Source organism: Lelliottia jeotgali, assembly GCF_977070485.1.
On record NZ_CDRVFO010000013.1, the window covers coordinates 1 to 115,021 of the forward strand.

Below are 115,021 nucleotides of genomic sequence, written 5' to 3' on the forward strand. Positions count from 1 at the left end.
AACAGTCAGAAGCCGGCTTTAGGTCCCACCCACCCCTTCGAGTCCTACCATACAAGCCGGCTTGCCGGCGATTGGGCTGCAAAGCAGCCCCCTGCAACCCCGCATAACCTCTCTTACATCCTGCAACGCTCTAGCTCACAGCCCACGCCAGATCCTCTGCCATACTCCGCCGTACACAGTTTGAAATAGTCCCCCGATTGAATCGGCGCGTCCGGCCCCTTATATACCCCGCATACGCAACACACTCATCCGTCAGGAGAACGTAACAACCATGATGCGCATTCTGTTGTTTGTAGCCACCAACCTTGCGGTGGTGCTGGTTGCAAGCATTACCCTGAGCCTGTTCGGCTTCAACGGGTTCATGGCCGCCAACGGGGTTGACCTCAACCTCAGCAGCCTGCTGGTCTTCTGCGCCGTGTTCGGCTTTGCCGGCTCCCTCGTTTCGCTGTTCATCTCCAAGTGGATGGCGAAAATGAGCACCGGCACCCAGATCATCTCCCAGCCGCGTACCCGCCACGAGCAATGGCTGCTGCAGACGGTCGAAGAGCTGTCGCGCGAAGCCGGTATCAAAATGCCCGAAGTGGGTATCTTCCCGGCCTACGAGGCTAACGCCTTCGCCACCGGCTGGAACCGCAACGACGCATTGGTAGCAGTATCCCAAGGCCTGCTGGAGCGCTTTTCGCCTGATGAGGTGCGCGCCGTGCTGGCCCACGAGATCGGCCATGTGGCCAACGGTGACATGGTCACCCTGGCGCTGGTGCAAGGCGTGGTGAACACCTTCGTGATGTTCTTCGCCCGCATCATCGGCAACTTCGTCGACAAGGTGATCTTCAAGAACGAAGAAGGCCAGGGCATTGCCTACTATGTGGCGACCATCGTCGCCGAGCTGGTCCTGGGCATCCTCGCCAGCATGATCGTGATGTGGTTCTCGCGCCGCCGCGAATACCGCGCCGACGAAGCCGGTGCTCAACTGGCCGGCACTGCCGCGATGATCGGCGCCCTGCAGCGCCTGCGCGTAGAGCAAGGCCTGCCGGTGCACATGCCCGACACCATGAAGGCCTTCGGCATTAACGGCGGCCTCAAGCATGGCCTGGCCGGCCTGCTGATGAGCCACCCGCCGCTGGAAGAACGCATCGAGGCGCTGCGCCGCCGCGGCTGATTCACCGCCAACAAGAAAGGGCGACTTCGGTCGCCCTTTTTTATGCAGCCGGCCCGCACATGTAAGCCACAAATCCTCAGAACTGCGGGTGTCTCTGTGGGAGCCGGCTTGCCGGCGATAGGGCCGGCACAGGCAAACCCACATCAGAACTGTACGCGATACACCCGCTCCACCAGGCGCTTGACCCCCGCCTGCAAGAACTTAGGGCTTTCCCCTATCACGTCTCGCGCCTCCACTTCCTCCACCTGCCAACCGGCAAACCCACGCCGCACTTCCTCGTCGGCGACCGAAAACGGCGGCCCCGCCAACAGTTTCTGCTCGTAGTCCAAAGTCACCAGAAGCCCACTGCCCACAGGCAGTATTTGCGAAAGCAAGCCCATGTATCGCTCACGCATTTGCGGCGGCAGGGCAATCAAGGCAGCCCGGTCATACAGCCCCACGCAATCGGCCACATCCTCGGCGCGCAAGGCGAAGAAATCGCCACACCACAGCTCCACCTCACCACTGCACCAGACCTCGAACGCACCCTGTTGCCAAACCTGCGCCTGCAGCCCCTGCTCTTGGAAGAAGTCCTCCACCGCCCGACGCGACAGCTCGATACCCCGCACGCGATAGCCCTGCCCCGCCAACCAGGCCATGTCCAGGCTCTTGCCGCACAACGGCACCAGCACCCGGCTACCGGCAACCAGACCGAGCCCCGGCCAGTAGCGTTGCAGGTAGGGGTTGGCCTGGGCCTGGTGAAAACCGATCTGGTTATCGGCCCACTTTTGGTGCCAGAACGCCGCCTCCATAGTTCCTCCTGGTTTTTAGATAAGTTGCGCAAAAATCTTATATTGGATATCGATCGGTGACTGATCGAAGATGACTGCATCTTACCCTTCAGGACCCTACCATGCTGCCCAGCCTGTTCATTTCCCACGGCTCCCCCATGCTCGCCCTGCAACCCGGCGCCAGCGGGCCGGCGCTGGCCCGGCTGGCCAATGCCCTGCCACGCCCGAAGGCGATAGTGGTGGTCTCAGCGCACTGGGAAAGCCAAGAGCTGCTGGTGACCGGCAACCCGCACCCCGAAACCTGGCATGACTTCTACGGCTTTCCTGCAGCGCTGTACGCCGTTCAGTACCCTGCGCCTGGCCATGCGCAACTGGCCGCGAACGTCAGCGAGCGGCTGAACGCCGCCGGCCTGCCAGCTCGCCTGGATGCCCAGCGGCCATTCGACCATGGGGCCTGGGTGCCGATGTCGTTGATGTATCCCGATGCAAGCATTGCGCTGATTCAGGTGTCGCTCCCTAGCCACATGGGGCCGGCGCTGCAAATCAAGGTCGGCCAGGCATTGGCCGGGCTGCGCAGCGAAGGGGTATTGCTGGTGGGGTCCGGGAGCATCACCCATAACCTGGGCGAACTGGACTGGCATGCCGGGCCGGACGTGATCGAGCCTTGGGCACTGGCGTTTCGTGACTGGGTGGTGGAGAAGCTGGGCGAGGACGACCAGGCCGCGCTGCTGGACTTCAAGCAACAAGCGCCGTTTGCGTTGCGTAACCACCCCAGTGATGAGCATTTCTTGCCGTTGTTCTTTGCCCTTGGGGCCGGGGGCAGATTTGGCATTGTGCACCAAGGCTTTACCCTGGGGGCGCTGGGTATGGACACCTATCGCTTCGACTGAAGAATCGCCCGTAGGAGCGGCATTGCGCCGCGAAAGGGCTGCATGGCAGCCCCAAAAAACTGCAGGCAAAAAAAATCCCCGACCTAAGCCGGGGATTTTTTCATTACGCCAGGATCAATCTTCGCGGTAGCGACGCAGCTTCAGCTGCTTGCCAGCCACGCGGGTGTCCTTGAGCTTGGTCAGCAGGCGCTCGAGGCCGTCTTCCGGCAGCTCGATCAGGCTGAAGCTGTCACGCACCTGGATGCGACCGATCGCATCACGGGCCAGGCCACCTTCGTTGAGGATCGCACCCAGCAGGTTCTTGGCGGCGATACCATCACGGGCACCCAGCGCGGTACGGCAACGCACGCGGCCTTCGGCCAGCGGCAGTGGCGCACGACGCTCGCGCTCACCACGGTCGCTACGCTCGGCACGGTCACCACGCTCCGGGCGCTCACCGCGCGGTGCGAAGCTTGGTACCAGCGGCTGCTCGCGCTCTACCGCTGCCAGGTCCAGCGCCTGGCCATTGGTGGCCTTGCGCAGCAGTGCTGCGGACAGGGCACGCGGGCTGCAACCCAGGGCTTCGGTCAGGCGGTCGAACAGTTCACCGTGAGTGGCTTCTGCTTCGGCTACCAGCGGCGCCAGGCTCGAGGTCAGCTTCTTGATACGCGCATCCAGCACGGCCTGAGCGTTCGGCAGGCGCGCTTCGGCAACCTTTTGCCCGGTAACGCGCTCGATGACCTGCAGCATGCGGCGCTCACGCGGGGTGACCAGCAGCAGTGCACGGCCTTCGCGACCGGCACGGCCGGTACGGCCGATACGGTGCACGTAGGACTCCGGGTCGTACGGCATGTCCACGTTGAACACGTGGGTGATGCGCGGTACGTCCAGACCACGGGCAGCGACGTCAGTGGCGACGACGATGTCCAGGCGGCCGTCCTTGAGCGAGTCGATGACGCGCTCACGCTGGTTCTGGGCGATGTCGCCGTTCAGCGCAGCAGCCTTGTAGCCTTTGGCTTCCAGGGCGGCGGCCAGGTCCAGGGTGGCTTGCTTGGTACGCACGAAGGCGATCAGCGCGTCGAACTCTTCCACTTCCAGCAAACGCAGAACAGCCGGGATCTTCTGGTCGGCGTGCACCATCAGGTGAGCCTGGTCGATCGCGGTTACGGTCTGGGTCTTGCTCTGGATCTTGACGTGCTTGGGCTCACGCAGGTGACGTTCGGCGATCGAGCGGATCGACGAAGGCAGGGTAGCGGAGAACAGTACAGTCTGACGGCTGGCCGGGATGGCATCGAAGATCACTTCGAGGTCATCCATGAAGCCCAGCTTGAGCATTTCGTCGGCTTCGTCCAGTACCAGGTACTGCACGGTGGACAGGACTTTTTCGTCGCGACGCAGGTGGTCGCACAGACGGCCAGGGGTGGCCACGACGATTTGCGCGCCGTTACGAATGGCACGCAGTTGTGGGCCCATCGGGGCACCACCGTATACAGCCACCACGTTAACGCCCGGCATCTGCTTGGCGTAGGTTTCGAAAGCGGTGGCTACTTGCAGCGCCAACTCACGGGTTGGCGCCAGGATCAGGGCTTGCGGTTCGCGCTTGCTCACGTCGATCTTGTTGAGGATCGGCAGGGCGAAGGCAGCGGTCTTGCCGGTGCCAGTCTGCGCCTGGCCGATCATGTCGTGACCGGCGAGGATGATCGGGATCGATTGATGCTGAATAGCCGAAGGCTCTTCGTAGCCGGTGGCCAGAACAGCTGCAACGATATTCGGATTGAGATCGAGAGCGGCGAATCCGCCGGTTTCCTGGGTCATGGGTCTGCCTCTATGTGCATCCGCAAAGACCCATGCTCCAAAGCTGCACATGCCTTGAAAGACCAAATGGTCACCCAGGCAGCTCTGGCGGCGGGGATTTGCGAAAACGATTGAAAAAGAAAAACTTGGGAAGGTCCGCCTAGCGGACGTGCAGCCGAAGCTGGACTCGGAGGATTTGCACCACCTGATTTTGAGGCCCGCTAAAAGACCGGCGCGTACTATACCCGAATTAATAGAGGGAAGTGTGGAAAATTTTCACGGGCATGGGGCCAGTACGAAGCCATCAATGGCCGATAGCTGAAACGATTATCTCTCAAAGCCTGGCACGGCCCCGGTAGGAGCGGCCTTGTGTCGCGAAAGGGCCGCAAAGCGGCCCCGGCAATGTATGCGGCGACGCTAAAATCCCGAGGGCGCTTCGCACCCTTTCGCGACACAAGGCCGCTCCTACGGGGGGACGGCGCCAGGCCTTCACGTTGCTGGGCGGATTTCCTTGATCAACCCCTCAAGGCTGTACCCCAGCTGTGGCGCCAAGGCTTCAGCCCTGCCCTTGAGCCCACCCAGGTCCAGCGTTTGCTCCAGGTCCGCCGGCACCAGCAGGATCACATTGCCCTCCTTCACCGGCAGCTCCCAGTAGTGCCGGTGGTACAACCCGCGCAACAGCGCCGCGCCCAGCGGCCTGCCGTCATCACCGGCCCACTGGTTGATCACCAGCCAGCCACCGGGGTTGAGCTGCTTCTGGCAATTTTCCAGAAAGGTCCAGGCCAGATGCCCGACACCCGGGCCGTGGTCGGTATACAGGTCGACGAACAACAGGTCGGTTTTCTCCGCCGTGGGCAGCAGCTCCAGCGCATCGCCAACCCGCACATAAAGGCGCGGGTCGTCGTCCAGGCCCAGGTACTCCATGGCCAGGCGCGGTACATCCGGGCGCAGCTCGATGGCCTCGATGTCTTCCAGCGGCAAGAACTTCATGCAGGCCTGGGTCAGGGTACCGGCGCCCAAGCCAAGAAACAGGGCGCTTTCAGGCAGCTCGTGGCACAGCGCACCGACCAGCATGGCGCGGGTGTAGTCGTACTCCAGCCAGCTGGGGTCGGCAGTGAACACGCAGCTTTGCTCGATGGCATCGCCAAATTCGAGGAAGCGGTAATCATCCACTTCATACACGCTGATGACCCCAAAGGCATCCTCGACCCGAGCCAACAGCCGCTCTTCCCGCTCCGTCGTCATGAACCTGCCACCCGCCCGCGCAAAAACGCGCATTGTCCGCCAACGTCCCCGATGCAACAAGCTCAGCGCCAACTGTTACCATGGCAGACAGCCTATAACCGACAAGACCGAGCCTTTGATGAACCGACCGTGGAGCCCTGACAGCTGGCGTGCCCTGCCGATCCAGCAGCAACCGACCTACCCCGATGCCGCGCATCTGCTCAAGGTCGAGCAGACCTTGGCCAGCTACCCGCCGCTGGTGTTCGCCGGGGAGGCACGCGAGCTGCGCCGGCAGTTCGCCGAGGTCACCGAAGGCCGCGCCTTTCTGCTGCAGGGCGGCGACTGCGCCGAGAGCTTCGCCGAGTTCTCTGCGGCGAAGATCCGCGACACCTTCAAGGTGTTGCTGCAGATGGCCATCGTGATGACCTTCGCCGCCGGTTGCCCGGTGGTCAAGGTCGGGCGCATGGCGGGCCAGTTCGCCAAGCCACGCTCATCGGGTGACGAAACCATCGGCAACGTCACGTTGCCGGCCTACCGCGGCGACATCGTCAACGGTATCGGCTTCGACGAAAAAAGCCGCGTGCCAGACCCGGACCGCCTGCTGCAGGCCTACCACCAGGCCACCGCCAGCCTCAACCTGCTGCGCGCCTTCGCCCAGGGCGGCTTCGCCGACCTGCACCAGGTGCACAAGTGGAACCTGGACTTCATCGCCAACTCGGCGCTGGCCGACAAATACCACCAGTTGGCCAACCGCATCGACGAGACCTTGGCCTTCATGCGCGCCTGCGGCCTGGACAGCGCCCCGCAATTGCGCGAAACCAGCTTTTTCACCGCCCACGAGGCACTGCTGCTGAACTACGAAGAAGCCTTCGTGCGCCAAGACAGCCTGACCGGCGACTACTACGATTGCTCGGCACACATGCTGTGGATCGGCGACCGCACCCGCCAGCTCGATGGCGCACATGTGGAGTTCCTGCGTGGGGTGCACAACCCGATCGGGGTCAAGGTCGGCCCAAGCATGAACCCTGAAGAGCTGATCCGCCTGATCGACACGCTCAACCCGGCCAACGACCCGGGGCGCCTCAACCTCATCGTGCGCATGGGCGCCGGCAAGGTCGGTGAGCACCTGCCCGGGCTGATCCGCACCGTCGAGCGCGAGGGGCGCAAGGTGCTGTGGAGCTCGGACCCGATGCACGGTAATACCATCAAGGCCAGCAGCGGCTACAAGACCCGTGACTTCGCGCAGATTCTCGATGAGGTAAAGCAGTTCTTCCAGGTGCACCAGGCCGAAGGCAGCCACGCGGGCGGTATTCACATCGAGATGACCGGGCAGAACGTTACCGAGTGCATCGGTGGCGCACGGCCGATCACCGAAGACGGGCTGTCGGACCGTTACCATACTCACTGCGACCCCCGCATGAACGCCGACCAGTCGCTGGAGCTGGCGTTTTTGATTGCCGAAACGCTCAAGCAGGTGCGCCGTTGAGGTAAGTAGCTGTCGCAGCTTCTTCAGCGCCCTGAAGACCGAGCGCCGCCCGCACGGCGCTCGCCCCCTCACTTACGCAGCGGATCATCCCAGAATGGCCGCTCTGCCTCCTGCTGGATATCCGCCCGGCTCAACCCCAGATCCTGCAACGTCGCATCGCTGAGACTGGCCAGTTCCCGACGCTGGCGATACAGCTCCAACCAGCGAGCCGGGCGCTGCAAGGCAGCATGCCACAGGTGGTTGAGGGAAAAGGCAGAGTGCTGAATGCTGCTGACATGACCTTTCATCGTGAAGCCCTCCGTGTTGATGGCTTCAGTCTCGCCCCGGGCTTAAGATCAATCCAACGAATGTTTCTTATGCAATGCATCTAGGAGATTGATGCAATGTCCCACTACCAAAGCCTCGATGCCGACGTGTTGCGCACCTTTGTCGCCATTGCCGAGCAAGGTGGGTTCACCCGCGCCGGCGAAGTGGTCAACCGCACCCAGTCGGCCGTCAGCATGCAGATGAAACGCCTGGAGGAAGACGTCCTGCAGCGCCAACTGTTCGAGCGCGACGGCCGCCAGGTGCGCCTGACCGCCGAGGGCCAGGTACTGCTGGGCTACGCACGGCGCATCCTCAAGCTGCATGGCGAAGTGTTCAACACCTTGCGCATGCCGCACATGGTCGGGCTGGTGCGCATAGGCACACCGGACGACTACGCCATGCGGTTCCTGCCGACCATCCTGTCAAGCTTCGCCCAGGCCTACCCGCTGGTGCAGGTGGAGGTGCATTGTGATTCGTCTAAACACCTGATGCTGCGCCAGGACCTGGACCTGACCATCGTCACCCGTGAGCCCGGGAACGAAGTTGGCCAGTTGCTGCGCCAGGAACGCCTGGTGTGGGCCGCCGCCGAAAGCTTCTGCCCACAGGAGCAACGGCCGATGCCGCTGGCACTGTTCAATACCGACTGCTTCTGCCGCGCCTGGACCTGCAATGCCCTGGAGGCCCAAGGCATCGACTACCGCATCGCCTACACCAGCCCGAGCCTGGCGGCGATCTTTGCCATCGTCACGGCAGGGCTGGCAGTGACGGCGCAGTTGCAGAGCCTGATTGGCGGCAATATCCGTATCCTGGGCGAACAGGACGGCTTGCCTGAGCTGCCGGTGGCCAATGTGATGCTGCTGCGCAATGCACAAAGCCAGTCACCGATCACCGACTGCATGGCCGACTACATCATCGAAGGCTTCCAGTAATGGGTGCGCCAGACCACTCTAAAGCTCAAATCCAAGCATCACGGCGCACACCACCAAAAATACACAGAACATCGCCCGCAGCACCTTCTCTGGCAGCGCATGGGCCAGCCGCACTCCCCAGCTGATACTGAGCAGGCCTCCGACTGCCAACGGTATCCCCACCCCCCAGTCGACACTGTGGTGCACGCCATAGGTCAGCAAAGTCACCATGGTGCTCGGCGCCGCCAGCGCCAGCGACAGCCCTTGCGCCACCACCTGCGTGGCGCCGAACACGCTGGTCAGGATCGGCGTAGCCACCACCGCGCCGCCCACCCCGAACAAACCGCCCATGGTTCCACTGAAGCAACCCAGCACCCCCAGCCAGGGCCAGTGATGGCGCAGCTCCGGGCTTGCCGGGCCGGATTTGTTAAACATACGCGCCACGTTCCACAGGGCCAGCGCCACCAGAAAGCCGACAAAGCCCAGGCGCATGGCCTGCGCATCGATACCCACTGCCCAGATCGAGCCCAACCAGGCGAACACCAAGCTGCACACCGACAACGGCAAGGCATGGCGCAACTCGATGCGGTTGCGCTGGTGATAACGCCACAGGGCCAGCAACACGTTCGGCACCACCATCACCAAGGCCGTGCCTTGGGCTAACTGCTGATCAAGCCCGAACAGCACACCAAGTGCCGGAATGGCGATCAGGCCGCCGCCAATGCCGAACAACCCACCCATGGTGCCCAAGGCTGCGCCCAGCACGATATACATCAACCACTCGATCATCAGGGCCTCATCCGCCTGCATCAACAATGCGAGCATGCTAACGATTACGCTCTAGCGGGGAAACGCACAGCAACGCACAATGGCTGTGCGTTTAATGCAAAAGCAAGGCAGCCATGAGCCCTGACACCCTTACCGATCAACTGAGCCTGTTCCTCGATGTACTGGAGACTGGCAGTTTTTCCGCTGCCGCCCGGCGCCATCCACTTACCCCCTCCGCCGTCGCCCGGCGCATCGACAGCCTCGAGAGCGCCGTGGGCAGCCGCCTGTTCACCCGCAGCACCCATGCGGTGCGTGCCACGCCTGCAGGCAACGCCTTCGCCGAGCGCGCCCGGCGCATCATCGAGGAACTGCGCCTGGCCCGCGCCGAGGCCGTATCACTGAGCAGTGCTCCGGAGGGCCTGATCCGTATCGACGCCCCTGCCGCCTTCGGCCGCCGCCACCTGGCCCCGGCCATTGCCGACTTCCTGGTGGCCTACCCAGGCCTTGATGTACACCTGCGGCTGATCGACAGCTTCGTCGACCTGCACGGCAGCCACCTGGGCGAGGTCGACCTGGTGCTGCGTGCGGGCCCTCTGGCCGATACCCGCCTGGTCGCCACACCGCTGGCCTACATGGTCCGCGTCGCTTGCGCCAGCCCCGCCTACCTGGCAAGCCGCGGCATACCCGCCTGCCCCAGCGAACTGCCCGGTCACGACGGGCTGGACTGGGACGGCCTGGCACCGCCGTTCGCCTGGCGCTTCAACGTCGATGGGCAATCACGGCTGTACCGGCCCTCGCGGATGCGCATGGCCGCCAACAATGCTGAAACCCTGCTGTTCGGCGCGCTTGCCGGCCTGGGCGTTGCGCACCTGCCTACCTGGCTGATCAGCGACTACCTGCTGCGTGGCGAACTGGTACCACTTTTTTGCGACAACGGCCTGCCCGCTGCAGAGACCAGCGGTATTTATGCGCTACGCCTGGCACATGAAACGAACTCTCGCAGCCGCTTGCTGCTCGAATTCCTCAAGAGCCGCTTCAGCCCGATCCCTCCTTGGGACATGGCACTGCGAAGTGAGCTGCGATGGCAATGAGCGCGCAAACCTTCAGCGTGCTAGATTTCTCCATTGATCACATTCAAGGACCTGCATGAACGCCGACACCCAAGCTTCTTGCGACGAGCTGCTGCTGGACAACCAGGTCTGCTTTGCCCTGCACTCCACCTCGTTGCTGATGACCAAGGTCTACAAGCCCCTGCTTCAGGCATTGGGCCTTACCTACCCGCAGTACCTGGCCATGCTCGTGCTGTGGGAACAGGACGGCCTGACCGTGGGCGAGATCAGCCAGCACCTGCTCACCGACCCCGGCTCCCTCACTCCCTTGCTCAAGCGCCTGGAAAGCGAAGGCCTGCTCAAGCGAACCCGTAGCCGTGAGGATGAACGGGTGGTGCTGGTGCAACTGACCGACAAGGGGCGCGCCCTTCAGCAGCAGGCCAAAGAGGTGCCACAGTGCATTCTCAAGGCCAGCGGCCGCAGCCTGGAGCGCCTGCAACAACTACAGGCAGACCTGCTGGAGTTGCGCGACAGCCTGCAAAAGAACCTCTGACAGCTATGCTGTGCAATGCCCGCTCAGACGAGCGGTGAAGATTTATCTTGCGCACTAACTAATTGCGCGCTAATTTAAATCCCGTACCCACCAGATGCACCCGGCACACACGGGGCGCACAGCACACTAGCGAGGCTCAATATGCACAAGGTCACTCCGCTGTACATCGCAGAAGCCACCTCCACTGGCGGTCGCGACGGTAAATCCAGCTCCAGCGACGGCAAGCTGGAAGTCAAGCTGAGCACCCCCAAGGAGCTGGGCGGCGCGGGCGGTGACGGCACCAACCCTGAGCAGATGTTCGCTGCCGGCTATTCGGCCTGCTTCATCGGCGCACTGAAATTCGTCGCCGGCCAGGAGAAAAAGCAACTGCCTGGCGACGCTTCGATCACCGCCAAGGTGGGCATTGGCCAGATTCCCGGTGGCTTCGGCCTGGATATCGACCTGCACATCAACCTGCCGGGCCTGGCCCAGGCCGAAGCCGAAGGGCTGGTGGAGAAGGCGCACCAGGTATGCCCTTACTCCAACGCCACCCGCGGCAATGTAGATGTGCGATTGCATGTGACGGTGTAACACCAGGCACAAAAAACCCGGCCGAGGCCGGGTTTTTTGTGCACATCACAAGAAGAATTACTTCTTGGAACGGCCCTTGAAGCTGTTGTCGCGAGTGTCGATGTCGATCCACTCGTCGATCTGGATGAAGTCGGCAACCTGGATCTCGGTACCGTTCTTCAGCTTGGCAGGCTTCATGACCTTGCCCGAGGTGTCGCCACGCGCAGCGTTCTCGGTGTAGACAACCTGACGGCTGATGGTGGTCGGCAGCTCTACCGATACCAGGCGGCCTTCGAAGAAGACGGCTTCGCAGATGTCTTCCATGCCTTCTTCGATGTACGGCAGAACGGCGTCGATGTCTTCGGCGTTCAGCTCGTACATGGTGTAGTCGGTGGTGTCCATGAAGGTGTACGAGTCACCGCTGATGAACGACAGGGTCGCTTCTTTGCGATCCAGGATCACGTCGTCCAGCTTGTCGTCCGCACCGTAAACGGTTTCGGTCTTGTAGCCGGTCAGCAGGTTTTTCAGCTTGGTCTTCATGATCGCGCTGTTGCGACCCGATTTGGTGAACTCGGCTTTCTGAACCAGCCACGGGTCGTTGTCGATCCGCAGTACGGTACCGGGTTTCAGTTCTTTACCAGTTTTCATTACGAAGTATCCGAATCTGGATGGATTTATAAAAATCGAGGCCGCATATCATAGCCAATTTCGGTAAAACTGTACCAGCGCCTTGGCGAGGTCCGGCCGAGCGGCTTGGCGCGCCGCCCACTCACGGGCATGCTGCTGCAGTTCTGGCCAGTGTTTACGGGCCCCTTGCCAGGCCTGGTGCATATCGTGGTTCATGTTCCAGGCGCGCCACAATGCCACCATCGCCTCGCCGGCAGCGTCCGACAGGCCCTGTCGATAAAGGCGCAGGAACGCGTCGAGCTTTTCCCAGTGGGCGTTTTCCTCTTGCACGTAGATGTGCCAAAGCATCGGCCGGCCTGCCCACTGCGCGCGCACGAACGAGTCTTCGCCGCGCACCGCATTGAAATCGCAGCACCACAGCAGGCGGTCATAGTCGTCCTGGCTGACGAACGGCAGGATCTGCACCCTCAGCGCCCCCCGCTGGAACACGTCGCCAACCTTGAGCCCCGGCTCGCCCAGCCAATTGGCCAGGTCCGGGAGAATCCGACCCTGCGGTACCAACAGATGGGTGGCACAAGCGTCCGTGGCCAAAGCATCGAGCCAGCTGCCCAGTTGCGGGTTTTCATAGGCGAACAGCGAGACCAGTTGCGCGTCGGCCTGCACGTCTACACCCAGGCCTTGCAGGAAGGCAGCTCGCGCCTGTGCAGATTGCTCGAAGGCCTGCCGCTGCGCCAGCAACGAAGCCTCACGCAGCAGCCCGCCAGTCTTCTCGGTAAAGCCGGGAAAGAAAAACACCTTGCGCAGGCCATTGGGCTGCGGCGACGGCAAGCCGTGGCAGCCTTCCACCCAGTCTTCGGCACTGAGGTAATCGAGGTTAAGCCAAAGGATTGGCGTGGGGCGGGCGCGCATCGCTTCGACGTACTGTGCGGGCAACTGGCAGGCAAAGGCACCAATCACCACATCGGCGGGCTCGACCGGCAGCCACTCGCCAGGCCAGGCGCGCACTTCGACGCCCTGCTGCCATTGCCGCGCGGCGCCGGCGTCGGCGCCTGGGCACAGGGGCACGAAAGCCCCCAGGTCGTCCACCCACAGCCGCACCGCCAGCCCGTGCTCGGCCACCAGCTGCCGGGCCAGGCGCCAGGTCACGCCGATATCACCGTAGTTGTCCACGACACTGCAGAAAATGTCCCAGGTGACGTTCATGTGCCCTGCCCTCGCCCTGCGCAAAATCACGAATTCTGCGGTTAAATTGTCGCCGACAAAAGCACCAACGCTGAAAAACCGCCCGATGCCGTGCGACAATGGCCCACATAACGCCTGCCAGGAGGCCGCCATGCCCCGCCACCGTGAACTGCAAATAACCCTCAAGCCTGTGCAACTGACCCTGTGTGTGGCATTGGGCCTGTGGCTGGGTGCCGTGGCCATCGCGCTGAGCCTGTGGCTGGCCGTCCACCTGTGGCCCGAGCAAGTGCAGCCAGTGGCCCAGGCAGTCGCCCCCGCCCTTGCCCGGCCCCCGGCCCCGCCGGCGCAACCGGCGGATGCGCAAAGCGAGATGTTCGAGCGTTACAAGGCCATCCTGCACAAGCAGGAGCTGCAGCAGGCGGCCGAGGCCGCGCAAGGCAACCCACGCAACCTCAACAGCCCCAAGTGCCAGTTCTGGCTGTCGCAAAACCGCACTGCGCCGACCGACAAGAGCCAGGCCAACGTGCTGGAGTTCTGTTACTGATCATGGACAAGGCCACCCTGCTCACGCGTATCGTTGCAGCCCTGGAAACCGACATGGAAGTATTGCGCCGCGCCGCGCAAACCGCCTACGAAACCGCCACCGCCGAAGAAAATATCGCCGAAAACAAGTACGACACCCTTGGCCTCGAGGCCTCCTACCTGGCCACCGGCCAGGCGCGGCGCACGGCCGAGATTCGCCAGGCACTGCTGATCTACCAGCAACTGGTGCTACGCGACTATGACCCGGCGCGGGGGATACAGATCGGCAGCCTGGTGATTCTGGAAGATGAAGCGGGGGCTCAGCGGCAGGTGTTCCTGGGGCCGGAAGCGGCCGGGTTGAAGATTGGCGAGGCAGACGCACTGGTGACGGTCATTACCCCGCGCTCACCGCTAGGCCAGCAACTGGTCGGTAAAAAGGTCGATGACGAGGTCAGCCTTGGGGCCCAGCTGTTCTTCATCGTCGAGGTTGCCTGAACCGGCCCCATCGCCGGCAAGCCGGCTCCCACATGGATTGCGCCGGCTTTTAGAAATTGGGCAAGACGGTTGCTTACACAGTTAAAGCGCAGGGCTGAAGAACTGCGCGGCCGCGGTGGGAGCCGGCTTGCCGGCGATGAGGCCGGCCCTGCCAGCCTCCGACTAACCGGCAAGAGCATCGAATTTGCGCGCCAGCCCGCCATGTGCGAACTGCTCCTGCACGAACTCGATGAACGCCCGGGTCTTGCCCGGCAAAAGCTTGTGCTCGGCGTAATACAGGCTGATATGCCCATCATCCACATACCAGTCCGGCAACACCCTTTGCAGTTGGCCCGCCTGCAGGTAAGGCACGGCAAACGGCAGGCTGACCAATGCAATGCCCAACCCCTGCTGGGCTATGGCACAGGCTGCATCCGAGTCGCTCATGGTCATTGCCTGGCGCAATAGCAGTGGCTGCTGCGCCTGCCAACGGCTGGTCAACGGCCACGACCGCACACGGCCGGTCTGCGGTGAGCGAATCAAGATGCCGGCATGGCGCCCCAGCACCTGCGGGTCTTCAATGACGGGGTGCCGGCTCAAGTACCCTGGGGCTGCCACCAACACCCGATGCGCAGGGGTCAGCCGGCGCGCCACCACCCCCAGCGGTAGCTCGAAACCACCGCCAATCGCCGCATCGAAACCTTGGCCGATCAGGTCTACCTGACGGTTGTCGAAATGCCAGTCCGGGGTGATCGCCGGGTAGCGCCGCAAAAACTCACCCAGCAACGGCAGTACATACAGCCTGCCGAACACCGTCCCCATACTCACCCGCAACAGCCCGGCCGGCTGACCTTCGGCGCTGGCCAGGTTGGCCACGGCGTACTGGATGGTACGAAAGCTGTCACTGACTTCGCCAAGAAAACGCTGCCCGGCTTCAGTCAAGGTCAGCTTGCGGGTACTACGCTGGAACAGCCGCACACCGAGGCGCGTTTCCAGCTGGGCGACATGCTTGCCCACCGCCGCCGGGGTAATGCTCAAACGGCGGGCCGCCTCCGCGAAGCTGCCCACCTCGGCGCTGCGGATGAAACACTCAAGGGCGTTGAACGACTCCATGGCCATAATTACCAACCAAAGGTTTACTCTGCCAATAGTGATTGCCATCTTATCAGCAGGTAATCGTCGGTCGATACTGCGCCCATCCAAGGTATTCAGCCTTGCTTCCAGCAGGAGATCAGCATGTCCAAGCAATTTACCCTCGAAGGCAAAGCAGCCCTGGTCCAGGGCGGTTCACGCGGTATCGGTGCTGCCATCGTCCGCCGCCTGGCCCGTGAGGGCGCCCAGGTGGCCTTCACTTACGCAAGCTCCGAAGGCCCGGCCAACGATCTGGTAGCAGAAGTCAAAGCAGCTGGCGGCCAGGCATTGGCCCTGCGCGCAGACAGCGCAGACGCCGCCGCCGTGCAACTGGCAGTGGACGACACCGTAAAGGCCTTCGGCCGCCTCGATATCCTGGTCAACAATGCAGGCGTACTGGCCGTGGCGCCGCTGACCGAATTCGACCTGGCAGACTTCGACCGCACGCTGGCCATCAACGTACGCAGCGTGTTCGTCGCCAGCCAGGCCGCCGCCCGCTACATGGGCCAGGGCGGGCGCATCATCAACATCGGCAGCACCAATGCCGAGCGCATGCCGTTTGCTGGCGGAGCGCCGTATGCCATGAGCAAGTCGGCATTGGTCGGCCTTACCAAAGGCATGGCACGCGATTTGGGGCCACAGGGCATCACCGTGAACAACGTGCAGCCAGGGCCGGTGGATACCGATATGAACCCGGCCAGCGGCGAGTTTGCCGAAAGCCTGATCCCCTTGATGGCGATCGGGCGTTACGGGCAGGTGGATGAAATTGCCAGCTTCGTGGCGTACCTGGCGGGGCCTGAGGCGGGATACATCACCGGTGCGAGCCTTACCGCCGACGGTGGCTTTGCGGCCTGATCGAACGGTTTGCACGCAGGCGTCCAGCCTGAGCCGCCCAGATACTGAACGCCACTTACCTTGCCCGCACCGAGATATTGATGAACACCCCGACCTTGAGCCGCGCCCTGATCCTGCTGATGGCCACCGCCACCGGCCTGGCAGTGGCCAGCAACTACTACGCACAGCCACTGCTGCACAGCATCGCCGAACAGTTCGGCCTGAGCACCGCCAGCGCCGGCAGCATCGTCATTGCCGCGCAACTCAGCTATGGCGCGGGCCTTCTGCTGCTGGCGCCTTTGGGCGACCTGTTCGAGCAGCGCCGCCTGATCGTGATCATGTCGGTCATTTCCACCTTGGGCCTGGTGATCAGCGCCTGCGCCCCGAGCCTGCCCTGGCTGATCCTGGGGACCGCGCTCACCGGGCTGTTTTCGGTGGTGGCGCAGATCCTCGTGCCCATGGCCGCCACGCTGAGTGAGCCGCATCAGCGCGGGCGCGCAGTGGGCACGCTGATGAGCGGCTTGCTGCTGGGCATACTGCTGGCGCGCACTGCTGCCGGCTTCATGGCCGAGCTGGGTGGCTGGCGCAGCATCTATGTGCTGGCCGCGGTACTGATGGCCGTCACCGCCTTTGCCCTGTACCGCAGCCTGCCACAACACCACAGCCATGCCGGGCTGAAATACCCGGCACTGATCGGTTCTGTATTTCGCCTGTTCATCGAGGAGCCAGTGCTGCGCCTGCGCTCGCTGCTGGGCTTGCTGGCGTTCAGCCTGTTCGGGCTGTTCTGGACGCCGCTGGCGTTTCTGCTGGCGCGTGAGCCCTACCATTATTCCGACGCGGTTATCGGCCTGTTCGGCCTTGCCGGCGCGGCAGGTGCGCTTTCGGCCAACTGGGCCGGCCGCCTGGCTGACCGTGGCAGAGGCTCGCTGGGCACCACAGTGGGCCTGGTAGCGCTGTTGTTGTCATGGATACCGCTGGGTTTCGCCGAAAGCTCGCTACTGGCCTTGCTGCTCGGCGTACTGGTGCTGGACCTGGCCGTGCAGCTGGTGCATGTGAGCAACCAGAATGCAGTCATCGCCTTGCGGCCCGAAGCACGTACCCGGCTCAATGCCGGTTACATCACCTGTTATTTCATCGGCGGCGCCCTAGGCTCCTTGCTGGGCACACAGTTGTTCCAGTACCGGGGCTGGATGGGCATCGTGACGGCAGGGTTGCTGATCGGGGCGCTGGCGCTGCTGGTGTGGGGTTGGGCCGAGCACAAGCGCAAGCGCGCCGTAAAGGCCTGTGCGGCATGACACCGCAACCCTCCGTCGCCTGCTCGTTGACTTGCCCGTCGCGCCGGCGCTTCAGTAGGGATTGATCAAAGCCCCTTTACTGACAGGACGACTCAATGACAAGGCTCACGGTGCAATCCGGCGATTTCTTGCAAGGTGAAGGCGAGTATCGCAATGGATCGCTCACACTCAAGACCCCGCGCAGCCCCTCGCCTGGCGAGCGGATTTCCCTTACCCGCATCAGCGACCTGCGCCTGGCCAGCCTGGAATCCAATCGCAGCCTGGGTACCGCGCTCGGCTGGGGCATGGCCGGCGCCCTGGTGGCTGGCCCGGTTGGCCTGCTGGCCGGGCTATGGCTGGGCGGCAAGGAGGAAGAAGCCACCTTCCTTGCGACGTTCAAGGACGGCCGCAAGCTGATGGCCAGTACCGATGGCAAGACCTGGTCCAAGATCGACGACAGCTGGCGCCAGCATCGGCACCCGCCTGCAGGGGATTGAACAACTTCAGGCGTACGGGGTGATACGCGCCTGATAACATGAGCGTTTTTTGACTGCACGGGCCCATTCGCGGGCTTACCCGCGAATGGGCCCGTGCGTGCTCACCGCTCAAGGACCCCAGCATGCCCCTGCCACACCCCCGCCTGCCCCTGAGCCTGCTCAGCCTGGGCCTGGCCCTGCACAGCCCCCACGGTTTGGCTCAAGACAGTGTCACCCTCGCCCCGGTGCAGGTATCCGACACCTACGGCAACGACGGCTATCAGGTAACCGAAGCCGCGGTAGGCGGGTTTCAGGCAGCCCCCCTGCTCGATACCCCGGCGTCGGTCAGTGTGTTCAACCAGCAACTGATCGAAGACCGCCAGGTACGCAAGCTCAGCGAAGTGCTGCAAAGCGATGCCTCGGTCGGTGAAAGCTACGCCCCGATCGGCTATTACGAAAACTTCAACGTGCGCGGCTTCGAACTCAATGCCGCCAGCAGCTACCGCATCAATGGCCAGACCATCGCCGGCGAGCAGAACGTGGCGCTGGAAAACAAGCAGCAAGTCGAACTGCTCAAGGGCCTGTCGGGCCTGCACAGTGGCGTATCGGCGCCTGGCGGGCTGATCAATTACGTGACCAAGCGCGCCGAGGATGTGCGCAGCGTAACGGTATCGACCAACGAACAGGGCGAGCGCTACCTGGCCACCGACCTGGGCGGCTGGTTTGGCAGTGAACGGCAGTTCGGCCTGCGCGCCAACCTCGCCCACGAAGATATCCGCTCTTACGTCGACCATGCCGATGGCAAGCGCGACTTTGCCTCGCTGGCGTTCGACTGGCAGATAAACCCCGATGCCACCTTGCAGCTCGATGCCGAGTACCAGCACCGCGAACAGCGCTCGGTACCGGGCTATCAACTGCTTGGCGGCAGCGAAGTACCGCACGGCATCGACCCGGATGACCGCCTGGCTTACCAGCACTGGGCCAAGCCGGTGCAGAACGATTCACTGAACCTGGGCGGGCGTTTCCAGTACCGCTTCAACGATACCTGGAGCGGCACCCTGAGCGCCTCGCGCAGCAAAGTGGTGATCGATGACTACAGCTCGTTCGCCTGGGGCAGCGAAGACGGCTGGCAGTCGCACTTCAGCCCGGAGGGCGACTACGACATATACGACTTCCGCAGCCCTGACGACACCCGCCGCACCGATGAAGCGCAAGCGATGCTCGACGGCCACTTCGACGCGCTCGGCGTGAGCCATGAGCTAACGGTGGGTGCCAGCGCACAACGCCGCACGCTGGATCAGCGCCCCTACTACAACCAGCTGGTCGGTAGCGGCAACATCTACACCGGCGCCCCCGCCGTGGCGCCATCGGACCTGCCGGTCGGTGCCAGCGAGCGGCGCCTGGACAGCCGCCAGTACGGCCTGTTCGTCAACGACCGCATCACCTTCAGCGAGCAGTGGCAGGCCGTGCTCGGCGCCCGCGAAGTACGCCTGGACGAAAAGACCTGGGACGAAACCGGCCTGGCCGGGCGCCATACCCGGCAATACCAGTTGCTGCCCAATGCCGCGCTGATCTACAAGCCGCGCCAGGACACCACCGTCTATGCCAGCTACTCCAAGGGCCTTTCCGCAGGGGGTACCGCGCCCTGGTATGCCAGCAACGCGGCAGAAATCCTCGCCCCTACCCTGTCGCATCAGCTTGAGCTGGGCATCAAACGCGACTGGCAGGGCATGAGTTTCAGCGCCGCGCTGTTCCAGATCCGCCAGGCCTATCAATACGCCCGCCCTGAAGGCGACGGCAGCTTCACCTACGTGCAGCAGGGCCAGCAGAAGAACATCGGCCTGGAACTGGGCGCCAGCGGCTGGGTAACCTCGAACCTGCAAATCCAGGCCAGCGCCGCAGCGATTCGTGCGCGCGTGAAGAACAGCGGTACCGATGCCTACGAGGACCATCAGGCGATCAACGTGCCGCGCCTGCGCGCAGCCCTGCAAGCCGACTACAGCCTGCCGGTGCCCGGCCTGGCCCTGCTGGGCGGGGCACGTTACAGCGCCAGCAAGTATGCGAGCCAGGCGGGGAATGTGCAGGTGGGCGGCTATACCGTGTTTGACGTGGGTAGCCGCTATCGCACGCGTATCGGCGGCTATGACACGGTGCTGCGCCTGACCGTGGATAACGTGTTCGACAAACGCTACTGGCGGGATGTGGGGGATTACCTGGGGGACAACTACCTGTTCCAGGGCGCGCCGAGGACGGCACGGGTGTCGGCTTCGGTGAGTTTCTAGACACCGTTGGCGGCGTATGTCAGAAAGCGGGATATTCCGCTTGGTGAGCACGCATTGCTCACCCGCCCATGGCTTTGATCAACAGATTCGCCCTTCGCAAAACAAGATGAATCCAACAGAATAATGTTTTGGATGCGGGGGCGTATCGGGTGGATCTCAAGCAACTGGAGTGCTTTGTACGCGTCGCTGAATTTGGTGGCTTCACCAGGGCGGCGGCGACACTGAACCTGTCCCAGTCGGTCGTAAGCCGTCAAGTGCGCCAGTTGGAGCTGGAGCTTGGGCAACACCTGTTACTGCGCAACGGTAGAGGCGTCACCCTTACCCCTGCTGGCACCCGGCTTTTCGAGCATGGCCAGGGCATCTTGCGTCAAGTACAAGTCGCCCGCGAGGATTTGCAAGAACAGCGTGACTCATTGACTGGCAAGGTGGTGATCGGCCTCCCCCCTAGTATTGCGCGGCGCCATACCGTTGGTATTGTCACAGCGTTTCAGAAGGCGTTTCCCGGGTGCTCGCTGGGCATCAAAGAAGGCTTGTCCCACTCAATGAGGGAGTGGCTGCTGTTGGGCCGCCTGGATTTTGCGCTGCTGTACAACCCCGCGCAAAACGCGCAACTGCATTTTGAGCCGCTTCAATCCGAACCCCTTTGGCTGATTGGTGCTGCAGGGGCATGCCTCGCACCAGCGGTGCCGCTGGCCACCCTCGGTGACTACCCACTGATCATACCCAGCCAGCCACACTCTCTCAGGCGGCTGATCGAATCGGAAGCTGCACGGCATCATGTAGAACTCAACGTACACATGGAAATAGACGGCATTCCCTCTTTGATAGACCTGGTCGCCGCGGGCGCCGGTTTTGCCGTTCTGTCACGAATGGCACTCAGTGGTTCCTACGTCCCCCTAGGTTTGCAATCGGCCCCAATCGTCGAGCCCACTATCAATACCCACCTGTTCGTCGCCACAACCAATCAGAGACCATTGACACGCCTGGCTTCGATGACCTTGGCCGTGGTCAAACATCAAATGCGCGATCAAGCCATGCAAAAACCACATAACTGCTAGTGGGACCTGTCGATTGTTGCATGGCTCCTTGAGCGTCAAGATGGCTGAGGACTTACCAACGACAGCCGATAGAGACGTGCCATGAAAAGCTGCCTACCACCCGACCCATTCCCCACCAAGCCTGTTGAGGCCCTGCCTGTTGGTTCTTGGGATGCTCACTGCCATGTATTTGGGCCAGCGGCGCAATTCCCCTACGCCGAAGACCGCAGCTACACCCCACCAGACGCTGCATTCGCGCAGCTTGTCGAACTTCATGACCACCTTGGCTTCGAACGCGGCGTTATTGTTCAGGCCAGCTGCCACGGCTCAGACAACCGCGCGATGCTAGATGCAATTGGCCGCAGTGCCGGGCGCTATCGAGGCGTAGCAATCATCGACGGCAGCGAGACTGACGAGGCGTTGGCGCGGATGGACGCCTGCGGGGTTCGGGGAGTACGGTTCAATTTCGTCGCTCACCTGGGCGGTGCGCCCGACCTTGCCATTTTCGACCAGGCACTGGAACGTATCCAACCCTTGGGCTGGCATGTGGTACTTCACCTGGATGCTCAGGACATCGTCACCTATGCCGATCGCTTGGCACGTATCCAAGTGCCGTTCGTAATAGACCACATGGGCCGGATCAAGGCTCAGGACGGCCTCGATCAAGCGCCGTTTCGGACGTTGCTTGAGCTGATGGACAATCCGCTGGCATGGGTGAAGGTCTGTGGCGCCGAAAGGGTCTCAGCGGGGCGCAAACCCTTTGATGATGCTATCCCCTTCGCCATGTCGCTTATCGAGACGGCGCCGGAGCGTGTGCTCTGGGGTACTGACTGGCCTCATCCAAACATCAGCAAGGACATGCCCAATGACGGGGGGCTTGTCGATCTGATGTACCGCTTCTGCCCGGATCCAGCGACACGTCAGAAGCTACTGATCGACAACCCCCTGAAGCTTTACGGACGCTGATTTCAGCGCTCGACCACACCAACTCCAAAAACAATCAGGTAGTGGAATCGATATGAACACTTCGACCGAAGCGACGCACCCTGCCGCGCAACTGAAGCCCGCGGCCCGCACACGACAGCCCTTCTATAAAGCGATGTATTTCCAGGTTTTGCTGGGGATTGTCCTGGGTGGGCTCGTCGGACATTTCTGGCCAGATTTCGCCGCCTCACTAAAACCATTGGGTGATGCGTTCATCAAGCTTATCAAGATGATCATCGGCCCTGTGGTGTTCTGTACCGTAGTGACCGGCATCGCGGGCATGCAAGACCTGAAAAAGGTCGGTCGTGTGGGAGGCAAGGCACTGCTTTACTTCGAGATAATTTCCACCGTCTCGCTAGTCATAGGGTTATTCGGCGGCCATCTGTTCAACCCAGGCGCCGGGTTTCACGTAAACCCTGATTCACTGGATGCCTCTGCAGTGACAGGTTTTGCTGAGAAAGCGCAGCACCTGGGTATCGTCGAATTCCTGATGAGTATCATCCCGAATACGTTCGTCTCAGCGCTGGCAGATGGCAACATCCTGTGCATTCTGCTGATTTCAGTACTTTTTGGCTGTGCCTTGTCCGCAATGGGGGATAAAGGTAAGCCGGTGTACACCATGATCGAAGGCGTTTCGGGCGTGTTCTTCGGTATTGTCCATATCATCGCCAAGTTTTCAGCAGTCGGCGCATTTGGTGCAATCGCGTTTACCGTTGGCACGTATGGCGCCGCATCGCTGCTGCCGCTGCTCAAATTGATCGCAAGCTTCTATGTGCTTTGCATATTCTTCATCGTGCTGGTGTTGGGCTTCGTTGCAAGGCTTTGCGGGTTCAGCATCCTGCGGTTCGTCTCGTATATCAAGGATGAACTACTGATTGTACTGGGCACCAGTTCATCTGAAGTTGTGCTCCCCCAAATCATGGAGAAGATGGAACGACTCGGTTGTTCGAAATCGGTCGTCGGCCTGGTAATACCCACCGGCTATTCCTTCAACCTGGACGGCACCAACATCTATTTGACCATGGCTGTTCTGTTCATTGCTCAAGCACTCGACATTGAACTTACGTGGGGGCAGCAACTGACCTTGATCATTGTTGCCATGCTGAGTTCAAAAGGTGCCAGCGGGGTTTCGGGGGCTGCGTTCGTGATGTTGACCAGTACCTTGCTCGTCGTGCCCGTTGTGCCCGTTGCGGGAATGGTGCTGATCTTGGGCATCCACCGCTTTATGGGCACTGGCTTGGCGATGACCAACCTCGTCGGGAATGGTGTCGCAGCACTGGTTGTATCCGCCTGGGAAAAAGAACTGGATCGCGGCAAGCTGAACCAGCAACTGCACTCCACCAAACACTGATCCCCACTGCTTGACCTCCACGGCCCTGCCGACAGGGCCGAGGATTGCTGCGCCCTGGAGAAAACAATAATGAATTCCAAACTGCGCTACGCCGTAACGCTGGCGGGGATGACGTGTGTCACACCCCTGCTGGCCGCCAGCTTTATCGAAGACAGCAAGGTACGCCTGGATATCCGCAACTTCTATTACAACGCAGACTTTCGCGACGGTACGGGTGTATCAAAGCGGGAAGAATGGGCACAGGGATTTCTGCTCAACTATGAATCTGGATTTACCCAAGGAGATATCGGCGTTGGCCTGGATGCACTGGGCTATCTCGGCGTCCGTCTCGACTCCAGTGCAGATCGGACGGGAAGCGGGCTTCTGCCAACTACTGCATCGGGAGAGGCGGTTGAAGAGTACTCCAAGGGCGGTTTAGCAGCGAAAGTCAAAGTGTCGAGGACTGAACTGCGCTACGGCATCGCGCTCCCCAAGGTACCGGTTTTGCAATTCAATGGTAGCCGGCTTTTCCCGCAGTCCTTCCAAGGGACGCAGATCAGTTCCAGCGAAATTGACGGGCTGACCGTCAACATGGCGCAATTCAACCGCACAACCAGCCCCGACTCCACCGACCAACAACACATCATGCTGGCGGCAAAAAACGGCCGTTACTCAACCGCCGGCGTTGGTAATCACTTCCGGTACGCTGGCGCGAGCTACAAGCCCGACCCAACACTGACGCTCAGCTACTACCACGGTGGCCTTGAGGACGTTTACGCGCAGCACTTTCTCGGCGCGACCCAGCGCCGAAAGCTTGGCCGTGGGTGGCTCGAGTTGGACCTGCGGGCTTTCTTCAGCCATGAAGCAGGCAATGCCAAGGCCGGTCGTGTTGACAACGAGGCTTACTCCGCCCTGGTCAGTTACACACTCGACAATGGCCACAGCATGCTTGCCACCTATCAGCATATGGAAGGTGACACCGGCTTCCCCTACATCAATAACCCGTATTTGCCCAACTACGTTCAATACCACGACTTCGCAGAAGCAGGTGAGCGCAGTTGGCAGTTTCGCTACGGCTATGACTTCAGTCACCTGGGTGTGCACGGGTTGAGCTTTTATACCAGCTATACCCAGGGGACACATCTGGACAAGCGAGGCGGCGGCGAGTGGGAGCGCGACGTGGATGTGACCTACGAGATTCCACACTTCAAAGGCTTTTCGATTCGCTGGCGTAACGCCCTTTACCGAAGCGATATCAACCGTGGCATCGACGAGAACCGCTTGATCCTCAACTACTCGCTTGCATTCAAGTAAACAGCCCCTTTCTCTCCTGAAACTTTGCGAACAGAACGTGTCGTTTTTCAGGCAACCGATTACGAGGAGCCCGTGATGTACATCAAAACGCTGGGGTTGATTGGTTTTGGCGAGGCCGGTGCGATACTCGCCCAAGATATTGCCCGCCAGGGTGTCCATGTGCAGGTATACGACAAGCTTCAGCAAGATGAAGCTTGTCGCGGCGCACTGTTGACAAAGGCACAGGCATGTGGAGTCAGGCTTTGTGCTTCGGCTATCGATGCCAGTGACGGCGCCGACCTGGTCATGTCTGCAGTGACCGCCGGTGCCGCCCTTGAGGTCGCCCTGCACCTCATGCCACAGCTCAGATCCGGGCAAGTTTTCATGGATCTGAATTCTGTGGCGCCAGCAACAAAAAAAGCAGCGCACCAAGCCGCAACGCACCATGGTGTGGACTATGTCGATGCGGCAGTCATGGCACCGCTGCCGCCACAGCGCTTGAAAACCCCCATGCTACTGGGCGGCCCTCGGGCACTTGAACTCGAAACTGCGCTAAAGGGGCTCGGCTTGAATGTTCAAACCGTAGCAAACACCATTGGTGTGGCGTCTTCCATCAAGATGTGCCGCAGCATAATGATCAAAGGGCTTGAAGCGTTGACAACCGAGTGCATGGCCACTGCGCGGCAATATGGCGCAGAGGATTTCGTACTCGCTTCACTGCATGAAAGCTTTCCTGGCTCAGGCTGGGACGGAACACTTGCGCACTATCTCATCAGCCGAGTCGCCGAACATGGCTTCAGACGCGCAGAGGAGATGGAGGAAGTAGCGCGAACCGTATCTGACGTTGGCGTGGATGCGAATATGAGCTTGGCGACTGCCGCAACCCAGCGCGCATTTGCACAAGCGATCCGTAACGCAGGGCTTGTATATGCCGACCTTCTGCCTTTTGACTGGGTTCAGGTAGTCGATAAATTACAGGCCACGCCCACCTAAGCTCCATAATCGCATGCTGGCCAGAATGGCCAGGCTGCAAAACGCCCACCGAGCGCAACCGTAAAAACAAAAAGCCCCCAAACCTTTCAGCTTGGGGGCTCTTCGTAGAATGTGGCGGTGAAGAAGGGATTTGAACCCTTGATACGATTTCTCGTATACACACTTTCCAGGCGTGCTCCTTCGACCACTCGGACACTTCACCGTTTTCTCTTCAAGCCATTCAGCCTGTCGAGGCGCGCTAATTTAGTAGAAGACCTTTTCTTTGGCAAGCATTTTTTTCAGTTTTTTCATGCATTTAAGCCAAACCACCGAAAAGCCGAGGCTGCCAAGGCAAAGCCGCCAATCTCGCCAGCGCTTTTACCGCACCCGGCCGCCCTGCCCTGATTGCGCAAGGCATGCGGCCAGTCGCTGACTGGCTGGTCAGCCTTGCTGCTTTACCTGGCCCGCGGCGCTGGGTAACGTCGTCGCCACGCCACCTAAAGGACTCTGTCATGAGCGAGCTGATTACCTACCACGCCGAAGACGGCATCGCCACCCTGACCCTGAACAACGGCAAGGTCAACGCCATCTCACCGGATGTCATCACTGCCTTCAACGCCGCCCTGGACCGCGCCAAGGAAGATCGCGCCGTGGTCATCATCACCGGGCAGCCAGGCATCCTGTCCGGCGGCTATGACCTTAAAGTGATGACCGCAGGCCCCAAGGAAGCCATCAGCCTGGTCACCGCCGGCTCCACCCTGGCCCGGCGCCTGCTCTCTCACCCGTTCCCGGTGATTGTCGCCTGCCCCGGCAACGCCGTGGCCAAGGGCGCCTTCCTGTTGTTGTCCGCCGACTACCGCATCGGTGTCGAGGGGCCTTACAAGATCTGCCTGAACGAAGTGCAGATCGGCATGACCATGCACCACGCCGGCATCGAACTGGCCCGCGATCGCCTGAACCGCGCAGCATTCCAGCGTTCGGTGAACAATGCCGAAATCTTCGACCCACATGGCGCGATGCAAGCGGGCTTCCTCGACAAGGTGGTGCCGGCCGAGCAGTTGCTCGACACCGCACTGGCCGCTGCGCGTGAATTGAAGAAGCTGAACATGCTGGCGCACAAGAACACCAAGCTGAAGGTGCGCAAGGGCCTGCTGGATGCCCTGGATGAGGCGATCGAGCTGGACCAGAACCCGCTCGGTTGACCCTGGAGGCCCTCTGGCCGGTACGCCGCCCTGAGGGCCATTACGGCGAACCCAAGGTTTGCCCAATCCAGTGCACAGCCGTACACTGCACCGCGACTGTCTGGTGTGAGTCGTACCATGCTTTACTGCCTTCGCATGCTCCTGCTGGCGCTGCACTTCCTGCTGGTCGGGGCCATTGGCCTGCTGATCGGCCTGCTGCGCCCCTTCAATCGCGACAACAGCCGCATCTTCGCCCGCCTTTACAGCCTGCCGGCCACTTGGCTGCTGCGCATCAAGGTCGAGGCCGAAGTCGGCCCGCTGTGGGACCAGCCACCCGGCTGCGTGATCATTGCCAACCACCAGTCCAACTTCGACCTGTTCATCCTCGGCCATGTGGTGCCCCGCCGCACTGTCGCCATCGGCAAGAAAAGCCTCGGCTGGATCCCGCTGTTCGGGCAGTTGTTCTGGCTGGGCGGCAATGTACTGGTGGACCGCAAGAACGCTTACCAGGCGCGCAAGGCCATGCAGGTGACCACGCGCATCCTGCGTGACGACACCTCGATCTGGATTTTCCCGGAAGGCACGCGCAACCCCGAAGACCAATTGCTGGCGTTCAAGAAAGGCGCCTTCCACATGGCCCTCGAAGCGGGCGTGCCAATCGTGCCGGTGTGCGTCAGCCGCTATGCGCGGCGCCTGGGCCTGAACAGCTGGCGGCGCCGCACAGTGATCGTGCGCTCACTGCCGCCGATCAACACCGAAGGGTTGACCCAGCAAGACATTCCAACGTTGATCGAGCAGTGCCGTGGGCAGATGCAGCAGTGCATCGACCACATGGAAGGCGAGCTGGCCAAACGCTAGGTTGCCCTCAAGGCCCATACAGCCCAAGCTGTAACCCGTGTGCAACCGGAAAAGTGGATAACCATGGGTCGAGTCGTGGCATCGGCGGTGTACAGCGCCGGCAGAAAAGTCACCAACATCAGCATCGACGAGGGCAGCGAGTGGGCGCGCAAGCCCGGGCATTTCGTCTGGATCGGCCTGGAAGAGCCCAATGCCGAAGAACTGGCCAACCTGCAGTGCCAGTTCAACCTGCACGAACTGGCCATTGAAGACGCACTGGAGAAACACAGCCGGCCCAAGCTCGAAACCTTCGGCGACGCGCTGTTCATCGTCACCTATTCACCCGTGCGCCATGAGGGCAAGCTGGAGTTCATCGAAACCCACATCTTCGCCGGCAACGGCTACATCATTACCTGCCGCAATGGCCACTCCAAATCCTATGCCCTGGTGCGCCAACGCTGCGAGGCGCGCCCCTTGCTGTTGGAGCACGGCGAAGATTTCGTGCTTTACGCACTGCTGGACTTCGTTACCGAAAACTACCAACCGGTCAGCGAAGCCATCCATGGCGAGATCGAAGAGCTGGAGCAGAGCGTGCTCACCGGCTCGTTGCTCGAAGACGACATTCGCCGCCTGCACAGCCTGCGCCGTGACATCTTGCGCCTGCGCCGCTATGTGGCACCGATGGTGGAGATAAGCGAGGAGCTGCAGCGCCTGAGTTTCCCCTTCATCGACAAGAACATGCGCCCCTACTTTCGCGACGTGCAGATCCACGTGACGCGGCAAATGGAAGATTTGGTCGGGATCCGCGACATCGCCAGCCAGACCATCGAGATCGGCATGCTGCTGGAGTCACGGCGGCAAAGCATCGTGCAGCGCAAGTTCGCAGCGTGGGCGGCGATTCTGGCTTTCCCCACGGCGATTGCCGGGATCTACGGGATGAACTTCCAGAACATGCCGGAGCTTGGCTGGCATTACGGGTATTTCGGGGTACTGGCGGTGATCGGGCTGGGATGCACCGGCCTGTTCGCCAGTTTCAAGCGCTCCGGCTGGCTTTAGCGTGTCGGGGCTGCTTTTGCAGCCCCTGTGGTTCAGGCAGCGCTGTCGCTGGCCTTGGCTGGCTGCTGGATGAAGCGCATCATCCACTCGCCGACCAGGTCGCCCTGGTGTTCAGTGGCCAGGCTAGCCACTGCCTTGTGGTAAACCTCATCCCCCAGGTATTCCTGACGCGCATCCAACAAGGCCCGCGAATAGTCGTGGACAAACTCCGGATGCCCCTGGAAGCACAGCACCTGGTCGCGAATGTGATACGCCGCATTCGGGCAGAAATCGCTCGACGCGATCACCGTGGCGCCTTCAGGCAGCTCGGTCACCTGGTCCTGGTGGCTGATCAGCAGGGTCAGCTCGGAAACCTCAGGGTCCATCCATGGCGCATGCGCCGCCAGCGAGTAGCGATGGATGCCAACGCCCCACCCCTTGTCGGCCCGCTCGGCCTTGCCACCCAGGGTCAACGCCAGCAACTGATGGCCGAAGCACACACCCAGCAGCTTTTCGCCGCGCTGGTAAAGCTTGAGCAAATACGCCTTGAGGGTCTGGATCCATGGATCGGTACCGAACGAGTCCGCCTTGCTGCCTGTCACAAGGTAGGCATCGAAACGTTCATCGTCGGCGGGGTAATCGCCGTTCATCACGTTGTACACACGAAACTCGGCTGCGATCGGCTGCCGCGAGAAGAGCTGCTCGAACATCCTGCCGTAGCCCTGATACTGCGCGGTCAACTCCGGTCGCAGGACATCGGTCTCAAGGATGCAGATGCGTAACGACATAGGGATAGTCCTGAACGACATGGGTGGGAATCAGCTGTAGAGACTGCCGTGAAAGGCACGTACAAGCAAGTAGGCTGCACTGACGAACGGTCACATTTTGTCGGGTAGGCGCAGGGTGTTGCGCCACTGTCTAGCCAGAGCGTGCCAGAGGGCTGGCTTTTTGCCTCATATCATCAAACAATCGATTTTCAGCTTTAATAGAACAAAGGGTTCTTAAACATGGATGACGTTCACCCTACTGTTGGTTGTATATCGATGCAAAGAGGTAAGTGGTAGGGCGTGCAGGCACGCTGCGGTGATCGACCCGAAGTGCGACAAGGAAGCCAACGGGTATTCAGGAATAACAACAAGAAGGCGGTCCGCCATGTTCAGACAATCGAAACTTCGCCAAGCTGGGCTCATTTTATTCGCCACGACGTTGCTGTTGATCTTGCCGAACCTGACACGTTTGTTCGGATGACGATGGCAGTGGCCTCAAGGGGCAACGCACAGGTAACCTGCCGGCCATGACGGTCGGAGCGTGCCCATGCGCCTAGGTTTTGCCCTGCTAGCCCTTCTTCTCAGCCTGCCCCTGTCGGCGGCCCAACTGCACCTGGAACTCGACGGCTCGTCGCGCACTCTGGACAGCGCAGATTTGCTGCGCATGCCGCAAGCACGCGAAATAAACATCGAGCAGGACGTCTCTTATAAACGGCCCATGCGATACCGCGCGGTGCCTTTGGCCACGCTGTTGCAAGGCGTCCAGGCAGATGATCACCTGCAGGCCGTGGCGCTGGACGGTTTCGCTGCCGAAATGCCGGCCGCGCCGTTGCTGCAAGAGGGCCCGGCACGCGCCTGGCTGGCCATCGAAGACCCCGCCGCGCCGTGGCCGGCACTGGGCAACGGCAAGCCAAGCGCCGGGCCGTTCTACCTGGTGTGGACCGCCCCACAGGCAAGCGGCATCCGCCCCGAGCAATGGCCGTTTCAGATCGCCACCATCCGCCGCCTGGCGGCGGTGGAACAACGCTTCCCGGCGCTGCTCCCTGACCCGAAGCTGCCGGCCGAAGACCCGGTGCGCCAGGGCTTTGCCCTGTTCCAGCAGAACTGCCTGGCCTGTCATCGGCTCAACGGTGCGGGGGATGCCCAGTTCGGCCCGGACCTGAATGTGCCGCACAACCCGACCGAGTATTTCCAGCCGGGGTTCCTGCGCCAGTACATTCGTGACCCGCAAAGCTTGAGGCAGTGGCCACAGGCGCGGATGCCGGGGTTTGCAGAAAGTGTTTTGAGTGAAGAGGAACTGGATGCCCTGCTGGCTTATCTGGGGCATATGGCCAAGCGCAGGCCTTGAAGGCCAATCGCCGGCTGGCCGGCGATTGGATCGGGCTGCTAGGCAGCCCCAGTGGGTTTCAGGCTATCGGCCGTTCCTGCTTGACGCCCCACCCCTCTACTTCGCCGCCATAGGGTGACACGACCTGCTCGAACGCCTCTTCGAAGTCCCCGATACCACCATAGGTGGCATACATGATCTTGCTCAGTTCCAGGTGCCACACACCATCACCCCGTTCTCGCACCTGAGCATTGAGCGACTCACCGCGAAACTGCCCGGCCGCGCGTCGCGCACCGGCTTCATCTGGAAATACCGCGTAGAACTCGATGGGATGGATACGGCTGAAATCGAAACCGCCAGCTTTCATCTGACGCAGGACATTGCTGCTGATATCGTCGTTCTGGCTGCTCATGAATCGTCCTCCTGAATAAAGCAATGGATAGACTTTCCGTGCACTACGCACCTGCCGGCATTGCCGTGCAGTTCGAGCTGATGCAAGACGCGAATTGACAGGTGCAGCCCCGCAGAACAGGCCAACACCTCCCACTAGCGTAGTGCCTGGCGCGGCACCACGCCAACCGCGCGGGTCAGGAAGATTCCTGGATACGGGTGATGACCACGCCGTTCTGCTCCTTGAGCCAACGTGCCGTGGGGGATGGGGCCCGGTCCTGGAAGTCGTTGAGGTCCAGTTCATCCATGACCGGGAAAAGATGCGAACGAATGGCACGAGCTGCCTCTTCCTCGCTGGGGCACTGTTCGCCGTGCATCAGCAGCGTGGTTGGCTCGCCTTTCTGGTCGGCAAAGATGACTTCCCACTCTTTCATTGAATAGCCCTCTCAAGCAGAGAACACCGGGGTGATGCCTGTTAATGCTTGACCGTGAGCCGGGGGTTTTGTTCAGTCAGTTGCAGCCACTGGTGACCGCAGGCCGGCGCCCTACCTTGTGGGAGCAACTGTCTTGCTCAACCTCTAAAAGCTGGCGCGATCCCTGTGGGAGCCGGCTTGCCGGCGATGGGCCGCCAGGCGGCCCTGTTTGCAAGTTACTTCGGTGTACCGTGCACCACACCGGCCGTGTTGTCGAGCAGGCTCTTGGTCGCGGTCTGAATATACGCTTCGAGTTTCTTGAGCATTTCCGGCTGGTCCGGGCTTTCGATCAGCTCGGCCTTGAACTCGCTGCCCAGCTGGTAGCGGTAAAGGCGCGGGGTCATGTCCTTGGACTCGATGAGGATGCGGTCACCCTGCACCAGGCCAACGATCTGCTCGCTGCCCGACGGCTTGATCATACCGATGCCCTGGTCGCCCTCAGGCAGGTTGAGCAGGTCGCGGCCCCAGCACTGGTGCCGTGCCTGGCCACCCAGGCGGCCCATGATGGTCGGCACGATGTCGACCTGGGTGCCCACGGTGTGGTTGACCGCACCGAACTTCTCCTGGATACCCGGCGCGATCAGCAGCAGCGGCACGTTGAAGCGGCCCAGGTCCAGTTCGGTGACCTGCTGGTGGTTGCCAAAACCATGGTCGCCAACGATGACGAACAGGGTGTCCTTGAAGTACGGCTCCTTGCGCGCCTTCTCGAAGAACTGGCCCAGCGCCCAGTCGGAGTAGCGCATGGCGGTCAGGTGCTCGTCCAGGCGGCCCTGGCCTGTGACCTTCTCGACCGGCAGATCCTTGGGCAAGGCATACGGGGTGTGGTTGGACAGCGTCTGCAGCAGCGCGTAGATCGGCTTCTTGCCGTCGTGCTTGGCCAGTTCTTCGTTACCACGATCGAACATGTCCTGGTCGGAAACGCCCCAGGTCGGGTCGGAGAACACCGGGTCGACGAAGTCGTTGCGGCCGATGAAGGTGGTCATGCCCTGGTTGCCGAAGAAACCGGACTGGTTGTCCCAGGCGAAGTCACCGTTGTAGACATACACGTCGTCGTAGTCACGGGCGCTCAGCAGCGCCGGCAAGCCCGACAGCTTGTGGCCGCCTTCCGGGGTCTGCATCAGGTATTCGAAGCCCGGCAGGTTGGGGAAGCAGGCCATGGTGGCGAACATGCCCTGGTGGGTATGGGTACCGTTGGAGAAGAAGCGGTCGAACAACAGCCCTTCCTTGGCCAGCTTGTCGAAGTACGGGGTGATGTTGTTCGGGCTGCCCAGGGCGCCTACCGAATGGCCGGCGAAGCTCTCCATGAGGATCACCACGACGTTCTTGACCGGCAAGGTACCTTCGGCCGGCGGCACGAAGTCACGGCGCACGGCGGCCTCGTCTGCATCGACCAGCGTGTCGTAAGGGGTCAGGAGATGTTCGCGCACGGTCTGCGTGGCCAGGTTCTGCTCCAGCACCGGCTTCCAGATGTTGGCGCGGTCCTCGCCGAAACGGCTCTTGGCAGCGTCGATCAGGGTCAGAGTACCGTTGAGGCCCAACTGGTTGACGAAGTTGGAGTCAGTGGTGAAGGCATCGCCCCAGCGCATGGGCGGGCCCTGGCGCAGGGTGCCACGGGCGGCAACCACAGCCACCAGCAGGATCACCATGAACACGGCCAGGCGGTGGTACCACGGCGCAACACTGCGCTGCACGGCAACGCCACTGCCACCGACGCCACGGGTCAGGCGGTCGATGCCCTTGAACAGCAGGCTCAGCAGCCAGGTGCCGAACAGCCAGGCCAGCAGGTAGCGGACCACCGGGAAGCCGTACCAGAGCATGCTCATCACGGTTTTCGGGTCTTCCTTGATGTACTGGAAGACCAGGCCGTTGAGGCGCTGGTGAAACTCGCGGTAGAAGTCCAGCTCCATCAGGCCGAGGAACATCACCACGCTCGAGGTGAGGGTCAGCCAGAGGCGGAACAGCCCGCGCCGGGCCATGGCCCATGGGCTCAGCGTTGCCAGCAGCAACGGGATGCTCAGGTACACCACCACGCGCAGGTCGAAGCGCAAACCGTTGAAAAAGCCTTCGGCAACGGTGGAGTAAGGGGTGTCGCCGATCATGTCACTGTTGTAGACCAGCAGCGCCAGGCGCACCAGGCTGAGCATCAGCATGATCACCAGGGCACTGAGCAGCGTGTAGGCCAAGTGCGATTTCAAGGTCGGCGAGAAGGCTCGCGCGCCCTGTTGCTTCAAGGCATCTGTGTTAGCCATGAATGGGAAGATCCTAGGATTGCGTGTTTGCGGGATGGCGCCGGCGCTAGACCAACGCAGCATTGTGCGGGTGCGGATTCTGTTTAAACCAATGTGAAAATTTTGTCACGGCGCTGTTGCTGGTTTTGTCTGCGCGAGCAAAATGCCCCTATCCAAGGCGCACATTGCCCCTGGGACCGGCAATGGCCCAGATCACCAGGCCGACCACCGGCAGCAAGGCGATCAGCAGTATCCACAGCACCTTGACCCCTACCTCCCGGCCACTCTTGATCACATTGAGGATTGCCCAGATATCCAGCGCCAGAATGATCAGGCCAACCAGCCCGTTGAACGTCGAACCCATGGCAAAACCCCCGTTGAAAGTCAGTGTGGCTGAGCATAGTCAGCTATCACGTCGATAGAAGGGAATCCTTGGCCTGCCCTGCCGGTCACTGGATAGACTGCAAGCATTCACAGATTCGAGGTTCGTATGCCCCCAGCCCATACCCAAACCCCCGCCTCGCCCTCCTTGTTGAGCGCCTGGCGCCAGCAGGCAGCCAATACCCCGTGGCTCAGCGCGGGCCTGGGCGTGAGCTTGTTGGCGGTCATCGTGCTACTGGCGGCGAGTTTCTGGAACGCCGTCAACGGCGAGCATGCCGACAGCCTGCACCTGGCTCTGCTCGGTGGCCTGTCCGGCTTCGGCGCCACCGCCTTGGGCGCGGTACTGGCCGTTGTGCTGCGCGATGTCAGTGCCCGCAGCCAGGACGTGATGCTGGGCTTTGCGGCCGGCATGATGCTGGCCGCCAGTTCGTTTTCATTGATATTGCCCGGCCTTGAAGCTGCCCGCGAAATTACCGGCAACGGCCCGGCCGCCGCCTTTACCGTAGTGCTGGGCATGGGCCTGGGTGTGCTGCTGATGCTCGGGCTCGACCGCTTCACCCCGCACGAACACGAAAGCACCGGCCCCTGCGGCCCTGAGGCCGAGCGCATCAGCCGGGTTTGGCTGTTCGTGCTGGCGATCACCCTGCACAACCTGCCCGAGGGCATGGCTATTGGCGTGAGCTTTGCCAATGGCGACATGAATGTCGGCCTGCCGCTGACCAGCGCCATCGCCATTCAGGACATCCCCGAGGGCCTGGCCGTAGCGCTGGCCTTGCGCGCAACCGGGTTGTCCAACTTCAAGGCCGCGCTGGTGGCGATTGGCTCGGGCCTGATGGAGCCCTTGGGCGCGGTGATCGGGTTGGGGATTTCCACAGGTTTCGCCCTCGCCTACCCCATCAGCATGGGGCTGGCGGCGGGGGCGATGCTGTTCGTGGTGTCCCACGAGGTGATACCCGAAACCCACCGCAATGGGCATCAGACCGCAGCGACGCTGGGGTTGATGGGCGGGTTTGCGGTGATGATGTTTCTGGATACGGCACTGGGTTGAAACGACTTACCGACGCCGCTCTTGTAGGAGCGGCCTCGTGTCGCGAAAGGGCTGCGCAGCAGACCCAGCAATTTGTGTTGCGCTGCTGAATCTTGGGGCCGCTTTGCGGCCCTTCGCGACACAAAGCCGCTCCTACAGGCGTGTGAGCTGCCTTGAGCGCTTTCAGTGCCATTATCACCTGGCTTTGTTCAGCGCGGCCAGCTGCACCTTGCTGCAGGTAGGAGCGGCCTCGTGTCGCGAAAGGGCTGCGCAGCAGACCCAGCAATTTGTGTTGCGCTGCTGAGACCTGGGGCCGCTTTGCGGCCCTTTCGCGACACGAGGCCGCTCCTACATCCGATTCAGCTGTGAACAGCCACCTTGAGCGCCTCCAAGGCCGGCTCTACCTTGATACCCAGTTCAGCACCCAGCTCCAGCACCCGCGCCAGGTCGTTCTGGCCGACCATCACCACTTGCAACTCATCATCAAGCAACTGGCTGAAGTTGAGCAGCACATAACCACCGGCCTCTTTGTTCAGCGCAGCCATTTGAACCTGGATGCGGTTGAGCGCCGTCAACGGCTCGGTACGCGCCAGTTGCTTGGGCTTGAGGGTGAACGGCACGCTCTTGTCGAACGAATCGCTGATGTGCTGGAACAGCTCCTGATAGCTGTCGGCCTGGAACACAACGGTGTCGGGCAGGCTACCAAGCACCACCCACTCGCCCAGCGGGATGGGGAAGCTGTCGTCGTAGTTGATGTCCGGGTTGGCGGCGAGGAAGGCAGCGGGGTCGGCGTAGGCCTGCGCGGCCTCGTCGGCGATGCGCTCGATGTCTTCATCGCGCATGCAGCCGGCGCCGATGAGGCTGATGAATTCGAGCAACTGGTTTTTCATGAAGGGGGCCTGCGACGGGTGAAAAGTCGCCAAGGATAGCCGCAAATGCCCCCAGGCAGTTAGCCGGCCAGCGCCTGCAGGCGCGCTGCGGTATCGGCTGCGCCCATGGTGTGCGCCGCCATCAGCGCGGTGGCGCCGCGCGCATCCTGGTGTGCCGGGTCGGCGCCTTGGGCCAGCAGGTAGTCAAGAATCTCTACACGGTTGAACATGGCCGCCAGCATCAGTGCAGTACGCCCGTCCTGCGCAGCGGCGTCGACCGGCACGCCGTTTTCCAGCAACAGCCGGATCATCGCCAGGTCACCCTTGAACGCCGCACCAGCGATCGGAAGTTGGCCGTTGTCGTTGGCAACAAGCGGGTCGGCACCATGGCTCAGCAATACGCGAACCGCTTCATGGTGGCCATGGTAGCTGGCCAGCATCAGCAGCGTGTCGCCTTTGTGGTTGCGCAGATTGGCTGGCAAGCCACCGGCCAGAAGACGCTCGAGCATCTCGGCATCCCCCTGACGGGCACGCTCGAAGACCTGCTCGGCGAATGCCGCGGTCTCGTCATCGGTCATGGCGGCGGGTGCTTGTTGTTCAGACATCTGGAACCTCCTGTCAGAAAAGATTGCCCAAGTGTTTGTCAGGCAAGCCCAGCAGGTCAAAGGTTCAGAATCTATAGCGCCGATAGGCATTGGCCGGCTCGTGCAAATTGCACTGTGCAAAATGCACGACCATGCAGCCTGCACGGCACCACCCTCCAGGAAACAATGCTAAGACATTGAAAATAAAGGATTTTTATAAGAACCGAGTTCTGGCACGTTCACTGCAACTATCAACTCACGTCTGCCCACACATCAGTCAGGAGTTGATATGGACCTCATTCAGGAAAAGTTCGTCTCGGTGTTCTCGGCCTATCAGGTCACCACCCAGCCTCGCCCCGACGGCGGCATCCTGCTGACGCTGCGTGCCACCGATGGCAGGGTTACCCGCCGTGTGCTGACCTACGGGCAACTGCACAGCGCCGAACAGCTGTCTTGGGCAATCAGCGCCATTCGCCGCGACCTGGCCGAGCAAGCCAGTGAACTGCCGGTGATTTCGATGCTGCAGAGCCAGCAGCGCTTCGCGTTGCCGACCTACCGTTGAGTTTTGTCTGCACCGGCCGCTTCGCGGGTAAACCTGCGCCCACAGGTACTGCATTGCCCATAGGGATGGCGGGGTACCTGCAGGCACAGGCTTGCCCGCGAGGGGCCGGAGCGGACACTAGAACTCGTCGATCCCGGCGTACGCACGCGCCGTATCATCCCCGGTAAAGCGCGCCTGCATGCCCTGCTCGCTGGCATACAGCCGCAGCGCCAGGCAGAACGGGTTGTCCCCCAGCTCCACCCAGCGCCGGCTCCCTGCCGGAATCACCAGTTGGTCGCCTTTCTCACACACCAGCGCATACACATAGTCACCCAGGCGAAGCCCGATCTGGGCACGACCTGTGACTACGGCAAATACTTCATCAACCTCATGCACATGCTCATCGCGCAGGTCGACCTGTGCCGGGTCGGCACCGTCGCGGTTGAGCACACTGAACGCTGCGCAGCCCTGGGCAGTCATCAACCGGTCAAGGTGTTCGCGGCAGGCGCTCATTACTTCATCCTGGCTGCTGCCTGGCCGTATGCGCAGCTCCAGCGCAGCGTGGTCAAAACGCACGCCCTGCTCTGCCAGCGTTGCGGTGATGTCGTCGTGGTGGGTCAGTACCTTGTTCGGCAAGGCCGGGCTGGACGGGTGGAATACACAGAGGATACTCATCAGCGGCTGGTCCTGATCGATTTCAAACGAGTGGCAATGATAACGGCTGCCGCGAGCGCTGCGGCGCTGGCCATACCAAAGGTGAAGGTGGGGCCCAGCAGCTTCCAGCTGTAGCCCGAATACAACGCCCCCAGCGCACCGCCGGTGCCAGACAGCGCGGCATACAATGCCTGGCCCTGGCCTTGCTGACGTGCGCCGAAACTGGCCTGGACGAAGGCGATGGAGGCAGCGTGGAAGCAGCCGAACGTGGCTGCGTGCAGCACCTGGGCGAAGATCAGCACACCCGGCTCGCCCGCCAGGTTGCCCAGCAGCAGCCAGCGCAGGGCGGCCAACAGGAAGCTGGCCAGCAGCACCTGCTGCACGCTGAAGCGCGTGAAGATGCGGCTCATGACCATGAAGATCAGCACTTCGGCCACCACCCCCAACGCCCACAGCAGGCCGATGGCGCCGCGGCTGTAGCCCAGGTGTTCCAGGTGCAACGTGAGGAAGGTGTAGTAAGGCCCGTGGCTGAGCTGCATCAAGGCCACGCACAGGTAGAAGCCAACCACCCCAGGCGCCCGCAACTGGCGCAGAAAGCCGCCCGCGTCGCGCCGCTCGCCCTGCTCCACCGGTTGGGCATTGGGCACCCACAGGCTGGCCGCGACAATGCCCGCCATGATGGTCACCAGGGCGACCGGGTAGATATCCAGGCTCAGCCATTCGAACAACCGCCCAAGGCCGACCACGGTGAGGATGAAACCGATCGAGCCCCACAGGCGCACCTGGCTGTAGCGCGCCGTCTGCCCGTGCAGGTGGGCCAGGGTGATGACCTCGAACTGCGGCAGCACCGCGTGCCAGAAGAACGCGTGCAGGGCCATCACCAGCGCCAGCCAGGCGTAGCTCTTGCCGAAGAAGATCAGCGAAAAGGTGGCCAGGGTACACAGCGCGCCGAGGCGCACGATCAGCAGCCGCTGGCCGCTGCGATCACCCAGCCAGCCCCACAGGTTGGGGGCGATGCAGCGCATCAGCATGGGGATGGCTACCAGCTCGCCGATACGCGCCGGGGGGAAGCCGAGGTGGTCGAAGTACAGGGCCAGGAACGGGGCTGTCGAACCCAGCAGAGCGAAGTAGAAAAGGTAGAAGCTGGACAGGCGCCAGTAGGGGATCGGATTCATCAGGGCTCAGCCAGAATGGGGTATTGCCTGTACCGGCCCTATCGCCGGCAAGCCGGCTCCCACACTGCACCTGTGGGGCCGGTTCAAGCCGGCTCCTACACTGCACCTGTGGAGCCGGTTCAAGCCGGCGCCCATGCTGCCCGTGTGGGAGCCGGCTTGCCGGCGATAGGGCCGGTACTTGCGAATCAGAGCTGGCCCAGAACCGGAGTTGCGACCTTCACCTCGGCATTCTGCGCCCGGTGACGCAACAGGTGATCCATCAGCACGATAGCCATCATCGCTTCGGCGATCGGCGTGGCGCGGATGCCAACGCACGGGTCGTGACGGCCCTTGGTGATGACATCGACCGGGTTGCCGTCCACGTCGATGGAGCGGCCCGGCACGGTGATGCTCGAGGTCGGTTTGAGCGCCAGGTGGGCGACGATCGGCTGGCCAGAGCTGATACCGCCCAGAATCCCGCCCGCGTTATTGCTGAGGAAGCCTTCGGGGGTCAGCTCGTCGCGGTGCTCGGTGCCGCGCTGGGCGATGCTGGCGAAGCCGGCACCGATTTCAACACCCTTGACCGCGTTGATGCTCATCAGCGCATGGGCCAGCTCCGCGTCCAGGCGGTCGAAGATCGGCTCGCCCAGGCCTGGCATCACGCCTTCGGCCACCACGGTGATTTTTGCCCCGACCGAGTCCTGATCGCGGCGCAGCTGGTCCATGTAGGCCTCAAGCTCCGGCACCTTGTCCGGGTCGGGGCTGAAGAAGGCGTTGTCCTGCACCGAATCCCAGGTCTTGAAGGGGATTTCGATCGGCCCTAGCTGGCTCATGTAGCCGCGCACCTGGATGCCCTGGGTGGCCAGGTACTTCTTGGCGATGGCACCGGCCGCCACGCGCATGGCGGTCTCGCGGGCCGAGCTGCGGCCACCGCCGCGGTAGTCGCGGATGCCGTACTTGTGGTGGTAGGTGTAGTCGGCGTGGGCCGGGCGGAACAGGTCTTTTATCGCCGAGTAGTCCTTGGACTTCTGGTCGGTGTTGCGGATCAGCAGGCCGATCGAGCAGCCGGTGGTACGGCCTTCGAACACGCCGGAGAGGATCTCCACTTCGTCCGGTTCCTGGCGCTGGGTGGTGTGCCGGCTGGTGCCGGGCTTGCGCCGGTCGAGGTCGTGTTGCAGGTCGGCGAGGGAGATTTCCAGGCCCGGAGGGCAGCCATCGACAATGGCGACCAACGCCGGGCCATGGCTTTCGCCAGCGGTGGTGACAGTGAACAGCTTGCCGTAGGTATTGCCGGACATGGACGCTCCGCGAGTCTGCCTGAGATTGACGAAAGCAGCAGTATACAGATGGAATGGTGGTCTGTGAGCGCCCTGTCACCGGCTTGCCGGCGATAGGCGATCATGGCCAGGCCACCTGCCGAACCTTCCCATGAACGGTGGGTCAAACGCTCATCTCCCCATGTAGTACCGCATGATGCCGCGCTTCGTCGCCTTCTTCCTCCTGCTGTGCACCGGCCTTGCCCAGGCAGCCTCGCCCACCGTCCTGCAACGCCCTATCGACCTGGACACCGGGCAAGGTGTGCTGCATGGCAGCCTGCTGTTGCCGCAACAGGCCACCCCGCCCCCTGTGGTGTTGATCATCGCCGGCTCCGGCCCTACCGACCGCGATGGCAACAACCCGGCCTCTGGGCGTATCGACAACCTCAAACGCCTGGCGCTGTTGCTGGCCAACGAGCACATTGCCAGCGTGCGCTACGACAAGCGCGGTGTGGCCGCCAGCCTGCCGGCCACGCCCGATGAGCGCAACCTCAGTGTCGAGCGCTACGTCGCCGACGTGGTGGCCTGGAGCCGCAAGCTCAAGGCCGACCCGCGCTTCGGCCCGCTGATACTGGTCGGCCACAGCGAAGGTGCACTGATTGCCAGCCTGGCCGCCGAGCAGGCCGGCGCCAGCGCCGTCATCACCCTGGCCGGCAGCGGCCGGCCCATCGCCGATGTGCTGCGCGAACAACTGGCGCAACGCATGCCGCCCGCGCAACTGGCCCGCAGCAGCGCCCTGCTCGAACGCCTGCAGGCCGGGCAGACCAGCCTGGATGTCCCCGCCCCCCTGCGCCAGGTATTCCGCCCCAGCGTGCAGCCCTACCTGATCTCACTGTTCCGGCAAGACCCGGCCAAGGCCTTCGCCCGCCTGCCGATGCCTGCGCTGATCATCCAGGGCCGCAACGACGTGCAGGTCGATGTGGCCGACGCCGAGCGTCTGAAGGCGGCCAAACCCGATGCCCAACTGGTACTGATCGACGGCATGAACCACATGCTGCGCATCAGCCCCAAGGCCATGAGCGAGCAGCGCGACAGCTACCTGAACCCTGAACTGCCGCTGGCCCGTGAGTTGGGTGAACGAGTGGTGACGTTCATTCATCAATTGCCCTCAGCCTGAGGAGATCGCCGCACAATGGCCTCAGGTCCTGGGCGATACGGCCGATAAGCTCGGTATTGGCTTGCATGTGAGAACGCCCTGATGACCGATGCCCCCGCCGCCGTAGAACCGGCCGAAGAGCCGCAAGCCCCGGAAAGCCCAGTGCTGCCCTGGGCTGACCTGGCAGTAGAACACTTTCAGTTGCTGCGCCTGGCGCCGCTGCCTACCGACCGCAACAGCGGCGCACGGCCGCTGCGTTTCGTCGAGTTCGGCCATGCCGAGCGCCACGACAAGGCGCACAGCCTGCTGCGCATGGAAATCCGCCTGCCCGGGCAGAAGGTGCGCAAGGAGCAGAACCAGCTGGATGTGCGGGTCGACCACCTTGAGCGGCGGGTGAGCATCGGCAGCGACAGCGGCCTGCAGCTGGAGCCACTGAACCGCGGCTTGGGGCGTTTCATGCTGGCCCAGGCCGTGCAATGGCTGCAGCGCAAGTGGTCGCACTACCACATCGAAGGCATGGCGCTACCGAACAAGGATGCCCTGAACGAAGACACGCGCCTGCGCCGTGACCGCTTCCTGAGCGCGACCGGCATCGAGGTGGAGTACGCCGACGGGCAGCACCTCAAAGGCCGTACTGTCGAAGCCACGGTGGGCCAGCTCAAGGGCGGCTGGAACAGTGAGAAGGTGCAGCGGGTGGCCATGCTCGAGGCGGCCGGGATGCTGCAGCAGGCCGAGCAGAACCTTCTGGAGAAGGAGGCGCAACTGCGCGAGCGCGATGAGCGGGTGGCCAAGTACCAGCGCGAGGACAGCGGGCTGCGCTTTACCATTACCTGCCTGGTGGCGTTTGCGGTGTTCCAGGCTGGGTTGTTGATCTGGATTGCCACCCGCTAGAGCAAGTGGGCGCATGCCATGGGTGTTACAGCGGTTTTGAGACCGTGCAACCAAGGCATGCCCCCGCCCCATTAAGCCCCTATCAAACGCGGGCCTTGAACAGCTCCTGATGCTGCCGGCACTGCTCCGCCGTCAGCATGAACACCCCATGCCCACCGCGCTCGAAGTCCAGCCAGGCGAAGTCGACCTCCGGGTACAGCGCCTCGACATGCACCTGGCTATTGCCCACCTCGACAATCAGCAGGCCCTTCTCGGTCAGGTGCTCGGCTGCCTCGGCCAGCATGCGCCGCACCAGGTCCAGGCCATCGTTGCCGCAGGCCAGGCCCATCTCCGGCTCATGGTGATACTCGGCCGGCATGTCGCCGAAGTCCTCGGCATCGACATACGGCGGGTTGGACAGGATCAGGTCGAAGCGCTGCCCCGGCAGGCCCGCGAAACCGTCGCCCTGCACCGTGTACACACGCTCGTCCAGGCCATGGCGCTCGATGTTCTGGTTGGCCACTTCAAGCGCTTCGAAGGACAGGTCGGCCAATACCACCTCAGCCTCGGGGAACACCTCGGCAGCCACGATCCCGATGCAACCGGAGCCCGTGCACAGGTCGAGAATGCGCGCAGGCTCGTTGGCCAGCCATGGCTCGAAGCGTTTTTCGATCAGCTCACCGATTGGCGAACGCGGTACCAGCACACGCTCGTCAACGATGAACGACATGCCGCAGAACCACGCCTCACCCAGCAGGTAGGCAGTGGGTACACGGTCTTCGATACGGCGCTTGAGCAGGTGCTGCAGGCGTACACGCTCGTCGTCCTCGAGCTGGCAATCCAGGTAGCTGTCGGCGATTTCCCACGGCAGGTGCACGGCGCCCAGCACCAGCAGGCGGGCTTCATCCCAGGCGTTGTCGGCACCGTGGCCGAAGAACAGCTCGTGCTCGTGGAAGCGGCTGACCGCCCAGCGGATATGGTCGCGCAAGGTGCGCAGACGAGATGTGATCACGGGGTACTCCTATTCAGATCTGGACAAAAGTCTAACAGCCCGCACCACACAAATGTTCCTGCGGATCGCCCAGCGGGTAGCCACAGGCCAGTAACTGCGCCGGTTTCGATGTCAACCATTCCCATTGGCGCCAAGGCAAGGGAGAATAGGTATACAAAAGCCCTTCCAAGGAGCCCTTGATGTCCGTTCCAACCACGATGTTCCGCCTCACTGGCCGCGATTACCCGCCGGCCAAGCTGAGCCAAGCCAGCCTGATCGTCATCGATGCGCAAAAAGAGTACCTCAGTGGTCCCCTCGCGCTGTCGGGCATGGACGAGGCCGTGGCCAACATCGCCAGGTTGCTCGACGCCGCCCGCAAGGCCGGCCGTCCGATCATCCACGTCCGCCACCTCGGTACCGTCGGCGGTCGCTTCGACCCGCAAGGCCCCGCTGGTGAATTCATCCCGGGGCTGGAGCCACGCGACGGTGAAATAATCATCGAAAAGCGCATGCCCAACGCGTTCAAGAACACCAAGCTGCACGAAACCCTGCAGGAGCTGGGGCACCTGGACCTGATCGTCTGCGGTTTCATGAGCCATTCCAGCGTCAGCACCACCGTGCGCCGGGCCAAGGACTATGGTTATCGTTGCACCCTGGTGCAAGACGCTTCGGCGACCCGCGACCTGGCCTTGAAAGACCGCGTGATTCCCGCTGCGCAGATTCACGAGTGCGAAATGGCCGTAATGGCCGACAACTTCGCCTGCGTCGCCCCCACCGCCAGCCTGATCTGAGCCTGGCGAGCTGACCACCGCCCGGCTGCCGGGCGGAACCCGGGGGCCGGTTGCGGGTCGAATTCCGGATATCCACAGAGGAAATCGGAATGAAGCTCAAAGGCAGTTTCGACGCCAAACGCCTGCGCCAGCGCGAGCCAAGCAACTGGGGCGCCCGCTTGGCCGCAGGCCTGTCGGCGCTGCTGGCCACGTTCGGTGTGCTGCTGGCCATGGCCGGCATCGCCGGTTTGCTCGGTAATTACCCGGCCTTTGCCGAGCTCAATGCCAACCGCCCGCTTTCGATAACCCTGAGCGTAGTCGGGCTGTTGCTCCTGTACCTGGGCGTGCGCTTCTGGCGGCGCAGCCGCATTCGCCTGCGCCGCGGTCGGGAGCTGAACATGTCGCCGCACCTTATGAAGAAGCACGACTGAAGGCTTTGCTGAAGCCTCCTGGCCCTGCCGGCGGCAGGGCCATTGCTGACGCCACAGGGTTGATCGCGTAAACTACGCCGCCCACGTGGAGGCCCCATGCAAGACGACGATTTTTCCCTGTTCAGCGCCGAGGTGCGCGGCGTCAAGCCGATCAAGCACGACCGTGCCGAGGTCGGCAAACCCAAGGCTGACCGCAAGCAGCTGGCCGGCCTGCGCCAGGCGGCGACCGTGCGCAGTGACCAGCCGTTGGTGATTGACGGCCTGTCCGACCAGTTCGTCATCGACGTGGGTGCCGAAGACGAGTTGATGTGGCGCCGCGACGGCGTGCAGGAAACCCAGCTGCGCAAGCTCAAGCTCGGCCAGATCGCCTTCGAGGGCAGCCTCGACCTGCACGGCATGACTGTCGAGAAGGCCCGCGAAACCCTGTGGGCTTTCATAGCCGAGGCCACCAAGCTGGAAGTACGCTGCGTACGCGTGACCCACGGCAAGGCCGCGCGCCTGGATGGCAAGCGCCCGATGATCAAGAGCCACGTCAACACCTGGCTGCGCCAGCACCCGCAGGTGCTCGGTTTCGCCTCCTGCCAGGCCCGCCACGGCGGCACCGGTGCCGTGTACATAATGCTCAAACGAACCATGATGGAAGGCCGCGACGAGTAACGCCGCGCTTGCAGCGCAGGCTTTGCCGCCGTAACCTTCGTTTTTGCGATTTTTTCCCACAGGTAGATACATGTCCCTGGAACAGAACTACACCGAGATCCTCAGCCAGATCGGCGAGGACGTCTCCCGTGAGGGCCTGCTCGACACGCCCAAGCGGGCTGCAAAGGCCATGAAATACCTTTGCCGCGGTTATGAGCAGACGCTGGAAGAAGTGACCAACGGCGCACTGTTCACCTCCGACAACAGCGAGATGGTGCTGGTCCGGGACATCGAGCTGTATTCGATGTGTGAACACCACATGCTGCCGTTCATCGGCAAGGCGCACGTGGCCTACCTGCCCAAAGGCAAGGTACTGGGCCTGTCCAAGGTCGCACGGATCGTCGACATGTTCGCCCGCCGCCTGCAGATCCAGGAAAACCTCAGCCGCCAGATCGCCGAGGCCGTGCAGCAGGTGACCGGCGCTGCGGGTGTGGCGGTGGTTATCGAAGCCAAGCACATGTGCATGATGATGCGCGGTGTAGAGAAGCAGAACTCGACCATGCTCACCTCGGTGATGCTCGGCGAATTCCGCGACAACCCGGCCACGCGCATGGAGTTCCTCGGCCTGATCAAATGATCGGCGCGTGACCCGAGCCGGCCCTGTGGGTCGGCTTTTTATTTTCAGGAGTTGCAGATGATCGTCAAAGCCTTGCGGGTTGGCCTCGGCCAGCTCATCGTGTTCGGCGACCTGATCAGCCGCCCGGCCAAGCGCAAACGCGATGCCGCGGCCCAGGCGCATGTCGAGCAGCAGGCCAAGGGCCTTGCGCTGTACCAGTTCCATGCGTGCCCGTTCTGCGTGAAAACCCGCCGCACCCTGCACCGCTTGAACGTGCCAGTGGCATTGCGCGATGCCAAGAACGACCCAGAGCACCGCCACGCGCTACTCGAAGGTGGCGGCCGGGTGAAGGTGCCGTGCTTGCGCATCGAAGAGCAAGGCAACGTGACCTGGATGTATGAGTCCAAGGCAATCATTGCCTACCTGGACAAACGCTTCGCGAGTATCTGAGGCGGTTTTTTGTAGGAGCGGCCTTGTGTCGCGAAGGGCTGCGAAGCGGCCCCAGGATATCAGCGGCGCCACAGATATCCTGGGGCTGCTGCGCAGCCCTTTCGCGACACAAGGCCGCTCCTACCCGCAGCAAGGTGCAAATGGCCTCGCTGAACAAAGCCAGGTGGTGATGACACTAAAAGCGCTCAAGGTCGCTATTCACGCCTGTAGGAGCGGCAAGGTGCAAATGGCCGCGCTGAACAAAGCCAGGTGGTGACGACACTGGAAGCGCTCAAGGTCGCGGTTCACGTCTGTAGGAGCGGCCTTGTGTCGCGAAGGGCCGCAAAGCGGCCCCAAGACTCAGCTGAGCAACACAAATTGCCGGGGCCGCTGCGCAGCCCTTTCGCGACACAAGGCCGCTCCTACGGAACCTGTGAGGCCTGCTCAGCCCACCATCGGCACATGCCGAGGATGCGCGGCCACCCGGTCCAGCCAGGCTCGCACCCCCGGGTACTCGGCCAGGTCGAACCCACCCTGATGCGCCACATGGGTGTAGGCATACAACGCCACATCGGCAATCGAATATTGCTCACCCACCAGATACGGCGTCATCTGCAACTGCCGCTCCATCACCCTCAATGCCTTGTAGCCGCCCTTGTGCAGCTTGCGGTATTCGTCCACGCGCTCGTCAGGCAAACCCAGGTAAAACTGGATGAACCGCGCCACGGCGATGTACGGCTCATGGCTGTACTGCTCGAAAAACTGCCACTGCAGCACCTGGGTACGCAAACGCGGCTCGCTGGGCAGGTACTCGCTGCCATCGGCCAGGAAATTGAGAATGGCGTTGGACTCCCACAGGCAGGTGCCGTCCTCGAGCTGCAGCACCGGCACCTTGCCATTGGGGTTCATCGCCAGAAATTCGGGCGTTTCGGTCCCCCCCTTGAGGATATCCACCGGATGCCATTCATAAGGGCTGTCCAGCAGGCTGAGCATCAGCTTGACCTTGTAACAGTTGCCCGACTGGTAGTCGCCATAGACTTTGTACATCGCCCCTCCCTCCCATGCAGTTGCGCATTCGTGCCCAATAGTTGGCGACTGTACGGCTAAAAGCAATGCCCGCTGTATGGCAAGAATCAACCCGGCGCGCGTTAGTCTGAAAAAACTGCTTACACATGGACAAGGACTTACCCCATGACCGATGCCACCTCCGCACGCCTGCGGCCCCTGGCAGACAGCTCAACGTCGGCCGTAGTCGCCGGTTTCATCGCCATGCTCACCGGCTACACCAGCTCGCTGGTGCTGATGTTCCAGGCTGGCCAGGCTGCAGGCCTTTCCACGGCGCAGATCTCGTCGTGGATCTGGGCCTTGTCCATCGGCATGGCGGTCTGCAGCATCGGCCTGTCGCTGCGCTACCGCACGCCGATCACCGTGGCCTGGTCGACGCCCGGGGCTGCGCTGTTGATCACCAGCCTGGGCGGGGTCAGCTACGGCGAAGCCATCGGTGCCTACATCACCTGTGCCGTGCTGGTGCTCATCTGCGGCCTGACCGGCAGCTTCGAACGCCTGGTCAAACGCATCCCGGCATCACTGGCCTCGGCATTACTGGCCGGCATCCTGTTCAAGATCGGCAGCGAAATCTTCGTCGCAGCGCAGCACCGCACGCTGCTGGTGCTGGGCATGTTCTTCAGCTACCTGCTAGTCAAACGCCTGTCGCCGCGCTACTGCGTGCTGGCAGCGTTACTGGTGGGCACAGCGCTGTCCGGCGCACTGGGCTTGCTGGACTTCAGCGGCTTCAGGCTGGAAGTGGCCACACCGGTGTGGACCATGCCCAGCTTCTCGCTGGCCGCGACCATCAGCATCGGCATTCCACTGTTCGTGGTGGCCATGACCTCGCAAAACATGCCCGGTGTTGCCGTGCTGCGCGCCGATGGTTATCAGGTCCCGGCTTCGCCATTGATCTCAACCACCGGCTTTGCCTCACTGCTGCTGGCCCCGTTCGGCTCGCACGGCGTCAACCTGGCGGCCATCAGCGCAGCGATCTGCACCGGGCCGCATGCCCATGAAGACCCAAGCAAACGCTATACAGCGGCAGTGTGGTGCGGGATTTTCTACGGCATTGCCGGGGTATTCGGCGCCACCCTGGCGGCGTTATTCGCTGCGTTGCCCAAGGAGCTGGTGTTGTCTATCGCGGCATTGGCGCTGTTCGGCTCGATCATGAACGGCCTGACGGTGGCCATGAGTGAGGCGCGCGAGCGGGAGGCAGCGCTGATTACCTTCATGGTGACGGCGTCGGGGTTGACCCTGTTTTCGATCGGGTCTGCATTCTGGGGGATTGTGGCGGGGGTGGTGACCCTGCTGATTCTCAACCCGCGCAGGGCCTGACCGAAGGGGTGCCGTACCGCCCCCATCGCCGGCAAGCCGGCTCCCACAGGAACCCCACTGACTTCACGGCATGTGGTGTACCTGTGGGAGCCGGCTTGCCGGCGATAGGGCCGGTACAAACGATCACAAACGGAAATGCCCCACCATCCCCTTAAGGTCACTGCCCAACTGCGCCAGCTCGATACTTGACTGCGCATTACCCTGCATTGCCAACGCCGCCTGATCGGCACTGCCCCGAATCTGCGTGACACTGCGGCTGATCTCTTCAGCCACCGAACTCTGCTGCTCTGCCGCCGCGGCAATCTGCTGGTTCATCTGCTGAATCAACGACACCGCCGCCGCAATACTGCCTAGGGCGCTTTCGGTTTGCAGCGCATCGGCCACCGCCAAGCGTACCAGGTCGGTACTGCCTCGGATCTGCGCCACCGACTGCTGGGCATTGCCGCGCAGGCTGGCAACCAATCGCTCGATCTCCTCGGTGGACTGGCGGGTACGCCGGGCCAGCGCCCGCACTTCATCGGCCACTACGGCAAAACCACGCCCCTGCTCGCCCGCCCGCGCCGCTTCGATGGCGGCATTGAGCGCCAGCAGGTTGGTCTGCTCGGCGACGCTCTTGATCACTTCCAGCACATCGCCAATGGTGTGGATCTCGGCGCTCAGGCTGTCGATACCCGCGCTGGCAGCATCCGCCGCCGCCGCCAGTTGCTCGATACGCTGCATGCTCTGGCGCACCACCACCTGGCCGGAATCGACCTTCTCGTCAGCGGCCTGGGCCGCCAGTGCCGCCTCTTCGGCATTGCGCGCCACATCGTGCACGGTGGCGGTCATCTGCTGCATGGCGGTCGCCACCTGCTCGGTCTCTTCCTTCTGGCTACCCACTTCGCGGTTGGTCTGCTCGGTGACCGCAGACAGGGCCTGGGCACTGCCAGCCAATTGCTCGATGCCCTGCTGCAGGCCGCTGACGATGCCTGACAGCCCGGCAGCCATCTGCTGCATGGCCTGCATCAATTGGCCCACTTCATCGTTGCGCGCAGCTTCCACGTCCAGGCTCAACTCCCCGGCAGCGATGCGCTGGGCACGGCCAATCACCCGTTTAAGCGGGCCGACCACCGCCCGCGTGATCAGCCACCCCGCCAGCACGCCCACCAGCAGCGCCAGGCCGGTAGCCAGGGCGATGGCCACGGCATTGCGCGTCAGCTCAGCCTGCATCGCCTGCTCGTCCGCCGCATAGGCCTGATCGACCCGCTGCGTAGCCTGCTCGGCACGCGCCTGCAGTTGCGCCTTGATACCGTGCTCTTTGCCGAGCAGGTCAGTGTATTCGTTGAGTTTGTCGGAGAAGCTGGTGATATGCCCCTGCACCTCGCCCAGCACGCTCTGGTAGCCCGCATCGCCGACCGCCGCCTTGAGCTGCTCGACCAGCCCTGCCGCTTCAACTGTCTGGGCGATGCGCCCTGCGCCTGCACCTTCCTCACCCTTGCGGCTCTGGTCCAGGCGCACGCGTGCCTCGTCCATGGCCTGCAGCATCAAGCGTGATACCTGGGCCACCTGCGCGGCCTGCTCCAAAAACTCCCCGCCTTGCTGGCCTTGTGACTGCTTGAGCGTGTAGGTGCCGTCATCGGCCAGGCCGGCCTGCAATACATCAAGGTTGTTGGCCACGCTGGAGACCGACCAACTGGCCATGTCCAGCGCCAGCTCCTTGGCCTGCACCGCTTCGACAAAGGCTTCGAAGGCCTGGCCATACGCCGCCAGGTCCGCTTCGGCCGCCGCCAGTGCCGGCAGGCTACGGGCGCGTTCGCTGAGGTTGTGCAGGCCGCTGCGCAAGGCGTCGGCCTCCTTGATATCGGAGCGCAGGGCAAAGGCCTGTTCGTGCTGGCGCAACTTGAGCAGGTCGGTATTGAACTGGCCCAGCTGGCGCAGGCCACCGAAATGCTGGCCGACGCTGTAAAGCGCGGCAATGCCAATAGCGGCCACCGCCAGGGTCAGCAGCAATACCAAGGCAAAGCCCAGGCCTAGCTTGCGGGCCATGCCCAGGTTGGCCAGAAAACCCTGCCTGCTCGTCTCCATACGCCGCCCCTTGCTCTCAGGATTTGCAAAGGCCAAGCGTGGCAATGATTGCGTTCAACTCACAAGGGCTTGAGGACGCGATGGTGTCAAATAGCCATGATCGTGTCGTAATCAGCTTGCTGAAGGTCGCCCTGCATGTGAAAGAGGGGCCAGAGCGCGGGCACCCTGCCCATGAGCGACATTGATACGCAAACTGGTCGGGGCCGGTGAGCACGTCACCGAAAAATGACCCGCCCAGGCATCATTTGCAGATGACGATCATGCTACGGCTGGTATAACCCGCAGGGTTTATGCCGAACAGGAAGTCCCCTTCCTCCTCATCGTCACTGGTCGAGCGGGCGACAACTTTGAAACCACGGGCCCCACAGGACTGCGCCGCCTTGCTATAGCACTTGTCCCACGATGACGAGAGGCCCGAGCAATTGATATGCAAGCCCTTGCGGCCTTTTCTCATCTCGGTCTTGGCAGTTGCCGCGCAGCCTGCAATCGCCACAATGGCCAAGAACAAAACTAAATGCTTCATTGCTGTCCTTAGATGAAGTGACTTCATCGTAAGACCGGTCACCAACGATCCAGTTCTTGCCCCAACCCTATCACAGAGAAATCAAACTCCGTACCATCGCCCCGTCGGCGCAGGGCCCCCTTTTCAAATAGCCGTGGCCCCACCATCCACCGTCAGGCTGTGCCCGGTAGTGAACGCAGCCCCATCACTGCAAAGGTACAACACCGCACTGGCGATTTCCTCGACCTTGCCGATGCGCCCGACCGGGTGCATCGCGGCGGCGAACTCGGCCTTGCGCGGGTCGGCCTCGTAGGCGCGGCGGAACATGTCGGTATCGATCACCGCCGGGCACACCGCATTCACCCGGATGCGCTTCTTGGCATATTCGATGGCCGCCGATTTGGTCAGGCCGATCACCGCGTGCTTGGACGCGCTGTAGATGCTCATCTTCGGCGCCGCGCCCAAGCCTGCCACCGAGGCAGTATTGACGATTGCCCCGCCGCCCTGGGCCAGCAACAGCGGCAGCTGGTACTTCATGCACAGCCACACCCCTTTGACGTTGACGCCCATGATGGCGTCGAACTCAGCCTCGCTGCCCTCGGCCAGACGGCCCTGCTCGATTTCGATACCGGCATTGTTGTAGGCATAGTCTAGGCGGCCGTAGGCCCGAATGACCTGCTCATGCAGCCGGCGCACATCAGCGTCACGGGTCACGTCGCAGGCCACGAAAAGTGCCTGGCCACCGGCCTCGTTGATCAACGCCACGGTGCCCTCGCCACCAACCGGGTCGAGATCGGCCACCACCACTTTAAGGCCCTCACGGGCAAACGCCAGTGCCGTCGCCCGGCCGATACCCGCCGCACCGCCAGTGACCAGTGCTACCTGGCCGGAAAAGATCATGCTCATCGAATGCTCCAATCATGAGTGCAGGAAAGCGCGGCTACCACAAGGGGGTGCAGCAGCCTTTGGCTTCTGCGCTCAGAGTCTAGTCAGCCTGCCAACCCACTGGGCAGCATCATCAAGCCAGCGGTTGGGCTATCATGCTTACCAGTGATTTTGCAGACCTACTGTCATCACCACGTTAAATTGACCTTTCTGCTTCCTGCCCACAAGGATCCCGCCATGACCCAGAACAACCGCCGCTTCCTGCTGGCCAAACGCCCGACCGGCGCCGTACGCCGTGACGATTTCACCTTCGAGACGGTGCCCGCCGATGCCCCCGGCGAGGGTCAGATCCAGGTACGCAACCTGTACCTGTCGCTGGACCCGGCCATGCGCGGCTGGATGAATGAAGGCAAGTCGTACATCCCGCCCGTGGCACTCGGCCAGGTAATGCGCGCGCTGGGCGTAGGCGAAGTGGTGGCCTCCAACCACCCCGACTTCAAACCCGGCGACCATGTCAGCGGCGCCCTCGGCGTGCAGGACTACTTCACCGGCGAACCCCAGGGCATGCACAAGATCGACCCCAACCTTGCCCCCCTGCCCCGCTACCTCTCAGCCCTGGGCATGACCGGCATGACCGCCTACTTCGCCCTGCTCGACGTCGGCCAGCCAAAAGAGGGTGACACCGTGGTCATCTCCGGTGCTGCCGGCGCCGTAGGCAGCATCGTCGGCCAGATTGCCAAGATCAAAGGCTGCCGCGTCGTCGGCATTGCCGGCGGCGCGCAGAAATGCCAGTACCTCAAGGATGAACTGGGGTTCGACGGCGTCATCGATTACAAGGCCGAAGACGTGCTGGCCGGCCTGAAGCGCGAATGCCCCAAGGGCGTTGACGTTTACTTCGACAACGTCGGTGGCGAGATCCTCGACGCCGTGCTCACCCGCATCAACTTCAAGGCCCGCATCGTCATCTGCGGCGCGATCAGCCAGTACAACAACAAGGAAGCAGTCAAAGGCCCGGCCAACTACCTGGCGCTGCTGGTAAACCGTGCGCGCATGGAAGGGTTCGTGGTGATGGACCACGCCAGGGAGTACGGCAAGGCCGCGCAGGAAATCGCCGGCTGGCTGGCCAGTGGCAAGGTCAAGAGCAAGGAGGATGTGGTGGAGGGGCTGGAGACGTTCCCAGAAACCCTGCTCAAGCTGTTCAGCGGGGAGAACTTTGGCAAGTTGGTGTTGAAGGTTTGAAAAAAAGGGGCCGCCTGTGCGGCCCCATAACATATTTCCATGTTAAGTATCGTTAAGAACTTGTAGGAAAAATGTGAAAAAACTGTAGTATTAAACGCCAATATGTATGGCTCTTTGATACTACAAGGAACGAGGGTGTGGTTGGCGATTCACAGATCTGGCAAAACGAATATCCCCATACCCTGCGCCATCGCAGCACCACCTTGCATCTTCAGGCCCCCATTGCCGCACACACCCGGCAAGCCTTCGAACGACTGATCGAGCAGACCGCCAGTGCCAAGCGGGTAAGCGCACCGCTGCAATGCTCCCAAAGCCTGCTGTTCACCAAACGTGAAAAGCTCGATTCGATGAAAAAGAAGCTGCGCATGCAGCGTGGCCTGCCCAAGCGCAACGGCATGTATGACTGGTCCCTCGAAGAACTGATCAACACCCGCGAAGCAGCCAGGCGGGGTGCGCGGGTGCCCAGGCTGGTCGGCTATGGCTACAGCCGCTCCCGGTTTGGCCTGATGCAGGACTTTTTCCTCATCACAGAGTTGCTGAGCGGGCACGAGGATGGGTGGGCAACAGTGCGCCAAAAGCCCGAAGCCGTGCACCGGGTGATCGCGGCAGCCTTCGAACTGCTGCATGCCCTGCACTGCCAGGGTGTCACGCACATGGACCTGTGGGCGGCCAACGTCATGCTCCCGGAAGAAGGACAAGCGCAGGCCATCGACCTGGAAAACAGCTTCTCCGGGCCCACGGCCTACCCGAGCGAAACCTTGGGTTTTCAGTTCGGCTTTTTCTACTACCGAGAAATTTACCGCTATATAACCGAAGCGGACTATGATGCTGCGGTAGAATGCGCACTGGCCGAGTACTTCCCTGATGTGCAACGCGCCGCCTTCAACCGGGTGTACGCGCTTGCCAAGCATGAGGAAATCGGGCGCCTGGAGCGCCGCGAAATCTTCACCAGCGGTGTACTCGAAAGTCGTTGGTAGAGCGCCATGGCTACCCCAGACTTCATAGAGTAGAAAATGATCAAGATTACCCAGAACATCGAATGTTCCAACGCCGCCCCGTTCGTGCTGTTCGGCGGTATCAACGTCCTTGAGTCCGAGGACCTGGCCCTTACCGCCTGCGCCGAATACGTGCGGGTAACCGAGAAGCTGGGCATTCCTTATGTGTTCAAGGCAAGCTTCGACAAGGCCAACCGTTCCTCGATCCACTCCTACCGTGGCCCAGGCATGGAAGAAGGCCTGCGCATCTTCGAGAAAGTAAAAGCCGAGTTCGGTGTACCGATCATCACCGACGTGCACGAGATCTACCAGTGCGCGCCAGTGGCCGAAGTGGTCGACGTGCTGCAGCTGCCTGCCTTCCTGGCCCGCCAGACCGACCTGGTGGTGGCACTGGCCAAGACTGGCAAACCGGTGAACATCAAGAAGCCGCAGTTCCTGAGCCCTTCGCAGATGCAGAACATCGTGCAGAAGTTCAAGGAAGCAGGTAACGACCAGTTGATCCTGTGCGACCGCGGTACCTGCATGGGCTACGACAACCTGGTTGTGGACATGCTGGGCTTTGGTGTGATGAAGCGCACCTGCGATGACCTGCCGATCATTTTCGACGTGACCCACGCCCTGCAGAACCGTGACCCTTCGGGTGCTGCTTCTGGTGGCCGCCGTGAGCAGGTGGTTGACCTGGCCCGTGCCGGCATGGGCGTTGGCCTGGCTGGCCTGTTCCTGGAAGCTCACCCGAACCCGGACCAGGCCAAGTGCGACGGCCCAAGCGCCCTGCCGCTGGACAAGCTGGAGCCGTTCCTGGCGCAGATCAAAGCGCTGGATGACCTGGTGAAGTCGTTCCCGCCGCTGGTTATTGGTTGAGTCGCTTTTACGTGATTTGAATGGGCCGGTACGCGCGAGTGTACCGGCCCTTTTTGTTGGCATTCAGGGTTTGGCTTGGGTATTGCGGCGTAACGGAAACCGAGTGCCCGAAGATTCTGTGACAGGCAGCCTCAGCCCCTCATCCCCAACTCAGCATCATCCATCAGCGCCTTGGCCATCGCGCTCAGGTAATGCGAAGCCCAGATCATCATCGGCTTCTCATCCATCAGCCCAACGATGGTCAGCTCGCGCACATACCCCATCAACTCCGAAGCCTGCTCACGGGCATCCTGGCAAGGTATACCCGGCTCGATGCGGAACAAGGGATGGCTCTGGTGCTCACCCTGAAAAAACGTGGTCACACCTGCTGTGACATGGGTAGCGTCTGTAGTCATTGCCGTATTCCCCTCAATGCAGGCCGTTAGTACGTTCCAAGGCCAGCGACAGCGCATCCGACTGCCCCCAGGCAATCTGCATGGCCCGCAGCCCGTTTACCATCAACTCACGGGTGGCCTCATCCTCGATTGCGTAGAGGGCCATGTGGCAGTGGTTGTAGGCCAGCATCAGGTAATGGGTGACGTTCATGACCACGTGATCGATCGGCACGATGCGCTCGCTGATGGCGCTGGAGAGGGTCTTGTCGGAGGGAAGGTCGAAATTATGGGGTGGATCGGGGACGATTTTTTTCATGAGCAACTCCTGAACGCTTGAGTCTGCCTCTTCCGTTTCCACAGGAAGGGTGGCAGCTGTACACGGAGTGGAAACCCGAGTGCATTCAGGAAAACTCGGTAGGCACGAGGCCTTCCGGGTACAGCCGCCATTACACGACAAACCCGAAATGCTTTTGGCGGGTTTCCACACCCGATCGCTGAACCGACAGCGACCCAAAGAGGCTAATGGGCAGCGGTTTCAGGAACAATCAGACGCGTGTCGACAGAACGTGTAGGGTATTTCCTCAGGCTGGGCGCCACCAGTCCTGATTCGTAGGAACCTTCTGAATCAACGAGTGGATTTATGCCTCTCCGTATCCATCGCACCCTGCTCCACCATGCCTGAAGTATCCCTCGCATCCCCCTTCCTTTAGAATGACAAACACCTGCATAAGATGCTGAATTGGCACCGTTTTGGAAAACGAGCAGCTAGTCTGCATAGAAGCGTCACACGACATGGATCAAAGCTAGGGGTTTGAAATGGTTTCTCAGAATCACGACGTTACTGACACACCGTTGGTGACAGTGATCATCGCGTCCTACAACCACGCGCGTTACATCGAAGCCAGCATCAACAGCGTCGTCAACCAGACCTACAAGAACATCGAACTTCTAGTAGTGGACGATGGTTCCAAGGACGACAGCCCTGCAGTGCTCAAGCGGCTGCAGGCACAACACGGCTTCGATCTGCGCTTCCAGGCCAACCAAGGCCTGGCGCGAACCCTGAACGACGCGATTGCACGCGCCAAGGGCGACCTGATCGTGCCTTTTGGTTCCGACGACATCATGCTGCCCCACCGCATCGCCACCCAGGTGGAGTACATGCACGGCAAGCCTGAAGTAGGCATCTGCTCGGCCAACATCGAAACCATCGACCATGACGGCAAGGTGATGGGCGCGCGCGAACAGCGCAAACGCAACCTGCCCTTCCGCCGCCTGGACTTCGACGACCTGTGGCTGGACCGCAAGCCAGGCCCCATGGCTGCCACCCTGATGCTGCGCCGCGAAGCCCTGGAGAAGGTCGGTGGCTTCAATGCCGATATCCGCCTGGAAGACGTGTACATCGAACTGTCGATCGCACGGGCCGGTTACTACATCGACGTGCTGGGCGAGGTGCTGGCGCAGTACCGCGACCACCCGACCAACACCTTCAAGAACGGCCGCTTCATGGTCGACAACGTGCTCAAGACCTACGCACACTTCAAAGACCATCCGCAGTACGAGCAGGTGTGCATGAAGTTCCGCAACTCCATGGTGCTCAAGTACGCCAACCGCGACAAGCAACTGACGCGGGAGATCCTGGCTGATATCCCGCTCAAGTACTGGAACAGAAAGACCTTGCGTGGCCTGTGGCGGCTGCTCTGGTCTTAAGCGGGCTTTTTACCGGCCCGGTGTATCAGCCACTGGGCGTAGACCACGGCCATTGGCATCCAGATCAGGAACCAATGCTCTTTCGGGCGTGACATGAAGGCGCTGCCTTCGGTCAGCCCTGACGCAAAGCCGAAGATCAGCCAGGTTGCCGCAAGCGTAACCCCTGGGTGCTGGCGGTAAGCCCAGCAAAAGCGCATGGCCAGGCCGTAGAGCACCAACCAGAGCACCAAGCCCACGACCCCACCGGCATACAGCACGCCCAACTCGATGTTGTGCGGGTCGGCCAGCGTCTGCTCAAGGCCTGGAATGATCACCGTCATCGGGGCGTCGTAACCATGGCCAAGCCAGGGGTGTTCACCGATCTGGCGCAGCGACTCCATCCAGATTTCGGGGCGGTAGGACACGCCACGCTGGGTGATCGCTTCAGGGTAGAACACCGCAACACCGACCAAGGCCAGGGCCACGGCCGCCATTGCGATCAAGCCGTGGCGCCGGTCACCCACGATCAGCAACCAGCCCAGTGCAGCCGCCAGCCCGATCAACGGCGTGCGCGAGCCCGTGGCCAGGATGGCCATGCCCAGTACCGCCAGGCAGGCAAGTGCCAGGATGTTGAGCGCGCCGCGTGTCTGGAACCAGGTCGCCAGCCAGATAGCAGCGAAAGCGCCGAACACATGAGCTGTCAGCAAGGGGTTATAGAGTGCGCCGTAGCCATCCAGGCGCCCACCCTCAGCCGCCTGCCAACCCAAGAAGTAGATCAGCGAACCACCAGCGGCCACTGCGGCAAACAGGGCAGCCAGGCGCACACACTGGTGCAGCTGCGCCGGTGACTGCAAGCTGATGAGGCCGGCCGACAGCAACACCATGGCAATGTACAACGGCCGCTTGAGCAAGCTGCCGACCGAGTTTTCCGTGTCGGACCAGGCAATACTCAGCAGGGTGTAGGCAGAGAACACCAGGAAGGCAATGAACAGCGGGTTGCCAAACAACGCCTTGGCCTGCCGTGGCTGCAGGATCAGGACGATCAAGGTGGGCGCGGCAAGCAGCAGGTAAAAAAGCTTGTGATACAGCGAGCGGTCCCACGCCCAGAACATCCCGGTCAGCAGCGCCAGCCAGCCCAGCGGCAACACATAGCGCGTGATCATGCCTGCCCAGCGTTGAGCCGGCGACTGTATCGACACATCAATTGACATCTAGCATCCTCTGGCAAACGGGAATGTTCAGTGTGAGCCCTGCATTCCAATGTAAGGATCGTAGGGCTCGCTGAACGCCACCCATATTGAAAGGTTGCTTTGAAGCGGCTGCAGGTATCAGCTGCGGATCTCAGCCACCACTGCTGCCAAGGCTTGGGCGGGGTCTGCCGCCTGGCTGATCGGGCGGCCGATCACCAGGTAATCCGAGCCGGCATCCAAAGCCTGGCGCGGGGTCAGAATGCGGCGTTGGTCATCTTGCGCGCTGCCAGCGGGGCGAATGCCCGGGGTTACCAACTGCAGCGACGGGTGCGCAGCCTTGAGCGCCGGCGCTTCCAGTGCCGAGCACACCAGCCCGTCCATGCCGGCCTTCTCGGCCAGCGCCGCCAGGCGCAGCACCTGCTCTTGCGGTTCGATGTCCAGGCCGATGCCGGCCAGGTCTTCACGCTCCATGCTGGTCAGTACGGTCACGCCGATGAGCAGTGGCTGCGGGCCGCTGCGCTTGGCCAGCACTTCGCGGCAGGCCGACATCATGCGCAGGCCGCCGGAGCAGTGCACGTTTACCATCCACACGCCCATTTCGGCGGCAGCCTTCACGGCCATGGCGGTGGTGTTGGGGATATCGTGGAACTTGAGGTCCAGGAACACCTCGAAGCCCTTCGCGCACAGGGACTCGACAATGCCGGACGCGCTGCTGGTGAACAGCTCCTTGCCAACTTTAACCCGGCACAGGGCAGGGTCGAGCTGGTCGGCCAGTTTCAGGGCGGCGTCACGGGTGGGGAAATCCAGGGCGACGATCAGGGGCGTCTGGCAGGCGGACATGGTCGGGGTCTCTTGGCAAGTCGTAAACGGCGCGCATTGTAAACGAAGTGGCCCAGGCTTTGGGGCCCGCGGGTCACGAGATTTGGCCAAGCCACGCCCGGCTCCTATAATTGAACCAACGAATACGGCCATTGCTCAACATGCATACACGCCACGTTGTGTGCGATCACAGGAGATAACCCCATGCCTTGGTACGCCTGGCTGATACTCATCTTAGCCCTTGGCTCGATCGTGGGCGGGCTGATGATGTTGCGCGATACGGCGAAGAAGCTGCCCTTGACCGATGAGCAGTTGAAGAAGGTACACGAGCGCAATGCCGAGGCGGATGCCAAGGATGCGCAGGACCGCTAGGGCTGGGGTATGGACCGAGCGCCGCGCGGGCGGCGCTCGAACTCAAGGGCGCTAGCACAATCAGGACGAGCTAGCGGAAGCCCACGCCCCTACTCCACCGTCAACTTGTCGCGATTGCGCTCGAGCAGCGCATTGCCGATGCCTTTGATCTCCAGTAACTCGTCCACCGACGCGAACGGCCCGTGGGCATCCCGGTAGGCGACGATCGCTTCAGCCTTGGCCTTGCCGATGCCGTTGAGCCCCTGCTGCAAGGTGATTGCATCTGCACTGTTCAAGTTCAGCCGGCCAGCCGCGGCCGCCGCTTGAGCCACCACAGGGGCCGGCTCGGCCATCATTGCGTTGGCCGCCGGCGCGGCGCTGGCCGCCATGGACAGACCAGCGAACAGTGGCAGGAACAGGTAGGAAAGAACGGTATTACGCATTGCGGACACTCCTTCGAGAAAGTTTACGAGGCAGCGTTTCCTTGGCTGCCCGGTAAAACTAACGGCTCGAAGGCCACTGAGAAAGCACGCTGATCAACCGATTGGTTACCAAATTCAACAGCTGACAGCACACAATGGCGTCAGCTGTAGGAAGGCGCCCAGCGCGTTGAAAGAGCTAGGCCAGGGCTAGCGGTCCCGACGCTGCTGCTGGTAAACCCAGTCGACAATGTCACCCTCTGGCGAGTAGCCGCTGACCAGTTCGCGCAGCAGTTGCCGCACGCGGGTGAAGTCATCTTCGGCCACCGCCTTGAACAGCATGGCCAAGCGCTCGCGCAATACGTCCCAGGCGATGAAGTCTTCGTTGGCCGCCATGATCATCGGGTGCGCCGTTGGGGAGACGTCATCGCCAATCAGCAACTCTTCATAAAGCTTCTCGCCGGGCCGTAGCCCGCTGAACTCGATGGCAATGTCACCGTGCGGGTTATCCGGGCTGCGCACACTGAAGCCCGACAGGTGGACCATCTTTTCTGCCAGCTCGACGATTTTTACCGGCTCGCCCATGTCCAGCACGAACACATCGCCGCCCTGCCCCATGGCCCCCGCCTGCACCACCAGCTGCGCAGCCTCGGGGATGGTCATGAAATAGCGGGTGATCTTGGGGTGGGTCACCGTCAGCGGGCCACCGGCTTTGATCTGCTGATGGAACAACGGAATCACAGAACCGGAAGAGCCCAGCACATTGCCAAAGCGCACCATGGTGAAGCGGGTTTTATTCACCCGGGAAATCTTGCTGCTGTCGCCATACATCACCGGCGCCGCTTCGCGGCTCAGCGCCTGCAGGATCAACTCGGACAACCGCTTGGAGCTGCCCATCACGTTGGTCGGGCGTACGGCCTTGTCGGTGGAGATCAGCACAAAGTTGGCCACCCCCGTCTGCAGCGCGGCCTGCGCCGTGCACAGCGTGCCGAACACATTGTTGAGGATGCCTTCGGCCACGTTGTGCTCGACCATTGGCACGTGCTTGTAGGCCGCCGCGTGATACACGGTGTCCACCCGCCAGGTGCTCATCACATCGGCCAGGTGCTGCTGGTTACGCACCGAACCCAGAATCGGCAACAACTGCACCGCCAGCGACTCGCGCGTAATGCGCTGCTCAAGCTCGGTGAGGATGCTGTACAGGTTGAATTCACTGTGGTCGAACAGCAGCAGGGTCTTGGGCTCCAGCCCGATGATCTGCCGGCACAGCTCGGAGCCGATCGAGCCGCCCGCGCCGGTCACCAGCACGGTACGCTTCTTGTTGCAGCGCCAAAGCAGTTCATCCTGCGCCGGCACCGGGTCGCGGCCCAGCAAGTCGGCAATGTCGACATCCTGGATGTCATCGACCTTTACCCGGCCACTGGCCAGGTCGGCAAACGCCGGCACACTGCGCACATGCAACGGGTACGGTTCGAGGAAGGCAAGGATCTCTTTGCGCCGCGCACGTGAAGCGGTTGGCAGCGCCAGGAGGATTTCCTGGGCGCCGGTTTCTTTGATCATCTGTTCAAGGTGCTTGGGCTTGTACACCTGCAGGCCGGAAATGACCCGGTTGGCCAGGTCGCCGTCATCGTCAATGAAGGCCACGGGGCGCATCACACGCCCCATGCGCAATGCCGCCAGCAACTGGTTGCCGGCCGTGCCTGCGCCGTAAATGGCAACTTTGACCTGGCCATCATCGCGGTTGGTAAAAGGGATTTGATGAGCACCGCTGAACCAGTCGCCCAGAAAATACTGGCGCATGATCAGGCGCAAGCCGCCCATGATGACCAGGCTCAGCCACCAGTAATTGAAAATGATCGAACGCGGCACGATGACCTGATGGTTGCTGTACCAATAGACCACCACAGCCAGTATCAAGGAGGACAAGGTGACCGCCTTGATGATGGCAACCAGCGCGTCATTGCCGAAGTAGCGCATCACCGCGCGGTACATGCCAAAGCGGATGAACAGCGGAATGGCCACGACCGGCGCAGCCAGGAACAGCCAGGTGTGTTCGATGATGGGGTTGTACATTTCATCGATGCCCAGGCGCACGATGAACGACAGCCACAGTGCAAACCAGATAAGCACGACGTCGGTGCACACCTGTATCAGGCGCTTCTGACGCCGGGACAGGTTCACCAGGTACTGGCGCACCCTGTCTTTGTTCGCGTCACTCATCCGGTTCTCCTAAGCCACATATGCCCCAGTCCATTCTGGCCATGTTATTCGCGTTTGCCTGCGCGATACTTGATCGCCAGCAGTGTAAGAGGCGCGTAGGCAATCAAGGTTCCCGCCGCGCCATCAAGCTTGAACAGCAGCACGGCTGCAGCCACGGGCAGCAACCAGCCGATATTGATGGCCGCCACCGCCAGGCTGACGGGCAGATGGCTGCCGTATTGCCGCGACGCATACTGGTAGGCATGGCTGCGATGGGCTTCATAGACTTTTTCGCCCCGCAACAGGCGCCGCCCCAATGTGAACGTGGCATCCACCACGAACACACCCATAAGTATTAACCACCCCCAGAATAATAGCGGGTTTATCCAGGCTGCCTGCAATGCCAGCAGGCCCAGCACGATACCCAGGAAACCACTGCCGGCATCGCCCATGAATATGCGCGCCGGGGGGAAGTTCCAGGCCAGGAAACCCGCCACCGTCGCTGCCAGCAGCAACGGCAAGGCAATCGCCTGTGGGTTGCCGGTAATCGCGTAGAGCAGGCAACCGCCCAGGCACACGCAAATGGCCTCGATACTGGCAATACCGTCGATGCCATCCATGAAGTTGTAGAGGTTCAGCAACCAGACCAGGTACAACGCGGCGAGGATGGCGCCTAGCCAGGCAATGCCCAGCGGCAGGCCGAACAGCGTGATGGCAGGCATGCCCCCCAACCAGTACAACCCCCAGGCGGCCGCCACAAAGTGGCCGAGCAAGCGCCAGCGTGCGGCGATGTGCCCGTGGTCATCCATGAAGCCGATCAGCGCAACCAGCCCCCCGGCCCCGAGCAGGCCGACCAGCAACCCGACTGCGACCACCCCGCTCCACCCCAGCACCAGCAGGGCGGCCAGGAATGTGATGACGAACGCCAGGCCGCCACCGCGTGGCGTGGGCAAGGTGTGCGAACTGCGCGCATTGGGGATGTCCAGCAAGCTGCGCGCCAGCGCGTAACGCCGAAGCCCTGCGGTCAGGGCTAGGGAAATGAGACCAGCAGCGATAATCAGCCAGATCATGGGCGGTGGGTTTCCAGAAAAGAGCGGGCGGTGGCGTCAAGCCCCTGCTGCAAGGTAAACGGGGGGCGCCAGCCCAGCAGCTGCTGATTCTTGGCAATGTCCACCTGCAACGACCCGAGCAAACGCTGGGCCAGGTCGTGCCGGCCGAGCAGATTGGCGGCGCGCTGGAGCAAGGCCGGGGGCACCGGCAACAGCCGCGCCGGGCGGCCGAGCGCACGCCCCAGGGCACGCAAGAGCTCGCTCAAGGAAACATCCTCACCATCGCTGGCCATGAAGGTCTGGTTACGGGCCTGTGGGTGATCGATGCAGGTAACCACAAGATCCACGAGGTTTTGCACCGAGACCAGGCTACGCCGGTTGTCGACAGCCCCCAGCGGCAAAGGCACCCCGCGCTGCACCCAGCGCATCATGCTGTGGAAGTTGGCTTTGACCCCAGGGCCATAGACCAGCACCGGCCGGATAATCACAACCTCCATCCCGGTGGCCACGGCTAGCTGGCACAACGCCTGCTCCGCTTCATGTTTGGAAATGCCGTAGGCATCCAGTGGCATGGCCGCGTCATCGGCGCGCAGGGGCCGGCCTGCAATACTGGCCTCGCCGTTGACCTTGACCGAGCTGATGAACACGAAGCGCCGTACGCCTGCCGCGGCGGCTTGCCGGGCGAGGTTGAGCGTGCCCTCGACATTCACCCGACGGAACGCGGCCAGGCTGTCGGCGGCGGTTTCTTTCATCACATGCACGCGCGCGGCGGCGTGCACCACGGCATCGACGCCGGCCAAGGCTTCACGCCAATCGGTCGTGGCGGCCAGGTCGCCTACGGTGACCGCCGGTATGTCCGCCGGCCCCGTCCCAGCATGGCGCAAAGCCGCCCGAGGGGCGTAAACACCTATTGACGCCAGCCTGCGGCAGAGCGCGCTGCCGACAAAACCGCTGGCGCCGGTGACAAGAATGGTTTGTCTATCCATGAGTGAACATCCAGCCCGCAGGCGTAACATTAGTGCACGGGCAGCCGGCCCCCTGGGAATCAGGCGTGGCCTTGCCTGCCTTGTAACAGGCTACGGTAAAGTTCGGCGTAAGAGGCGGCCATCAAAGGCGCGGTAAACACCTCTTCATAGCGCTGCAACGCCTTGGCCCCCATGGCCTGGGCCATGGCTGGGGCGTCCCACAGGCGCTGCATGGCCTGTGCGAGCGCCGTGGCATCCCGGGGCGGCACCACCAGCCCGGTCTGATCGGCCAGGTTGATGAACGTGGTACCCGAGCCCATTTCACAGGAAATCAGCGGCTTGCCATACATGGCAGCCTCCAGCAGCGAAATGCCGAACGACTCGGAGCGCAGGTGCGACGGGAACACGAAGCCGTAGCACAGCTCCAGCAGCGCGGCTTTGTCTTCATCGGGCAGCCCGCCGAGAAAGTGCACATTTTCCAAACCCAGTTCGGCTGCCTGCTGCTTGAGCTGCCCTTCAAGGAAGCCCCCGCCCATGATCGCCACTGGCAAGCCATTGAGTTTTGCGGCCTGCAGCAAATAGTCCAGGCCCTTGTAGTAGCGCAACGCACCGACGAACAGGAAAAACCGCTCACCCAAGCGCGCGCGCCAGTACGCCAGCTTTTGCGCCGATGCCTTGGGGTAAGTCGACCGGTCCAGGCCATAGGGGATGATCGAGACCTTGTCTTTGAAGCGCGTCAGCACCGGGCTATGCGCGGCATAGTTGGGCGATGAGGCGACAACTCGGTCCACGCTCTGGAAAAACCGGTGCATCAACGGCTGATAGAGCTTGAGCAACCACTTCTGCTTGACGATATCCGAGTGGTAGCTCACCACAGACGGCTTGTTCACCCGTGCCATGAAATGCACAAGGTCCATGTACGGCCAGGGGAAATGGTAATGCACGATATCCGCCTCCCTGGCCAGCTCGGTGAAGTCTTTGAGCGCCGACAGCGAGAAGCCGGTAGAGGCCAGGTGCAGGTCAAGCTTGGCGCGGTGGGCCAGGTGGTTGGCCACCGGCTGGTTGCGCGCCGCCCCGCGGTTGCTGAGGTAGAGCACTTGCGAATCGATACCCTCGGCTCGGCAACCTTCGGCGATCTGGAAAATGACCTGCTCGATACCGCCCATGGAGTCGGGGTAGTAGGTTTTGAAAAAATGCAGAACCTTGATCATTGCCCTTCCCTGACTTTGCGGTAAACCTCGAGGGTGGCTTGCGTGCAGCGCTCCCACGAAAACCCGCCGGCATGGCGCAGCCCCTGCTCTACGGCGGCCGCGCGCCAGGCTTGATCCTCAAGCCCGCGCTGCAACAGCGCCGTCAGGCCGTCCACGTCATCGGGCGCGCACATCAAGGCGGCCTGGCCTGCCACTTCAGGCAGCGACGAGCTGTTGGAACACACCACTGGCACCCCGGAGCTCATGGCTTCGAGCACGGGCAAACCGAACCCTTCGTAATGCGAGGGGAAGGTGAACAACCGGGCCCCGGCAAACAGCAACGGCAGGTCTTGGGCGGCAGCGAAACCCAGGTAACGGGCCCAGCCCTGCTGCTGCGCCTGGGCGATGCGGGCGTGGATCGCTTCGCTGCGCCAACCGTGGTAGCCGGTAAGCATCAGCGGCCAGCGCTGGCGCAGCGCCAGCGGTAACCTGCCGTAGGCGTCCAGCAAGGTTTCGATGTTCTTGCGTGGCTCGATGGTGCCCACGAACAGGCTGTAACCGCCTGGCTCCAGGCCATGACGGGCAAGGGTTTCGCGGAGCATTTCGGGGCTACGCGGGTAGAACTCCGGCGAGCTGGCCAGCGGCACCGCATGGATGCGCTCGATGGGCCAGGCAAAGTAATCGGCCAGCTCCTGACGGGTGTAATGCGAATCGGTGATCAACGCATCAGCGCGCTCCAGCGTAAGCATGAGCTCTTTTTGCAGGTAACGCGCAATCTGCGGCGCATGGCAGTGCGCCCAGGTGAACGGTGACAAGTCGTGGAAGGTCGCCACACTGCGGCCGGCGAAGGGCGGCAGGTAGTAATTGGGGCTGTGGTAGATGAATTCTTCATAGCCCTGCAACGCCCGCTTGCGCAAAAAGGGCATCAGCCGGCGATACGCTTCGACCGCCAAGGCGTTCTTCTGCACGAAACGCTTGAGGCCATGCACGGCATCGGACTGGTCCGAAGGCTGGGGCAGGCCTGGCAGGAAGCTCCGCCCGGCAAACAGCTGCAGGTCGGTGATCTCGCTACTTTTCTGCAGCCGCGACGCCAGTTCGTAGGTATAGCGCCCAATGCCGGTCAGCGGGAAGCGGATCGGCTCGACGGAAAGGATGAGCTTCATTTACCCGCAAGCATCCAACCCAGGGTTTCATCCAGTGTCGGGGTTTGCCAGCCGGGTACCAGGCTACGCAGCAGGCTGTTGTCGCCGCACAAGGTCTTGACCTCGTTGGCGCGGACAAAGGCCGGGTTCACCTGCACGTCGATCTGATGCCCGGTAATGGCCGAGCATTTAGCGATGACTTCGCGCAGCGAATGGGTTTGCCCGGAGCTGACGTTCACCGTCTGCCCCAGCGGGCGCGCTTCGATCAGCCCGCGGTAAGCCTGCACCACCGCACGTACGTCGCTGAAATCGCGCCATACGTCGAGGTTGCCCAGTTCGATGGTGCTTGCTTTGCGGCTGAAGTGCGAAACGATCTTGGGCAGCAGGAAGTTTTCTGCCTGCCCAACACCGGTGTAATTGAAGGGGCGCGTGATGACGATTGGCAGGCGGTCGAACCACAACCGCGCCATGTATTCCATGGCCAGCTTGCTGACCGCGTAATCATTGGCGGGCGCCGGCGGCGTCTGCTCGCCCAGCATCCCTTCGGAAACATTGCCATATACGTTGGCACTGCTGGCAATCAGCACACAGTCCGGTGCCTTGCCGCAGGCTGCGATGGCTTCGAGCAGGTTGCGCGTGCCTACCAGGTTGACCTGGTAGAACGCATCGGCTGCGCCGTGCCCGACAAACGCAATGGCAGCCAGATGCACGATGACATCCGGCTGCACTTCGGCCAGCAACGCACGCAGGCCCGGGCCGTCGGTAAGGTCGACCTGGTGGTAGTCCGGGGCATCCAGCACCTGGCTGCCCGTACCGACTACTTCATAGCCACTGGCTCGCAACTCGGCCGCCATGTAGCGGCCGGTGAAACCCTGAATCCCTGTGATAAGCGCGCGTTTACTGGCCATTTGCATCAGAACGAGAACCCTTTTTCGTTACGACGCAGGTCGGCTTCGACCATCATGCGGCACAGCTCTTCCAGGCTGGTTTTTGGCTCCCAACCCAGTACTTCCTTGGCCTTGGCCGGGTTGCCGATCAGCAGCTCCACTTCGGCAGGGCGGTAGAATTTCGGGTTGATCACGACCAGCACCTTGCCGGAAGCGGCGCAGGTACCCTGCTCTGCCTCGTCCTTGCCGCTCCAGTTGATTTCGATGCCGGCGGCCTTGAAGGCCATGGTAACGAAGTCACGAACGGTTTCGGTACGGTTGGTGGCCAGTACGAAGGTGTCTGGCTCGTCAACCTGCAGCATGCGCCACATGCCTTCGACGTATTCCTTGGCAAAGCCCCAGTCGCGCTTGGCGTCGAGGTTGCCCAGTTCCAGCTTGTCGAGCAGGCCGAGTTTGATCTTGGCTACCGAGTCGGTGATCTTGCGGGTCACGAACTCACGGCCGCGCAGGGGCGACTCGTGGTTGAACAGGATGCCGCTGGTGGCGAAGATGTTGTACGACTCACGGTAGTTGATGGTCATCCAGTGAGCGTACAGCTTGGCCACGCCGTAAGGGCTGCGCGGGTAGAACGGGGTGGTTTCTACCTGCGGGATTTCCTGCACCTTGCCGAACATTTCGGAGGTGGAGGCCTGGTAGAAGCGCACTTTCGGGTTGACGATGCGGATGGCTTCGAGCAGGTTGACCGCGCCCAGGCCGGTGATTTCGGCGGTGGTCAGCGGCTGTTCGAACGACACGCCAACGAAGCTTTGCGCAGCGAGGTTGTACACCTCGGTGGCTTCGGTGGTTTGCAGCAGGCGGATGCTGGCCGACAGGTCGGTGAGGTCGTACTCGACCAGGTGCAGGTTGGGGTTGGTGTGGATCCCCAGTTCCTCAATGCGCCAGAAATTGACCGAGCTGGTGCGACGGTAGGTGCCGTAGACCGTGTAGCCCTTTTCCAGCAGCAGTTCCGCCAGGTAGGCGCCGTCTTGACCAGTGATCCCAGTGACGATTGCTTTCATGCGACTTAACCAACTCCGATAGTGCCGTGCGGGCATGTGTGATTATTAGACCGGCGCGGGCTGTTCCTGCCGCGCGCACGTTAAGGTTCGATGACGGAGTATACATCTGTTGGGCGAAGTGCTCGACTCAGAAAAAGCTTGTGTTGGGTAGCGGGTAGTTTTTGCCTCGGCGGTAGGCGTGGTTGGTGGGCGCAGGTGCCTGGCGAGGGATTTTGCAGGGCCTGTGAGAGCGAGCGCCGCGCGGGCGGCGCTGGCCCCCTCCACCGCTCAATTCAGCGCAGTATCACCATCCACCGCCTTACCAGCCACGGACCGCGCAGCAGCTGCGCCATCAACACGCGCCACATCGCCACCAGGCAGGCTGGTCTCGGGCACCGGGCTCAACCACACATTCACGTTGTCCACGCTTTCCTGGTTCAACTCCCCTGCCCAGCGATTGAGCAGGAACAGGTTGGTGATGAAATCGTATTGCGACCTCAACAGATCACGCCGCGCCTTGAACTCGTTCTGTACGGCCGTCAGCACATCCACGGCGTTGACCACGCCGTAGGTGAACGCCTTTTGCGCGGCAACGCTGGACTTCTGCGCCGAGGACAAGGCATTACGGTTGGCGCGGATCTTCTCGACACTGGACTGGGCAGTGAGGTACGCCGTGGTGGTTTCTTTAACCACTTGGCGGCGCACACCTTCCATCTGCTCTTCGGCCGCCAGTTGCTCGTCATACAGCCCACGCACCCGGGCAGAGGTGGAACCGCCGCTATAGATCGGGATTTTCACCCCGAACGTGGCCACATAACTGTCGCTGCGCGGCGCCTGGGTGTTGTCGTAACCCTGGTCACTCTGCTGTGCACTCAAGCTCAGGGACAGCTGAGGATAATGCTCGCCCTTGCCCTCGCGCACAGCAGCATTGGCCGCCTCGGCGCCGCTTTGCGAAGCCTTGAGCATCGGGTTGGTTTCAACCGCCTGGGTAATCCAGCTTTGCAGCGGGCGCGTCGGCGCCTGCAGTGCCACATCATTACGCACCCGACTCAGCGGCTCGTTGATCGGCCGCCCGACAATTTCGGCCAGTGCCTCACGACTGACCTGCACCTGGTTGCGTGCGTCGACCTCTTGCGCCGCCAGCGAGTCGACACGCGCCTGCATGTCGAGCTTGTCGGTGATCTTGGCCATCTGCCGGTCGAACATCATGCTGACGCGGTCGAGGTTCTTTTGCGTGGCGCGGCGCTCGGCCTGCACCAGCGCCAGCTCATCGTCTGCCGCCAAGGCAACGAAGTAGCGCTTGGCCAGGTCGACGGTCGCTTCGGCCAAGGTATCCTCGGCCTGCTGGCCTTTCTGGGCCTTGACGCTCTTGGACTTCTGGTAACGCTCCCAGGCCGGCTTGTTGTACAGGTACTGGGTCAGGCTGAGCGAGTAGCTTTCGTTGTTATAGATGTCGCGCGACAGTTCATTCTTGCGCAACACGCGGCTGGAGTTGGCGTTGGCCGACACCTGCGGCAGCAAACCACCCAGGGCTTCACGCTGCTGCTCGGCCGCCGAACGCGCCCGGGCGTAGGCGGCCAGCACGCGGGGGTCTTCCAGGCGGGCTTCGCGGTAGAGCCCTGCGAGGTCCAGGGCGTAGGTCGATGCGGCAACACCTTTTGGCATTTCGCCCTGGGACTCCACCGCCATCGCCTGCCAGGCGGTCATGCAAATCAAAACACCAGGTAGCAAACGCAGCACAATCATTCCTCGATCAGCGATTCAGCGAACATGTTGCGCGCCGGTTTCAGCAGGTACTGCAGCATCGTGCGGTCACCTGCGTTGATCAGGACCTCGGCTGGCATGCCAGGTTGCAGCTTGCGGTTGCCGAGTTTTTTCATGCCGTCTTCACTGACTTTAACCCGGACCAGGTAGTACTGATCGCCAGTACGCTCCTCGGTGAGGCTGTCTGCCGAGATGCGGGTCAACGTGCCTTCGATAACCGGGGTGGTTGCCTGGTTGAAGGCACTGAAACGGATATCCGCCGTTTTGCCCAGTTCGAGGCGGTCGATGTCTTTGGTCGCAACCTTGGCTTCGATCACCAGCTCCGAAGAGGCCGGAACGATATCGAGCAGTGGCGTAGCCGCACTGACCACACCGCCGATGGTGTGCACCTTCATGTCCAGCACCATGCCGCTTTCGGGCGCGCGAATCACCACCCGCGACAGGCGGTCACGCAGCGCAGCTTCTTTTTCCTGCAGGTCGAACACCTGGGCCTGCACGTCAGAAAGCTCGTTGGCCACATCCGAATCGAATTTCTTCTTCAACTGCACGATCTGCAGCTCGGTTTCGCCGATCTGCAGCTTGGTCTTGGTGATGGTCGACTCATGGTCGGCCACTTCGGTCTTGAGCATGTCGAGTTTGCGCTCCTGCTCAAGCAGGCGCTGGTTGTCGACGAAGCCTTCGGCCAACAGCTCTTTGAGCTGCCTGATTTCACCGGTGTAGGACTTTTCCAGGTTGCGCTTGGTACGGATCATGTCGTTGAGGCCAGCGATCTGCTGCTTCATCTGCTCGATGCGCTCGCGGTTGACCGAGATCTCGCCTTGCAAAGAATCGTGCCGCGCCTTGAATACCTGCTGCTCACCAGCCAGGGCTTCCATGGCCCGGTCCGAATCGGTGCCGTCCATGGTTACAGGCGGGATAGCCTGCAACCCATCGCGCTCGGCGCGCAGGCGTGCTTCTTTGTAACGGGCCACGATCAGCTGGTTACGAGTGGATTCGTACTCTGCACTCAATTGCGCCTCATCCAGCACGATCAGCGGGTCACCCTGCTTGACCATGTCACCGTCACGGGCCAGCAGCTCCTTGACGATACCGCCTTCCAGGTGCTGCACGGTTTTGCGGTAGTTCTGCACAGTGACAACGCCGGAGCCGTGTACGGCATTGCTCAACGGGGCAACGGCAGCCCAGGTGCCAAAAATGCCGAAGGTAACGAAAACGATGGTCAGGCCGATGCGGCGAATACAGCGATCGGAGGTGGGCATGTCATCGAAATTGTGGTCGAACGTGCTGATTGCTTTGCTGCTCATCAAAAAATCCTTTTATGCGCCAGTGCTGGTCGTGGTAACAGGCGCAGCGGCAGGTGCCGCAGGGGGAGCCGGGCGAGGTGCGGTGGGCGCGACGGCCGGAGGTTGCGGCGCGGCCGGTTGGGCGACGCGCTGCTGGCCCTTGGCCTGCTGCGCGGCCAGCTCGGCGATGACGCGATCACGCTCGCCATACATCGAGATGGTGCCGCCAGCCATGACCAGGACGCGGTCCAGGCGCGTGAGGATGTTGGGGCGGTGCGACACGATGAACACCGTGGCGCCGGTTTCCTTGAGCTTTTGCAGGGCTACGCCCAGTGCGCGCTCGCCCACATCGTCCAGGTTGGAGTTGGGCTCATCGAGCACGATCAGGCGCGGGTTGCCATAAACGGCACGGGCAAGGCCGATGCGCTGGCGCTGGCCGCCTGAAAGGTTGACGCCGTCCTTGCCAATCACGGTGTCGTAGCCGTCCGGGAGCATCAGGATCATTTCGTGCACACCGGCCATCTGCGCAGCCTGCACCACCTTCTGCGGGTCGACCTTGTCGAAGCGGGCGATGTTTTCGCTGATGCTGCCTTCGAACAGCTCGATGTCCTGCGGCAGGTAGCCGACGTACGGGCCAAGGGCCTGCTTGTCCCAGGTCGAGATGTCGGCGCCATCCAGGCGCACCACGCCGTGCTGGGGTGGCCAGATGCCCATCAGGGCGCGCACCAGGGTGGACTTGCCCGCAGCGCTCGGGCCAACGATGCCGACGACGGAGCCGGCTGGCGCCACGAAGCTGATGCTGCGCAGTACCGGGGCCTTGGCGCCAGGGGGCGCGACAATCAGGTTTTCCACCTGGATGTGGCCTTCCGGGGCAGGCAGCGGCATGCGCTCCGGCTCTTTGTTGAGGTCGTCCATCACCTTGCTCAGGCGGTCGTACTGAACCTTGGCGGCGACGAAACCTTTCCAGCTACCGATCATCTGGTCGATGGGCGACAGCGCTCGGCCCAGCAGCAAGGAACCGGCCATCAGCAGGCCTGGGTTGATTTCGTGAGTAATCACCAGATAAGCGCCGATGGCCAGCATGATCGACTGGGACCAGGTGCGGAACGTTTTGGAAATCGAGCTGACCACCCCGCCCTTATCGCTTGCCTCGGACTGCAGCAGCATGATGTTGCGCTGACGCTTGGCCCAGCGATTCATCAGGGTTTCCAGCATGCCCATCGACTCGATGACTTCGGCATTGCGCAGGGTTTTGGTGGTGATGACGTTAGAGGCGACGTTCTCTTTGTTGGCACTGGCCAACGCCTTACCGGTCACTCGGTGGTTGACCACCGCCAAGACCGCGAGCGCTGCACCGCACCCAAGCGTCATCCAACCGAACCAAGGATGGAACAGGAACATTACCACCGTATAAATGGGAAACCATGGAGCATCGAAAAACGCAAAAAGCCCCGAGCCAGTGAAAAACTGACGCAATGCGGTCAAATCGTTCAGCGACTGCGCCGTGGCGTCCGAACCACCACTGCTCAGTGCGCGCTTGAAGCTGGCCCGATATACATCGCGGCTGAGCATCACATCCAGGCGGTTGCTGATACGCACCATGATGCGCGAGCGCACCCATTCCAGCGCACCCATGGTGGCGACCAAAACAGTAAGAATGAGAGTTAGCATCAGCAACGTTGAGGTGCTACTGGAAGGTACGACGCGCCCGGACACCTGGATCATGAAGAAGGTGGGCACCAGCATCAGCGCATTGACGAAGAAGCTGAAGAAACCGACCGAAAGGAAGCTGCTTTTACAGGCTTTGAGTGCGGTTTGCAGGTTATTTTCGGATTGTGAACTCATGGTATCCATACTGAGAAAGACAAAAGCGGCCGGCAGTGTAACACCCACCGAGATGAACGCAGCCTGCCTTATCTGAAAGCGCGGCGCATGCACAGCCGATGAACAGTATTATTTATGAAAAAACGATGACACTCGTCAATAAACCGGCATAAAAGGTTGCACGATCGTTTACTTACGCAGCAGATGGCCACCATTAATCATGAAGCCGACCAACGGCCCCTCGGCGCTGCGACAGCCTGCCACACCTAAGTTCTGACCGATAATAAATTGACGAACCGACGAATGGGTAAGATAAATTCCTGTTTTTACAGGGAAAAAATCAGAATTACAGGCTCCCCGTCACTCGCCCGATTCCTTACCATACGCCGCCTGCGATCCTTAACCCGAGGATTTAGTTCAGTTTTTCGATGAAATTTTTTTTAGCTTTGTGAGTTGACAACAATTTCACATCCCTTCATCTTCGCCCCTCGCAAGGAGCCTTTACCGGCCGCTTTAGCTGTACGCACGGGTTTGAGCAAGTTAGCTACCGGTGTTTCGTTTAAAAGGAGCTTAACAACGCCATGTCTATGCCTTCCCAGCCCCTCGATGGCTTGAAGATCAGTTCCCGCGTGACATTGCTGGAACCGGGCATGTACATCTTCCGTTATGCCTCGCAGCCGCCGGCCGACAAACCTGTGTGCATCGCGCTTCAACAAGCGCCGTTAGGCAAAGGCTCGATCGATTTCTTCCCCGCCGAGGGGGTCAGCAAGAACATGCTGACCAAACTGGGCGACACCATTGTGGCCCGGGTCAAGGGTGGCGTGACCACCGTACTGATCACCGAATACCACATGTTCGACGACGTGATCGACCCAGTCGACCTGCGCATCGACCGCATCGACACCTCGCCCGCCATCATGCGCACTTTTGCCGTGGTGGCCAGCAGCGAGCCTGCCCCAACCCTTACCGCAACCGCTGGCCCCACCGCTTTCGAGCTCACCGCGCACCTGCAACACACAGGCGAAGTGGTTTCCAGCGAAGGCCGCATCGGCACGCCCGGTAGCGACGAATTCATCGAGAGCTTCGCCATCAACTGGCCGAACAAGCCGGATGGCGTCGACCTGCTATACACCTGCATGGTGGCCGGCTCCGGCCCCAGCCGCAATGTGTCCACCGGCACCTTCGTTGGCGTGCGAGGCGAAGGCCTGCCGCTGATCTGTGCAGGCTTCAGCCTAGTCGGGCCACTGCGTAAACACTACGAATTGACAGGCCATATCGTGTTCGGCAATGCCGAGCCACAGCGCCTGCTCGCCAATCAGATGATGCATGGCCCCACCGGCAACGAGCCGTTGGTGGCGCTGCATATCGCCGTTACTCCCGTTACGAAGATGAACGCTGCCCGCTCTAAGTCTCCGTGGGAAAACTCTGCGCAACCGCAGAAACTCAGTGCAACAAGCCAACTGGCTTGAAGTAACAGGAATACACCATGCAATACGATAGCCCCGTAGCAAGCGCCGACCTGCAAGAAACACTGACCGCCGCTAACATCTCGGACACCACCGTTGAGGCCATCAGCACCCTGCTGGGCCTGGACACCGTTGAGACCGTAGGCGTTGCCGGCATCGTTGGTAGCACCGTAGTGCTGCCAACCGAAGGCGCAGTCGATGTCGTTAGCGGCGTCGTAGAAGGCGAAGAAAACGACCAGGTCGTTGTTGACCTGTCCGCTGCCGAAGCCGCTGGCGCTCGTGCATACATCCTGCAAAGCGATGCCAACCTGGTTGTCGACCTGCAAGGCCAAGCAGCTGCTCTGCCAGAAGCTCAGGTAGCTGCCCTGGCTGCTGACGTAGCTGTTACCGCTGCTGCCGACGAGCAAATCGAACTGGTACTGACCACCGGCAACGGCGATGACGTGATCACCGTCAACGGCGACCAGAACACCTTCATCGATGCAGGTGACGGCAACGACACCATCGTTACCGGCAACGGCAACAACACCGTCATCGCTGGCGCTGGCAACAACAACGTGAAGACTGGTTCGGGCAACGACACCGTTGTACTGAGCGGCAGCAACCACGCTGACATCGTCAACACCGGCGAAGGCTACGACGTTGTCCAGCTGGACGGCTCGCGTGACGACTACAGCTTCGCCACCGGCAACAACTTCAACGTGAACCTGACCGGCAACCAGACTGCCGCCATCAGCAACGCTGAAATCCTGACCTTCGTCGACGGTGAAACCGTTGAAACCGTAGCCCTGGCCCACAACGACGCAGAAGCTGCTGCCCTGCGCCTGTACCAAGGCATCCTGGACCGCGACGCAGACGTTGAAGGCGCCAAGTTCTTCACCGGCTTCGTCAACAACGGTGGTTCGCTGACCGACGTTGCCAACGCCTTCCTGAGCTCTTCGGAGTTCGCTGGCGTGAACAACGCTGCTGACGTCAACGACCTGTACCAAGCCCTGCTGGGCCGTACTGCCGACGACGCCGGTGCTGATGCCTGGACTTCGCTGCTGGCCAACGGCGGCTCCCTGGCTGACGTCGCTGCTGCCATCTCGGTTTCGGCCGAAGCGCAGGCACTGGACGAGTCCAACGGCACCTTCGTTGAAAACCTGTACGAAGCTGCTCTGGGCCGCGAAGCCGACGAAGCTGGCCTGCAGAACTGGGTATCCCAGCTGTTCAACGGCGCAAGCCGTGCCGAGATCGCTCAGTCGATCGTAGGTTCTGCTGAAGCTGCCTCGAAAGCCAACGCCGACTTCATCGATTCGCTGTACCAGTCCGCTCTGGACCGTACTGCTGATGACGCTGGTAAAGCGCACTGGGCTGCACAGCTGGAAGCTGGCGCTTCGCAAGCAGACGTTGCCATCGGCATCGTTGGTTCCGCCGAAGCTGTTGCAAACAACGACAACGTCGTTGTACTGCACGGCCAGGTGTAACTAGCCCTGCTGTAGCCAGGCATACACTCCGCCGCAAGGCGGGGTGCATGCAAAAGGGGGCGACTTTAGGGTCGCCCCTCTTTTTATTTTTTGTAGCCAAGCCAAGCTTATGTCCAGACACCTCGACCATGGGCGAGAAACGCTCATGGACATGTTCCACCGCCATCGCCAAGCCAACGAGCAGGGCCTAGCGGCTGCTGCACTCGAGCGTGCCATGCAAACCGCCGAGTACCGGCCGGAAGCGCTGGTGTGGAAAGGCATCGCGGCATTGCCGCAAACGCCTGAGCTGGCCTTTTTATTTTTTGCCAATGCCGCCAAGGCGCTACCCGACCGGGCCGACATCCACGCCCTGATCGGCCGCAGCCTGCTGGCGCAAAACCACTTCCAACTCGCCACGCGCTACCTGACCACGGCGTGGAAAACCCAGCCCAACGACCTCGCCCTGCGCATGACGCTGTGGCAAGCACGCAGCCAATCGGAAACCCCCGCCGAACTGCGCCGCATGGTGCTTGCCCACCTGCCTGACATTCACACCGGCAAGGAACTGGCACAGGTGCTTAGGCTGCTGGCCGCGCAACCTGATGCGCCCGGCACAGTCGGCGTGGTGCGTTACCTGCCCGAGCAGCGGGAGATACAAGGTTGGGCCATAGACCTGACCAACCTGCAGGCACCGGTAGCGCTGAAAATCGAAGCCAACGGCAAGCAGTTCGACACCCAGGCCACAGCCCAGCACCCGTTGCTGAGCGCCGCTGGGCTGCCTGCCACCCACGGCGGCTTGCGAGTGAGCGTGCCAAACCCGACTGCGGCAGTACACCTGCGCTTCGCCAACGGCACTGCCCTGCTTGGCAGCCCCGTCTTCGCGATGCCGGCATTCGTGCCGCCCGCCAGCGTGAACGGCGGCGGCGAACAACAGCCGGTCGACGTGCTGATCCCCGTGTATGACGGCCTCAACGAAACCCTGGAATGCATCAACAGCGCACTGGATGCGCGCAAGCTCAACCGCACCGCGCACCGGCTGGTGGTGATCGAAGACCACACGCCCGTTCCCGCCCTGGCCAAAGCACTGAAAGTGCTGGCCGCCAAAGGCAAAATCACCCTGGTGCACAATGCCGTGAACCTGGGGTTTATCCGCAGCATGAACCGCGCCATGGCCCTGAGCCCGAACAAGGACGTGGTGTGGCTGAACGCCGATACCCGCGTGCATGGGGCATGGCTCGACCGCCTGCGCCAGGTGGCCTACAGCGATGCCAGCATTGCCTCGGTGACACCGTTCACCAACAATGGCGAGTTGATGAGCTTCCCGCAAAGCCGGGTGAGCCACGCCATGCCCAGCGCCAAGGCGCAAGCCGAACTGGATGACCTGGCCCGCCAAACAGACAGCCCGCCAATCGAAATCGAGACGGGCTGTGGCTTTTGCCTGTACATCAAGCGCGAGGCACTGGACCAGGTAGGCTACCTGGACGAAGTGCATCTTGCGCGCGGCTACGGCGAAGAAACCGACTGGTGCCTGCGCGCCCGCGAGCACGGCTGGCGGCACATGGGCGCGCCCAATGTGTTCGTGGCGCACCAGGGCGGCATCTCGTTCGGCGCCGAAAAGGCCCTGCGCGTGGCCCACAACAACGCCATTCTGCGCAAACGCTACCCAGACGCCTCCGCCCGCTACAACACCTTCTGCCTGCGTGACCCGATCAAATCGGCCCGCCAAGCACTACAAAAAGCGCGCCTAGCCAAGCTGGCCAGCCTAACCCCCGATGCCCGCCAAGCCCACTGGCCAACCCAAACCCGCGAGCCCTCTGTAGGAGCCGGCTTGCCGGCGATGAGGCCCTCAGCCGCCCCATCCCCCCTCAAGCAATGCACAACATCAGGGCCCGGCCAAACGCTGCACATCCACAACGGCTCACACAGCGACGCGGCATTCAACCTCGCCTGGCGCCATGAGCACCATCGCACCTGGGCGACCCTGCAAGCCCCGCTGCAGCCACTGCCCTTGAGCCTGGACTTCGAACTGCCCGGCGAATACCCCCAGCTGGTCGAGGCGCTGCGCCTGCTGCCGCTGAACGGTATCGCTTACCAGCAACTGGCGCGCTGCCCTGCCACCCTATGTGAGCTGCCTGCCATTCTGGGCATGCCCTACAGCATCATCTGCCGCGACAGCCGGCTGCTGAGCCAGGATGAAGCCTTCGATTGGCAGCATTTCGCACACAAAGCCGCAAACGTGCAGCTGCCATGGCAAGCCTTGCACCGCGACTACGCCAAGGCCCTACCCAAGGCGAACCTCGTATCGCCAGCCCCAACCGAACGCCAACCGATTGCGGCAGATACGCCACGCGTGCTGCTGATTGGCGATAGCCTCAGCAACCCGGCCATTGCCCAACGCTGGCTGGCCCTGGCCCGGCAGATCATCCGCGAACAGTTGCCACTGGTGTTACTGGCCAAAAACGACAGCCCCTGGCTGAAGGCACTCCAGGCCACAGGCACAGTGCACCGCTTGCCGTCGCTGGAGGGCTTCAGCCTGGCAGAACGCGGCCGCGCAGCGGGCTGCGCCGGCGTGCTGAGCCTGGATGACGCCCCAGGTGCCGACTGGCAGGCAGCGCTGCTGGCCGACGAACTGGCCGCCCCGCTGTTTGCGAGCCTTAGCCCGCTGGCCGCCGAGGCCGGCGCGAGCCCAATCACTTCCCTACCCTTTTCACTGAGCCAAGCCTGATGACTCAAGACCTCTTGGAAAAGCCCCAGGCGGGCCAGCAACCCGTCCAACTTACCGGTTACACCGGTGCCATCATTGGCCTGCAAGGTGATGTGCTGCAAGGCTGGGCAATTGATACCGCCCAGCCGGAGCTGCGCCCGGTGGTGGAAGTGGTTATCGACGGCGCGACTATCGCCTTGGCGCGTGCCGACCAATACGAACCACTCGCCCCGCTGGGTGACCAGTTCCACGGTTTCACCATTCAGTTGCGCAAAAGCTGGCTGGACGAAGCGCGACTGATCACGGCGCGTATCGCCAACCAGGCATTCGAGCTGGAAGGCCAGGTACACCTGCCCGCCGCGCCCAGCCAGGAAACTTCGGCCATTACCTCGCAGGTGTGGCATACCGGTGGCCTGCGCGTCGGTGGTTGGTCATGGGACCCGCAATCGCCACGCCGTCATGTTGAAGTGACTGTGCGCGAAGGTAACAAGGTCATCTGCACTGCGACCTGCAATGTGCATAACCAGGCACTGGCGTATCGCGATACCAGCGACCATGGCTTTGCCATTGACCTACCGTGGGAGTTGGCCGATGGCAAGGTGCATGTGCTGGATGTAGTCGATGATCGCGGGCAACCGCTTGCCGGCAGTCCAATACGCCTGTGCTGCTGGCCGGAAGGGGTAGAGGGTTTGATTCGGCAGCTGGATGCGAAGCAGGATCCGGCAACCATCGCCCTGCTCACTGAAGTGGCCAAAGAGCAGTCAATGCGCTTGCCTAAAAGTGCAGGGTGGCATCTTTACCCGCAGTGGTTCGAGGCGTTTCAGCGCCTGGAAGGCCTGGAAAAGCCTGCCATGCAAGGCAAGGTCGGCTTGCTGATCATCAGCGAAGGGGATTGCGCGCAGGAAAAGGCCAGCCTTGAAAGCCTGGGTACTGACCGTGCAAACGTACATCAAGTCGCCATCGCCTCCCCTACCGATTTGGCACCCGCTGTGCAGCAACTGTTGGCAGAGGGTTGCGATCGCATTCTACCTTTGGCGGCAGGTGATCGCTTGGCCCCGTTTGCGCTCGCGCACCTTTGTGCATTGCTGGACGATGGCAGTGCCTGGGCATTTGCAGACTGCGACCGTGACGGCCCACAGGGTGAGCGCAGCCTCCCTTGGCTAAAGCCCGTGTGGGACATTGACCTGTTCATCGGTGCGGATATTTTCACGCCAGGAGCGGTATTCGGCGCAGACATCATCAAACAGGCACTGAAGCTGCTGACAGTGCGCGCCGAACAATCAGCGGTAGGCTGGCAAGACCTGGTTGCAGCAATTGCATTGGCTACCCAAGAGAACAACGCGAGTGTGGTGCACTTGCCCCGAGTGCTTTACCACCGTAACAACAATGCGCCAGCCAGCCCTGAGCAGGCAGAGCCATCAGCCGAACGACTGCGTGCCATCGAGTGGCTCTGCCAAGAATTGGCCCCTGGTACAACAGTGAGCCGTGTAGAGGACTACCCTGCACTGCTAAGGGCGCATTGGCCACTACCAGAGCAACTGCCGCGGGTGAGCTTGATCGTACCCACCCGCGACCAGTTCAAGCTATTGCGCGCGTGTGTTGAAGGGTTGTTGAACGACACTGACTATCCAAACATGGAAATCATTGTTGTCGACAATGACTCGAGCGACCCCGATACCTTGTCTTATTTCGAGGATATCAAGGCGCGCGGCGTGACCGTACTGGCACACCCCTACCCGTTCAACTATTCGACCATCAATAATCGTGCGGCGAGCATTGCTACGGGTGAGGTGATCGGCCTCGTGAACAATGACATCGAGGTTATTGACAGCAATTGGCTCAAGGAAATGCTTGCTCAACTGTTCCGCCCAGGGGTTGGCGCTGTGGGTGCGAAGCTGTTGTGGCCAAACCGCATGGTGCAACATGGCGGCGTAGTAGTAGGGGTAAATGGCCTAGCGGCGCATACAGGCAATAATCTGGAGCAGCGTGACGCTGGCTATCTGGGGATGAACCAGATTGTACGTAGACAGAGCGCAGTGACCGCGGCATGTCTCTTGCTAAAGAAATCGGTGTTTGACTCGGTCTGTGGCTTGGACGAGCGCGCTTTTCCTGTCGCTTTCAACGATGTAGATCTTTGTTTACGGATTCAACAGCAAGGCTTGCATATGGTCTGGAGCGCATTTGCGCAGTTGGTTCATGCCGAATCAGCTAGCCGAGGAAAAGATCAAACGCCAGAAAAACGCGCACGAGCACAACGGGAACAGGATCAGTTCATTGAAAGATGGTTTAGGTTCTGGGCATCCGATAGCTACTATCACCCAGCCCTGAGCATGGATTATCTCAGCGGCCCTTACGGTGGATTGGCATTGCCCCCGGCGGAAGGCAGGTGCACTGTACAATCTAAAGTGACTAACGAAATCGCCGACCGCCAAGCCTAATAAAACACTCTTGACGAGAGACAATCTAAAGCTGCGCCTGACCAAATGTGGAGCAAGGGCACTTCCCAAAGGATTTGAATGATGAAAAAAACAATTTTGGTAACCGGAGGAGCAGGTTACATAGGTTCCCACGCCGTGCTAGCGCTTCTGGAAAGCGGGCACGCGGTCGTGGTACTTGATAACCTTGATAACAGCCTGCCTGCCGCCTTGGATCATGTAGAAATGATTTGTGGCGAGAGCCCAGACTTTGTGAAAGGCGACATCCGGGATAGTTTTCTTCTCGATCAAATTTTCAAGGAATACAACATTGATTCGGTATTCCACTTTGCGGGCTTAAAAGCGGTCGGAGAGAGTGTAAAGGAACCATTGAAGTACTACGAAAACAATGTGAGCGGGACCCTAAACCTGCTCAAATGCATGGCAAAGCATAATGTTTTCAATTTCGTATTCAGCTCTTCGGCCACTGTTTATGGTGAGCCGTCAACTATGCCTATCAACGAAAAAACAAAGTTAGCCCGCCCAACAAATCCCTATGGACGCACAAAGCGGATTATCGAGGATATGCTTAAGGACCTCAGCGAGTCAGATACCCGCTGGAATATTGCATTGCTGCGCTACTTTAATCCAATCGGTGCACATGAGAGCGGTCAGTTGGGTGAGCACCCACAAGGCGTTCCAAATAACTTACTGCCCTACATTAGCCAGGTAGCCATCGGCAACCTGAAGGAACTCAAAGTTTTCGGCAACGACCATGCCACACCAGACGGCACAGGAGTCAGAGATTACATCCATGTTGTTGACCTCGCAGATGGACATCTGAAAGCGTTGAACTACATATGCCTCAACAAAGGTCTTCACGTATGGAACCTCGGAACCGGCGTGGGTTACAGCGTAATCGAGATCATAAAATCCTTTGAGAAAGTAACAGGAAAAACCATCCCTCACTGTTTTGTAGGTCGACGCGCAGGTGACGTAGCGGAATCTTGGTCCGACCCGAGTAAGGCAAAGAAAGAGTTGAACTGGGTGGCCACGCGAAATCTAGAAGACATGATCCGCGATACATGGCGCTGGCAAGCCAATTATCCAGCCGGCTACCCCCAAAAACCAGCCGCCAGAATCCTATAAATATTCACCTTAGGGAAAAACCAGTGAACAGTGAAACCGTGGCCCCTGAGCCTAAGCAGTCAAAAGCATTACCCAGCGTACCTGTTGTGCTCCAAGATATTAGGACGCAGCCAGTCACGCTGACCAGTAAAAATGGTTCAAAGAGCTTAATCATCAAACTTGATGAGGTCGTGCAATCGGGTATCAATATTCGCTTGAACCTGTGGGCATCTCAGCCTGGACTGCAGTTCTGCCTGGCCACTGCCGACAAAGCTATCCCATGCAAAATCAGCGAAGTCTCTCGCCCGGACGTAACAGCATCATTTGGGAGTAAATCAGACATCTTAGCTTCGGGATATACTGTGACAGCAGAGTTAACGAAGCTAATTACAAAAGATGTCTATCTGACGTTTAGCCTCGAAGGCACCCTCTACGTTTACAAACTCCCACTGAGAAAAAGTTTTGCCGACTCGTGGAATATCGCCGACCTCGGACAAGAAGCGTCAAATAAGTCTAAAGCACACATTGACCTTTGCGGCGCGATTCCAGGTAAAGTTGGTGCGCTGGCTGGTTGGAGCGTAGCTAAACCTGGTGTTAAACTCTGGCTAGTAGATACTAAGGGCAATAAAAAAGACCTTTCAACCTGCCTGCGGTATCACCGTAATGATGTCGCAAAACTATTCCGAAATGAATTCTCCACTCAGATCTATGCGGGTTTCGTTACTGACTGGCCTTACCCTCAGGAACCCGGCGACCAAATCGCAGTTGTAGAAGAACACGCTGGCCAGTTCACGATGGCGACCATCAGCCCTTGGACTGTAGTTGCAGATGACCCCGTAAGCTACGCTGAATTTTCTTTCAAACTGGCAACACCGGCACAAGACTTCGACACCCGCCTGAACAGCTGGGAGGGTGATGTTGTCAATTCCCTCATTTTCGAGAAAAACCTTGAGAACCAGCGCAACGACCAGCCAGCAAGCATCTGGCGGTTTGGCGGTTTGGCGCACGAAAACGTTAAGACAAGCCTCATTATCCCGCTTTACGGCCGCTGGGATTTTGTGGAGCATCAATTGAGTGCTTTCGCTAAAGACCCAGTTTTCAAAAAAGAAGCTGAAATTGTCTATGTTATTGATGACCCTGCGCTGATCAACGCTTTCGTTAACGAGGCCGAGTCTCTCTTCAAGCTCTACCAGGTCCCATTCTGTATTGTTTGGGGCCATCGCAACAGAGGCTTCTCTGGTGCTAACAACCTAGGCGTGAAGCACTCGCTCGGCAATACCCTGGTCCTTTTAAACAGTGATGTATTCCCACGACACACGGGGTGGGTCGAAAGCCTTACTCAAATTCTTGATAGTAATCCCGATTACGGAATGATTGGTCCCAAGCTCCTGTTCCCCGACGGCAGCATTCAGCACTGTGGGATGCAGTTTATTTTTTCGGAAAGCTGGAACGTTTGGCTTAACAAACATCCATTGGCAGGCCTTGACCCAATTCTTGATCAAGCTGTGGGGCTTACTGAAAAACCCGCAATTACTGGCGCATGTGTAGCTATTAAGCGAAGCACCTACGAGCAGATTGAAGGGCTTGACGAAGGGTATTTGATTGGCGATTTTGAAGATTCAGACCTGTGTCTGAAGGTCCATACGGAGGGCTTAAAAGTTGGCTACGTGCCCTCTGTAACACTCACCCATCTCGAGCGGCAATCTTTTACCTTGCTTGGAGATGTTTCTTACAGAACTCTTGTAGTCAGGTTCAATGCTTGGCGCCACACAAAAAAATGGGGCAAACAAATTGAACAGATCATGAATAAGTTTAAGTCGGAGTAACACAATGAGCAAAGAACGCATTTTAGTGCTAGCACATGGTCACCCCGACTTCAATTTAGGCGGGGGAGAAATTGCCGCCTATAACTTGTTCAAGGCATTCAAAAAAGATAGTAACGTGGAGAAGGCCTGGTTCATAGGGCGGGTGGATCGTGGCAACGGTCCTACCGGAAGCTTCAGCCTACGACGGGAAGATGAATATCTGTGGGAGCAATCTCTGGGTAACTCCTTCCTCATAAAAGCTGCGAACGCACATGCGGTTTGGCACAATTTTCGTGCAATGATTGCGGCGCTCAAGCCCACAAAAATTTTCGCTCATCACTACTTCCACTTGGGTCTTGAGTACTTCAGGATCATCAAGCAAGAGCTACCTGATGCGCAATTGATCGTCACGCTCCATGAGTATATGGCCATATGCCACCAGCAGGGTCAGATGGTAAAAGCCGGTAGCAAAAAACTTTGCTACGAATCTTCCCTCGATGATTGCCATCGGTGCATCCCTGCGTTCAGTAGAGAACAGTTCTGGCTACGCGAAATGTTCATCAAGGAACACTTTGAGTTCGTTGACCACTTTGTTTCTCCCTCGGAATTCCTACGCCAGCGCTATATAGCTTGGGGCATTGCCCCTGAGAAAATTACCGTTATTGAAAACGGGCAAGAGGAAGCTGAGCCGCTGCCAGCAAGAGCAACGACATCGCTTCGAAACCGGTTCGGTTTCTTTGGGCAGATCAATGAGTTCAAAGGAGCTGATTTGCTGCTTGAGGCTATCACCAGGCTCACGCCTAAACAGAGAAAGAAAATTGTGGTTGAGTTCCACGGAGCCAACCTTGAGCACCAGTCCCAAGAGTTCCAAAATAAGATTAACCACTTGATGCAACCTCTCATCGCGGAAGGTTGTGTGCGTTGGGCCGGCCCGTACCAGGCTTCACAATTGAAGAGCAGACTTTCTAAAGTCGATTGGGTGCTTGTTCCCTCAATCTGGTGGGAGAACTCTCCGATGGTCATTCAAGAGGCCTTTATCTACGGGCGGCCGGTGATTTGTGCGAACATCGGTGGCATGGCCGAGAAGGTTACCCACGGCATTAATGGACTGCATTTTGAGGCACGCAATTCAATAGACCTCGCCGATACATTGCTGGAAGCAGCGACTACGGAGGGGTTGTGGGAAATTTTGCAAGAAGGCATTGTAAGCCCCATTAGCTACACGCAATGTGCCAGAGAACATCTTGCTATCGTAGCCAATACCAACAACAGCACAGCCCTTGAGCAGCAGTCGGTCTCTGCATAGAAAGTTACAGCCTGAAAGCGAAACGACTTTTGTCGTTTCGCTAAAGTCACGCGTCGTGCGGGGATTAACTTTATATCCTTACACGCACCAGAATGGAGATTAGCATGCCAAGCATTTTTACTTTCGGCCTGAATGAGTCTGTGGCGGCATCTCATAGCATCGCTACCAAAGAACTATACAACTTAGTAGGTCACAACACCGGGAACTTGGCCTTCCATTACGCCATCAACCGATTGATCGGGACAGTACCTCGCACAGCCTCTTGGAGTTCGAATCCGGAACTCATAAATTCGCTGGGTGATATTGGTATCATGCCTTGTGCCAACCAGTTGGGAGCGCACATGAACATGGGCGGGCTGGCCAACGTATTCAAGCAGTTGAAACCCAACTTTCTAGCGATTGGCTTGGGCGCACAAGGTGGCGTAGGCCACAATGATATCCCTGAACTTCCTGAAGGTACCCTCGCATGGCTGGACGCGCTGGTAGCACGCGCTGCATCGAGTCATCCGAATATAACTGTAAGGGGGGATTACACCCTTCGGGTACTTGATCACTATGGCTTTGGAGACAAGGCAGTTTCACTGGGTTGCCCGTCGCTGTTGATCAATAAATCCAAAGATCACGGAGTAAAACTACAAGAGCGCTACAAGCTGAAGGTAAATAAAGTCGCGATCGCTGCCGGCCACCCGAACTGGAAGGGGCTGAGCGTCTTGGAAGCGTCACTAGTCCGCATGATGGAAGACACGAACGGCATGTATATCGTGCAAGCAACCGACGAAGCAGTCGCCCTGTCTCGTAATGACTTTGAACTAGTTAGCCCGGACTACATCAGCAAACTGAAGGCCTACCTGAAACTTAATCTGGACGACGCACAATTTACTCAGTGGATCCGTAAGTATTTTATCTCCTTCTACAACATCCCAGCTTGGATGGAGTACTTGAGACGCTTCGACTTCGTAGTAGGCGCTCGCATTCATGGCGTAATGCTTGCCATTCAAGCGGGAGTACCAGGCCTCTGTATTGCTCATGACTCTCGCATTCGTGAACTGTGTGAGAAATGTAAAATTCCTTTTGTAATGGCCGATGACGTCAAGAACGGTATAACAATCGCTGACCTTCCACACTTGGTTGAGTTCGACGGCAAGGCTTTCGACCAAAATAGAGAATTGATAGCCGAGCAGTATAGAACCTTCTTCCAAAATAACGGACTTGCAATACGCTAGCTTTGGCGGCAAACGACAAGGTGGCCTCAACCTTCGCAAAGTATAACGAGCGCCACCTTAACATTTGAACCAGTTAAAACTATGCTTCGAAGCAGAAAGCGTCAGACCGCGGGTGGACTGCATCACCAGCAGGAAGATCAGACATGCTCAACACCGTAAAAGCAATGTTATGGATAGCGCTATTGATATCTGCGCAAACCCAAAGCGCTTCTATTCCACTCCGCATTGATGCAAATGCAGAAGAGGTGGAAACAGTTTTTAGCTGGCGTAATGATAGGTGTTTCGATGAAAACATTCCAGACTCACCAGCGCGGGCATTTCGTTCCAAAGGTGGGGTAGTGTACCTCTATGCAACTCACCACAAAAACGTACCCTTAACGGGTGCTTCGCTCGACAATCTTAAACCTGCCTGCGCCACGCAATTCCAAGGCGCAAATAGTGCCGACCCCAGGCATTACAATACACGCATCTGGCTACAGACATTTTTCAGCACTAATTCTGGCAAGGATATTTATAGTTTAGGTAGCTCCGACTATCACGGGAAATGGTTCAAGAATTGTAAGCTGACGAAAAATCCGAGCAGCGACTGCTGGTTTAGCGCAATTGTACTGGCTCATTCCATTGATGGCGGCAAGACCTTTACAACGGCGACGCCGCCGGATCATGTGGTCGCCAATTCCTCACAGCAGTACTCACCAACCCAAGAGGGAAGTGTTGGTTTCCTGACGACGTCCAACATAGTTAAAGTCGACGACTATTTTTACGCTTTGTTTTATGCCTCTGCCGACAAGCGCCAAGAGAACGGGAACTGTTTAGCCAGGACAAACGACCTAGCCGATGCTAGATCTTGGCGAGCTTGGGACGGGCGGGATTTCAACGTTTCTCTATATCAACCTCAGAAATTGAAGGGTAGCAGCGCCACCTGCAAAACGTTGCCCAGCCTCCCCTACAAGATTCGCAGCCTGCTGTGGCATGAGGCAAGCCAAGGTTACATTGCTACATTCGAAAAGACTAAATCAATCAAAACACTACAGAGAAGAACCGACGTCACCTTTAGCTACTCGTGGTCCAAGGACCTAAAAGACTGGAGTCGACCAAGAGAAATCGTGACCTTGGAAGGGCCCCTGCACTGCAGCAGAGCTCAGGTAGCTGGAGCTTACCCTTCTTTGGTTGATAGCTCATCCTTAGACGAGAATTTCGGCAGCGTAGGCGATAGCGCTTATCTCTACTACACAAAGTTTAACCTGCAATCTAAATGCCGCTTAACGCTCGACAGAGACTTGGTTAGAATACCGATTAAGATACACTCTGAATGAAACACCTAATTCAGGCTAAACCTATAAATTTCAAACGAGAGATCTCATGATCCTAGTGACAGGCGGGGCCGGCTTCATCGGCTCGAATTTCGTTCTGCAATGGTGTGCTCAAAACCAAGAATCCGTTCTTAACCTCGATGCGCTTACCTATGCGGGCAACCTGGCCAACCTGCAAGCGCTGGAAGGCAATGAACAACACCACTTTGTCCATGGCAACATTTGCGATGCACAGCTGCTAGCCCAGTTGTTCGCCGAGCACCGTCCCAGAGCGGTAGTGCATTTTGCCGCCGAGTCGCATGTAGACCGTTCAATCACCGGCCCCGAAGCCTTCGTCGAAACCAATGTGGTTGGAACCTTCCGTCTACTGGAGGCGGCCCGATCACACTGGAACAGCCTCGAAGGCGCTGAGAAGGAAGCGTTCCGCTTCCTGCACGTCTCCACCGACGAGGTCTACGGTACCCTGACGCCAAAAGACCCCGCATTCACCGAGACTACCCCATACGCACCTAACAGCCCCTACTCGGCGAGTAAAGCCGCCAGCGACCACTTGGTGCGCTCGTATTTCCACACCTACGGCATGCCGGTGCTCACCACCAACTGCTCGAACAACTACGGTCCCTTCCACTTCCCGGAAAAGCTGATCCCGCTGATGATCGTCAACGCCTTGGCCGGTAAAGCCTTGCCGGTTTATGGCGATGGCCAGCAGATCCGCGATTGGCTGTATGTCGAGGACCATTGCTCTGGCATCCGACGTGTACTGGAGGCCGGAAGCTTCGGCGAGACATATAACATCGGTGGCTGGAACGAAAAAGCCAACATAGACATCGTCAAAACGCTTTGTGCCCTGCTGGACGAAATGGCCCCCGCCGCTGCTCGCCAAGTCATCAATCAGCAAACTGGTAAACCTGTCGAAAACTACGCCGAACTGATTACCTACGTCACCGACCGCCCGGGGCACGATCGCCGATACGCGATTGACGCCCGCAAAATCGAGCGCGAGCTTGGCTGGAAGCCAGCCGAAACCTTCGACACCGGCATCCGTAAAACAGTCGCCTGGTACTTGGCCAATCAGGAGTGGGTCAAAGGTGTTATGGACGGCAGCTATCGCGACTGGGTAGCACAACAATACGGGGCAAACAAAGCGTGAAAATCCTGCTGCTGGGCAAAAATGGCCAGGTAGGCTGGGAGCTGCAACGCGCCCTTGCCCCGCTGGGTGAAGTGGTTGCCCTCGATCGTCAGGGCGCCGGAGGCCTGTGCGGCGACCTTGCCGACCTTGACGGCCTTGCTGCCTCCGTCCGCCAACTGGCCCCTGATTTGATCGTCAATGCAGCGGCCTACACAGCGGTGGACAAGGCTGAAAGTGAAGAGTCACTGGCAGCTCGCATAAACGCCGAAGCACCGGGCGTGCTAGCACGCGAGGCGGCAGCGCTTGGCGCTTGGCTGATTCACTACTCTACCGATTATGTGTTCGATGGCAGCGGCCAGTCGAAGTGGCAGGAAGATACCCCTACTGGCCCCTTGTCTGTGTACGGTCGCAGCAAGCTTGATGGTGAACGAGCAATTGCAGCGAGCGGCGCGCGTGCCGTTGTACTGCGTACAAGCTGGGTGTATGCCGCGCGAGGACATAACTTCGCCAAGACCATGCTGCGCCTGGCCGCGGAGCGCGATGCACTCAACGTTGTAGCCGATCAGTTTGGCGCCCCTACTGGAGCTGAACTGATTGCTGATGTAACCGCTCATATCATCCGGCAGGTCACGAACCAAAAGGATAGCGACTCGCTGGCCGGCACATACCACCTCGCGGCATCGGGTGAAACCAGCTGGCATGGCTTTGCCCAGTTTGTATTGGCCTATGCGAGCCAAAAAGGTATCGCGCTAAAGGTGGCTGCCGAGCAGATTGGTGCGATCAGCACTGAGGCTTACCCAGTACCTGCGCCACGGCCGCGCAATTCGCGACTGGATTTGGGTAAACTGCAAAGCACTTTCAAACTCAAGATGCCGCTTTGGCAGCAAGGCGTGCAACGTATGTTGGACGAAATTCTGTAATAGGGACTCTCATGGCTCGTAAGGGAATTATTCTGGCTGGCGGTTCGGGCACACGCCTGCACCCCGCCACACTGTCGGTTTCGAAACAGCTGTTGCCGGTGTATGACAAACCGATGATCTACTACCCGCTCAGCACGCTACTGCTGGCCGGCATCCGCGACATTCTGATCATCTCTACACCGCAGGACACGCCACGCTTCCAGCAGTTGCTGGGTGATGGCAGTCAGTGGGGCCTCAACCTTTCGTATGCTGTGCAACCGAGCCCGGACGGGCTGGCGCAAGCATTTACCATCGGTGCCGGCTTTATCGGCAACGACACATCCGCGCTGGTATTGGGCGACAACATTTTTTACGGCCACGACTTCCAATCGCTGCTGCTCAGCGCTGGCGAGCGTGAAACGGGGGCATCGGTTTTCGCGTATCACGTCCAGGACCCTGAGCGTTACGGCGTTGCAGAGTTCGATGACAGCGGGCGGGTACTTTCGCTGGAAGAGAAACCGAAGGTACCGAAGTCGAGCTACGCGGTCACAGGTTTGTACTTCTACGACAACCAGGTAGTCGATCTGGCACGCGGGCTGAAACCGTCGGCCCGTGGCGAACTGGAGATCACCGATCTCAACAATCTGTATCTGCAACAAGGTCAATTGCAGGTCGAGATCATGGGACGCGGCTATGCATGGCTCGATACCGGCACCCACGACAGCCTACTCGATGCCAGCCAGTACATCGCAACCATGGAGCGCCGCCAAGGGCTGAAGGTCGCCTGCCCTGAGGAAATTTGCTATCGGGCCGGCTGGATCAACGCCGAACAACTCGAACGCCTCGCTCAGCCATTGCTCAAAAACGGTTATGGTCAGTACCTTCAAAACCTGCTTAAAGAAAAGGTCTTCTGATGCACGCAATTCCTTTGGCCATTCCGGACGTCTTCCTGTTCACCCCCAAGGTCTTCGGTGATGAGCGTGGCTTTTTCTTCGAGAGCTTCAACGCCAATGTCTTCAAGGAAGTCACCGGCCTGCAGCCAGATTTTGTCCAGGACAACCACTCCCGCTCGGTAAAAGGCGTGCTACGCGGCCTGCATTACCAGTTGCCGCCACATGCCCAAGGCAAGCTGGTGCGCGTTGTTCAAGGTGAAGTGTTCGACGTAGCGGTGGATATCCGCCGCTCCTCCCCTACGTTTGGCCAGTGGGTAGGTGCGGTGCTTTCTGCCGAGAACAAGAACCAGCTGTGGATTCCGCCAGGGTTTGCCCACGGTTTTGTAACACTGAGCGAGACTGCCGAGTTTCTTTATAAAACAACTGATTTTTATTCGGCTCAAAGCGAACGCTGCATCACGTGGGATGATGAGCAGATCGGAATTGAATGGCCGGCAAACTGTTCGCCGCTGTTATCTCTGAAAGATCAGCAAGGACTGATACTTAGTAAAGCTGAGGTCTTTGATTAATTTAATCACCAGGGGCGAGCGCCCGCCCCCGTTGCCACCCTACAAATTCAACTTTCGGCTTTCATAATACTGATCTAGGGAATGAACCATGAAATATAGTGGAAAAGAAGCCTTCGAAATAGCAAAAAGAAACCAACATCGCCTAATGCAGCAATGGACAGCCGATCGTAAAGACTACCCAGCGATCGCCCACAAACCGAAATTCACACTACCGCGCTCGGGAAAATACTTCACTATCGGCTCATGCTTTGCTAGAAACGTCGAAAACTCCTTACGCGCTGCAGGCATAAATGTACTCAGCACTGTTGACAAACTGCCTGGAGACTATTTTGAGATAGGTGGCGAGGCGCGATCAGGCTATCAAAACGTATACACCCCAGGATCAATTTTAGAAACCATAAAACTCGCCACTACAGAGAAACCCTATAACTCCATCGTAGGTAGTGACGACAAATCCATTGACCTGCTGACTTCTGGACTTAAGCCTATGGACATCGAGACTGTCCAGCGCATCAGAGACAGCCTAATCAGCATGTATAAAAAGCTTCCTGAATCAGACGCACTTATCATTACACTTGGCTACAATGAGTCTTGGTACCACACGCCATCAGAGAGCTATATCAACCGCACTCCCTCACACGTATCGCTTCGAAGAATCATAGAAGAGTTTGAATTCGAAGTTCTCGATTACACTAGATCCCTGCAACTTATCAACCACGCCATTACCTCCATCAACACACTCGCACCAAACTGCAAGATTATATTAACAGTATCACCTGTCCCGCTTAGCGCAACATTTTCACACACAGATATCGTTACAGCCAACCAGCTTTCAAAGTCCACCCTGCGCGCTATTGCCTCTACCCTTTCTGAAAAATACAATTTCGTCGACTATTTCCCCAGCTACGAAATCATCATGAACTCTGAACGTTCAAAAACCTTCTTGGAGGACGGAATACATGTACGTTCAGAGGCCGTTGACAACGTCATACGGCAATTCAAATCTATTTATCTTGCCTAAACCACCATTACGACTTCAACATCATACGCTGCGCTGTGGTTATACGAGAAATTAGGTTCTTCACGGATTTTTCGGAAGCTGGGCGATTGGGAGGTGCACCCCTTGGGTTTTATGGTGTTGCGGAGATCGAACGCCGCCAGAACAACTGAGTCATTACCCGGCCGCACCACTAATCCGTGCAAATAACCCCACAAAGGCGCTTCGCTAATTATCGCCGGGATGGGTTATTGGTCTTTTGACGGTTGCAGATTTTGGGACTGCTAAGTGCCTGCAGTGTTTTTTTCATCGCCTGATCTGATGCCCCCCAAAAAAAGGGCAGGCTAGCTAAATCAGCTACCTGCCCTTTTTCAGCCGCTCAAACTGTCAATGCGCTTGCGTCGCGCCTACAGCCTTCGCCGCAACGGTGCGCTCGGGCGCGCCCAGCACCAGGCTCTTCAGCGTCGCCGCACTTTCACTCCAGCGCAACCAAGGCATGGCATCCGATAGCGGATGCTTGCCCTGCTCGTACAGCGCCAGCCACTGCTCGATGGCCTTGACCAGCGCCTGGGGCTCAACCCCTTCGAAATAGAACGCGTGGTCGCCGGCCACTTCCCGGAATACGGGAATGTCGCGGGCAATGATCGGTAGCTTGTGCTGGGCAGCTTCGATCAGCGGCAGGCCAAAGCCTTCAGCCTCAGACGCTGCAACCAACCCGCAGCTTGCGCCGTACAGGTGGTTCAGGTTGGTGTCGCTGAGCCCTTCCAGCCAGAACAGGCGCTTGCCCAGTTCTGGATGGACACGCAGATGGCCAGCCAGCCCTTCCACGGCCCAACCTTCCTTGCCCACCAGTACCAGGTTCACGTCCACACCCTTGGCCCACAACAACTCGAACGCGGCCACGGTTTGATGATGGCCTTTTCTAGGCTCCAGTGTACCCACCATGAGGAAGGTAGGCGCCGCATTCAGGCGCTCTTCGAGCTGCGCATCCAGTGAAGGGAGGGCTTGTTCATCGGCTGCGTTTTCAATGTCGGCACCCAGGTGGAAGTGGCCGATCGACGGCAGTACGGTCAAGCCTTCGTGCTGTCGCAGCCAACCCTTCACGTCCACGGCCACGGCCGCCGAAATTGCCACCACGCCATCGGCGTAACGGCCAATCGAGCGCATCCAGTTGGTGAACGCGCCATCGATGCCGGGGTAGGCAAAACGCGAATACAGCAACGGGATCAGGTCGTACACAACGAAGTGGATACTCACCCCAGCGCGGCGCATGCGCTCAAGTTCGCTGTTGAACTCGGGGAACAAGTGGGCGCTGAGGTCCAGGCCGAGGAACACGTCACCGACCGTATATTCGATGGGCCGTTCGTTGGCGCTTGCCACGTAGTCATTGGAACCCGGGTATTTGCTGGCGATCCGGTAGCCATGCCCAGGCACACCGAACACCGGCACTACCTGGTAGTCCATGCCTTCACCGGCCTGGAACTCACCAATCACACGCTTGACCACGCGCTGGATGCCGGTTTTGGCGTCGCGGAAGTACAACTCCGACACATCCACCAGCAATTTGCGCGGCGCAGCGACGGCCACGCTTGGCCTGGCAAGGCGTTGCTCGATCACCAATGGTGCCATGCGCTTGCGTTCGAACAGCAGCGCTTGCACGGTGGCGTCCAGCCGCCCGGAAATACGCGACCAGCTGCGGTCCTGGATCCACTGCTCCTGGCGTGCTACCAGCTCGCCGGCCTTGGCCGGGCTGTGCTCCAGCTCTGTAATGGAGGCAACGATATCGTCCGCCTGCCCACCCGACATGCGCCAGGTGGCTTCGGCCAGGTCGGAGAAGATATGGATAGGGCTGACCAGCACCGGCTTGAGCGTGGCCAGGCCGATGGTCACCGCTGCACTGGCGCTTTCCTGGGTTTCCTTGTAGGGGAAGATCACGTAATCGGCCGCAGACAGAATACGCAGGCATTCCTGGATCGGCAGGTAGTCGGTGATCCAGTTGATATTGTGCTCGACCTGCAGTTCCTCGGCACGGGCGCGGTAAGCATTCAGGGTTTGCTCGCTGCGCGAGTCAAGGATCGAATGCAGGCCGATCATGCGCACGTTGCGGCCGGTGGCGCGCTCCAGTGGGCGGATGGTTTCGATCAGCGTGTCGATGCCCTTGTGCGCCAGGATGAACCCGAAGCAGGCGATCACCAGGTCGTGCTGGTCGATACCCAGCTCGGCCCGCACATTATCGGAGCTGCCGGCAGGCAGGGGCGACATTACGCCCAGGCCGATCATCATGACGTTGGCGGTCAGGCCCAGCACCAGCAGGTTGTTCAGGTCTTCGGGCTTGTGCACGATGATCCGGTCCAGCTTGCTAAGGGCGCGGATGGCACCATCGGTCACCCGATGGTCGGCGATCAATGGCTGGGTGGAGTGCAGCTCAAGGATCACCACCTTGCCCTGAGCATGCAAGGCGGCCAGGCGCTGGCAGATTTCATCTGTCAGGGCAAACAGGCTCGGCTGGTGTTGCACGATCACCACGTCGGCGGCGGCGCACTCTTCATTGCCCAGCACTTCGAGCACTGCCTTGGCGTCGCCCAGTTTCCAGGCCGGCTGGTACTCCGCCTCGGCGAGTGCCGCGGTGCGCTCGTCGCAGTAGACGCTGATTTCGTAGCTGTTGCGGTCGAATTCACTCAGCAGCGACTGGCTGTATTCGGCCACGCCGCACTTGGTGGCCCATGGGCCGACGACAACCAATTTGGTCTTGCCAGGTGCCAACGGCTCCTGGTTTTTCAACCACTGGGCACTGGCCATCACGGCCTGGGCACTTTGCTCCCAGGTGTAGGCATTGCGGATCAGCTCGATACCTTCGCGGCGGCGCTGCTCCAGCGCGGCATCACCGTTGAGTACCTTGTCGTGCAATTCACGCAGCTTGAACGCCAGGGTTTCCTTGTCGGGCTCTACCCAACAGGAGTTGGCACTGCCAAGGTGGCTGCCCGATTTGGCGAACAGGAACGGCAACAACTCGGCGGTGCGCAGGGTGCAGAAGTCGACGTGGGCGCCAAAGCCGGTGACGATCACTGGCAGGCCCAGGGCCAGCGCTTCGGCGGCTGGCAGGTTGAAACCTTCCCCACGGGTTGGCAATACCAGAGCCTGTGCACTGCGATACAGGGCGATGATGCCCTGGTCGTCCATCGGGCTCTCATCCACCACGATCGCCGGCAAGTTGCTGCGCCCTGCCGACAGTTCGGCAATCAGCTCATGTACCCGGTTATGCGGGTTGGGGAACGTCTTGATGAACAGCTCGACGTTGTCATCCTGGGTGAACGCGTTGAGGTAACCGGCCAGCAGAACATCCGGCCCTTTGCGTTCGAACATCGACGAGATATGCAGGAAGCGGAAGCGCTGGCCCGGCGCAGGGCGGATGTCGTCAATCGGAGGCTCGGCCTGGGTGATGATATGGTCCACCCCCATCGGGCAGACGAAAACCGGCAAGCGGCAGCCGGAATCCTGCAGCACCTTCTTGACGAAGGAGGCAGCCACGATAACGCCGTCAAAGTGGTCATTGATGAAGGTGACCGTGTCGAACGGCACTGCGGTTTCTTCCCAGAAGAACACCACCATGCGCTGGCCGGCGGCCTGCATGTCCTGGATCATCGGGTAATGATGAACAAGGGACAGCACATCGCTTTCCAGCTCGGCGTCCAGCGAGTTGCCAACCGCCTGACCCAACCGTTGCTGGAACTCGGGAATGTCGATGGGGTTGTCGTAGGCCTTGCCGTGATAAGGCTGGAATGCCAGTTTGCCTTCGAGCAAATCGAAAACTGCCAGGCCCAGGCCGCGGTTGACGATCGCCAGGCTGTAATGGCCTTCGATGTGGCCGGTGAACCTGACAGCCTTGAAGCCCGTGACGGGCGAATGCGTGCCGAGGAACATGGCCTCGGGCAACAGCGGGGCCTTGGGGTAAACGGCAAAGCTGACCCGGGAATAGTCCACACCGGTAAAACTGGCACTTGGCATGCCCGGGGTTGCCAGCGGCGATGCCAGCAAGCCACGGTGCTGGGCGAACAGCTTGAGTTGGTGGTGTGCTTTGGGGAATCTGCGCAGCAGCTGGTTGGCGTTATGCCGCAATGCCTGGTTTGCAAGCACAGACTTGAGCACCTTCAACGCCATGGGGCGCACGGTGCCTTTGATCTTGTCAGACAGCGACCGGGTTTCACGCTCGCGCAACAGTTCTTCAATGGTGCTGAGGCGCTCGTCCAACTGGGCGAGGCTGCTGCCCAGCACCTGGATATCACCCTTGAGTTGCTGCTGCAGCGCACGGTCACGGTCGGCGCGCTCATCCAGGCCTTCAACGTTCTGCTTGAGCCTGAAGAACTCCAACTGGAAGCGGTCGATACTCTGGGCAAACTCGGTGTTTACCTCGCGCACCTGCTGCAAGGCCGTACCGTTGCTTTCGGCGCTCTGCTCCAGCGCATCGAACCGGCCCTGGAGCTTCTGCTCATAACGTTCGGCGAGGCGGTCGAGGGTCACGCCATAGTCTTGCTCGAACGCCCGGTCGAAAGCAGCTAGGGTTGCCACAGGGGCAGCTTTCTGCGCGACCACGGCGTAGTCCTGGCTGACCCCGTGGAACACGTTCAACAGTTCGATATCTTGCGTTGACGGGAGCGGCGTAGGCTCCTGCAGGCGCAGTAGCTTGTTGCGGGCGAAGCCTTCGTACTCAACCAGGAAGCTGAGCAACAGGTTAGGAATCGGCCTTTCGTGGGACGGGTCGAGGTAGAAATTGTTGGTACCGACCACCAGGTTTTCGGCGTTAGGGGTTTCCAGAATCAGCAGCCCGCCTGGCAACAGTACCCGCAGCGCCTGGCCCACCAGTTCCTGCAGAAGCGCAAACGGGATGTGCTCAGCCAAGTGGAAGCCAGACACAAGCACCTGGCTGTTGTCTGGCAGGGACTTGAGCTTGCTGATGGCATCGACGTTTTCCACGGCATAACCATCGATGCGGCATTGTTCGAGCATGCCTTCATCCAGGTCTACACCCACTACGTCAAAGCCGTGACCGGCCAGCAGGCCCATCCACTCACCACGCCCGCAGCCAAGGTCAATTGCCCGATGGGCGTCATCAAGCTGCAGCAACGGGGTGATGAACGGCAGGTAAACCTGCAGCCGCTCGGTGATCAGTTGCGCCGACCCGCGATAGCGGTCTTCAAAGGCGCGATAGAAAGGTATTTTCACCGAATGCACTCCACCGCTGTTGGGACCCAGGCCATGCCGACAAATTGAGGTTTGCCGGTGTTCACCACATTGAACACCAGTGCCAGGTCCCGCCATTCATAGTTACTGCCGATATGCACATCATTGGCGTGCAGTGCCACGGCCACCGAGTAGGACCCGGGGCCCAGGTTCATGTCGAACGCGAACCTGAATTCCAGCTGTTCCCCCGCTGACAAGGCTTTCTGTGCCTGCCCCAGGTGGTGAGTGTTGGTACCGAACACATGCTGGCCGAGACGGTCCTTGATGACGTAGCCCACTACCAGTTCGGGGATGGCTTGGTGCACCTGTACCTGCACGCTCAACTGCACCTTGTCACCCACGGCCACGAACTCCACCGGCTGCTGCGCCTCGTCGAACAGGGCGACGGCACCGATGCTGGCCTCGCCGCTGCCGGACTGGGTCTGCACGGTGCCATCGGCCAGTTCCTTGACCTGCACGGTGCTGTTTTCCTTTTCGGCAATCAGCGCGTTGTAGTAGTCCATCACCTGCTCAGGCGGGCCGTCCTTGATGATCGAACCGTTCTCCAACAACAGCGCGCGGCTGCACAGGGATTGGATGGCGCCACGATCGTGCGAAACGATCAGTAGCGAAGTGCCCAGGCGCTGGAACTCGCGGATACGCTCGAAGCTTTTGTGCTGGAAGTAACTGTCGCCTACCGACAGTGCCTCGTCGACAATCAGGATTTCGGGGCGGAAGGCAGTGGCCACGGCAAATGCCACCCGCATCTGCATACCGCTGGAGTAGGTGCGCACGGCCTCGTCGAAGTACTCGCCGATTTCGGCAAACGCTTCGATGTCATCCATGGCTGAGCTGATCTGCTCGGCATCGAAGCCCATCAGGCCGGCAGCGTGATAAACGTTCTGACGCCCAGTGAGTTCAGGGTTGAAACCCATGCCCAGTTCCAGAATGGCGGCGATGCGGCCATTCACATGCACCTGGCCCTGGGTGGGCTGCAGCGTGCCGGTGATCATCTTCAGCAAGGTAGACTTGCCGGCGCCGTTCTGGCCGATGATACCGATCGCTTCACCCGGTTCGATGGCAAAGTTGATGTGCTTCAGCACCCAGTGCTCACTGGAGGCCTTGACCGGCAGGAAGAACCAGTTGGCAATCCGCTGCCACTCGGAACGGTAGGTCTTATAAGCCTTTCCAACATCACTGACAGACAACAGGCTCATAGCACATCCACCATTTCAGGTACCGAGCGACGGAACAGGAATAGGCCGAGCAACAGCAACCCCAGCGAGATGCATACCATGGTGACGGCCTGGCTCAGGTCCGGCGCCTTGGCGTAAACCAGCACATCGTGGTAGGCGGTGACGATCGGGTACATCGGGTTGTAGGTCAATGTGCCGCGCAGGTACTCGGGAATCACATTGACCATGTAGACGATCGGGGTGAACCAGAACAGCACCTGCAGGATAATCGGCACGACCTGGCCGATATCACGCAGGAACACGTTGAGAATGCCCAGCACCAGGCCGATGCCGACCGAAAGCGCAACCACGATCATTACCAGGGGGATCAACCACAGGGCTTCCAGGGTTGGGTAGTGTCCCAGCAGCGCGAATACCACCATCACGGCCACAAACAGCAGCAAGTTGTTCAACAGGCACGACCCCACCACGATCACGGGCAGGGTGATACGCGGGAAGCGCATTTTCTTCATGATGTTGCCCTGTTCGATGAACAGGGTGAGGCAGCGGCTGACGATTTCGGAAAACAGGTTCCATGCGAGGATACCGGCCATCAGGTACAGCGCGTAGGCGTACTTGTTGTCGATCCCTGGCAGCTTGGCCGCCAGTACGTTGGACAGGATCAACGCATAGATGGCGACCTGGGCCAGCGGATGAATGATCATCCACAGCCCGCCCAGCTTGCTGCGTGCAAAACGCGAGACAAACTCGTTCTTGATGGAGGAGATGATGAAGCCACGGTAGCTCCATATCCCTTTAAGCATGCCAAACATAAATCAACCTCTGATCAGGCTCGCGATCTCTTCGACCCGTTGGTCGACGAGTGCTTGGTTACCGCGGCTTTCGATGTTCAGGCGCAGCAGGGGCTCGGTATTGGAGCCGCGCAAGCTGAAACGCCAATCGGCGAATTCGACGCTGATGCCATCGGTACGGTCAACGTTCGGGTTGTGCGGCAGGTAGAACGCCAGGATCTTCTCGATGGTGCCCTTGACGTCGGCCACTTCGTAGTTGATCTCGCCACTGCACGGGAAGGCGGCAATGCGCTCGTCTACCAGTTGGGCCAGGCTCTTGCCGGTGACGCTCATCAGCTCGGCGACCAGCAACCACGGGATATTGCCGCTGTCGCAGTAGGCGAAATCGCGGAAATAGTGGTGCGCGCTCATTTCGCCGCCATACACCGCGTCTTCGGCGCGCATACGCTCCTTGATGAAGGCGTGGCCGGTCTTGCTCTGGATGGCGATGCCGCCCGCTGCTTCGACTTGCTCGATGGTGTTCCAGGTCAGGCGCGGGTCATGGATGATCTTGCTGCCGGGGTGCTTGGCCAGCAGCATTTCAGCCAGCAGGCCGACAACATAGTAGCCCTCGATGAAACCGCCCTGGTTGTCGAAGAAGAAGCAGCGGTCGAAGTCGCCGTCGAACGCGATACCCATATCGGCGCCGGTGTCGAGCACGGCTTGACGGGTCAGGTCGCGGTTTTCTGGCAGCAGTGGGTTGGGAATGCCATTGGGGAAGTTGCCATCCGGCTCACCGTTGATGATGGTGATGTCCAGCGGCAGGCGGGCCTTGAGCAGCTCCAGCACCGGGCCCACGGCGCCATTGCCCGGGTCGGCCAGCACCTTGAGGGGCTTGAGGGCCGACAAGTTGACGTAGGTCAGCAGGTGGTCGATGTAAGCGGTCTTGTCGAACGCCTCGCGCACGCTGCCAGGGGTGGTGGCCTGGGTGCCGAGGTCGCCGGCTTCGACACGCTGGCGGATGTCGTTCAGGCCGGTGTCGCCGCTGATCGGACGCGACTGCTCGCGCACCAGTTTCATGCCGTTGTAACCCTTGGGGTTGTGGCTGGCGGTGACCATGATGCCGCCATCGGCCTGGTAATGGCTGGTGGCGAAGTAGACTTCTTCGGTACCGCACAGGCCGATGTCGATCACATCGGCGCCGCCTTCGGTCAGGCCCTTCATCAGGGCACGGGACAGGCCGGGGCTTTCCAGGCGCATGTCGCGGCCGACCACGTAACTGCGCCCGCCCAGCTGGGCCACCAGGGCGCGACCAATGCGGTAGGCAATGTCGTCGTTGAGGTCGGTCGGCACTTGGCCGCGGATGTCATAGGCTTTGAAACAGCGGGTCTGGATAGGTGCGTACATACATCTCTCTCGATGCGGCGCCGCCTGGGCAGCCACCGTCTGGAAGGGGATGGTCGGCGATTGAATAGCCGCATGAAAATCGGCCCGTGGCCTCGGCGAGACGCTCACGGGCCGACGGGAAGGCCTGCTATCAGGCGTTGCAACGACCGTATTTGTCCTCGAAGCGGACGATGTCGTCTTCGCCGAGGTAGTCACCGCTCTGCACTTCGATCAGGACCAGGTCTATGACACCTGGGTTTTCCAAACGGTGTTTGTGGCCGGCACGAATGAAGGTGGACTCATTGGTGTTGAGCATCAGCTCCTGGTCATCGTTGACCACTACTGCCATGCCGCTGACCACGATCCAGTGTTCGCTGCGATGATGATGCATCTGCAGCGAAAGCGACGCCTTGGGCTTGACCACGATGCGCTTGATCTTGAAGCGCTCGCCGTCTTCGAGCGTGGTGTAGGTACCCCACGGGCGATGCACGGTCTGGTGCAACAGGTGGGCAGCGTGGCCGTCGCTTTTCAGGCGCTTGACGATGTGTTTGACATCCTGGGCGTGGTCCTTGTGCGCAATCAGCAGCGCATCGGGGGTATCGACCACCAGCAGGTCCTGAACGCCGACCAGGGCAGCCAGGCGGTCTTCGGTGCTGACGTAGTTGTTGCTTGCGCCATAGGCCATCACTTCGCCTTCGAAGCGGTTGCCGTTCTCGTCCGGGGGGGTCAGCTCGCTGACCGCGTTCCACGAGCCGATGTCGCTCCAGCCGATGTCGCACGGGATGGTTGCGACCTTCTGCGAACGCTCCATCAGGGCGTAGTCGATGGAGATGTCGGGCACATTGGCAAAGCTGTCGGCATCAAGTGCCAGGCAGCTGTAACCCTTGGAGCTCGAGCGGCGGGAGGCTTCGAGGGTTTGCGCAACGGCATCGAGCACGTCCGGGGCGTGGGCCTTGAACTCCTCGATCACGGTACCGACCTGGAAGCAGAACATGCCCGCGTTCCAGAAATAGTTGCCGGCCTTTACATAGGACTCTGCGGTTTTAAGGTCAGGCTTCTCAACGAAGCGTTCGACCTTCAGGCCACCTTCCAGCGCGCCACCAGCGGCCGCTTCGATGTAGCCGAAGCCGGTTTCCGGATATTGTGGCTTGATGCCGAAGGTGACTAACCAGCCCTCGCCGGCCAGGTGCACGGCCTTGCCAACCGCGTCGGCGAAGGCTGCTTCGTTCTGGATAAGGTGGTCGGCGGCCAGAACCAGCATGTAGGCCTGCGGCCCATGGGCCTCTTGCAACTGCAGCGCAGCCGCAGCGACTGCAGCGGCGGTGTTGCGGCCAAAGGGCTCGAGGATGTAACCCTGGGCAAGGTTCTGGGTATTGATGCCGCGGTATTCGTCTTCAGTCTTGAACAGGAGTTCACGGTTGGTAACGGTCAGCACTTCAACCACGCCTTCCAGGCGCGCGGCACGCTGGAAGGTCTTCTGGATCAGGTTCTGCCCGTCTGGCAGGGTCATGAAAGGCTTAGGGTGAGCCTCCCGCGATACTGGCCACAAACGGCTACCAACGCCACCGGATAGAATTACCGGGATCAATTCCATAATCGAGTCCTTAACGGCCACTTGAAGTTGTCAACCTCAGGGAACCTGCATGTGTCTTATTTCTGATCGCCGCCACGACAGCCGTAGCGGCGCTAAATGTGCGCGCCCAGCGTATTTATTCCCTGGCCATCCATAGGCTCAAGACGCAAGCTTCGGCCAGTAGAATACCAGAGATTTTTCCCGGTAGCTTGTCTGGCAGACGCAGTAAATGCGGCGTCTAGCCGGATGTTGGGAGCGAATTGCCAGCACCTGTAAGCGCCCTGCAAGAGCGCGTGGCGCTTATCAGACAACAATGCTTGTCAATGTTCAGTGAACGACTGGCTTATTGCGCAATAAAATAAGCCGTTGATCGGTTCGATTCCGAAACCCGGCGTTCCAACTCATGTTTAAGGGCTGTTTTGGCACGTTGCTCGCCATGCACTAACACCACCCTCTTCGGAGGGCAGGGTATACCTTCAACAAACTTTACCAACCCGCTCTGATCAGCGTGGCCCGAGTAGCCGCCCAACGTGATGACTTTTGCGCGCAGCTCGTACATCTGCCCATCCAGATCGAGCTGCACAAAACCTTCTGTACCCTCACTCGCCTGTATTACCGCCCCCGGCGTGCCCTTGGCCTGATACCCCACAAACACCACCTCATGCCGAGGATCACCGAGCATCGCCTTGAGGTAGTTAACGATTCGCCCGCCGGAACACATGCCATTGCCGGCAATGACAATGGCTGGCCGCCCCGTGCTCTTGAGGTAGTTGACCACCTGCTGATGCTTGGCATGGGTATCAACGCACAGCAGCTGACCGAAGCCGAGCGGGTCCCTGCCCTCCCCGAGCCGCTGCCTGGCTTCGGCATTCCAGTATGCGTGCAACTCCGAATAGGCCTTGGTTATGCGCTGCGCCAGTGGCGAATCGAGAATGATCGGTAAGCGGGACCAGTTCACCCCCAGCTCTGGCGCGCTCGCCTCGTTCACTTTGCCTTTATTGATCAGGGACTTGCGATGGAGGATGTCCTCTATCTCATACAGCAGCTCTTGGGTACGCCCCAGGCTGAAAGCGGGAATGAGGATGGTGCCATTGTCCGCCAGCGCGCGGTCGATAACCGCCTCCAGCCGCTGCTGCCTGTCGTCGCGGGGCGCATGCAGCCTGTCGCCATAGGTGCTCTCCAGCACCAGAACGTCCGCGCGTTCTGGCGGCTGAACGGCGCGCAATAACGGATTGCAAGGGGCGCCTAGGTCGCCCGAGAACACCACCCGCGTGCTGGGTTCTACACCCGAGTAGCGCACATCGCACTCAACATAGGCTGAACCGAGCAGGTGTCCGGCACGCTGAAGGCGCACGGAACAGGCCACGCCCTGGCCTTCGACCACGGTGTGCCACTGTTCGAAAGGCAGGGCGACCACCAGCCGCTGCAACAAGGCGAGGTAGCGGTCTACCTGAACCGGGTCCGAGCTGATACCGAGCTTGTAGGCATCCTCGAGCACCAGGGGCAGTAGCTTGGCCGAGGGTTCGCTGCACAGGATTGGGCCACGAAAACCTGCAGCCAGCAAGGCGGGGATGCGGCCGACATGGTCGAGGTGGACATGGGTAATGATCAGCGCCTGAATACCGCCGATATCGAAACCGATCGGTGCGAATTCGGCGCCTGGCGCAGCATCTGCACCTTGCTCCAGACCACAATCGACCAGCAGGCTTTGCGCCTCATCAAGGTGAAGCTGGTGACAAGAACCGGTTACACCGCGGGTGCCACCGTGATGGGAAAGGATGGGATATTCCATACTGCTGCACGCTCGCCTAGGCAGGGAAAATGAAGTGGGTATTACTTCATTTCCAAAGGCGCATGCACAGGTGACTGATTCTTAAATGGAAGTAGGATTATTCATCACTTACCTTCCAGCGCTGCCTGCCTGGCCGAGGCGCGAATCTTGCGCTTGCTGCGCTGTACGCCGTAGGCACCCAACAGGGGGCCAACCGCAAGGCCGACTACCAGGGCGGCCAGCACCGGTACCGCAACCGGCAACTCGGGCGCCGACCAGCCGAACAGCACGAGTGCCACGGCCTGCTGGTTCTCCAGCACGAAGAACAGCACCACCGCCGCCAGCAGCAGCACGAACAACGCCGCCAGGGCGCGCTTGAGGTTACGCATCAGACTGGCTCCTTCATCGGTCAGGGGTGCTCGTGCTCTTCTTCATTGACGCGATCACGCAGCTCTTTGCCAGGCTTGAAGTGCGGAACGAACTTGCCTTCCAGCTCGACCGACTGGCCGGTCTTGGGGTTGCGCCCTACGCGTGGAGCGCGATAGTGCAAAGAGAAGCTGCCAAAACCGCGGATCTCGATGCGATCTCCGGTGGCCAGGCATTGGGACATCTGTTCAAGCATGGTCTTGATGGCCAGCTCCACATCCTTGGACGAGAGCAGCCCTTGATGGGTGACAATACGTTCGATCAGCTCCGACTTCGTCATATTTTTCCCTTCGTTATCAAGCAGCTAGATCATTGCTTAATCAGTTTGTAGCACGCTCGGAGGGATTTGAACAGGGTGGTTCTTGACTTAATAAAAAAATTCAAGAATGGAGTGTTAGGAAATAAGCTTGGGCCTGCTCTGCAGGCCATCGCCGGCAAGCCGGCTCCTACAGGGGATAGCGTTAGGCTTGGGGGAATTGTGGGCATAAAAAAAGGGTGGCCCGAAGGCCACCCTTTTTTACACCGATCAAACAGAACTTAGTTCTGCTTGGCCATTGCTTCGCGCAGCAGCGCAGCCATGGTGGTATCGGCAGCCGCTTCCGGAGCGTTTTTCAGGCTCTGGATGGCTTCACGCTCTTCAGCGTCGTCTTTCGACTTGATCGACAGGCTGATCACGCGCGACTTGCGGTCAACGCTGATGATCTTGGCTTCGATCTCTTCGCCTTCCTTCAGAACGTTACGCGCGTCTTCAACGCGGTCACGGCTGATTTCGGAAGCTTTCAGAGTGGCTTCGATGTCGTCGGCCAGAGTGACGATGGCGCCTTTGGCGTCAACTTCTTTCACGATGCCCTTGACGATAGCGCCCTTGTCGTTGACAGCAACGAAGTTGGAGAACGGATCGTCTTCCAGCTGCTTGATGCCCAGGGAGATGCGCTCGCGCTCTGGGTCAACCGACAGGATGACGGTTTCCAGCTCGTCGCCCTTCTTGAAACGACGTACGGCTTCTTCGCCGGTTTCGTTCCAGGAGATGTCGGACAGGTGAACCAGGCCGTCGATGCCGCCGTCCAGGCCGATGAAGATACCGAAGTCGGTGATCGACTTGATGGTACCGGTGATCTTGTCACCCTTGTTGAACTGGCCGGAGAAGTCTTCCCATGGGTTGGACTTGCACTGCTTGATGCCCAGGGAGATACGACGACGCTCTTCGTCGATGTCCAGAACCATGACTTCCACTTCGTCGCCAACCTGAACGACTTTCGACGGGTGGATGTTCTTGTTGGTCCAGTCCATTTCGGAAACGTGTACCAGACCTTCAACGCCTTCTTCCAGCTCAGCGAAGCAGCCGTAGTCGGTCAGGTTGGTAACGCGAGCCTGTACGCGGGTACCTTCTGGGTAACGCGCAGTGATAGCAACCCACGGATCTTCGCCCATCTGCTTCAGACCCAGCGAAACGCGGTTGCGCTCACGGTCGAACTTCAGAACGCGTACGTCGACTTCGTCGCCAACGTTAACGATTTCGGAAGGATGCTTGATGCGCTTCCAGGCCATGTCGGTGATGTGCAGCAGGCCGTCGATGCCGCCCAGGTCCACGAATGCGCCGTAGTCGGTGAGGTTCTTGACGATACCTTTGACTTGCTGGCCTTCCTGCAGGGTTTCCAGCAGGGCTTCGCGCTCGGCGGAGTTCTCGGCTTCCAGCACGCTGCGACGGGAAACGACAACGTTGTTGCGCTTCTGGTCCAGCTTGATGACCTTGAATTCCAGCTCTTTGCCTTCCAGGTGGGTGGTGTCGCGCACAGGGCGGACATCAACCAGGGAGCCCGGCAGGAACGCACGGATGCCGTTAACGTCGACAGTGAAGCCGCCCTTAACCTTACCGTTGATAACGCCCTTGACCACTTCTTCGGCGGCGAAAGCTGCTTCCAGAACAATCCAGCACTCGGCGCGCTTGGCTTTTTCACGGGACAGTTTGGTTTCGCCAAAGCCGTCTTCGACCGCGTCCAGCGCAACGTGAACTTCGTCACCGACCTTGATGGTCAGCTCGCCAGCTTCGTTGTAGAACTGCTCGAGCGGGATGACGCCCTCGGACTTCAGGCCAGCGTGTACGGTAACCCAGTCGCCGTCGATGTCGACAACGATACCGGAGATGATCGCACCCGGCTGAAGATTGAGGGTTTTCAGGCTTTCTTCAAAGAGTTCTGCAAAGCTTTCGCTCATTTTAATTCCTGTAGATTCGGGCGAAACAGACGCCCATCGCCACACTCCAGACAATGTGGGTTTCGTTAAGTAAAGGAAAGCAGGCAGGACGTTGACTGGTGCCCCTGCCTGCTTTCCTGACGATCAGACCAAGTCGCGCTGGGCGAGCTCGCTCCTGATACGGTGCAGCACCTGCTCGATGGACAGCTCCGTGGAGTCCAGCTGAATGGCATCGGCCGCCGGCTTGAGCGGGGCCACTGCGCGCTGGGTGTCGCGCTCATCGCGCGCACGAATCTCATCTAGCAGACTCGACAGACTAACATCTTCGCCTTTGCCCTTCAACTGCAGGTAGCGGCGACGGGCACGCTCCTCGGCACTGGCGGTCAAAAACACCTTAAGCGGCGCGTCCGGGAACACCACGGTGCCCATGTCGCGGCCATCGGCGATCAGGCCCGGCGTTTCGCGGAAGGCGCGCTGGCGCTGCAGCAGCGCTTCACGCACTGCCGGCAGGGACGCGACCATCGAGGCCCCGGCACCGACCGTCTCGGTGCGGATGACATTGCTGACGTCCTCACCCTCCAGAATGATCTGTTGCAGCTTACCCGGCTCGGCGGCGATGAATTGCACATCCAGATGGGCGGCCAGGGCCTTGAGCAGCTCTTCGTTGGTCAGGTCGACACCGTGGTTGCTGGCGTTGAACGCCAGCAGGCGGTAAAGCGCGCCGGAATCCAGCAGCCGCCAGCCCAGTTCGCGCGCCAACAGGCCTGCGACCGTGCCCTTGCCCGAGCCGCTCGGGCCATCGATGGTGATGACCGGCGCTTGAGAGTTCACGACTTGCCCTCTTCTGCCACGCGGATACCCACTTCAGCACACAGCGCGAGGAAGTTGGGGAACGAGGTGGCGACGTTGGCGCAATCATGGATGCGGATTGGCGCGCTGGCGCGCAGCGAAGCGACGCTGAAGGCCATGGCGATACGGTGGTCGCCGTGGCCATGCACTTCGCCACCGCCAATCTGGCTGCCGTCGATGATGATGCCGTCGGGGGTCGGCTCGCACTTCACGCCCAAGGCGATCAGGCCGTCGGCCATCACCTGGATGCGATCGGACTCCTTCACCCGCAGCTCTTCGGCGCCACGCAGCACGGTACGCCCTTCGGCGCAGGCGGCGGCCACGAACAGCACCGGGAATTCGTCGATGGCCAGCGGCACCAGGTGCTCGGGGATATCGATACCCTTGAGCTTGGCACCGCGCACACGCAGGTCGGCCACTGGTTCGCCGCCGACTTCACGCTGGTTTTCCAGGGTGATGTCACCGCCCATCAGGCGCAGGATGTCGATGACACCGGTGCGGGTCGGGTTGATGCCGACATGCTCGAGTACCAGCTCGGAGCCCTGGGCAATGGATGCTGCCACCAGGAAGAACGCAGCCGAGGAGATGTCTGCGGGCACTTCGATGCGGGTGGCAGTGAGCTTGCCGCCGGACTGCAGCGAGGCAACCGGGCCGTTGGACTCCACCTCATAGCCGAAGCCGCGCAGCATGCGCTCGGTGTGGTCACGGGTGGGCGCAGGCTCGGTAACGGTGGTTTTGCCTTCGGCGTACAGGCCGGCCAACAGCAGGCAGGATTTGACCTGGGCACTGGCCATCGGCAGCGTGTAGGTCAGCGCCTTGAGCGTGTGGCCACCACGGATGGTCAGCGGTGGGCGGCCGTCCGGGCCGGTTTCGACCACAGCGCCCATTTCGCGCAGCGGGTTGGCCACGCGGTTCATCGGGCGCTTGGACAGCGACGCATCGCCGGTCATGGTCACGTCGAACGACTGGCCGGCCAGCAGCCCCGAGAGCAGGCGCATGGAGGTGCCGGAGTTGCCCACGTAGATCGGCCCGGGCGGTGGCTTGAGGCCGTGCAGGCCAACACCGTGAATGGTCACGCGGCCGTGGTTCGGGCCTTCGATGACTACCCCCATGTCACGGAAAGCCTGAAGGGTCGCCAGGGCGTCCTCACCTTCGAGGAAGCCTTCGACTTCGGTCGTGCCTTCGGCCAGGGAGCCGAGCATGATCGAACGGTGGGAAATCGACTTGTCGCCCGGTACGCGGATTCGCCCGGTCAGGCGGCCACCCGGTTGGGCCAGGAAAATCAGATCGTTGGCGTTCATAGCGTCCACATAGGCCCGGCGGGCCAAGATTTTACTGAAATGCTCGCGGGCAACCCGAGCGCGGGTGAATACACCCAGCAACTGGTGCCCGTCCCCTGCATCGACCGCGTCGCGCAAGGCGTCGAGGTCGCTGCGAAAAGTGTCCAGGGTGCGCAGGACAGCCTCGCGGTTGGCGAGGAAGATGTCATGCCACATGGTCGGATCGCTGCCAGCGATTCTGGTGAAATCGCGGAAACCACCGGCAGCGTACCGGAAGATCTCAAGGTTTTCATTGCGCTTGGCCAACGAATCGACCAGGCCGAACGCCAGCAGGTGCGGCAGGTGGCTGGTGGCAGCCAACACTTCGTCGTGGCGCTCGACCGGCATGTGCTCTACGTCGGCCTCCAGCGCACGCCACAGGCGGTCGACCAGGGCCAGGGCGGCAGGGTCGGTTTCGGGCAGCGGCGTGAGGATGACCTTGTGGCGGCGGAACAGGGTGGCGTTGGAGGCCTCCACCCCGCTCTGCTCGGAGCCGGCGATGGGGTGGCCGGGCACGAAGTGGCGCAGGCGGTCGCCGAACACCTCACGCGCAGCCCGCACCACATTGCCTTTGGCGCTGCCGACGTCGGTGATGACGGCGCTGCCCAGGTCCAGTTGCGCCAGGCGCGCCAGCAGCTTTTCCATGGCCAGGATCGGTACCGCCAGCTGGATGACGTCGGCGCCGACACAGGCGGCGGCGAGGTCTTCTTCGCAGCGGTCGACCACACCCAGGGCCACGGCCTGCTTGCGCGAAGGGGCGTCCAGGTCGACGCCGACCACTTCGCGGCACAGGCCGCTTTCACGCAGGCCTTTGGCGAAGGAGCCGCCGATCAGGCCCAGGCCTACGACGACGAGGCGGCCGATGAGCGGTGCGGGGTTGTTTTTTGCTGCATTTACCACTGGTACGAACCCTGTTCAGAAATCAGGACAGTCTTTGGGACCGCAGGGGGCTGCTTTGCAGCCCATCGCGACACAAGGCCGCTCCTACAAGGGATTGCAGACTCCTGTAGGAGCGGCCTTGCGTCGCGATGGGGCGCAAAGCGCCCCCAACAACTTTGAATCAAAGCACCGCCTTTGGATACGAGCCCAGTACCTTCAGCGCCACAGCCTCTTGGCTGATCTTCTCCAGCACCGCCTTGATCAGCGGGTCGCGGTGGTGGCCTACGAAGTCGATGAAGAACACGTAGGTCCACTTGCCACTGCGCGACGGGCGGGTCTCGATGCGGGTCAGGTCGATGCCGTTGTCGTGGAACGGCACCAGCAGTTCGTGCAGGGCACCTGGCTTGTTGCTCATCGAAACGATGATCGAGGTCTTGTCGTCCCCGGTCGGCGGCACTTCCTGGTTGCCGATCATCAAGAAGCGCGTGGAGTTGTCCGGGCGGTCTTCGATCTTCTCGGCCAGGCGGGTCAACCCGTACAGGTTGGCGGCCATGTCGCCGGCGATCGCCGCCGAATTCCACTCGCCCTTGACCCGCTTGGCGGCCTCGGCATTGCTCGACACCGCCACGCGCTCCACGTTCGGGTAGTGCGCGTCCAGCCACTTGCGGCACTGGGCCAGCGACTGGGCGTGGGAGTAGATGCGGGTGATGCTGTCGGTCTTGGTGTTTTCGCCCACCAGCAGGTGATGGTGGATGCGCAGCTCGACTTCGCCGCAGATCACCATGTCATGCTCGAGGAAGCTGTCCAGGGTGTGGCTGACCGCACCCTCGGTGGAGTTTTCCACCGGCACCACGCCGAAATTGACGGCGCCGGCCGCCACTTCGCGGAACACTTCGTCGATGGCAGCCATCGGGCGGCTGATCACCGCGTGGCCGAAGTGTTTCATGGCCGCGGCCTGGGTGAAGGTGCCTTCAGGCCCCAGGTAGGCGATTTTCAGCGGCTCTTCCAGGGCCAGGCAGGACGACATGATTTCGCGGAACAGCCGCGCCATCTCTTCGTTGCCCAGCGGCCCCTTGTTGCGCTCCATCACGCGCTTGAGCACGGCAGCTTCACGCTCAGGGCGGTAGAACACCGGCTGCTCGCCTTCGGCCAGCGAGGCGGTCTTGACCTTGGCCACTTCCTGGGCGCAACGGGCGCGGTCGCTGATCAGCTCGAGGATTTTCTCGTCGAGGCTGTCGATGCGCACGCGCAGCGCCTTGAGCTCATGTTCGGACATCAGCCGTGCTCCTTCTCGAATTCGGCCATGTAGGCCACCAGCGCCTCGACAGCGTCCAGGCCCAGGGCGTTGTAGATGGAGGCACGCATGCCGCCCACCGAGCGGTGGCCCTTGAGGTTGAGCAGGCCACGGGCATCGGCACCGGCCAGGAAGGCCTTGTCCAGGCGCTCATCGGCCAGGCGGAACGGCACGTTCATCCACGAACGGGCGTTGTGGCTGATCGGGTTGGTGTAGAACTCGCTGGCGTCGATGAAGCCGTACAGGCGGTCTTTCTTGGCGCGGTTGCGTTGCTCCATGGCGTCGACGCCACCCTGCTCCTTGAGCCACTCGAAGACCAGGCCCGAGAGGTACCAGGAATAGGTGGCGGGGGTGTTGTACATCGAGCCGTTGTCGGCCGAGACCTTGTAGTCGAGCATGGTCGGGCAGCTGCTGCGGGCGTGGCCCAGCAGGTCTTCGCGGACGATCACCACCACCAGGCCGCTCGGGCCGATGTTCTTCTGCGCGCCGGCGTAGATCAGGCCGTACTGCGACACGTCGATCGGGCGCGAGAGGATGTCGGAGGACATGTCGACGACCAGCGGAACGTCACCGGTTTGCGGCACCCAGTCGAACTGCAGGCCGCCGATGGTCTCGTTGGAGGCATAGTGGACGTACGCTGCGTTCTTGGTCAGCTGCCACTCGTTCTGGCCAGGGATGGCCAGGTAGTCGTATGGCTTGGCGCTGGCGGCGACGTTGACGTTGCCGAAACGGCGCGCTTCTTCGATGGCCTTTTTCGACCAGATGCCGGTTTCGACGTAGTCGGCAGTGCCGTTCTCCGGCAGCAGGTTCAGCGGGATCTCGGCGAACTGCTGGCTGGCGCCGCCCTGCAGGAACAGGACTTTGTAGTTGGAGGGGACGGACAGCAGGTCACGCAGGTCCTGCTCGGCCTTTTCGGCAATGGCCACGTAATCGTCGCTGCGATGGCTCATTTCCATCACCGACAAGCCCTTGCCATGCCAGTCCAGCATTTCGGCCTGGGCGCGCTGCAGGACAGCTTCAGGAAGCGCGGCAGGGCCTGCGCAGAAGTTAAAGGCTCGTTTGCTCACATCCACTCTCGCTCTGCCAAATAGAACAAAATCGTTTGTTGCAGGCCGCGCACCCCTGTAGGAGCGGCCTCGTGTCGCGAAAGGGCTGCGCAGCAGCCCCCGCGATAGTTGTTGCGCTGCTGCCCCCTGGGACCGCCAGGCGACCCTTTCACCACACAAGGCCGCCCCTACAAAAGGCAGGTCCTGCTATTGCCTGCTGTAATCAGTCAAACGGGGCGACCTTGGTCGCCCCGTTCGGATTGTTGCGTTTGCTTACTCTTGCGGTGCCTCTTCGGCGCCCGCATTGTCATCGTCCGCCGCTTCCGGCGCATCGAGCTCCACGCCCTCCTCGTCCGTCCCGACCAGCTCGTCGAGCTCTTCCTCGGAAGGCTCCTGGATACGCTCCAGGCCTACCAGCGTTTCGTCTGCAGCCAGCTTGATCAACGTCACGCCCTGGGTGTTACGGCTCAGGCTGGATACCTCGCCAACCCGTGTGCGCACCAGCGTGCCCTGGTCGGAGATCAGCATGATCTCTTCACCTTCCTGCACCTGGATAGCACCGATCAGCAGGCCATTGCGCCCCTTGGTGCCCATGGCGATCACGCCCTGACCACCACGGCCGCGGCGCGGGAACTTGGACAGCGGCGTACGCTTGCCGAAGCCGCGCTCGGAAGCGGTAAGGATCTGCGCACCAGACTCCGGGATCAGCATCGAGATGATCTGCTGCCCCTTGCCCAGTTTCATGCCGCGCACACCACGGGCGGTACGGCCCATTTCGCGTACCACGCTCTCGGCGAAGCGGATCACCTTGCCGGCGTCGGAGAACATCATTACTTCCTTGGCGCCGTCGGTGATTGCTGCGGCAATCAGGGTGTCACCTTCCTTCAGCTTCAAGGCGATCAGGCCATTGGAGCGCGGACGGGCGAACTGCACCAGCGGGGTTTTCTTGACGGTACCGGAAGCGGTGGCCATGAAGATGTACGCACCAGTCGGCTCAGCCACCCATTCAGGGGTGTCGCCCTCTTCTTCGTCGATTTCTTCAGCCTCGACCACTTCGCCTTCGATCACGCCCTCGTCGCCGTCTTCCAGCTCTTCATCCGGATCGGCGCTCTGCTGCAGGGCCTCGAGGTCGATCTGCAGCATGGCGGTGATGCGCTCACCCTCCTCCAGCGGCAGCAGGTTGACCAGCGGGCGGCCACGCGCGGCGCGGGATGCCTCAGGGATCTCGTAGGTCTTCTTCCAGTACACCTTGCCCTTGCTGGAGAACAGCAGCAGGGTGGCGTGGCTGTTGGCGACCAGCAGGTGCTCGATGTAGTCCTCGTCCTTCACGCCGGTCGCCGACTTGCCTTTACCGCCACGGCGCTGGGCCTGGTAAGCGGACAACGGCTGGGTCTTGGCATAGCCACCGTGGGAGATGGTCACCACGCGCTCTTCTTCCGGGATCATGTCGCCGTAGTTGAGGTCGTGGCTGGCGTTGAGAATCTCGGTGCGGCGCGCATCGCCGTATTCGGCGCGGATCGCTTCGAGTTCTTCGCGGATCACTTCCATCAGGCGCTCGGCGCTGCTGAGGATGCGGATCAGTTCGCCGATCTGCTCGAGGATTTCCTGGTACTCGGCCAGCAGCTTCTCGTGCTCCAGGCCGGTCAGGCGGTGCAGGCGCAGGTCGAGGATCGCCTGGGCCTGTTCCGGCGACAGGTAGTACTTGCCATCACGCAGGCCGTACTGTTCCGGCAGGTCTTCAGGGCGGCAGGAATCGGCGCCGGCGCGCTCGACCATGACCTGCACGGCACTGGATTCCCAGGCAGTGGCAATCAGCGCTTCCCTGGCTTCGGACGGCGTCGGCGAAGCCTTGATCAGTGCGATGACCGGGTCGATGTTGGACAGCGCGACCGCCTGGCCTTCAAGGATATGGCCACGTTCACGGGCTTTGCGCAGCTCGAATACGGTACGGCGCGTGACCACTTCACGGCGGTGACGGACGAACGCTTCGAGCAGGTCCTTGAGGTTGAGCACGCGCGGGCGGCCGTCGATCAGTGCCACCACGTTGATGCCGAACACGCTCTGCAGCTGGGTCTGCTGATAGAGGTTGTTGAGCACCACCTCCGGCACCTCGCCGCGGCGCAGCTCGATGACGATGCGCATGCCGTCCTTGTCGGACTCATCGCGCAGCTCGGTGATGCCTTCGATCTTCTTGTCTTTGACCAGCTCGGCGATCTTCTCGATCAGGCGCGCCTTGTTCAGCTGGTAC

The 115,021-nt window shown here is 60.6% G+C and carries 103 protein-coding genes and 1 tRNA gene (1 of these 104 cut by a window edge); 51 read left to right on the forward strand and 53 right to left on the reverse strand.

The genetic code is table 11. The features are described 5' to 3' along the window. The first annotated feature begins 271 nt into the window (after positions 1–271). Positions 272–1,159 carry a protease HtpX gene (htpX, locus tag ACW4TB_RS18870; protein WP_012313391.1) on the forward strand — a complete coding sequence of 296 codons (888 nt, stop codon included), beginning with the start codon at positions 272–274 and terminating at the stop codon, positions 1,157–1,159. 143 nt (positions 1,160–1,302) lie between these two features. Here the strand turns inward: htpX and ACW4TB_RS18875 are convergent, their stop codons facing one another. Continuing rightward, the gene (locus tag ACW4TB_RS18875) at positions 1,303–1,950 is read right to left on the reverse strand and encodes a thiopurine S-methyltransferase (RefSeq protein WP_455828481.1); all 648 of its coding nucleotides are present in this window, start codon (positions 1,948–1,950) and stop codon (positions 1,303–1,305) included. Between the two features lie 101 nt (positions 1,951–2,051). On the opposite strand from ACW4TB_RS18875, the gene ACW4TB_RS18880 reads away from it, so the two are divergent. After that, a complete protein-coding gene (locus tag ACW4TB_RS18880; protein ID WP_455828480.1) occupies positions 2,052–2,819 on the forward strand; it encodes a DODA-type extradiol aromatic ring-opening family dioxygenase in 768 nt (255 codons plus the stop codon). Between the two features lie 114 nt (positions 2,820–2,933). Here the strand turns inward: ACW4TB_RS18880 and ACW4TB_RS18885 are convergent, their stop codons facing one another. Beyond that, positions 2,934–4,613 carry a DEAD/DEAH box helicase gene (locus ACW4TB_RS18885; protein ID WP_012313388.1) on the reverse strand — a complete coding sequence of 560 codons (1,680 nt, stop codon included), beginning with the start codon at positions 4,611–4,613 and terminating at the stop codon, positions 2,934–2,936. A gap of 468 nt (positions 4,614–5,081) precedes the next feature. Further along, complete coding sequence (locus ACW4TB_RS18890; protein WP_254467344.1) at positions 5,082–5,837, reverse strand: spermidine synthase; 756 nt, start codon at positions 5,835–5,837, stop codon at positions 5,082–5,084. A gap of 118 nt (positions 5,838–5,955) precedes the next feature. On the opposite strand from ACW4TB_RS18890, the gene ACW4TB_RS18895 reads away from it, so the two are divergent. Next, complete coding sequence (locus ACW4TB_RS18895; protein WP_119688498.1) at positions 5,956–7,302, forward strand: class II 3-deoxy-7-phosphoheptulonate synthase; 1,347 nt, start codon at positions 5,956–5,958, stop codon at positions 7,300–7,302. Between the two features lie 68 nt (positions 7,303–7,370). On the opposite strand, the gene ACW4TB_RS18900 is transcribed toward ACW4TB_RS18895, so the two are convergent. After that, on the reverse strand, positions 7,371–7,589 hold the full coding sequence (locus tag ACW4TB_RS18900) for a DUF1127 domain-containing protein (protein WP_039603335.1): 219 nt from the start codon (positions 7,587–7,589) through the stop codon (positions 7,371–7,373). 96 nt (positions 7,590–7,685) lie between these two features. On the opposite strand from ACW4TB_RS18900, the gene ACW4TB_RS18905 reads away from it, so the two are divergent. Beyond that, entirely contained in the window at positions 7,686–8,537 is an 852-nt protein-coding gene (locus tag ACW4TB_RS18905) for a LysR substrate-binding domain-containing protein (protein ID WP_012313384.1), read from the forward strand. A gap of 18 nt (positions 8,538–8,555) precedes the next feature. On the opposite strand, the gene ACW4TB_RS18910 is transcribed toward ACW4TB_RS18905, so the two are convergent. Next, positions 8,556–9,341 (reverse strand): sulfite exporter TauE/SafE family protein, encoded by a 786-nt coding sequence (locus ACW4TB_RS18910; RefSeq protein WP_455843048.1) that lies wholly within the window; start codon positions 9,339–9,341, stop codon positions 8,556–8,558. A gap of 77 nt (positions 9,342–9,418) precedes the next feature. On the opposite strand from ACW4TB_RS18910, the gene ACW4TB_RS18915 reads away from it, so the two are divergent. From ACW4TB_RS18915 to ACW4TB_RS18925, 3 genes are all read left to right on the forward strand, one after another. Then, complete coding sequence (locus ACW4TB_RS18915; RefSeq protein ID WP_012313382.1) at positions 9,419–10,375, forward strand: LysR family transcriptional regulator; 957 nt, start codon at positions 9,419–9,421, stop codon at positions 10,373–10,375. Positions 10,376–10,430: 55 nt separating this feature from the next. Further along, positions 10,431–10,886, forward strand: a complete 456-nt coding sequence (locus ACW4TB_RS18920; protein ID WP_012313381.1) for a MarR family winged helix-turn-helix transcriptional regulator — start codon at positions 10,431–10,433, stop codon at positions 10,884–10,886. Between the two features lie 141 nt (positions 10,887–11,027). Beyond that, on the forward strand, positions 11,028–11,456 hold the full coding sequence (locus tag ACW4TB_RS18925; RefSeq protein ID WP_012313380.1) for an organic hydroperoxide resistance protein: 429 nt from the start codon (positions 11,028–11,030) through the stop codon (positions 11,454–11,456). A 57-nt stretch (positions 11,457–11,513) separates the two neighbouring features. Here ACW4TB_RS18925 and efp read toward each other — a convergent pair whose 3' ends face one another. Next, positions 11,514–12,083, reverse strand: coding sequence for an elongation factor P (gene efp, locus ACW4TB_RS18930; protein WP_012271109.1), 570 nt, complete (start codon positions 12,081–12,083; stop codon positions 11,514–11,516). A gap of 48 nt (positions 12,084–12,131) precedes the next feature. Further along, the gene (earP, locus tag ACW4TB_RS18935) at positions 12,132–13,265 is read right to left on the reverse strand and encodes an elongation factor P maturation arginine rhamnosyltransferase EarP (protein ID WP_279933724.1); all 1,134 of its coding nucleotides are present in this window, start codon (positions 13,263–13,265) and stop codon (positions 12,132–12,134) included. Between the two features lie 130 nt (positions 13,266–13,395). Between earP and ACW4TB_RS18940 the strand changes: the two genes are divergently transcribed. Next, on the forward strand, positions 13,396–13,788 hold the full coding sequence (locus ACW4TB_RS18940) for a hypothetical protein (RefSeq protein WP_254467341.1): 393 nt from the start codon (positions 13,396–13,398) through the stop codon (positions 13,786–13,788). Between the two features lie 2 nt (positions 13,789–13,790). Next, on the forward strand, positions 13,791–14,261 hold the full coding sequence (locus ACW4TB_RS18945; RefSeq protein ID WP_012313377.1) for a GreA/GreB family elongation factor: 471 nt from the start codon (positions 13,791–13,793) through the stop codon (positions 14,259–14,261). Between the two features lie 162 nt (positions 14,262–14,423). Here the strand turns inward: ACW4TB_RS18945 and ACW4TB_RS18950 are convergent, their stop codons facing one another. Further along, on the reverse strand, positions 14,424–15,353 hold the full coding sequence (locus ACW4TB_RS18950; protein ID WP_455843049.1) for a LysR family transcriptional regulator: 930 nt from the start codon (positions 15,351–15,353) through the stop codon (positions 14,424–14,426). Positions 15,354–15,476: 123 nt separating this feature from the next. Between ACW4TB_RS18950 and ACW4TB_RS18955 the strand changes: the two genes are divergently transcribed. The 9 genes from ACW4TB_RS18955 (at position 15,477) to ACW4TB_RS18995 (ending at position 25,874) form a co-directional block, all read left to right on the forward strand. Beyond that, positions 15,477–16,226, forward strand: a complete 750-nt coding sequence (locus ACW4TB_RS18955; RefSeq protein ID WP_254467339.1) for a 3-oxoacyl-ACP reductase family protein — start codon at positions 15,477–15,479, stop codon at positions 16,224–16,226. Between the two features lie 80 nt (positions 16,227–16,306). Further along, positions 16,307–17,500 carry an MFS transporter gene (locus ACW4TB_RS18960; RefSeq protein WP_279933726.1) on the forward strand — a complete coding sequence of 398 codons (1,194 nt, stop codon included), beginning with the start codon at positions 16,307–16,309 and terminating at the stop codon, positions 17,498–17,500. A gap of 95 nt (positions 17,501–17,595) precedes the next feature. Next, entirely contained in the window at positions 17,596–17,976 is a 381-nt protein-coding gene (locus tag ACW4TB_RS18965) for a hypothetical protein (protein ID WP_012313373.1), read from the forward strand. A gap of 122 nt (positions 17,977–18,098) precedes the next feature. Further along, positions 18,099–20,237: a TonB-dependent siderophore receptor gene (locus ACW4TB_RS18970; protein WP_279933727.1), complete on the forward strand. Its 2,139-nt coding sequence runs from the start codon at positions 18,099–18,101 to the stop codon at positions 20,235–20,237. Between the two features lie 149 nt (positions 20,238–20,386). Then, positions 20,387–21,295: a LysR family transcriptional regulator gene (locus ACW4TB_RS18975; RefSeq protein WP_042111905.1), complete on the forward strand. Its 909-nt coding sequence runs from the start codon at positions 20,387–20,389 to the stop codon at positions 21,293–21,295. An 81-nt stretch (positions 21,296–21,376) separates the two neighbouring features. Continuing rightward, the gene (locus ACW4TB_RS18980; protein WP_012313370.1) at positions 21,377–22,240 is read left to right on the forward strand and encodes an amidohydrolase family protein; all 864 of its coding nucleotides are present in this window, start codon (positions 21,377–21,379) and stop codon (positions 22,238–22,240) included. Positions 22,241–22,292: 52 nt separating this feature from the next. Beyond that, positions 22,293–23,609 carry a dicarboxylate/amino acid:cation symporter gene (locus ACW4TB_RS18985; RefSeq protein WP_279933728.1) on the forward strand — a complete coding sequence of 439 codons (1,317 nt, stop codon included), beginning with the start codon at positions 22,293–22,295 and terminating at the stop codon, positions 23,607–23,609. Between the two features lie 69 nt (positions 23,610–23,678). After that, positions 23,679–24,902 (forward strand): OprD family porin, encoded by a 1,224-nt coding sequence (locus ACW4TB_RS18990; RefSeq protein WP_279933729.1) that lies wholly within the window; start codon positions 23,679–23,681, stop codon positions 24,900–24,902. A 75-nt stretch (positions 24,903–24,977) separates the two neighbouring features. Next, on the forward strand, positions 24,978–25,874 hold the full coding sequence (locus ACW4TB_RS18995) for an NAD(P)-dependent oxidoreductase (protein WP_012313367.1): 897 nt from the start codon (positions 24,978–24,980) through the stop codon (positions 25,872–25,874). 112 nt (positions 25,875–25,986) lie between these two features. On the opposite strand, the gene ACW4TB_RS19000 is transcribed toward ACW4TB_RS18995, so the two are convergent. Then, positions 25,987–26,076 (reverse strand) — tRNA-Ser (locus tag ACW4TB_RS19000). A 289-nt stretch (positions 26,077–26,365) separates the two neighbouring features. Here ACW4TB_RS19000 and ACW4TB_RS19005 point away from each other — a divergent pair. The 3 genes from ACW4TB_RS19005 to ACW4TB_RS19015 all read left to right on the forward strand — a co-directional run bounded on the left by ACW4TB_RS19005 (position 26,366) and on the right by ACW4TB_RS19015 (position 28,927). Next, positions 26,366–27,055, forward strand: a complete 690-nt coding sequence (locus tag ACW4TB_RS19005) for a crotonase/enoyl-CoA hydratase family protein (protein ID WP_012313366.1) — start codon at positions 26,366–26,368, stop codon at positions 27,053–27,055. Positions 27,056–27,172: 117 nt separating this feature from the next. After that, positions 27,173–27,892 (forward strand): lysophospholipid acyltransferase family protein, encoded by a 720-nt coding sequence (locus ACW4TB_RS19010; protein ID WP_279933730.1) that lies wholly within the window; start codon positions 27,173–27,175, stop codon positions 27,890–27,892. A gap of 63 nt (positions 27,893–27,955) precedes the next feature. Beyond that, positions 27,956–28,927, forward strand: coding sequence for a magnesium and cobalt transport protein CorA (locus ACW4TB_RS19015; RefSeq protein ID WP_012313364.1), 972 nt, complete (start codon positions 27,956–27,958; stop codon positions 28,925–28,927). Between the two features lie 32 nt (positions 28,928–28,959). Here ACW4TB_RS19015 and ACW4TB_RS19020 read toward each other — a convergent pair whose 3' ends face one another. Then, complete coding sequence (locus ACW4TB_RS19020; protein ID WP_012313363.1) at positions 28,960–29,694, reverse strand: amidotransferase; 735 nt, start codon at positions 29,692–29,694, stop codon at positions 28,960–28,962. A 526-nt stretch (positions 29,695–30,220) separates the two neighbouring features. On the opposite strand from ACW4TB_RS19020, the gene ACW4TB_RS19025 reads away from it, so the two are divergent. Then, entirely contained in the window at positions 30,221–31,021 is an 801-nt protein-coding gene (locus tag ACW4TB_RS19025; protein ID WP_279933731.1) for a cytochrome c, read from the forward strand. A gap of 58 nt (positions 31,022–31,079) precedes the next feature. Here the strand turns inward: ACW4TB_RS19025 and ACW4TB_RS19030 are convergent, their stop codons facing one another. The 4 genes from ACW4TB_RS19030 to ACW4TB_RS19045 form a co-directional block, all read right to left on the reverse strand. Beyond that, positions 31,080–31,412 carry a ribonuclease E inhibitor RraB gene (locus ACW4TB_RS19030; RefSeq protein WP_012313361.1) on the reverse strand — a complete coding sequence of 111 codons (333 nt, stop codon included), beginning with the start codon at positions 31,410–31,412 and terminating at the stop codon, positions 31,080–31,082. A 175-nt stretch (positions 31,413–31,587) separates the two neighbouring features. Further along, positions 31,588–31,824: a hypothetical protein gene (locus tag ACW4TB_RS19035; protein WP_241802966.1), complete on the reverse strand. Its 237-nt coding sequence runs from the start codon at positions 31,822–31,824 to the stop codon at positions 31,588–31,590. A gap of 215 nt (positions 31,825–32,039) precedes the next feature. Next, positions 32,040–34,112 (reverse strand): LTA synthase family protein, encoded by a 2,073-nt coding sequence (locus tag ACW4TB_RS19040; RefSeq protein ID WP_279933732.1) that lies wholly within the window; start codon positions 34,110–34,112, stop codon positions 32,040–32,042. 148 nt (positions 34,113–34,260) lie between these two features. Then, the gene (locus tag ACW4TB_RS19045) at positions 34,261–34,455 is read right to left on the reverse strand and encodes a PLDc N-terminal domain-containing protein (protein WP_012313358.1); all 195 of its coding nucleotides are present in this window, start codon (positions 34,453–34,455) and stop codon (positions 34,261–34,263) included. 126 nt (positions 34,456–34,581) lie between these two features. Between ACW4TB_RS19045 and ACW4TB_RS19050 the strand changes: the two genes are divergently transcribed. Further along, a complete protein-coding gene (locus tag ACW4TB_RS19050) occupies positions 34,582–35,520 on the forward strand; it encodes a ZIP family metal transporter (RefSeq protein WP_012313357.1) in 939 nt (312 codons plus the stop codon). A gap of 338 nt (positions 35,521–35,858) precedes the next feature. Here the strand turns inward: ACW4TB_RS19050 and ACW4TB_RS19055 are convergent, their stop codons facing one another. Both ACW4TB_RS19055 and ACW4TB_RS19060 read right to left on the reverse strand, forming a co-directional pair. Next, positions 35,859–36,389 (reverse strand): hypothetical protein, encoded by a 531-nt coding sequence (locus ACW4TB_RS19055; RefSeq protein ID WP_254467331.1) that lies wholly within the window; start codon positions 36,387–36,389, stop codon positions 35,859–35,861. A 59-nt stretch (positions 36,390–36,448) separates the two neighbouring features. Continuing rightward, positions 36,449–36,973, reverse strand: a complete 525-nt coding sequence (locus ACW4TB_RS19060) for an ankyrin repeat domain-containing protein (RefSeq protein ID WP_254467330.1) — start codon at positions 36,971–36,973, stop codon at positions 36,449–36,451. Positions 36,974–37,241: 268 nt separating this feature from the next. On the opposite strand from ACW4TB_RS19060, the gene ACW4TB_RS19065 reads away from it, so the two are divergent. Continuing rightward, complete coding sequence (locus tag ACW4TB_RS19065; protein WP_012313353.1) at positions 37,242–37,514, forward strand: DUF3509 domain-containing protein; 273 nt, start codon at positions 37,242–37,244, stop codon at positions 37,512–37,514. A 117-nt stretch (positions 37,515–37,631) separates the two neighbouring features. Here ACW4TB_RS19065 and ACW4TB_RS19070 read toward each other — a convergent pair whose 3' ends face one another. The 3 genes from ACW4TB_RS19070 to aroC form a co-directional block, all read right to left on the reverse strand. Continuing rightward, positions 37,632–38,168, reverse strand: coding sequence for an oxidase (locus ACW4TB_RS19070; RefSeq protein ID WP_012313352.1), 537 nt, complete (start codon positions 38,166–38,168; stop codon positions 37,632–37,634). After that, positions 38,168–39,322: an MFS transporter gene (locus ACW4TB_RS19075; RefSeq protein ID WP_438826658.1), complete on the reverse strand. Its 1,155-nt coding sequence runs from the start codon at positions 39,320–39,322 to the stop codon at positions 38,168–38,170. Before ACW4TB_RS19075 ends, ACW4TB_RS19070 begins: the two co-directional genes overlap by 1 nt. 185 nt (positions 39,323–39,507) lie before the next feature. Next, complete coding sequence (gene aroC / locus ACW4TB_RS19080) at positions 39,508–40,599, reverse strand: chorismate synthase (protein WP_012313350.1); 1,092 nt, start codon at positions 40,597–40,599, stop codon at positions 39,508–39,510. Between the two features lie 172 nt (positions 40,600–40,771). Between aroC and ACW4TB_RS19085 the strand changes: the two genes are divergently transcribed. Next, a complete protein-coding gene (locus ACW4TB_RS19085) occupies positions 40,772–41,734 on the forward strand; it encodes an alpha/beta hydrolase (protein ID WP_254467329.1) in 963 nt (320 codons plus the stop codon). Positions 41,735–41,815: 81 nt separating this feature from the next. Next, positions 41,816–42,604 carry a hypothetical protein gene (locus ACW4TB_RS19090; RefSeq protein ID WP_254467328.1) on the forward strand — a complete coding sequence of 263 codons (789 nt, stop codon included), beginning with the start codon at positions 41,816–41,818 and terminating at the stop codon, positions 42,602–42,604. Positions 42,605–42,686: 82 nt separating this feature from the next. Here the strand turns inward: ACW4TB_RS19090 and prmB are convergent, their stop codons facing one another. Then, the gene (gene prmB / locus ACW4TB_RS19095) at positions 42,687–43,595 is read right to left on the reverse strand and encodes a 50S ribosomal protein L3 N(5)-glutamine methyltransferase (RefSeq protein WP_254467327.1); all 909 of its coding nucleotides are present in this window, start codon (positions 43,593–43,595) and stop codon (positions 42,687–42,689) included. Between the two features lie 179 nt (positions 43,596–43,774). Here prmB and ACW4TB_RS19100 point away from each other — a divergent pair, with 179 nt between their 5' ends. From ACW4TB_RS19100 to ACW4TB_RS19120, 5 genes are all read left to right on the forward strand, one after another. Beyond that, positions 43,775–44,365: a cysteine hydrolase family protein gene (locus ACW4TB_RS19100; protein WP_012313346.1), complete on the forward strand. Its 591-nt coding sequence runs from the start codon at positions 43,775–43,777 to the stop codon at positions 44,363–44,365. Positions 44,366–44,454: 89 nt separating this feature from the next. Next, positions 44,455–44,775: a hypothetical protein gene (locus ACW4TB_RS19105; protein WP_012313345.1), complete on the forward strand. Its 321-nt coding sequence runs from the start codon at positions 44,455–44,457 to the stop codon at positions 44,773–44,775. Between the two features lie 96 nt (positions 44,776–44,871). Beyond that, positions 44,872–45,432, forward strand: a complete 561-nt coding sequence (locus ACW4TB_RS19110) for a Smr/MutS family protein (RefSeq protein WP_279931274.1) — start codon at positions 44,872–44,874, stop codon at positions 45,430–45,432. 70 nt (positions 45,433–45,502) lie between these two features. After that, positions 45,503–46,048, forward strand: a complete 546-nt coding sequence (gene folE / locus ACW4TB_RS19115) for a GTP cyclohydrolase I FolE (RefSeq protein ID WP_012313343.1) — start codon at positions 45,503–45,505, stop codon at positions 46,046–46,048. A 57-nt stretch (positions 46,049–46,105) separates the two neighbouring features. Continuing rightward, complete coding sequence (locus tag ACW4TB_RS19120) at positions 46,106–46,477, forward strand: glutaredoxin family protein (protein ID WP_254467326.1); 372 nt, start codon at positions 46,106–46,108, stop codon at positions 46,475–46,477. A 423-nt stretch (positions 46,478–46,900) separates the two neighbouring features. On the opposite strand, the gene ACW4TB_RS19125 is transcribed toward ACW4TB_RS19120, so the two are convergent. After that, on the reverse strand, positions 46,901–47,503 hold the full coding sequence (locus ACW4TB_RS19125; protein ID WP_012313341.1) for a glutathione S-transferase family protein: 603 nt from the start codon (positions 47,501–47,503) through the stop codon (positions 46,901–46,903). Between the two features lie 144 nt (positions 47,504–47,647). On the opposite strand from ACW4TB_RS19125, the gene ACW4TB_RS19130 reads away from it, so the two are divergent. Continuing rightward, a complete protein-coding gene (locus ACW4TB_RS19130) occupies positions 47,648–48,838 on the forward strand; it encodes a benzoate/H(+) symporter BenE family transporter (RefSeq protein WP_279931278.1) in 1,191 nt (396 codons plus the stop codon). Between the two features lie 123 nt (positions 48,839–48,961). On the opposite strand, the gene ACW4TB_RS19135 is transcribed toward ACW4TB_RS19130, so the two are convergent. The 3 genes from ACW4TB_RS19135 to ACW4TB_RS19145 form a co-directional block, all read right to left on the reverse strand. Beyond that, positions 48,962–50,902 carry a methyl-accepting chemotaxis protein gene (locus ACW4TB_RS19135; protein ID WP_279931280.1) on the reverse strand — a complete coding sequence of 647 codons (1,941 nt, stop codon included), beginning with the start codon at positions 50,900–50,902 and terminating at the stop codon, positions 48,962–48,964. Between the two features lie 241 nt (positions 50,903–51,143). Next, positions 51,144–51,425 carry a hypothetical protein gene (locus ACW4TB_RS19140; protein ID WP_115272901.1) on the reverse strand — a complete coding sequence of 94 codons (282 nt, stop codon included), beginning with the start codon at positions 51,423–51,425 and terminating at the stop codon, positions 51,144–51,146. Positions 51,426–51,548: 123 nt separating this feature from the next. Further along, on the reverse strand, positions 51,549–52,310 hold the full coding sequence (locus ACW4TB_RS19145) for an SDR family oxidoreductase (protein WP_279931284.1): 762 nt from the start codon (positions 52,308–52,310) through the stop codon (positions 51,549–51,551). A 216-nt stretch (positions 52,311–52,526) separates the two neighbouring features. On the opposite strand from ACW4TB_RS19145, the gene ACW4TB_RS19150 reads away from it, so the two are divergent. From ACW4TB_RS19150 to kdsA, 3 genes are all read left to right on the forward strand, one after another. Next, entirely contained in the window at positions 52,527–53,528 is a 1,002-nt protein-coding gene (locus tag ACW4TB_RS19150; protein WP_279931286.1) for an NADP-dependent oxidoreductase, read from the forward strand. Positions 53,529–53,665: 137 nt separating this feature from the next. After that, positions 53,666–54,505 carry a lipopolysaccharide kinase InaA family protein gene (locus ACW4TB_RS19155; protein WP_279931288.1) on the forward strand — a complete coding sequence of 280 codons (840 nt, stop codon included), beginning with the start codon at positions 53,666–53,668 and terminating at the stop codon, positions 54,503–54,505. A gap of 36 nt (positions 54,506–54,541) precedes the next feature. Further along, positions 54,542–55,384 carry a 3-deoxy-8-phosphooctulonate synthase gene (gene kdsA, locus ACW4TB_RS19160; RefSeq protein ID WP_012313334.1) on the forward strand — a complete coding sequence of 281 codons (843 nt, stop codon included), beginning with the start codon at positions 54,542–54,544 and terminating at the stop codon, positions 55,382–55,384. A 131-nt stretch (positions 55,385–55,515) separates the two neighbouring features. Here kdsA and ACW4TB_RS19165 read toward each other — a convergent pair whose 3' ends face one another. Continuing rightward, positions 55,516–55,779 (reverse strand): DUF3077 domain-containing protein, encoded by a 264-nt coding sequence (locus ACW4TB_RS19165; protein ID WP_279931290.1) that lies wholly within the window; start codon positions 55,777–55,779, stop codon positions 55,516–55,518. Between the two features lie 13 nt (positions 55,780–55,792). After that, a complete protein-coding gene (locus tag ACW4TB_RS19170; RefSeq protein WP_012313332.1) occupies positions 55,793–56,074 on the reverse strand; it encodes a hypothetical protein in 282 nt (93 codons plus the stop codon). A 500-nt stretch (positions 56,075–56,574) separates the two neighbouring features. Between ACW4TB_RS19170 and ACW4TB_RS19175 the strand changes: the two genes are divergently transcribed. Further along, the gene (locus tag ACW4TB_RS19175) at positions 56,575–57,465 is read left to right on the forward strand and encodes a glycosyltransferase family 2 protein (protein ID WP_279931294.1); all 891 of its coding nucleotides are present in this window, start codon (positions 56,575–56,577) and stop codon (positions 57,463–57,465) included. Here the strand turns inward: ACW4TB_RS19175 and ACW4TB_RS19180 are convergent. Together ACW4TB_RS19180 and pyrF are read right to left on the reverse strand one after the other, a co-directional pair. Further along, positions 57,462–58,655 (reverse strand): O-antigen ligase family protein, encoded by a 1,194-nt coding sequence (locus ACW4TB_RS19180; RefSeq protein WP_279931295.1) that lies wholly within the window; start codon positions 58,653–58,655, stop codon positions 57,462–57,464. The two genes, ACW4TB_RS19175 and ACW4TB_RS19180, sit on opposite strands and share 4 nt — an antisense overlap. A 117-nt stretch (positions 58,656–58,772) precedes the next feature. Continuing rightward, positions 58,773–59,474 carry an orotidine-5'-phosphate decarboxylase gene (pyrF, locus tag ACW4TB_RS19185; protein ID WP_012313329.1) on the reverse strand — a complete coding sequence of 234 codons (702 nt, stop codon included), beginning with the start codon at positions 59,472–59,474 and terminating at the stop codon, positions 58,773–58,775. A 183-nt stretch (positions 59,475–59,657) separates the two neighbouring features. Here pyrF and ACW4TB_RS19190 point away from each other — a divergent pair, with 183 nt between their 5' ends. After that, the gene (locus ACW4TB_RS19190) at positions 59,658–59,825 is read left to right on the forward strand and encodes a DUF2897 family protein (protein ID WP_012313328.1); all 168 of its coding nucleotides are present in this window, start codon (positions 59,658–59,660) and stop codon (positions 59,823–59,825) included. Between the two features lie 89 nt (positions 59,826–59,914). Here the strand turns inward: ACW4TB_RS19190 and ACW4TB_RS19195 are convergent, their stop codons facing one another. The 11 genes from ACW4TB_RS19195 to ACW4TB_RS19245 form a co-directional block, all read right to left on the reverse strand. Continuing rightward, a complete protein-coding gene (locus tag ACW4TB_RS19195) occupies positions 59,915–60,247 on the reverse strand; it encodes a ComEA family DNA-binding protein (RefSeq protein WP_196997663.1) in 333 nt (110 codons plus the stop codon). Positions 60,248–60,433: 186 nt separating this feature from the next. Further along, entirely contained in the window at positions 60,434–62,443 is a 2,010-nt protein-coding gene (locus tag ACW4TB_RS19200; RefSeq protein ID WP_012313326.1) for a polysaccharide biosynthesis protein, read from the reverse strand. Between the two features lie 44 nt (positions 62,444–62,487). Further along, complete coding sequence (locus tag ACW4TB_RS19205; RefSeq protein ID WP_279931301.1) at positions 62,488–63,492, reverse strand: MraY family glycosyltransferase; 1,005 nt, start codon at positions 63,490–63,492, stop codon at positions 62,488–62,490. Beyond that, complete coding sequence (locus ACW4TB_RS19210) at positions 63,489–64,457, reverse strand: UDP-glucose 4-epimerase family protein (RefSeq protein ID WP_012313324.1); 969 nt, start codon at positions 64,455–64,457, stop codon at positions 63,489–63,491. Before ACW4TB_RS19210 ends, ACW4TB_RS19205 begins: the two co-directional genes overlap by 4 nt. A 59-nt stretch (positions 64,458–64,516) precedes the next feature. Beyond that, on the reverse strand, positions 64,517–65,647 hold the full coding sequence (locus tag ACW4TB_RS19215) for a glycosyltransferase family 4 protein (protein ID WP_012313323.1): 1,131 nt from the start codon (positions 65,645–65,647) through the stop codon (positions 64,517–64,519). Further along, complete coding sequence (locus ACW4TB_RS19220) at positions 65,644–66,789, reverse strand: glycosyltransferase family 4 protein (RefSeq protein ID WP_196997662.1); 1,146 nt, start codon at positions 66,787–66,789, stop codon at positions 65,644–65,646. Before ACW4TB_RS19220 ends, ACW4TB_RS19215 begins: the two co-directional genes overlap by 4 nt. After that, a complete protein-coding gene (locus ACW4TB_RS19225) occupies positions 66,786–67,676 on the reverse strand; it encodes a GDP-mannose 4,6-dehydratase (protein ID WP_455843057.1) in 891 nt (296 codons plus the stop codon). The genes ACW4TB_RS19220 and ACW4TB_RS19225 overlap by 4 nt, the downstream gene beginning before the upstream one ends. Positions 67,677–67,681: 5 nt before the next feature. After that, positions 67,682–68,713 carry a GDP-mannose 4,6-dehydratase gene (gmd, locus tag ACW4TB_RS19230; protein WP_196997660.1) on the reverse strand — a complete coding sequence of 344 codons (1,032 nt, stop codon included), beginning with the start codon at positions 68,711–68,713 and terminating at the stop codon, positions 67,682–67,684. A 267-nt stretch (positions 68,714–68,980) separates the two neighbouring features. Further along, positions 68,981–70,399: a TolC family outer membrane protein gene (locus tag ACW4TB_RS19235; protein ID WP_455843050.1), complete on the reverse strand. Its 1,419-nt coding sequence runs from the start codon at positions 70,397–70,399 to the stop codon at positions 68,981–68,983. 35 nt (positions 70,400–70,434) lie between these two features. After that, positions 70,435–71,760, reverse strand: a complete 1,326-nt coding sequence (locus ACW4TB_RS19240; protein ID WP_455828478.1) for an HlyD family type I secretion periplasmic adaptor subunit — start codon at positions 71,758–71,760, stop codon at positions 70,435–70,437. A 12-nt stretch (positions 71,761–71,772) separates the two neighbouring features. Next, a complete protein-coding gene (locus tag ACW4TB_RS19245) occupies positions 71,773–73,584 on the reverse strand; it encodes a type I secretion system permease/ATPase (RefSeq protein WP_196997657.1) in 1,812 nt (603 codons plus the stop codon). Positions 73,585–74,144: 560 nt separating this feature from the next. Here ACW4TB_RS19245 and ACW4TB_RS19250 point away from each other — a divergent pair. From ACW4TB_RS19250 to ACW4TB_RS19315, 14 genes are all read left to right on the forward strand, one after another. After that, positions 74,145–75,032, forward strand: a complete 888-nt coding sequence (locus ACW4TB_RS19250) for a hypothetical protein (RefSeq protein ID WP_455843051.1) — start codon at positions 74,145–74,147, stop codon at positions 75,030–75,032. A 17-nt stretch (positions 75,033–75,049) separates the two neighbouring features. Next, positions 75,050–76,495 (forward strand): DUF4214 domain-containing protein, encoded by a 1,446-nt coding sequence (locus ACW4TB_RS19255; protein ID WP_279931310.1) that lies wholly within the window; start codon positions 75,050–75,052, stop codon positions 76,493–76,495. A 145-nt stretch (positions 76,496–76,640) separates the two neighbouring features. Beyond that, positions 76,641–79,199, forward strand: a complete 2,559-nt coding sequence (locus ACW4TB_RS19260; protein ID WP_279931500.1) for a glycosyltransferase family 2 protein — start codon at positions 76,641–76,643, stop codon at positions 79,197–79,199. Further along, positions 79,199–81,616 (forward strand): glycosyltransferase family 2 protein, encoded by a 2,418-nt coding sequence (locus ACW4TB_RS19265; protein WP_279931312.1) that lies wholly within the window; start codon positions 79,199–79,201, stop codon positions 81,614–81,616. The genes ACW4TB_RS19260 and ACW4TB_RS19265 overlap by 1 nt, the downstream gene beginning before the upstream one ends. Positions 81,617–81,694: 78 nt before the next feature. Then, a complete protein-coding gene (gene galE / locus ACW4TB_RS19270; protein WP_455843052.1) occupies positions 81,695–82,741 on the forward strand; it encodes a UDP-glucose 4-epimerase GalE in 1,047 nt (348 codons plus the stop codon). 23 nt (positions 82,742–82,764) lie between these two features. Next, positions 82,765–84,546 (forward strand): glycosyltransferase, encoded by a 1,782-nt coding sequence (locus ACW4TB_RS19275; RefSeq protein ID WP_279931315.1) that lies wholly within the window; start codon positions 82,765–82,767, stop codon positions 84,544–84,546. 4 nt (positions 84,547–84,550) lie between these two features. Further along, positions 84,551–85,831 carry a glycosyltransferase family 4 protein gene (locus ACW4TB_RS19280; protein ID WP_115272919.1) on the forward strand — a complete coding sequence of 427 codons (1,281 nt, stop codon included), beginning with the start codon at positions 84,551–84,553 and terminating at the stop codon, positions 85,829–85,831. Positions 85,832–85,935: 104 nt separating this feature from the next. Then, positions 85,936–87,054, forward strand: a complete 1,119-nt coding sequence (locus ACW4TB_RS19285) for a polysaccharide pyruvyl transferase family protein (protein ID WP_196997650.1) — start codon at positions 85,936–85,938, stop codon at positions 87,052–87,054. A 143-nt stretch (positions 87,055–87,197) separates the two neighbouring features. Next, positions 87,198–88,370 carry a hypothetical protein gene (locus ACW4TB_RS19290; protein WP_279931319.1) on the forward strand — a complete coding sequence of 391 codons (1,173 nt, stop codon included), beginning with the start codon at positions 87,198–87,200 and terminating at the stop codon, positions 88,368–88,370. A 46-nt stretch (positions 88,371–88,416) separates the two neighbouring features. Beyond that, on the forward strand, positions 88,417–89,517 hold the full coding sequence (rfbB, locus tag ACW4TB_RS19295; protein WP_279931321.1) for a dTDP-glucose 4,6-dehydratase: 1,101 nt from the start codon (positions 88,417–88,419) through the stop codon (positions 89,515–89,517). Beyond that, the gene (gene rfbD, locus ACW4TB_RS19300) at positions 89,514–90,416 is read left to right on the forward strand and encodes a dTDP-4-dehydrorhamnose reductase (protein ID WP_279931323.1); all 903 of its coding nucleotides are present in this window, start codon (positions 89,514–89,516) and stop codon (positions 90,414–90,416) included. The genes rfbB and rfbD overlap by 4 nt, the downstream gene beginning before the upstream one ends. An 11-nt stretch (positions 90,417–90,427) precedes the next feature. After that, entirely contained in the window at positions 90,428–91,309 is an 882-nt protein-coding gene (rfbA, locus tag ACW4TB_RS19305) for a glucose-1-phosphate thymidylyltransferase RfbA (RefSeq protein WP_115272923.1), read from the forward strand. Further along, positions 91,309–91,857: a dTDP-4-dehydrorhamnose 3,5-epimerase gene (rfbC, locus tag ACW4TB_RS19310; RefSeq protein WP_279931326.1), complete on the forward strand. Its 549-nt coding sequence runs from the start codon at positions 91,309–91,311 to the stop codon at positions 91,855–91,857. Before rfbA ends, rfbC begins: the two co-directional genes overlap by 1 nt. Positions 91,858–91,945: 88 nt before the next feature. Next, a complete protein-coding gene (locus tag ACW4TB_RS19315) occupies positions 91,946–92,878 on the forward strand; it encodes a GSCFA domain-containing protein (RefSeq protein ID WP_115272925.1) in 933 nt (310 codons plus the stop codon). Positions 92,879–93,241: 363 nt separating this feature from the next. Here ACW4TB_RS19315 and ACW4TB_RS19320 read toward each other — a convergent pair whose 3' ends face one another. From ACW4TB_RS19320 to gyrA, 14 genes are all read right to left on the reverse strand, one after another. Then, on the reverse strand, positions 93,242–98,074 hold the full coding sequence (locus tag ACW4TB_RS19320; RefSeq protein ID WP_279931329.1) for a glycosyltransferase: 4,833 nt from the start codon (positions 98,072–98,074) through the stop codon (positions 93,242–93,244). After that, positions 98,071–99,288 carry an ABC transporter ATP-binding protein gene (locus tag ACW4TB_RS19325; RefSeq protein ID WP_196997644.1) on the reverse strand — a complete coding sequence of 406 codons (1,218 nt, stop codon included), beginning with the start codon at positions 99,286–99,288 and terminating at the stop codon, positions 98,071–98,073. Before ACW4TB_RS19325 ends, ACW4TB_RS19320 begins: the two co-directional genes overlap by 4 nt. Next, positions 99,285–100,079, reverse strand: coding sequence for an ABC transporter permease (locus tag ACW4TB_RS19330; RefSeq protein ID WP_196997643.1), 795 nt, complete (start codon positions 100,077–100,079; stop codon positions 99,285–99,287). The genes ACW4TB_RS19325 and ACW4TB_RS19330 overlap by 4 nt, the downstream gene beginning before the upstream one ends. Before the next feature lie 3 nt (positions 100,080–100,082). Then, positions 100,083–101,444: a phosphohexomutase domain-containing protein gene (locus ACW4TB_RS19335; RefSeq protein WP_279931332.1), complete on the reverse strand. Its 1,362-nt coding sequence runs from the start codon at positions 101,442–101,444 to the stop codon at positions 100,083–100,085. Between the two features lie 130 nt (positions 101,445–101,574). Further along, complete coding sequence (locus ACW4TB_RS19340; RefSeq protein ID WP_279931334.1) at positions 101,575–103,017, reverse strand: mannose-1-phosphate guanylyltransferase/mannose-6-phosphate isomerase; 1,443 nt, start codon at positions 103,015–103,017, stop codon at positions 101,575–101,577. A 322-nt stretch (positions 103,018–103,339) separates the two neighbouring features. Beyond that, positions 103,340–104,788: an MBL fold metallo-hydrolase gene (locus tag ACW4TB_RS19345; protein WP_279931336.1), complete on the reverse strand. Its 1,449-nt coding sequence runs from the start codon at positions 104,786–104,788 to the stop codon at positions 103,340–103,342. 104 nt (positions 104,789–104,892) lie between these two features. After that, positions 104,893–105,156 (reverse strand): lipopolysaccharide assembly protein LapA domain-containing protein, encoded by a 264-nt coding sequence (locus tag ACW4TB_RS19350; protein WP_279931338.1) that lies wholly within the window; start codon positions 105,154–105,156, stop codon positions 104,893–104,895. A gap of 20 nt (positions 105,157–105,176) precedes the next feature. Beyond that, positions 105,177–105,473: an integration host factor subunit beta gene (gene ihfB / locus ACW4TB_RS19355; RefSeq protein ID WP_012313292.1), complete on the reverse strand. Its 297-nt coding sequence runs from the start codon at positions 105,471–105,473 to the stop codon at positions 105,177–105,179. A gap of 257 nt (positions 105,474–105,730) precedes the next feature. Further along, the gene (gene rpsA / locus ACW4TB_RS19360) at positions 105,731–107,407 is read right to left on the reverse strand and encodes a 30S ribosomal protein S1 (protein WP_012313291.1); all 1,677 of its coding nucleotides are present in this window, start codon (positions 107,405–107,407) and stop codon (positions 105,731–105,733) included. Between the two features lie 123 nt (positions 107,408–107,530). Continuing rightward, positions 107,531–108,217 carry a (d)CMP kinase gene (gene cmk, locus ACW4TB_RS19365; RefSeq protein WP_012313290.1) on the reverse strand — a complete coding sequence of 229 codons (687 nt, stop codon included), beginning with the start codon at positions 108,215–108,217 and terminating at the stop codon, positions 107,531–107,533. Continuing rightward, on the reverse strand, positions 108,214–110,454 hold the full coding sequence (locus ACW4TB_RS19370; protein ID WP_279931343.1) for a bifunctional prephenate dehydrogenase/3-phosphoshikimate 1-carboxyvinyltransferase: 2,241 nt from the start codon (positions 110,452–110,454) through the stop codon (positions 108,214–108,216). Before ACW4TB_RS19370 ends, cmk begins: the two co-directional genes overlap by 4 nt. A 160-nt stretch (positions 110,455–110,614) precedes the next feature. Continuing rightward, positions 110,615–111,709, reverse strand: coding sequence for a prephenate dehydratase (pheA, locus tag ACW4TB_RS19375; RefSeq protein ID WP_012313288.1), 1,095 nt, complete (start codon positions 111,707–111,709; stop codon positions 110,615–110,617). Next, complete coding sequence (gene serC, locus ACW4TB_RS19380; protein ID WP_039604670.1) at positions 111,709–112,794, reverse strand: 3-phosphoserine/phosphohydroxythreonine transaminase; 1,086 nt, start codon at positions 112,792–112,794, stop codon at positions 111,709–111,711. The genes pheA and serC overlap by 1 nt, the downstream gene beginning before the upstream one ends. Positions 112,795–113,046: 252 nt before the next feature. Beyond that, positions 113,047–115,021, reverse strand: partial view of a DNA gyrase subunit A gene (gene gyrA / locus ACW4TB_RS19385; protein WP_279931347.1) — the 3' portion only. 797 nt of this gene lie beyond the right edge of the window; the window shows 1,975 of its 2,772 coding nt (coding positions 798–2,772); its start codon lies beyond the right edge, outside the window; the stop codon is at positions 113,047–113,049.

Bases quoted from the DNA above. Each gene is read 5' to 3' on its own strand.
- htpX (WP_012313391.1), top strand. From the start codon at position 272: ATGATGCGCATTCTGTTGTTTGTAGCCACCAACCTTGCGGTGGTGCTG.
- ACW4TB_RS18875 (WP_455828481.1), bottom strand. From the start codon at position 1,950: ATGGAGGCGGCGTTCTGGCACCAAAAGTGGGCCGATAACCAGATCGGT.
- ACW4TB_RS18880 (WP_455828480.1), top strand. From the start codon at position 2,052: ATGCTGCCCAGCCTGTTCATTTCCCACGGCTCCCCCATGCTCGCCCTG.
- ACW4TB_RS18885 (WP_012313388.1), bottom strand. From the start codon at position 4,613: ATGACCCAGGAAACCGGCGGATTCGCCGCTCTCGATCTCAATCCGAAT.
- ACW4TB_RS18890 (WP_254467344.1), bottom strand. From the start codon at position 5,837: ATGACGACGGAGCGGGAAGAGCGGCTGTTGGCTCGGGTCGAGGATGCC.
- ACW4TB_RS18895 (WP_119688498.1), top strand. From the start codon at position 5,956: ATGAACCGACCGTGGAGCCCTGACAGCTGGCGTGCCCTGCCGATCCAG.
- ACW4TB_RS18900 (WP_039603335.1), bottom strand. From the start codon at position 7,589: ATGAAAGGTCATGTCAGCAGCATTCAGCACTCTGCCTTTTCCCTCAAC.
- ACW4TB_RS18905 (WP_012313384.1), top strand. From the start codon at position 7,686: ATGTCCCACTACCAAAGCCTCGATGCCGACGTGTTGCGCACCTTTGTC.
- ACW4TB_RS18910 (WP_455843048.1), bottom strand. From the start codon at position 9,341: ATGCTCGCATTGTTGATGCAGGCGGATGAGGCCCTGATGATCGAGTGG.
- ACW4TB_RS18915 (WP_012313382.1), top strand. From the start codon at position 9,419: ATGAGCCCTGACACCCTTACCGATCAACTGAGCCTGTTCCTCGATGTA.
- ACW4TB_RS18920 (WP_012313381.1), top strand. From the start codon at position 10,431: ATGAACGCCGACACCCAAGCTTCTTGCGACGAGCTGCTGCTGGACAAC.
- ACW4TB_RS18925 (WP_012313380.1), top strand. From the start codon at position 11,028: ATGCACAAGGTCACTCCGCTGTACATCGCAGAAGCCACCTCCACTGGC.
- efp (WP_012271109.1), bottom strand. From the start codon at position 12,083: ATGAAAACTGGTAAAGAACTGAAACCCGGTACCGTACTGCGGATCGAC.
- earP (WP_279933724.1), bottom strand. From the start codon at position 13,265: ATGAACGTCACCTGGGACATTTTCTGCAGTGTCGTGGACAACTACGGT.
- ACW4TB_RS18940 (WP_254467341.1), top strand. From the start codon at position 13,396: ATGCCCCGCCACCGTGAACTGCAAATAACCCTCAAGCCTGTGCAACTG.
- ACW4TB_RS18945 (WP_012313377.1), top strand. From the start codon at position 13,791: ATGGACAAGGCCACCCTGCTCACGCGTATCGTTGCAGCCCTGGAAACC.
- ACW4TB_RS18950 (WP_455843049.1), bottom strand. From the start codon at position 15,353: ATGGAGTCGTTCAACGCCCTTGAGTGTTTCATCCGCAGCGCCGAGGTG.
- ACW4TB_RS18955 (WP_254467339.1), top strand. From the start codon at position 15,477: ATGTCCAAGCAATTTACCCTCGAAGGCAAAGCAGCCCTGGTCCAGGGC.
- ACW4TB_RS18960 (WP_279933726.1), top strand. From the start codon at position 16,307: ATGAACACCCCGACCTTGAGCCGCGCCCTGATCCTGCTGATGGCCACC.
- ACW4TB_RS18965 (WP_012313373.1), top strand. From the start codon at position 17,596: ATGACAAGGCTCACGGTGCAATCCGGCGATTTCTTGCAAGGTGAAGGC.
- ACW4TB_RS18970 (WP_279933727.1), top strand. From the start codon at position 18,099: ATGCCCCTGCCACACCCCCGCCTGCCCCTGAGCCTGCTCAGCCTGGGC.
- ACW4TB_RS18980 (WP_012313370.1), top strand. From the start codon at position 21,377: ATGAAAAGCTGCCTACCACCCGACCCATTCCCCACCAAGCCTGTTGAG.
- ACW4TB_RS18985 (WP_279933728.1), top strand. From the start codon at position 22,293: ATGAACACTTCGACCGAAGCGACGCACCCTGCCGCGCAACTGAAGCCC.
- ACW4TB_RS18990 (WP_279933729.1), top strand. From the start codon at position 23,679: ATGAATTCCAAACTGCGCTACGCCGTAACGCTGGCGGGGATGACGTGT.
- ACW4TB_RS18995 (WP_012313367.1), top strand. From the start codon at position 24,978: ATGTACATCAAAACGCTGGGGTTGATTGGTTTTGGCGAGGCCGGTGCG.
- ACW4TB_RS19005 (WP_012313366.1), top strand. From the start codon at position 26,366: ATGAGCGAGCTGATTACCTACCACGCCGAAGACGGCATCGCCACCCTG.
- ACW4TB_RS19010 (WP_279933730.1), top strand. From the start codon at position 27,173: ATGCTTTACTGCCTTCGCATGCTCCTGCTGGCGCTGCACTTCCTGCTG.
- ACW4TB_RS19015 (WP_012313364.1), top strand. From the start codon at position 27,956: ATGGGTCGAGTCGTGGCATCGGCGGTGTACAGCGCCGGCAGAAAAGTC.
- ACW4TB_RS19020 (WP_012313363.1), bottom strand. From the start codon at position 29,694: ATGTCGTTACGCATCTGCATCCTTGAGACCGATGTCCTGCGACCGGAG.
- ACW4TB_RS19025 (WP_279933731.1), top strand. From the start codon at position 30,221: ATGCGCCTAGGTTTTGCCCTGCTAGCCCTTCTTCTCAGCCTGCCCCTG.
- ACW4TB_RS19030 (WP_012313361.1), bottom strand. From the start codon at position 31,412: ATGAGCAGCCAGAACGACGATATCAGCAGCAATGTCCTGCGTCAGATG.
- ACW4TB_RS19035 (WP_241802966.1), bottom strand. From the start codon at position 31,824: ATGAAAGAGTGGGAAGTCATCTTTGCCGACCAGAAAGGCGAGCCAACC.
- ACW4TB_RS19040 (WP_279933732.1), bottom strand. From the start codon at position 34,112: ATGGCTAACACAGATGCCTTGAAGCAACAGGGCGCGCGAGCCTTCTCG.
- ACW4TB_RS19045 (WP_012313358.1), bottom strand. From the start codon at position 34,455: ATGGGTTCGACGTTCAACGGGCTGGTTGGCCTGATCATTCTGGCGCTG.
- ACW4TB_RS19050 (WP_012313357.1), top strand. From the start codon at position 34,582: ATGCCCCCAGCCCATACCCAAACCCCCGCCTCGCCCTCCTTGTTGAGC.
- ACW4TB_RS19055 (WP_254467331.1), bottom strand. From the start codon at position 36,389: ATGAAAAACCAGTTGCTCGAATTCATCAGCCTCATCGGCGCCGGCTGC.
- ACW4TB_RS19060 (WP_254467330.1), bottom strand. From the start codon at position 36,973: ATGTCTGAACAACAAGCACCCGCCGCCATGACCGATGACGAGACCGCG.
- ACW4TB_RS19065 (WP_012313353.1), top strand. From the start codon at position 37,242: ATGGACCTCATTCAGGAAAAGTTCGTCTCGGTGTTCTCGGCCTATCAG.
- ACW4TB_RS19070 (WP_012313352.1), bottom strand. From the start codon at position 38,168: ATGAGTATCCTCTGTGTATTCCACCCGTCCAGCCCGGCCTTGCCGAAC.
- ACW4TB_RS19075 (WP_438826658.1), bottom strand. From the start codon at position 39,322: ATGAATCCGATCCCCTACTGGCGCCTGTCCAGCTTCTACCTTTTCTAC.
- aroC (WP_012313350.1), bottom strand. From the start codon at position 40,599: ATGTCCGGCAATACCTACGGCAAGCTGTTCACTGTCACCACCGCTGGC.
- ACW4TB_RS19085 (WP_254467329.1), top strand. From the start codon at position 40,772: ATGATGCCGCGCTTCGTCGCCTTCTTCCTCCTGCTGTGCACCGGCCTT.
- ACW4TB_RS19090 (WP_254467328.1), top strand. From the start codon at position 41,816: ATGACCGATGCCCCCGCCGCCGTAGAACCGGCCGAAGAGCCGCAAGCC.
- ACW4TB_RS19100 (WP_012313346.1), top strand. From the start codon at position 43,775: ATGTCCGTTCCAACCACGATGTTCCGCCTCACTGGCCGCGATTACCCG.
- ACW4TB_RS19105 (WP_012313345.1), top strand. From the start codon at position 44,455: ATGAAGCTCAAAGGCAGTTTCGACGCCAAACGCCTGCGCCAGCGCGAG.
- ACW4TB_RS19110 (WP_279931274.1), top strand. From the start codon at position 44,872: ATGCAAGACGACGATTTTTCCCTGTTCAGCGCCGAGGTGCGCGGCGTC.
- folE (WP_012313343.1), top strand. From the start codon at position 45,503: ATGTCCCTGGAACAGAACTACACCGAGATCCTCAGCCAGATCGGCGAG.
- ACW4TB_RS19120 (WP_254467326.1), top strand. From the start codon at position 46,106: ATGATCGTCAAAGCCTTGCGGGTTGGCCTCGGCCAGCTCATCGTGTTC.
- ACW4TB_RS19125 (WP_012313341.1), bottom strand. From the start codon at position 47,503: ATGTACAAAGTCTATGGCGACTACCAGTCGGGCAACTGTTACAAGGTC.
- ACW4TB_RS19130 (WP_279931278.1), top strand. From the start codon at position 47,648: ATGACCGATGCCACCTCCGCACGCCTGCGGCCCCTGGCAGACAGCTCA.
- ACW4TB_RS19135 (WP_279931280.1), bottom strand. From the start codon at position 50,902: ATGGAGACGAGCAGGCAGGGTTTTCTGGCCAACCTGGGCATGGCCCGC.
- ACW4TB_RS19140 (WP_115272901.1), bottom strand. From the start codon at position 51,425: ATGAAGCATTTAGTTTTGTTCTTGGCCATTGTGGCGATTGCAGGCTGC.
- ACW4TB_RS19145 (WP_279931284.1), bottom strand. From the start codon at position 52,310: ATGAGCATGATCTTTTCCGGCCAGGTAGCACTGGTCACTGGCGGTGCG.
- ACW4TB_RS19150 (WP_279931286.1), top strand. From the start codon at position 52,527: ATGACCCAGAACAACCGCCGCTTCCTGCTGGCCAAACGCCCGACCGGC.
- kdsA (WP_012313334.1), top strand. From the start codon at position 54,542: ATGATCAAGATTACCCAGAACATCGAATGTTCCAACGCCGCCCCGTTC.
- ACW4TB_RS19165 (WP_279931290.1), bottom strand. From the start codon at position 55,779: ATGACTACAGACGCTACCCATGTCACAGCAGGTGTGACCACGTTTTTT.
- ACW4TB_RS19170 (WP_012313332.1), bottom strand. From the start codon at position 56,074: ATGAAAAAAATCGTCCCCGATCCACCCCATAATTTCGACCTTCCCTCC.
- ACW4TB_RS19175 (WP_279931294.1), top strand. From the start codon at position 56,575: ATGGTTTCTCAGAATCACGACGTTACTGACACACCGTTGGTGACAGTG.
- ACW4TB_RS19180 (WP_279931295.1), bottom strand. From the start codon at position 58,655: ATGTCAATTGATGTGTCGATACAGTCGCCGGCTCAACGCTGGGCAGGC.
- pyrF (WP_012313329.1), bottom strand. From the start codon at position 59,474: ATGTCCGCCTGCCAGACGCCCCTGATCGTCGCCCTGGATTTCCCCACC.
- ACW4TB_RS19190 (WP_012313328.1), top strand. From the start codon at position 59,658: ATGCCTTGGTACGCCTGGCTGATACTCATCTTAGCCCTTGGCTCGATC.
- ACW4TB_RS19195 (WP_196997663.1), bottom strand. From the start codon at position 60,247: ATGCGTAATACCGTTCTTTCCTACCTGTTCCTGCCACTGTTCGCTGGT.
- ACW4TB_RS19200 (WP_012313326.1), bottom strand. From the start codon at position 62,443: ATGAGTGACGCGAACAAAGACAGGGTGCGCCAGTACCTGGTGAACCTG.
- ACW4TB_RS19205 (WP_279931301.1), bottom strand. From the start codon at position 63,492: ATGATCTGGCTGATTATCGCTGCTGGTCTCATTTCCCTAGCCCTGACC.
- ACW4TB_RS19210 (WP_012313324.1), bottom strand. From the start codon at position 64,457: ATGGATAGACAAACCATTCTTGTCACCGGCGCCAGCGGTTTTGTCGGC.
- ACW4TB_RS19215 (WP_012313323.1), bottom strand. From the start codon at position 65,647: ATGATCAAGGTTCTGCATTTTTTCAAAACCTACTACCCCGACTCCATG.
- ACW4TB_RS19220 (WP_196997662.1), bottom strand. From the start codon at position 66,789: ATGAAGCTCATCCTTTCCGTCGAGCCGATCCGCTTCCCGCTGACCGGC.
- ACW4TB_RS19225 (WP_455843057.1), bottom strand. From the start codon at position 67,676: ATGGCCAGTAAACGCGCGCTTATCACAGGGATTCAGGGTTTCACCGGC.
- gmd (WP_196997660.1), bottom strand. From the start codon at position 68,713: ATGAAAGCAATCGTCACTGGGATCACTGGTCAAGACGGCGCCTACCTG.
- ACW4TB_RS19235 (WP_455843050.1), bottom strand. From the start codon at position 70,399: ATGACCGCCTGGCAGGCGATGGCGGTGGAGTCCCAGGGCGAAATGCCA.
- ACW4TB_RS19240 (WP_455828478.1), bottom strand. From the start codon at position 71,760: ATGAGCAGCAAAGCAATCAGCACGTTCGACCACAATTTCGATGACATG.
- ACW4TB_RS19245 (WP_196997657.1), bottom strand. From the start codon at position 73,584: ATGAGTTCACAATCCGAAAATAACCTGCAAACCGCACTCAAAGCCTGT.
- ACW4TB_RS19250 (WP_455843051.1), top strand. From the start codon at position 74,145: ATGTCTATGCCTTCCCAGCCCCTCGATGGCTTGAAGATCAGTTCCCGC.
- ACW4TB_RS19255 (WP_279931310.1), top strand. From the start codon at position 75,050: ATGCAATACGATAGCCCCGTAGCAAGCGCCGACCTGCAAGAAACACTG.
- ACW4TB_RS19260 (WP_279931500.1), top strand. From the start codon at position 76,641: ATGGACATGTTCCACCGCCATCGCCAAGCCAACGAGCAGGGCCTAGCG.
- ACW4TB_RS19265 (WP_279931312.1), top strand. From the start codon at position 79,199: ATGACTCAAGACCTCTTGGAAAAGCCCCAGGCGGGCCAGCAACCCGTC.
- galE (WP_455843052.1), top strand. From the start codon at position 81,695: ATGATGAAAAAAACAATTTTGGTAACCGGAGGAGCAGGTTACATAGGT.
- ACW4TB_RS19280 (WP_115272919.1), top strand. From the start codon at position 84,551: ATGAGCAAAGAACGCATTTTAGTGCTAGCACATGGTCACCCCGACTTC.
- ACW4TB_RS19285 (WP_196997650.1), top strand. From the start codon at position 85,936: ATGCCAAGCATTTTTACTTTCGGCCTGAATGAGTCTGTGGCGGCATCT.
- ACW4TB_RS19290 (WP_279931319.1), top strand. From the start codon at position 87,198: ATGCTCAACACCGTAAAAGCAATGTTATGGATAGCGCTATTGATATCT.
- rfbB (WP_279931321.1), top strand. From the start codon at position 88,417: ATGATCCTAGTGACAGGCGGGGCCGGCTTCATCGGCTCGAATTTCGTT.
- rfbA (WP_115272923.1), top strand. From the start codon at position 90,428: ATGGCTCGTAAGGGAATTATTCTGGCTGGCGGTTCGGGCACACGCCTG.
- rfbC (WP_279931326.1), top strand. From the start codon at position 91,309: ATGCACGCAATTCCTTTGGCCATTCCGGACGTCTTCCTGTTCACCCCC.
- ACW4TB_RS19315 (WP_115272925.1), top strand. From the start codon at position 91,946: ATGAAATATAGTGGAAAAGAAGCCTTCGAAATAGCAAAAAGAAACCAA.
- ACW4TB_RS19325 (WP_196997644.1), bottom strand. From the start codon at position 99,288: ATGAGCCTGTTGTCTGTCAGTGATGTTGGAAAGGCTTATAAGACCTAC.
- ACW4TB_RS19330 (WP_196997643.1), bottom strand. From the start codon at position 100,079: ATGTTTGGCATGCTTAAAGGGATATGGAGCTACCGTGGCTTCATCATC.
- ACW4TB_RS19335 (WP_279931332.1), bottom strand. From the start codon at position 101,444: ATGTACGCACCTATCCAGACCCGCTGTTTCAAAGCCTATGACATCCGC.
- ACW4TB_RS19340 (WP_279931334.1), bottom strand. From the start codon at position 103,017: ATGGAATTGATCCCGGTAATTCTATCCGGTGGCGTTGGTAGCCGTTTG.
- ACW4TB_RS19345 (WP_279931336.1), bottom strand. From the start codon at position 104,788: ATGGAATATCCCATCCTTTCCCATCACGGTGGCACCCGCGGTGTAACC.
- ACW4TB_RS19350 (WP_279931338.1), bottom strand. From the start codon at position 105,156: ATGCGTAACCTCAAGCGCGCCCTGGCGGCGTTGTTCGTGCTGCTGCTG.
- ihfB (WP_012313292.1), bottom strand. From the start codon at position 105,473: ATGACGAAGTCGGAGCTGATCGAACGTATTGTCACCCATCAAGGGCTG.
- rpsA (WP_012313291.1), bottom strand. From the start codon at position 107,407: ATGAGCGAAAGCTTTGCAGAACTCTTTGAAGAAAGCCTGAAAACCCTC.
- pheA (WP_012313288.1), bottom strand. From the start codon at position 111,709: ATGTCCGAACATGAGCTCAAGGCGCTGCGCGTGCGCATCGACAGCCTC.